99 protein-coding genes (1 of these 99 running past the window's edge) are annotated in these 115,343 nt (G+C 33.0%); 40 read left to right on the top strand and 59 right to left on the bottom strand.

Annotated features, from left to right (window positions below):
• From AC5ZCW_RS13390 to AC5ZCW_RS13315, 16 genes are all read right to left on the bottom strand, one after another.
• A protein-coding gene (locus AC5ZCW_RS13390; RefSeq protein WP_496120362.1) for an FAD-dependent oxidoreductase crosses the window boundary here: on the bottom strand, positions 1-1,124 show its 5' portion. It extends 16 nt beyond the left edge of the window; 1,124 of the gene's 1,140 nt are visible here — the first part of the coding sequence; it begins with the start codon at positions 1,122-1,124; the stop codon falls past the left edge of the window.
• Positions 1,125-1,182: 58 nt separating this feature from the next.
• Positions 1,183-1,773, bottom strand: a complete 591-nt coding sequence (locus AC5ZCW_RS13385; protein ID WP_496120361.1) for a TetR/AcrR family transcriptional regulator — start codon at positions 1,771-1,773, stop codon at positions 1,183-1,185.
• A 293-nt stretch (positions 1,774-2,066) separates the two neighbouring features.
• Entirely contained in the window at positions 2,067-2,951 is an 885-nt protein-coding gene (locus tag AC5ZCW_RS13380) for a L,D-transpeptidase (RefSeq protein ID WP_496120359.1), read from the bottom strand.
• 90 nt (positions 2,952-3,041) lie between these two features.
• Complete coding sequence (locus AC5ZCW_RS13375) at positions 3,042-3,614, bottom strand: hypothetical protein (RefSeq protein WP_496120358.1); 573 nt, start codon at positions 3,612-3,614, stop codon at positions 3,042-3,044.
• A 14-nt stretch (positions 3,615-3,628) separates the two neighbouring features.
• On the bottom strand, positions 3,629-4,213 hold the full coding sequence (locus AC5ZCW_RS13370; RefSeq protein ID WP_496120356.1) for an NUDIX domain-containing protein: 585 nt from the start codon (positions 4,211-4,213) through the stop codon (positions 3,629-3,631).
• A 55-nt stretch (positions 4,214-4,268) separates the two neighbouring features.
• Positions 4,269-5,540 carry an adenylosuccinate synthase gene (locus AC5ZCW_RS13365; protein WP_177210430.1) on the bottom strand — a complete coding sequence of 424 codons (1,272 nt, stop codon included), beginning with the start codon at positions 5,538-5,540 and terminating at the stop codon, positions 4,269-4,271.
• Positions 5,541-5,633: 93 nt separating this feature from the next.
• Positions 5,634-6,098 carry a Fur family transcriptional regulator gene (locus tag AC5ZCW_RS13360; RefSeq protein ID WP_250835238.1) on the bottom strand — a complete coding sequence of 155 codons (465 nt, stop codon included), beginning with the start codon at positions 6,096-6,098 and terminating at the stop codon, positions 5,634-5,636.
• 88 nt (positions 6,099-6,186) lie between these two features.
• On the bottom strand, positions 6,187-8,406 hold the full coding sequence (locus AC5ZCW_RS13355; protein ID WP_177210429.1) for a RelA/SpoT family protein: 2,220 nt from the start codon (positions 8,404-8,406) through the stop codon (positions 6,187-6,189).
• A gap of 174 nt (positions 8,407-8,580) precedes the next feature.
• Positions 8,581-9,369, bottom strand: coding sequence for a TrmH family RNA methyltransferase (locus AC5ZCW_RS13350; protein WP_496120354.1), 789 nt, complete (start codon positions 9,367-9,369; stop codon positions 8,581-8,583).
• A 276-nt stretch (positions 9,370-9,645) separates the two neighbouring features.
• Positions 9,646-10,731: a phosphoglyceromutase gene (locus tag AC5ZCW_RS13345; protein ID WP_496120352.1), complete on the bottom strand. Its 1,086-nt coding sequence runs from the start codon at positions 10,729-10,731 to the stop codon at positions 9,646-9,648.
• Between the two features lie 49 nt (positions 10,732-10,780).
• A complete protein-coding gene (locus AC5ZCW_RS13340; protein ID WP_496120350.1) occupies positions 10,781-11,926 on the bottom strand; it encodes a transglutaminase domain-containing protein in 1,146 nt (381 codons plus the stop codon).
• Between the two features lie 64 nt (positions 11,927-11,990).
• Complete coding sequence (locus AC5ZCW_RS13335; protein WP_496120348.1) at positions 11,991-13,322, bottom strand: DUF58 domain-containing protein; 1,332 nt, start codon at positions 13,320-13,322, stop codon at positions 11,991-11,993.
• A gap of 84 nt (positions 13,323-13,406) precedes the next feature.
• Positions 13,407-14,420 carry an AAA family ATPase gene (locus tag AC5ZCW_RS13330; RefSeq protein WP_177210425.1) on the bottom strand — a complete coding sequence of 338 codons (1,014 nt, stop codon included), beginning with the start codon at positions 14,418-14,420 and terminating at the stop codon, positions 13,407-13,409.
• Positions 14,421-14,643: 223 nt separating this feature from the next.
• Positions 14,644-15,846, bottom strand: a complete 1,203-nt coding sequence (locus AC5ZCW_RS13325; protein WP_496120346.1) for a DUF4350 family protein — start codon at positions 15,844-15,846, stop codon at positions 14,644-14,646.
• Positions 15,839-16,615 carry a DUF4129 domain-containing protein gene (locus AC5ZCW_RS13320; protein ID WP_496120344.1) on the bottom strand — a complete coding sequence of 259 codons (777 nt, stop codon included), beginning with the start codon at positions 16,613-16,615 and terminating at the stop codon, positions 15,839-15,841. Before AC5ZCW_RS13320 ends, AC5ZCW_RS13325 begins: the two co-directional genes overlap by 8 nt.
• Positions 16,616-16,624: 9 nt before the next feature.
• Positions 16,625-17,605: a stage II sporulation protein M gene (locus tag AC5ZCW_RS13315; RefSeq protein ID WP_281631782.1), complete on the bottom strand. Its 981-nt coding sequence runs from the start codon at positions 17,603-17,605 to the stop codon at positions 16,625-16,627.
• A gap of 20 nt (positions 17,606-17,625) precedes the next feature.
• Between AC5ZCW_RS13315 and AC5ZCW_RS13310 the strand changes: the two genes are divergently transcribed.
• From AC5ZCW_RS13310 to AC5ZCW_RS13285, 6 genes are all read left to right on the top strand, one after another.
• The gene (locus AC5ZCW_RS13310; protein WP_343542351.1) at positions 17,626-18,369 is read left to right on the top strand and encodes an RDD family protein; all 744 of its coding nucleotides are present in this window, start codon (positions 17,626-17,628) and stop codon (positions 18,367-18,369) included.
• 109 nt (positions 18,370-18,478) lie between these two features.
• Positions 18,479-19,330, top strand: a complete 852-nt coding sequence (locus tag AC5ZCW_RS13305; RefSeq protein ID WP_343542349.1) for a hypothetical protein — start codon at positions 18,479-18,481, stop codon at positions 19,328-19,330.
• A gap of 85 nt (positions 19,331-19,415) precedes the next feature.
• A complete protein-coding gene (locus AC5ZCW_RS13300) occupies positions 19,416-20,018 on the top strand; it encodes a trimeric intracellular cation channel family protein (RefSeq protein ID WP_281631785.1) in 603 nt (200 codons plus the stop codon).
• A 2-nt stretch (positions 20,019-20,020) separates the two neighbouring features.
• Positions 20,021-20,968 carry a GNAT family N-acetyltransferase gene (locus tag AC5ZCW_RS13295; RefSeq protein ID WP_496120340.1) on the top strand — a complete coding sequence of 316 codons (948 nt, stop codon included), beginning with the start codon at positions 20,021-20,023 and terminating at the stop codon, positions 20,966-20,968.
• Positions 20,965-22,077 carry a DegT/DnrJ/EryC1/StrS family aminotransferase gene (locus tag AC5ZCW_RS13290; protein WP_496120339.1) on the top strand — a complete coding sequence of 371 codons (1,113 nt, stop codon included), beginning with the start codon at positions 20,965-20,967 and terminating at the stop codon, positions 22,075-22,077. The genes AC5ZCW_RS13295 and AC5ZCW_RS13290 overlap by 4 nt, the downstream gene beginning before the upstream one ends.
• Positions 22,078-23,352, top strand: coding sequence for an O-antigen translocase (locus tag AC5ZCW_RS13285; RefSeq protein ID WP_496120337.1), 1,275 nt, complete (start codon positions 22,078-22,080; stop codon positions 23,350-23,352).
• Here the strand turns inward: AC5ZCW_RS13285 and AC5ZCW_RS13280 are convergent.
• Positions 23,349-24,485 carry a glycosyltransferase gene (locus AC5ZCW_RS13280; RefSeq protein ID WP_496120335.1) on the bottom strand — a complete coding sequence of 379 codons (1,137 nt, stop codon included), beginning with the start codon at positions 24,483-24,485 and terminating at the stop codon, positions 23,349-23,351. The two genes, AC5ZCW_RS13285 and AC5ZCW_RS13280, sit on opposite strands and share 4 nt — an antisense overlap.
• A 44-nt stretch (positions 24,486-24,529) precedes the next feature.
• Between AC5ZCW_RS13280 and AC5ZCW_RS13275 the strand changes: the two genes are divergently transcribed.
• Complete coding sequence (locus AC5ZCW_RS13275) at positions 24,530-25,612, top strand: glycosyltransferase (protein ID WP_496120333.1); 1,083 nt, start codon at positions 24,530-24,532, stop codon at positions 25,610-25,612.
• Entirely contained in the window at positions 25,612-26,019 is a 408-nt protein-coding gene (locus tag AC5ZCW_RS13270; protein WP_496120331.1) for a sugar 3,4-ketoisomerase, read from the top strand. The genes AC5ZCW_RS13275 and AC5ZCW_RS13270 overlap by 1 nt, the downstream gene beginning before the upstream one ends.
• Here AC5ZCW_RS13270 and AC5ZCW_RS13265 read toward each other — a convergent pair.
• Genes AC5ZCW_RS13265 through AC5ZCW_RS13255 form a run of 3 tightly spaced genes read right to left on the bottom strand, consistent with a single transcriptional unit; the run spans position 26,002 to position 28,493 of the window.
• Positions 26,002-26,928, bottom strand: coding sequence for a glycosyltransferase family 2 protein (locus tag AC5ZCW_RS13265; protein ID WP_496120329.1), 927 nt, complete (start codon positions 26,926-26,928; stop codon positions 26,002-26,004). The genes AC5ZCW_RS13270 and AC5ZCW_RS13265 overlap by 18 nt on opposite strands.
• The gene (locus AC5ZCW_RS13260; RefSeq protein WP_496120327.1) at positions 26,929-27,810 is read right to left on the bottom strand and encodes a glycosyltransferase family 2 protein; all 882 of its coding nucleotides are present in this window, start codon (positions 27,808-27,810) and stop codon (positions 26,929-26,931) included.
• A complete protein-coding gene (locus AC5ZCW_RS13255) occupies positions 27,810-28,493 on the bottom strand; it encodes a cell division ATP-binding protein FtsE (RefSeq protein ID WP_177212503.1) in 684 nt (227 codons plus the stop codon). The genes AC5ZCW_RS13260 and AC5ZCW_RS13255 overlap by 1 nt, the downstream gene beginning before the upstream one ends.
• Positions 28,494-28,801: 308 nt before the next feature.
• Here AC5ZCW_RS13255 and AC5ZCW_RS13250 point away from each other — a divergent pair, with 308 nt between their 5' ends.
• The 11 genes from AC5ZCW_RS13250 (at position 28,802) to AC5ZCW_RS13200 (ending at position 47,378) form a co-directional block, all read left to right on the top strand.
• Positions 28,802-31,816, top strand: a complete 3,015-nt coding sequence (locus AC5ZCW_RS13250; RefSeq protein ID WP_496120325.1) for a tetratricopeptide repeat protein — start codon at positions 28,802-28,804, stop codon at positions 31,814-31,816.
• Positions 31,817-31,906: 90 nt separating this feature from the next.
• Positions 31,907-32,770, top strand: coding sequence for a PhzF family phenazine biosynthesis protein (locus AC5ZCW_RS13245; RefSeq protein ID WP_496120323.1), 864 nt, complete (start codon positions 31,907-31,909; stop codon positions 32,768-32,770).
• Between the two features lie 141 nt (positions 32,771-32,911).
• Positions 32,912-34,663: a TonB-dependent receptor gene (locus tag AC5ZCW_RS13240; RefSeq protein ID WP_496120321.1), complete on the top strand. Its 1,752-nt coding sequence runs from the start codon at positions 32,912-32,914 to the stop codon at positions 34,661-34,663.
• Between the two features lie 132 nt (positions 34,664-34,795).
• Complete coding sequence (locus AC5ZCW_RS13235) at positions 34,796-35,326, top strand: GNAT family N-acetyltransferase (RefSeq protein WP_496120319.1); 531 nt, start codon at positions 34,796-34,798, stop codon at positions 35,324-35,326.
• Positions 35,327-35,391: 65 nt separating this feature from the next.
• Complete coding sequence (locus AC5ZCW_RS13230) at positions 35,392-35,841, top strand: hypothetical protein (protein WP_496120317.1); 450 nt, start codon at positions 35,392-35,394, stop codon at positions 35,839-35,841.
• Between the two features lie 652 nt (positions 35,842-36,493).
• Positions 36,494-38,167 carry an asparagine synthase B gene (gene asnB, locus AC5ZCW_RS13225; protein ID WP_177210404.1) on the top strand — a complete coding sequence of 558 codons (1,674 nt, stop codon included), beginning with the start codon at positions 36,494-36,496 and terminating at the stop codon, positions 38,165-38,167.
• Between the two features lie 310 nt (positions 38,168-38,477).
• A complete protein-coding gene (gene asnB, locus AC5ZCW_RS13220) occupies positions 38,478-40,091 on the top strand; it encodes an asparagine synthase B (RefSeq protein WP_496120315.1) in 1,614 nt (537 codons plus the stop codon).
• A gap of 378 nt (positions 40,092-40,469) precedes the next feature.
• On the top strand, positions 40,470-42,410 hold the full coding sequence (gene gyrB / locus AC5ZCW_RS13215; RefSeq protein ID WP_177210402.1) for a DNA topoisomerase (ATP-hydrolyzing) subunit B: 1,941 nt from the start codon (positions 40,470-40,472) through the stop codon (positions 42,408-42,410).
• 113 nt (positions 42,411-42,523) lie between these two features.
• Positions 42,524-43,459 (top strand): malate dehydrogenase, encoded by a 936-nt coding sequence (mdh, locus tag AC5ZCW_RS13210; protein WP_496120313.1) that lies wholly within the window; start codon positions 42,524-42,526, stop codon positions 43,457-43,459.
• A 226-nt stretch (positions 43,460-43,685) separates the two neighbouring features.
• Positions 43,686-46,676 carry a protein translocase subunit SecDF gene (secDF, locus tag AC5ZCW_RS13205; RefSeq protein WP_343542319.1) on the top strand — a complete coding sequence of 997 codons (2,991 nt, stop codon included), beginning with the start codon at positions 43,686-43,688 and terminating at the stop codon, positions 46,674-46,676.
• A gap of 87 nt (positions 46,677-46,763) precedes the next feature.
• Complete coding sequence (locus AC5ZCW_RS13200) at positions 46,764-47,378, top strand: acyloxyacyl hydrolase (RefSeq protein WP_496120311.1); 615 nt, start codon at positions 46,764-46,766, stop codon at positions 47,376-47,378.
• A gap of 57 nt (positions 47,379-47,435) precedes the next feature.
• Here AC5ZCW_RS13200 and lgt read toward each other — a convergent pair whose 3' ends face one another.
• The 5 genes from lgt to AC5ZCW_RS13175 form a co-directional block, all read right to left on the bottom strand.
• Positions 47,436-48,368: a prolipoprotein diacylglyceryl transferase gene (lgt, locus tag AC5ZCW_RS13195; RefSeq protein ID WP_496120309.1), complete on the bottom strand. Its 933-nt coding sequence runs from the start codon at positions 48,366-48,368 to the stop codon at positions 47,436-47,438.
• Between the two features lie 65 nt (positions 48,369-48,433).
• On the bottom strand, positions 48,434-48,682 hold the full coding sequence (gene yidD, locus AC5ZCW_RS13190) for a membrane protein insertion efficiency factor YidD (protein ID WP_008462282.1): 249 nt from the start codon (positions 48,680-48,682) through the stop codon (positions 48,434-48,436).
• A gap of 104 nt (positions 48,683-48,786) precedes the next feature.
• Positions 48,787-50,268, bottom strand: a complete 1,482-nt coding sequence (gene cysS / locus AC5ZCW_RS13185) for a cysteine--tRNA ligase (protein ID WP_496120307.1) — start codon at positions 50,266-50,268, stop codon at positions 48,787-48,789.
• A gap of 132 nt (positions 50,269-50,400) precedes the next feature.
• Complete coding sequence (folE, locus tag AC5ZCW_RS13180) at positions 50,401-51,072, bottom strand: GTP cyclohydrolase I FolE (RefSeq protein WP_177210396.1); 672 nt, start codon at positions 51,070-51,072, stop codon at positions 50,401-50,403.
• Positions 51,073-51,276: 204 nt separating this feature from the next.
• Positions 51,277-52,473, bottom strand: a complete 1,197-nt coding sequence (locus AC5ZCW_RS13175) for a pyridoxal phosphate-dependent aminotransferase (protein WP_496120305.1) — start codon at positions 52,471-52,473, stop codon at positions 51,277-51,279.
• 123 nt (positions 52,474-52,596) lie between these two features.
• On the opposite strand from AC5ZCW_RS13175, the gene AC5ZCW_RS13170 reads away from it, so the two are divergent.
• The 5 genes from AC5ZCW_RS13170 (at position 52,597) to AC5ZCW_RS13150 (ending at position 60,350) form a co-directional block, all read left to right on the top strand.
• Positions 52,597-53,922 carry a PDZ domain-containing protein gene (locus tag AC5ZCW_RS13170; protein WP_343542312.1) on the top strand — a complete coding sequence of 442 codons (1,326 nt, stop codon included), beginning with the start codon at positions 52,597-52,599 and terminating at the stop codon, positions 53,920-53,922.
• Positions 53,923-54,070: 148 nt separating this feature from the next.
• The gene (locus AC5ZCW_RS13165) at positions 54,071-56,704 is read left to right on the top strand and encodes a gliding motility-associated C-terminal domain-containing protein (protein WP_496120303.1); all 2,634 of its coding nucleotides are present in this window, start codon (positions 54,071-54,073) and stop codon (positions 56,702-56,704) included.
• A 31-nt stretch (positions 56,705-56,735) separates the two neighbouring features.
• Positions 56,736-57,662 carry a PorP/SprF family type IX secretion system membrane protein gene (locus AC5ZCW_RS13160; protein ID WP_343542309.1) on the top strand — a complete coding sequence of 309 codons (927 nt, stop codon included), beginning with the start codon at positions 56,736-56,738 and terminating at the stop codon, positions 57,660-57,662.
• 10 nt (positions 57,663-57,672) lie between these two features.
• The gene (locus tag AC5ZCW_RS13155; protein WP_496120301.1) at positions 57,673-59,802 is read left to right on the top strand and encodes an OmpA family protein; all 2,130 of its coding nucleotides are present in this window, start codon (positions 57,673-57,675) and stop codon (positions 59,800-59,802) included.
• Positions 59,803-59,867: 65 nt separating this feature from the next.
• On the top strand, positions 59,868-60,350 hold the full coding sequence (locus tag AC5ZCW_RS13150; protein WP_496120299.1) for a hypothetical protein: 483 nt from the start codon (positions 59,868-59,870) through the stop codon (positions 60,348-60,350).
• 145 nt (positions 60,351-60,495) lie between these two features.
• Here AC5ZCW_RS13150 and AC5ZCW_RS13145 read toward each other — a convergent pair whose 3' ends face one another.
• Positions 60,496-60,876 (bottom strand): DUF1573 domain-containing protein, encoded by a 381-nt coding sequence (locus tag AC5ZCW_RS13145; RefSeq protein ID WP_343542304.1) that lies wholly within the window; start codon positions 60,874-60,876, stop codon positions 60,496-60,498.
• A gap of 288 nt (positions 60,877-61,164) precedes the next feature.
• On the opposite strand from AC5ZCW_RS13145, the gene AC5ZCW_RS13140 reads away from it, so the two are divergent.
• Complete coding sequence (locus AC5ZCW_RS13140; RefSeq protein WP_496120297.1) at positions 61,165-63,798, top strand: valine--tRNA ligase; 2,634 nt, start codon at positions 61,165-61,167, stop codon at positions 63,796-63,798.
• A 308-nt stretch (positions 63,799-64,106) separates the two neighbouring features.
• Here the strand turns inward: AC5ZCW_RS13140 and AC5ZCW_RS13135 are convergent, their stop codons facing one another.
• The 3 genes from AC5ZCW_RS13135 to AC5ZCW_RS13125 form a co-directional block, all read right to left on the bottom strand.
• Positions 64,107-66,335: a TonB-dependent siderophore receptor gene (locus AC5ZCW_RS13135; protein ID WP_496120295.1), complete on the bottom strand. Its 2,229-nt coding sequence runs from the start codon at positions 66,333-66,335 to the stop codon at positions 64,107-64,109.
• A 233-nt stretch (positions 66,336-66,568) separates the two neighbouring features.
• A complete protein-coding gene (locus tag AC5ZCW_RS13130) occupies positions 66,569-67,294 on the bottom strand; it encodes a DUF4198 domain-containing protein (protein WP_343542299.1) in 726 nt (241 codons plus the stop codon).
• Positions 67,295-67,440: 146 nt separating this feature from the next.
• On the bottom strand, positions 67,441-69,759 hold the full coding sequence (locus AC5ZCW_RS13125; RefSeq protein ID WP_496120293.1) for a TonB-dependent siderophore receptor: 2,319 nt from the start codon (positions 69,757-69,759) through the stop codon (positions 67,441-67,443).
• A gap of 219 nt (positions 69,760-69,978) precedes the next feature.
• Between AC5ZCW_RS13125 and AC5ZCW_RS13120 the strand changes: the two genes are divergently transcribed.
• Positions 69,979-71,139 (top strand): MFS transporter, encoded by a 1,161-nt coding sequence (locus tag AC5ZCW_RS13120; protein WP_343542295.1) that lies wholly within the window; start codon positions 69,979-69,981, stop codon positions 71,137-71,139.
• A 49-nt stretch (positions 71,140-71,188) separates the two neighbouring features.
• On the opposite strand, the gene AC5ZCW_RS13115 is transcribed toward AC5ZCW_RS13120, so the two are convergent.
• The 3 genes from AC5ZCW_RS13115 to AC5ZCW_RS13105 form a co-directional block, all read right to left on the bottom strand.
• Positions 71,189-72,055, bottom strand: a complete 867-nt coding sequence (locus AC5ZCW_RS13115; protein WP_496120291.1) for a hypothetical protein — start codon at positions 72,053-72,055, stop codon at positions 71,189-71,191.
• A gap of 20 nt (positions 72,056-72,075) precedes the next feature.
• A complete protein-coding gene (locus tag AC5ZCW_RS13110) occupies positions 72,076-72,552 on the bottom strand; it encodes a DUF6265 family protein (protein WP_496120289.1) in 477 nt (158 codons plus the stop codon).
• Between the two features lie 387 nt (positions 72,553-72,939).
• On the bottom strand, positions 72,940-75,249 hold the full coding sequence (locus tag AC5ZCW_RS13105; protein ID WP_496120287.1) for a type IA DNA topoisomerase: 2,310 nt from the start codon (positions 75,247-75,249) through the stop codon (positions 72,940-72,942).
• A gap of 277 nt (positions 75,250-75,526) precedes the next feature.
• Between AC5ZCW_RS13105 and AC5ZCW_RS13100 the strand changes: the two genes are divergently transcribed.
• Entirely contained in the window at positions 75,527-77,155 is a 1,629-nt protein-coding gene (locus AC5ZCW_RS13100; protein WP_496120285.1) for a hypothetical protein, read from the top strand.
• A 98-nt stretch (positions 77,156-77,253) separates the two neighbouring features.
• Here AC5ZCW_RS13100 and AC5ZCW_RS13095 read toward each other — a convergent pair whose 3' ends face one another.
• Positions 77,254-77,667, bottom strand: coding sequence for a lysozyme inhibitor LprI family protein (locus AC5ZCW_RS13095; protein WP_496120284.1), 414 nt, complete (start codon positions 77,665-77,667; stop codon positions 77,254-77,256).
• 5 nt (positions 77,668-77,672) lie between these two features.
• Complete coding sequence (locus AC5ZCW_RS13090; RefSeq protein WP_496120283.1) at positions 77,673-78,098, bottom strand: copper resistance protein NlpE N-terminal domain-containing protein; 426 nt, start codon at positions 78,096-78,098, stop codon at positions 77,673-77,675.
• 421 nt (positions 78,099-78,519) lie between these two features.
• Between AC5ZCW_RS13090 and AC5ZCW_RS13085 the strand changes: the two genes are divergently transcribed.
• The 3 genes from AC5ZCW_RS13085 (at position 78,520) to AC5ZCW_RS13075 (ending at position 81,032) form a co-directional block, all read left to right on the top strand.
• Positions 78,520-78,891 carry a GreA/GreB family elongation factor gene (locus tag AC5ZCW_RS13085; RefSeq protein ID WP_496120281.1) on the top strand — a complete coding sequence of 124 codons (372 nt, stop codon included), beginning with the start codon at positions 78,520-78,522 and terminating at the stop codon, positions 78,889-78,891.
• Between the two features lie 180 nt (positions 78,892-79,071).
• Positions 79,072-79,863 (top strand): DUF5995 family protein, encoded by a 792-nt coding sequence (locus tag AC5ZCW_RS13080; RefSeq protein WP_496120280.1) that lies wholly within the window; start codon positions 79,072-79,074, stop codon positions 79,861-79,863.
• Positions 79,864-80,045: 182 nt separating this feature from the next.
• Positions 80,046-81,032 (top strand): hypothetical protein, encoded by a 987-nt coding sequence (locus AC5ZCW_RS13075; RefSeq protein WP_496120279.1) that lies wholly within the window; start codon positions 80,046-80,048, stop codon positions 81,030-81,032.
• Positions 81,033-81,124: 92 nt separating this feature from the next.
• On the opposite strand, the gene AC5ZCW_RS13070 is transcribed toward AC5ZCW_RS13075, so the two are convergent.
• The 6 genes from AC5ZCW_RS13070 to AC5ZCW_RS13045 all read right to left on the bottom strand — a co-directional run bounded on the left by AC5ZCW_RS13070 (position 81,125) and on the right by AC5ZCW_RS13045 (position 84,138).
• Positions 81,125-81,397 (bottom strand): hypothetical protein, encoded by a 273-nt coding sequence (locus AC5ZCW_RS13070; RefSeq protein WP_496120277.1) that lies wholly within the window; start codon positions 81,395-81,397, stop codon positions 81,125-81,127.
• 20 nt (positions 81,398-81,417) lie between these two features.
• Complete coding sequence (locus AC5ZCW_RS13065; RefSeq protein ID WP_281631829.1) at positions 81,418-81,657, bottom strand: hypothetical protein; 240 nt, start codon at positions 81,655-81,657, stop codon at positions 81,418-81,420.
• A 14-nt stretch (positions 81,658-81,671) separates the two neighbouring features.
• Positions 81,672-82,166: an SRPBCC family protein gene (locus AC5ZCW_RS13060; RefSeq protein ID WP_496120275.1), complete on the bottom strand. Its 495-nt coding sequence runs from the start codon at positions 82,164-82,166 to the stop codon at positions 81,672-81,674.
• A 34-nt stretch (positions 82,167-82,200) separates the two neighbouring features.
• The gene (locus AC5ZCW_RS13055; RefSeq protein ID WP_496120273.1) at positions 82,201-83,016 is read right to left on the bottom strand and encodes a DoxX family membrane protein; all 816 of its coding nucleotides are present in this window, start codon (positions 83,014-83,016) and stop codon (positions 82,201-82,203) included.
• Positions 83,017-83,334: 318 nt separating this feature from the next.
• The gene (locus AC5ZCW_RS13050) at positions 83,335-83,829 is read right to left on the bottom strand and encodes a hypothetical protein (protein WP_496120271.1); all 495 of its coding nucleotides are present in this window, start codon (positions 83,827-83,829) and stop codon (positions 83,335-83,337) included.
• A gap of 72 nt (positions 83,830-83,901) precedes the next feature.
• A complete protein-coding gene (locus tag AC5ZCW_RS13045) occupies positions 83,902-84,138 on the bottom strand; it encodes a helix-turn-helix domain-containing protein (RefSeq protein WP_111283324.1) in 237 nt (78 codons plus the stop codon).
• Positions 84,139-84,250: 112 nt separating this feature from the next.
• On the opposite strand from AC5ZCW_RS13045, the gene AC5ZCW_RS13040 reads away from it, so the two are divergent.
• Positions 84,251-84,568 (top strand): hypothetical protein, encoded by a 318-nt coding sequence (locus AC5ZCW_RS13040; protein ID WP_496120269.1) that lies wholly within the window; start codon positions 84,251-84,253, stop codon positions 84,566-84,568.
• A 79-nt stretch (positions 84,569-84,647) separates the two neighbouring features.
• Here AC5ZCW_RS13040 and AC5ZCW_RS13035 read toward each other — a convergent pair whose 3' ends face one another.
• The gene (locus AC5ZCW_RS13035) at positions 84,648-87,731 is read right to left on the bottom strand and encodes an SIR2 family protein (protein ID WP_496120267.1); all 3,084 of its coding nucleotides are present in this window, start codon (positions 87,729-87,731) and stop codon (positions 84,648-84,650) included.
• Positions 87,732-88,019: 288 nt separating this feature from the next.
• Between AC5ZCW_RS13035 and prfA the strand changes: the two genes are divergently transcribed.
• The gene (gene prfA, locus AC5ZCW_RS13030; protein ID WP_111365195.1) at positions 88,020-89,096 is read left to right on the top strand and encodes a peptide chain release factor 1; all 1,077 of its coding nucleotides are present in this window, start codon (positions 88,020-88,022) and stop codon (positions 89,094-89,096) included.
• Positions 89,097-89,479: 383 nt separating this feature from the next.
• Complete coding sequence (locus AC5ZCW_RS13025) at positions 89,480-90,811, top strand: DUF5723 family protein (RefSeq protein ID WP_496120265.1); 1,332 nt, start codon at positions 89,480-89,482, stop codon at positions 90,809-90,811.
• A gap of 318 nt (positions 90,812-91,129) precedes the next feature.
• On the opposite strand, the gene AC5ZCW_RS13020 is transcribed toward AC5ZCW_RS13025, so the two are convergent.
• From AC5ZCW_RS13020 to AC5ZCW_RS12970, 11 genes are all read right to left on the bottom strand, one after another.
• Complete coding sequence (locus AC5ZCW_RS13020; protein WP_496120264.1) at positions 91,130-91,507, bottom strand: hypothetical protein; 378 nt, start codon at positions 91,505-91,507, stop codon at positions 91,130-91,132.
• A gap of 27 nt (positions 91,508-91,534) precedes the next feature.
• Complete coding sequence (locus AC5ZCW_RS13015; RefSeq protein ID WP_281631846.1) at positions 91,535-91,894, bottom strand: hypothetical protein; 360 nt, start codon at positions 91,892-91,894, stop codon at positions 91,535-91,537.
• 47 nt (positions 91,895-91,941) lie between these two features.
• Positions 91,942-92,226, bottom strand: a complete 285-nt coding sequence (locus tag AC5ZCW_RS13010; protein WP_198856936.1) for a YtxH domain-containing protein — start codon at positions 92,224-92,226, stop codon at positions 91,942-91,944.
• A 58-nt stretch (positions 92,227-92,284) separates the two neighbouring features.
• Positions 92,285-92,437, bottom strand: coding sequence for a lmo0937 family membrane protein (locus AC5ZCW_RS13005; RefSeq protein WP_111365189.1), 153 nt, complete (start codon positions 92,435-92,437; stop codon positions 92,285-92,287).
• Positions 92,438-92,473: 36 nt separating this feature from the next.
• On the bottom strand, positions 92,474-93,121 hold the full coding sequence (locus AC5ZCW_RS13000) for a porin family protein (protein ID WP_496120261.1): 648 nt from the start codon (positions 93,119-93,121) through the stop codon (positions 92,474-92,476).
• A 36-nt stretch (positions 93,122-93,157) separates the two neighbouring features.
• On the bottom strand, positions 93,158-93,619 hold the full coding sequence (locus AC5ZCW_RS12995) for a DUF4142 domain-containing protein (protein WP_343542259.1): 462 nt from the start codon (positions 93,617-93,619) through the stop codon (positions 93,158-93,160).
• 242 nt (positions 93,620-93,861) lie between these two features.
• Positions 93,862-95,649 (bottom strand): CHASE3 domain-containing protein, encoded by a 1,788-nt coding sequence (locus AC5ZCW_RS12990; protein WP_281631850.1) that lies wholly within the window; start codon positions 95,647-95,649, stop codon positions 93,862-93,864.
• 13 nt (positions 95,650-95,662) lie between these two features.
• Positions 95,663-96,112, bottom strand: a complete 450-nt coding sequence (locus AC5ZCW_RS12985; protein WP_177210351.1) for a response regulator — start codon at positions 96,110-96,112, stop codon at positions 95,663-95,665.
• Positions 96,113-96,133: 21 nt separating this feature from the next.
• Complete coding sequence (locus AC5ZCW_RS12980; protein WP_177210350.1) at positions 96,134-96,685, bottom strand: helix-turn-helix domain-containing protein; 552 nt, start codon at positions 96,683-96,685, stop codon at positions 96,134-96,136.
• Positions 96,686-96,842: 157 nt separating this feature from the next.
• Complete coding sequence (locus AC5ZCW_RS12975) at positions 96,843-97,028, bottom strand: CsbD family protein (protein WP_095929846.1); 186 nt, start codon at positions 97,026-97,028, stop codon at positions 96,843-96,845.
• 133 nt (positions 97,029-97,161) lie between these two features.
• Positions 97,162-97,635 (bottom strand): Dps family protein, encoded by a 474-nt coding sequence (locus tag AC5ZCW_RS12970; RefSeq protein ID WP_177210349.1) that lies wholly within the window; start codon positions 97,633-97,635, stop codon positions 97,162-97,164.
• 309 nt (positions 97,636-97,944) lie between these two features.
• Between AC5ZCW_RS12970 and pyrF the strand changes: the two genes are divergently transcribed.
• The 3 genes from pyrF to AC5ZCW_RS12955 all read left to right on the top strand — a co-directional run bounded on the left by pyrF (position 97,945) and on the right by AC5ZCW_RS12955 (position 102,244).
• Positions 97,945-98,772 carry an orotidine-5'-phosphate decarboxylase gene (gene pyrF / locus AC5ZCW_RS12965; protein WP_496120256.1) on the top strand — a complete coding sequence of 276 codons (828 nt, stop codon included), beginning with the start codon at positions 97,945-97,947 and terminating at the stop codon, positions 98,770-98,772.
• Between the two features lie 250 nt (positions 98,773-99,022).
• The gene (locus AC5ZCW_RS12960; protein ID WP_496120254.1) at positions 99,023-99,823 is read left to right on the top strand and encodes an ABC transporter substrate-binding protein; all 801 of its coding nucleotides are present in this window, start codon (positions 99,023-99,025) and stop codon (positions 99,821-99,823) included.
• A 927-nt stretch (positions 99,824-100,750) separates the two neighbouring features.
• The gene (locus AC5ZCW_RS12955) at positions 100,751-102,244 is read left to right on the top strand and encodes a catalase (RefSeq protein WP_496120252.1); all 1,494 of its coding nucleotides are present in this window, start codon (positions 100,751-100,753) and stop codon (positions 102,242-102,244) included.
• 153 nt (positions 102,245-102,397) lie between these two features.
• On the opposite strand, the gene purU is transcribed toward AC5ZCW_RS12955, so the two are convergent.
• The 5 genes from purU to AC5ZCW_RS12930 form a co-directional block, all read right to left on the bottom strand.
• The gene (gene purU, locus AC5ZCW_RS12950; RefSeq protein WP_496120250.1) at positions 102,398-103,252 is read right to left on the bottom strand and encodes a formyltetrahydrofolate deformylase; all 855 of its coding nucleotides are present in this window, start codon (positions 103,250-103,252) and stop codon (positions 102,398-102,400) included.
• Between the two features lie 100 nt (positions 103,253-103,352).
• On the bottom strand, positions 103,353-104,072 hold the full coding sequence (locus AC5ZCW_RS12945; RefSeq protein ID WP_343542249.1) for a DUF4197 domain-containing protein: 720 nt from the start codon (positions 104,070-104,072) through the stop codon (positions 103,353-103,355).
• 159 nt (positions 104,073-104,231) lie between these two features.
• Positions 104,232-104,654: a cytochrome c oxidase assembly factor Coa1 family protein gene (locus AC5ZCW_RS12940; protein ID WP_343542247.1), complete on the bottom strand. Its 423-nt coding sequence runs from the start codon at positions 104,652-104,654 to the stop codon at positions 104,232-104,234.
• A 177-nt stretch (positions 104,655-104,831) separates the two neighbouring features.
• Positions 104,832-105,182, bottom strand: a complete 351-nt coding sequence (locus AC5ZCW_RS12935) for a hypothetical protein (RefSeq protein WP_343542246.1) — start codon at positions 105,180-105,182, stop codon at positions 104,832-104,834.
• 197 nt (positions 105,183-105,379) lie between these two features.
• Positions 105,380-106,954, bottom strand: a complete 1,575-nt coding sequence (locus AC5ZCW_RS12930; RefSeq protein ID WP_496120247.1) for a L,D-transpeptidase family protein — start codon at positions 106,952-106,954, stop codon at positions 105,380-105,382.
• 294 nt (positions 106,955-107,248) lie between these two features.
• Here AC5ZCW_RS12930 and AC5ZCW_RS12925 point away from each other — a divergent pair, with 294 nt between their 5' ends.
• Positions 107,249-110,689, top strand: a complete 3,441-nt coding sequence (locus AC5ZCW_RS12925) for a methylmalonyl-CoA mutase family protein (RefSeq protein WP_496120245.1) — start codon at positions 107,249-107,251, stop codon at positions 110,687-110,689.
• 586 nt (positions 110,690-111,275) lie between these two features.
• Here AC5ZCW_RS12925 and AC5ZCW_RS12920 read toward each other — a convergent pair.
• Complete coding sequence (locus AC5ZCW_RS12920) at positions 111,276-111,590, bottom strand: hypothetical protein (RefSeq protein WP_496120243.1); 315 nt, start codon at positions 111,588-111,590, stop codon at positions 111,276-111,278.
• 192 nt (positions 111,591-111,782) lie between these two features.
• Between AC5ZCW_RS12920 and AC5ZCW_RS12915 the strand changes: the two genes are divergently transcribed.
• The 3 genes from AC5ZCW_RS12915 to AC5ZCW_RS12905 all read left to right on the top strand — a co-directional run bounded on the left by AC5ZCW_RS12915 (position 111,783) and on the right by AC5ZCW_RS12905 (position 114,532).
• The gene (locus AC5ZCW_RS12915; protein WP_496120241.1) at positions 111,783-112,190 is read left to right on the top strand and encodes a helix-turn-helix domain-containing protein; all 408 of its coding nucleotides are present in this window, start codon (positions 111,783-111,785) and stop codon (positions 112,188-112,190) included.
• Between the two features lie 206 nt (positions 112,191-112,396).
• Positions 112,397-112,840 carry a hypothetical protein gene (locus AC5ZCW_RS12910; protein WP_496120239.1) on the top strand — a complete coding sequence of 148 codons (444 nt, stop codon included), beginning with the start codon at positions 112,397-112,399 and terminating at the stop codon, positions 112,838-112,840.
• A 117-nt stretch (positions 112,841-112,957) separates the two neighbouring features.
• The gene (locus tag AC5ZCW_RS12905; protein ID WP_496120237.1) at positions 112,958-114,532 is read left to right on the top strand and encodes a T9SS type A sorting domain-containing protein; all 1,575 of its coding nucleotides are present in this window, start codon (positions 112,958-112,960) and stop codon (positions 114,530-114,532) included.
• Positions 114,533-114,680: 148 nt separating this feature from the next.
• Here AC5ZCW_RS12905 and AC5ZCW_RS12900 read toward each other — a convergent pair whose 3' ends face one another.
• Positions 114,681-115,175: a GNAT family N-acetyltransferase gene (locus AC5ZCW_RS12900; RefSeq protein WP_343542239.1), complete on the bottom strand. Its 495-nt coding sequence runs from the start codon at positions 115,173-115,175 to the stop codon at positions 114,681-114,683.
• Positions 115,176-115,343 lie beyond the last annotated feature (168 nt).

Here is a 115,343-nt window from a genome sequence, read left to right as displayed (position 1 = left end):
AAAATATCTTCAGCAACAATATCAGAATGCAGTAAATCTTCCATTTTCTTTGTCATACGTTGTGCTTCTAGAGCGTAACCAAACATTTTTTTTTCGTAATCAGCAATTGCTTTGTCAATGGTTTCAAATTTTCCGTTGGTTAAATTCTCGGTTAAATGGAAAGCATCAAATAGTCCCATATTTACACCTTCACCTGCGAATGGAGGCATTAAGTGAGCTGCGTCGCCAACAAGCGTAATATTTGAATGTTCTTTCCAAGGTTCTTCTAAAGAAAATAATCTTAAAGGCAAACCAGAAAATTCAGTAGAAACAGCAAAGAATTTTTTATAATCGTCTCCCCAGTTCTCAAAAGTTTCGTTTAAAAAAGAAATTACAGATTGATCGTCTTCAAAATTTATTCCGTGGTTCGAAATCCAATCTTCATCTGCTTTAAAAGAAACGCCAAAGTGAACAGAACCATCCCGCATAGTATGTGTGTAGAACATTTTATGTTCGCCCATTGCCATAACATTTCCGTTTCCGTATTTCGGTTTAAATTCAGGATAATCTTGATCCGGATTTACAATTTCTCCCTGAATAATGTAAGTTCCAGAAAGCTGAGGCTCTTGATCGCTTACAAATTTTCTAGCGTTTGATCTTCCTCCGTTTGCTACAATAACAAAACCTGCAGTTGTTTTTGTACCGTTTTTGAACTCCAAAACATATTGGTTTTCATGTTTTTCGAGATTAATCAATTGACTATCCCAAACAACGGTATTTTCTTTAAGATTGTCCAGCATAATTTTTCTAAGATCATTACGGTCAATTTCTGGGCGTGAGAAAGCGTTGGTTTCGTTTGGCATTTCATCAGAAGTGATATTTCCATCTATGTCAGCCATTTTTTCTCCTGTTGGTCTGGCATATTTTTTAAATTCCTCCATCAAGCCCGCTTTCTGAATCGCGTATTGACCAGAATCAGAGTGAATATCTAGAGTTCCGCCCGATGTTCTGGCTTGTGCATTTGTGTCTCTTTCATAAACCGTAACATCAGCACCGTTTATTTGTAAAATTCTAGCTGTAGTCAGTCCAACTGGACCACCGCCAATAATGGCAATTTTTTTATTTTCTATAATTGAAGTTTTCATTTTTATTGAAATTTATATTGTATTGTAATTATAATTGAGTTTGGAATTTGAAGTAGAATCAAGGAGTTAGAGCTTTTAGGACTAAATTGAAAGCTTCATTTTTAATCTTATCATTAAGAACAAAAGATTTTCCAGACATTGATTTTCCGTCTCTATGAAACTCTAAAAGAGAATAAAGTGAACCGTAAGCAATGCTCCAAAATACTTCATAAGGAACAGAAATAAGCTCTTTTCTCTCAATGGCCAAAAGCATAAATTCAGTCATCATTTGCTTGTACTTTCCTGTTACTTCTTGTATGATTGCATCGCCGTGAGTAGAATGTCTTAAAAGTTCAAAACAGGTAGCTTGTTGGGCAAAATTTAGATTAAAATAAATACGGTTTTCCCATTGATTTCGTAATCCATCTCTAAAAGACATATTTGTAGAGAAGCCATCAAACATCTTTTCAAAGAAATTTTGACCGATTTCAATTCCAATTTTACGAATCAAATCTTCTTTGTCTGAATAATAGATATAAAGTGTCGCAACAGAAATGCCGCATTCTTTAGCAAGACGATTCATTCCGAAACCTTCTACGCCTTGCGTAACAATCATTTCTATTGCTTTTTGTTTTACAATTACTTCTTTATTGGTATCTCTAGTTCTCATGATTCTAATTGATTATGGTACAAAGATATGAAAAATAATAAATGAACGATCGCTTATTTATGTTTTTTTTGAGATGCTAAGATTCTAAGGTGCTGAGGTCCTGAGTTTTTTAGGTTCAAAGGAGCAAAGAGGTAAAGGTTCAAAGGGTTGAAAATATGAATTGCCTCCAGCTTTAGCTGGACGTTTATAATAATTGTATGAGCGGCTTTAGCCAAATTTTATGTTTAAACAAAAACAAAAAAAGCTGAAACGATATGCTATCATTTCAGCTGATTCTGTATTTAGAATATATTTTATAAAGTTTTTGTTGGTTCAGCTTCTCTTAGGTTTTGATTCTCTAAGATTTCTTTTAAATAAGGACTTACAGTAGTTTCGATATCGCCTTCAGAGATGTTTAAAGCTTCTGGATTTGATGTTAATTGCAACCATGGTTTTGGACCATCAAAATTATAACCTCCAAAAACTATAACTGGCGTACCTTTTACTTTTATGTTTTCTTTGTCTTTTAGAATCCATTCATCAGCAAATTTATAAAGGTATTTAGCGTCTTTTTCTAATAGTCGTAAGCAAGAATGTGATGCTGGATATCCTGGAAGCGCATATTCATGAAAGCCGACTCCTAATTTATTTTCGATATTAAAATTCCATTTTAAATCCCACTCGTCATTAAATGTACTTGTGGTTTGTTCTGCTTTCCAATTGGTGAAAAACAATCCAGTAGGAGTGGGGTCTTTTTTTCTGCCCATATTAGTTGGTCCTGTACGAACTAATTCGCCATTTTCATAAGCGGCAAAAGCTTGTGCTGGATATGAAAATAGGATAATTTTAGATACTTCTTCTAATGCTGAAACATGCAGTGGAAAGGGCAAGTAATAAACCAAATCACCACTAAAATCTGCTGGAATTACAACCGAATCCAGTTTTTTGAAATTGGCTTTATCAGTTCTATTCAATGCATAAACAATATCCATTTTAGAACTGTCGGCTTCGTTTAGTTTCAGCCAATCTTTGGTTTTCTCGATTTGATATGCAATCGTTTCAGGCTTTTTGTGTTCAATTACCTTTTTTTTCTCTTTTTTATTTTCAGTCAGTGTAATGGTATCGGTTTTTTTACAAGAACCTAATAAAACCAACATCAAGATCAGTATTATGTTTGCAGTGTAATATAACTTTTTCATAGGTCGAATTTTTATGAATATAAAGTTATAAATCTGATAGCTGAAAAGGGTTACATAATTTTTTGAATTGGTTTCGGGATTTACATTTTATCAAATAATACTCATTTGATGTAACTCATTCAAAATTATTTTAAAGAGTTCTAATATTTGATTTAGTTTCTGTAAATCTGCCGTTTTTCCGTCAAAATAAAAAGATAGTTCAAATTGATTTTCAGGGAGTTTTTGTTCCCAAATTCCTTTCTGATCAGAAATTTGAATATTTACGTCTTTGATGTCAAAAAAAAGAGAACGAATTACTGTGCTTCGTAATAAGGATTTAATTTTTAATTCATTATTACTTTTAATGATGAATGCTTTGTCAAAATCCTCAGATCCAATTTGAATATCTTGTGCTCCAAATAATTTTTCAATCTTACGAATAAGTCCTTCCTTATATATTTCAAATCTAAAATCATTATTTGAATTAATGGGAACAATAATTCTTGTCATTTCGGTACTGTATTTTCCAGACCAAAGCGTGTAATTATCAAATGTAATTTCCCAGTTTTTATATGTAATTACAACAGAATCTGACTGCCAAGAATAGCCTTCCTTAAAAATTCCGTTTGTTTTATCTGCAAATTCTTTCCAAATACTTATTTTGCTATCATTTTTTTGGTGCATATAAATTATTATAATTAAATCAACCCTTTTATTTTAGCATGCTGTAAAAGCATAATAGTTTTTGCATCAGTGATTTCTCCAGATTCAATCATGGCGTAAGCTTCATCAAAAGTATACTCCAGAACTTCTATGTTTTCCTGTTCAGCGTCAAGTCCGCCACCAGAACTTACTTTCATGTTTTCGTTATATTCTCCCACAAACAAATACAGAATCTCTGTTACAGATCCCGGAGACATATAGGTTTCGATTACTTTTTGAACTTTTGTTAAACGATATCCCGTCTCTTCTTCCGTTTCACGAATAATAGCTTGTTCGGCATTGTCTTTGTCTAAAAGTCCTGCACAAACCTCAATCATCATTCCGGTTTTATTTCCGTTAAGATAAGTCGGTAAACGAAATTGTCTTGTTAGTACAACTGTTTTTTTAGCGGTATTGTATAATAATATTCCAGCACCATTTCCGCGATCATAAACTTCGCGAATATGAGATTCTACTTTTTCGTTTTTTTTTTTGTAGTTAAAAGTAACTTTGTTCAATATATACCAATTATCTGATAATAATTTGGTGTCTGTTATTTCGATTTCTGGATTCTTTCTCATCTGAAAAATTATTTCATAAAAAAAAACGCCCTGATTATCAGAGCGTTTAAATGTATTATTTTGTTATTGTTTGTTTTCTATCTGGTCCAACCGATACAATTTTGATTGGTACTTCGATTTCTTTTTCAATAAACTCAATATATTCTTTTAGCTCAATCGGCAATTGATCGTAAGATGTTAATCCAGTTAAATCTTGTTTCCATCCTTTAAATTCTTTGTAAACCGGAGTAACGTTTTCTGGTTCAATGTTATAAGGGAAGTGAGAAATGTTTTGTCCTTTGTAGTTGTACTCTGTACAAACTTTTAAAGTTTCAAAACCAGAAAGAACGTCACCTTTCATCATCATTAACTGAGTAACTCCGTTAACTTGAACTGCATATTTTAAAGCAACAAGGTCTAACCATCCGCAACGTCTTTGTCTTCCTGTTACAGAACCAAATTCGTTACCAACTTTTGCCATTGTAGCGCCAACTTCGTCAAAAAGTTCTGTTGGGAAAGGTCCGCTACCTACACGTGTAACGTAAGCTTTGAAAATTCCGTACACTTCTTTGATTTTGTTAGGAGCAATTCCTAAACCAGTACAAGCTCCAGCAGCAGTAGTGTTTGATGAAGTTACGAAAGGATAAGTTCCGAAATCAACATCTAATAAAGATCCTTGAGCTCCTTCGCAAAGAATAGATTTTCCAGCTTTTTGAGCTTGGTGCATGTATTCTTCACTATCAATAAAATCTAATTTTTTAAGTTCTTCAATAGCTTCAAAGAATTCTTTTTCTAATTCAGCTAAATTGTATTGGATGTTCACATCGTAAAAAGCAATCATAGCTTCGTGTTTGTCAGCCAAAGCTCTGTAACGATCTTTGAAATCTTCTAATTCGATATCTCCAACACGTAAACCATTTCTACCTGTTTTATCCATATAAGTTGGTCCAATTCCTTTAAGAGTAGAACCAATTTTTGCTTTTCCTTTTGAAGCTTCAGAAGCTGCATCAAGCAAACGGTGAGTAGGTAAAATTAAATGTGCTTTTCTAGAAATGATTAATTTCTTTTTGATGTCAAGGTTGAATTTTTCTAACCCTTCAATTTCTTTTTGAAAAACTACAGGATCAATTACAACACCATTTCCGATGATGTTTACTGAGTTTTTATGAAAAATTCCAGAAGGAATTGTTCTAAGTACGTGTTTAATTCCGTCAAATTCTAATGTATGTCCTGCATTTGGTCCTCCTTGAAAACGTGCAATAATATCATAATTTGAGGTAAGTACGTCAACAATTTTTCCTTTACCTTCATCTCCCCATTGTAATCCTAGTAATAAATCTACGGTCATTCTGTTTTAATTTGCGTTGGGACAATCTAAGTCGTCCTACTGATTATGTAGTTAATTTTCTTTTTTAATTTTTTGAAAAAGTCTGTTTAAAGACTATGAATTTGAGCTTTGCTTTTTGTTTCCGTAGAAATAAAGCGAATGATTTGTGATTTCAATATCAAAAATTTCTTCGATAGTTTTTTTGATGGTTTGAATTCTTGGGTCACAAAATTCAATTACCTCACCAGAATCTGTCATAATGATGTGATCGTGCTGTTTATCAAAATATGATTTTTCGTAGTAAGCCTGATTTTGCCCAAATTGATGTTTTCTAACCAAAGCGCAGTCCAACAATAACTCAATCGTGTTGTATAAAGTAGCTCTACTTACACGATAGTTTTTGTTTTTCATTTTGATGTATAGATTTTCTATATCAAAATGCTCCTCGCTATCGTAAATTTCCTGAAGTATAGCATAACGCTCAGGAGTTTTGCGATGCCCTTTTTGTTCAAGATATAGTGTAAAAACATTTTTTACAATTTCTTGATTCTTAGTGTTGTCAGTTGAAATAAGTGTCATATCCGGCAAAGATAATTTTTTATTTTTAATGAATAAAAGTTTCGGGTTTAAAGTTTCGTTACAAAATTCTTATAGTTTCCCTAAAAAGTTAGGTTCTATACTCTCTAGTAACCTTATCGACCCCGTCAATTTTCTTGATAGCGCTAATCATTTTTTTCAAAATCGTATTGTTTTTAACAATTACGGCAACCTGTCCGTGGAAAATTCCAGCATCAGTACTTAACGAAATACTCTGAATATTTACACTCATATTGTTTGAAATTACTTTTGTCAATTGGTTGGTAAGTCCTAAAACGTCCATTCCTGTAATGTTGATAATGGCTTTGAATTCTTCTTGAGAAGAGTCAATCCATTTGGCGCTCATGATTCTGTAAGCATAATTAGACTGCATTCCAATTGCATTCGGACAATCTTTTTTATGCACTTTTATTCCTTCATTAATGGTGACAAAACCAAAAACATCATCACCTGGAATTGGGTTGCAGCATTGCGAAAGTTTATAGTCTAACTTGTCATGTTCGGTTCCAAAAACCAACATATCATAATTGCTGCTGATGACTGGTTTGTGAATGTCCTCGTCTGCAGTGTCTTTCGTTCGCTTAATTTTATTTTTAAAGAAATTGATAAACGAATTGCTTTTCTGCGCAGCATAATCTTTTAACTGCTGATTTTCAATCGCACCAATTCCAACTCTATAGAATAAATCTAAACTTGTTTTTAATTTGAAGAAATTAACCAACTCGTTTGTTACTTGTTCATTAAACGTAACTTTTAGGTGTTTTAATTTTCTAACAAGTAATTCTTTTCCTTCTTCTGCAATTTTTTTAGTGTTCTCGTTAAGAACGTTTTTAATTTTATTTTTAGCTCTTGAAGTCGTTACATATTCCAGCCAGTTTACAGTTGGTTTTTGGTTTGGAGAAGTAATTACTTCAACTTGATCACCACTTTTTAATTCGTAATTCAACGGGACTAGACGCCCGTTTACACGAGTTCCGCGTGTTTTAATTCCGATTTCAGAGTGAATGCTGAAAGCAAAATCAAGAGAAGTGGCGCCTTTTGGCAGCGATTTGATTTCTCCTTTTGGCGTAAAGACAAAGATTTCTTTAGAATACAAATTCATTTTAAAATCTTCAACAAAATCGACCGCATTGGTTTCTGGATTTTCTAAAGCTTCACGAAGAAGATTCAGCCAAGTATCCAGACCGCTTTCTTCTGTTGCGCCGTTTTTGTATTTATAGTGCGCTGCGTACCCTTTTTCGGCGATTTCGTCCATACGTTCGCTTCGAACTTGAACTTCGACCCAGCGTCCTTTTGGTCCCATTACGGTAATATGGAGCGCTTCATAACCAGTCGATTTTGGAGATGAAATCCAGTCACGCAAACGGCTCGGGCTTGGTCTATAATGATCTGTTACGATAGAATATATTTTCCAGGCAATAAATTTTTCTTCATGCGGGTCGGCTTTGTATACAATTCTAAGTGCGAACTTATCGTACACTTCATCGAAAGTTACGTTTTGAGCACGCATTTTTCGACGAATAGAATAAATCGATTTTGGGCGCCCTTTGATGATGTAATCTACACCTTCATTGTCTAAAGATTTTTTCAATACATCCGAAATATCTTTGATGTAAGCATCCTGCTCTTCCTTAGTTTCACGAATTTTACTTACGATATCGTCATAAACTGCAGGTTCAGTATATTTTAATCCTAAATCTTCTAATTTGGTTTTGATATTATACAATCCCAAACGGTGGGCAAGGGGAGCATAAATGTATAAAGTTTCAGATGCGATTTTGGTTTGTTTGTATTCCGCCATCGAATCCATTGTTTGCATATTGTGAAGACGATCGGCAAGCTTAATTAAAATCACACGAACATCATCATTCAGCGTCAGAATCATTTTTCTGAAATTCTCAGCCTGCATTGAGGCATTCAAATCTTTTTGGACTAAAGATATTTTCGTAAGTCCTTCAACAAGCTGTGCTACTTTTGGGTTAAACAAACGTTCAATATCTTCAACGGTCATTGGTGTATCTTCTACAACGTCATGAAGTAAGGCCGCGGCGATAGAAGTCGCACCCAGACCAATTTCTGAGGCAACAATTTTTGCAACTGCAATAGGATGAAAGATATAGGCTTCGCCCGATTTACGTCTCTGCTCTTTGTGAGCATCAACGGCAACATCAAAAGCTTTTCTAATTAATTTCTTGTCAGTAGGGCTTAAAGTTTGGTAACTTATTCGAAGTAATTCCTTGTATTCCTGCGCAATAGCTTTGTTTTCTTTTTCTATATCTATTTCTGTCATAACGGCATAGTTCAAGTACTAAAAATAAGAATTAGTTTGAACATACGCAAGGCCATATGATTGTAGATTTTAGAGTGTAGATTTTAGATTTTAGAAGGGAAAAAAATCCAATTTTTTAAAATACCAAATTCCAAAAAGGAGCAAAGCGACTTTTAGAAAATCAAAAATCAAAAATCAAAACCCTCTTTGTCTTTTTGCTTCAAAAATTAAAATAGCGGCAGCAACAGAAACGTTCATGCTGTCAATTTCTCCTTGCATTGGGATAATGATATTTTGAGTTGCTTCATCACGCCATTGCTGGGTTAAACCAGTTGCTTCTGTGCCTACGACTAAAGCGGTTGGAGTAGTAAAGTTTTGTGTATGATATGAAGTTGAATTTTGTAAAGTTGCGCTATAGAAATTGATTTTTTTCTCTTTTAAAAATGCAATAATTTCTTCAGATGTTCCAGTTGCGATTTGATTGGTGAAAAGGCATCCTACGCTAGAACGAACAATATTCGGATTGTATAAATCGCTTTTTGGATTGGCAATTAAAACTGCATCTAAATTGGCTGCATCGGCTGTACGTAAAACAGCACCGATATTACCTGGTTTTTCTAAAGATTCGACAACCAAAATTAATGGATTATCAGATAATTTTAAATCGGATAATTTTAATGATTTAGTTTTCGCTACAGCTAAAATTCCTTCTGTGGTATCTCGATAAGCAAGTTTTTGGTAAACTTCTTTATTGATTTCGATAATTTGAAACGGATTCTGAATCAGTTTGTTGATTTCTGATTCTGAAACTAATTCTGGTAAGAATAAAACCGTTTCGATTTCGTAGCCACCTTTTATGGCTAATGAAATTTCTCTTAAGCCTTCAATTAAAAATGTGCCGGTTTGTTTTCTGGCTTTGGATTTTTCCTGAAGTAAAACCAAAGATTTGATAAACGGATTTTGAATTGAAGTGATTTGTTTCATTTTTTTAAGCGACTAAGATTCTAAGGCGCTAAGGTACTGAGTTTTTTTCTTCCTGCAAGGTTTTTAAAACCTTGTAGGTATAGTAGTAAAGTTTCTTTTGCCACGAGTTTCACAAATTACACAAATTGCAATAATTTTTCGCCACAGATTAAAGAGATTCTCACAGATTAAATCATTTTTAATCCTTTAATCTGTGGCAAAATAAAAATTCGCAAAAATTAATATAATTGCTTCACCTGTTTACTATTGCTCGTGTTGTGGCAAGAATATTAATAACTATTTCTCGAAAATTTCTTTAATCTCAGTTTCTACTGGGTGATCGGTTTTGAAATCATATCCCATCAATTTTGCCAAAGTTTGAGCAAACTGTTTTTGATAAAGTTGAGAATTGGTTTTGATTTCGCCTTTTACTGCAATTTCTGGCCCCATTGTGGCGAACCAAATTTCTGAAGCGCCAGGAACATCAGAACCATGATCGGTCCATTGCGCTTTTACTTTGTCTCCGCGTCCGTGATCGACTGTTATGAAAAGAGTTGTTTTGTTTTTGTATTGTGGATCATTTTGAACAAAATTCCAGATTTCCTGAATCCATTTATCGACTTGGTTTGCTGCGTCCAAATACGAACGGTATTGCGCATGATGCGCCCATTCGTCGGTTTCGCCATAAGCGATATAGAGTACTTTTGGCTTTTTATTTTTTAATTCGTCCATTGCCTGATAATGCGTAAAAACATCTAGACATTCATCCATGTGAAATGGTTTGTAAGAGTTGTCACGCATCTCATTTAATAAGTGTTGCGCCGCTGTTGGCTTATTTCCGCCTACTTTATCAAATGCTGAAATTACAGGAAATCCGCTTCTTTCTTCGTTTAAGATTCTGTCAAAAGCATCCCAAGCGCCAAAAGCGGCAACTTTTTCTTTTAGTTTAGACTGCTTATTTAAAAATTCCAAAACATTTACATTCGGATTGGCTTTGTAACCGTTTGAATTGACTTTTAAATCAACATTTCCAGTCATGATCTCGCTATAGCCAGGATAGCTAAACCAATAAGGGTTAGCGACATCGACTTTGTTTCCTAAATCACGATTTCCATAAATCTGACCTTTAGTAGCAATTTCAGACCAGAAAAAAGGCATTAGTTTTTTACGCGCTTCTTTTATATCAGCATTAGCATATTTTTTATAAATGTAAGCGCTGTCTCCCTGATTAAATTTTTTATCATTGGCAATTGCAGGGTCTATTCCTTTAAAAACTTCTTGCCATCTAAAACCATCTGTCGTGATGATAATGATGTTTTCTGTTTTTTGGGCATTGCTTAGAAAGTTTATTAAAACAATCGGAATTAAAAATATTTTTTTCATTAGATTTTTATTTAATCACTTTACATTTAAAAACTTTTATAAAACTTTTCTATTTTGTTGGTTTCGCCCAAAACAAATTTGGATTATTTGTCTTATAATTTATAGTTTTTACATTTGTTTTAGTATTCGTAGACTCTGTTTTTTGTGGAGTTTGCTCGATTCCGTCTAATGGCAATAGTTCAACATATGCAATTTCTTTTCCATCTTTCACGGTTTCAGTGTCATATTCACTGTAAACAGGAGTTTTTAGTCGGTATAAATTTTTAGCCATATAAGTTTCCAGATAGTATTCTTTAGTCTGCGTGGCTTTGTTATTCCAATTTGCTTCAGGATTTAAAATTAATGTTTTGCCGTTAATCAATCTTTCTCTTACTTCTTGAATTCCAAGTAATTCTCCTTTTTCGTTCATAACATAAGCATCAAAAGTAGGGTCAATCCAAATCCATTTTTTAAATTCATTACTGTAGACCATATTAATTACGTGACAATCATCAAAATCAGTTTCTTTTGGCATACAGGTAATATATCTTGATTTTATCCCCATAGCTAAATAACATTCATTAAGAATTGTTGCCATCATTCTACAATTAAGACCACGATTTTCGGTTTTGCATATTTTTATTAAATCGATTGCATTTTTTAGAGCTGGATTATAGCTGTTTCCATCATGTCTAATTATTTTATGCACCCAATGAAGTAAATTAAGAATTTGAGAAGTTTCACTTCCAGTTCCAGCAATTGAATCCAATTTTAAATCTTTTCTGATTTTCATTAGATTTGGATTATCCGCGGGTTGATAACTAAATTCAGGAATAAATCTATTATCTGAATAATTATATTTAGCTGCTTTTTTTAGTATTTCTAAACGAGATGTAGTGGCTTTATATTTGATTTGTGTATAAGCTTTTACAGAATCATTAAGTAAAATCACAAAATCGAATTGAGTATTTTTTTTAATCTTTATTGAAATCGAATCTTTATCAGTAATAAAAGTGACTCTTTGTCCTAGGGATGATGTTTCGTATACATCTGGATTAAGTTCCGGAGAAATGTTCCAAGATTGTTTTTTGTAGGTTTTACCATCTCTAATGTCAAGTTTTTTTGATATTGCTTTTATTGTTGGAATATTTTTTTGACCTATAGCTAGTTGTGCAAAAAAAGCAAAAAATACAATAAGAGTGATTTTTGATTTCATTATTTTGATTTTTGATTGATAATAGTATTTTGATTGAGATAGAACAAATTTGGGAATGAATAAACTATAAAATGCCTCTAGATTTAATCTCCAGATATTTATTGATGGCATCTAAAGTCAAATTTTCGGGTTGTGTAAGAACTGAATGGATTCCGTATTTCTTTAATTCATTCACAATTAAACGTTTTTCGAACATGAATTTCTCAGCAATAACTTTGTCGTACACTTCCTGAATTGTTCCTGTCTTTTTATTGATGATTGAATTCAGTTCTGTGTTTTGAAAGAAAACAACAACCAATAAATGACTTTTGGCAATTCCTTTTAAATAAGGCAATTGACGATTTAAGCCATCCATTGTTTCAAAATTGGTGTACAGAATTATTAAACTTCTCTGATTGATATTTTTCTTAATATCAACATACAATCTGCTATAATCACTTTCGAAGAAATCGGTTTTTATGTTGTATAAAGTTTCAAGGATTTTCTGCATCTGTGAACCTCTTCTTTCAGCAAAAACTCTATTTTCTACTTTTTTAGAAAAAGAAAAAAGTCCCGCTTTATCCTGTTTTTTCAAAATCACATTAGATAAAACCAAAGAAGAATTAATGGCATAATCCAATAAACTTAATCCGTCAAAAGGCATTTGCATTACGCGTCCTTTATCGATTGCCATGTAAACCGATTGTGACTTTTCGTCTTGAAATTGATTAACCATCAAGGAATTTCTTTTGGCTGTAGCTTTCCAGTTTAAAGTCCTTAAATCGTCGCCTTGAACATATTCTTTGATCTGTTCAAACTCCATTGTATGACCAATACGGCGTATTTTTTTAATTCCGTATTGAAATAGATTATTCGAAAAAGCAATTAAATCGTATTTTCTTAGCTGAATATAAGATGGATATGTTGGAACCATTTGACCATTATCGAAAATAAATCTTCTGGAAATCAATCTTAATGGAGATGAAACATAAATATTCAAAGAGCCAAAATGGTATTCTCCACGTTCTGTTGGACGAAGATCATAACCAATTTCTTTTTGTGTTGCCGCTTTTATTGCTTTTACAATTTTAAAATCGCGAACCTGAAATTGAAACGGAATCTCATCAATAATTTTAGCCGAAACAGGAAAAGTATAATGGTTTTTTAAATTAATTCTTATCGGATTTAAATCTCCATTTGATAGTTTTTCGGGCGTAATTCTTTCAGCTTCAAGTCCTGTTCTTGCTAAATATAAAAGTAAAATATCAAGTCCCAAAAAAGTAATTAAACCTAGAACTAGTAGCCAAACTGCATGATACATAGTCGGAAAAATAAAAGCGCAGACAAACAATCCTATAATACCAATCAGTATATAGAAAAAGAAATTGTTCAGATATAGACTTTTTATGAATTTCATTTTTTTAGTTTTCGGTCTCAGTTTTCAGTCTCAATTTTCGGTCTCAGAATTACTATAAACTGAGACTGCGACTGAAAACTAAAACTATCTTGGTATTTCCACCGTTTCAATAATCTGTTTAATAATTTCAGAACTCGTAATCCCTTCCATTTCGCGTTCTGGTGCTACAATAACACGGTGCTGTAAAACAGGAATTGCGGCTTCTTTAATATCTTCTGGCGTAACAAAATCGCGTCCGCGGATTGCAGCAAAACCTTTTGAAGCATTTAAAATTGCGATTGAAGCACGAGGCGAAGCTCCTAAATATAAAAAGGCATTTTCACGTGTGTTTACCACAATTCTGGCAATGTATTCTAACAGATTTTGTTCAACTCTAATTTGTTTGACCAAACCTTGATATTCTTTGATTTCTTCAGCAGAAAGAATTGTTTTTATCGCATCCAATTTTCCGTGATCTTGCAACGTATGTTCTCTCTGAATGATTAAAATCTCTTCGTTTAATTTTGGATAATCAATAGTAATTTTAAAAAGAAAACGATCCAATTGCGCTTCTGGCAAACGATACGTTCCTTCCTGTTCAATTGGATTTTGAGTAGCAATAACCAAAAACGGTGCGTCTAACTGATAGGCAGAACCATCAATTGTAATTTGGCGCTCTTCCATAACTTCAAAAAGTGCAGCTTGCGTTTTTGCTGGCGCACGATTAATCTCATCGATTAAAATCAAATTAGAGAAAATAGGTCCTTTTTTGAATTCGAATTCTGAGCTTTTTAGGTTAAAAATAGAAGTTCCTAAGATATCAGATGGCATTAAATCGGGTGTAAACTGAATTCTGCTGAAACCGATATTTAAGGTTTTAGCCAATAATTTTGCTGTTATTGTTTTGGCAACTCCAGGAACACCTTCTAAAAGCACGTGGCCATTTGACAAAATCGCAACCAAAAGCTGATCAACCATTTTGTGCTGTCCTACAATTACTGTTTCAATCTCTTTTTTGATTGTATTTACGTGATCTAAAAGTGGTCCTAAATTAATTCTCGTTTCAAAATTCACATTTTCATTTGTGATTTCTCCTGATGTTGTATTGATATCGTCCATAATTTGGTATGTTTTTTATTTTTTGCCACAGATTAAAAGGATTAAAATGATTTCTTTGAAAAGTTAATCTGTGTTAATCTTCTTATCCCGATAGCTATCGGGAGTGGCATTTATTTTAGTTAATGTAAAATCTTTTCTATTGCTGTGTTTTTTTGCCACAGATTAGAAAGATTAAGAGGATTTTTTAATCTGTGCTAATCCTTTTAATCTGTGGCTAAATAAATTAATGTAAAATCTTTTCTATTGCTGTATTTATTCTAATCAAATCTTCTTCTAGACTTCCGTGATAACTATTTCTGTGATCGTTGATTAGCTGAATCACATCGCGTATATCTTTTTCGTCTTTTCCTGTTTTATAATGCAATTTGGTTATAAAATCGTCATCGAGTTTGGTGGTGTCAAGCAGATAATCGGTTCTAATTTTTTCTAAAAAGTAGATAATCTTTTTATCAATAATATTAGTATGATCTCCTTCTTGATAATATAAATTACCAATAGTTTTGGTAAAATCAACCGTTAAATTCTGCAATGGTTTTATGATAGGCACAATACGCTGTTTGCGTTTTGCATTAAAAATCATAAAAATAAGAATTCCGATTAAGCCTAAATACCAAGCCGATTTTAAAGCGGGCTGACTCCAAATATAACGCAACGGAGAACTTGAAATTCTTTTATCGTTAAATGTTTTATTGTACCAGAAAATATTTCCTTTCGGAATATATGAAAGTACATTTTCTGCATATTGATAATGATCTTTTTTTAGCAGATTATAATTGGTAAATGCCACTGGCTGCGTATGCAGATAGAGATAACCATTTTTATAAGGAACTTCTATAAAATTGACCTGTTTTTCTTTTTTACGATTGATTTGATATCCCAGAACTTTTGTATTTAAAGTATCTATTTTAGAAAAATAATCGCTTAATCCAGTATTTAAAGTATATTTTTTTGAGCTAACTTTTTTGTTTGCCATCCAAGTCGAAATACTGTCATTGGGCATAAAATCGGTTTTTAGCTCAATTTTTAAAGAATCAAGCAGCGTTTTCGGAAACACTTTCATGCTTAAAAATGCGTTATTTCCGTGCGAAACAAAATATAGAATTTCTTTCATCGAACCTTCGTCAATATTATCGGCTTCAGAAATATTCATGAAAGTACCTTTAATTCTATACGATTCTACGTTTTCTCTATCATCATATTGAGAATCGAAATATTCGTAAGGAGTCTGTGTTGAAATTCTTTCCACTTTTTGTTTAAAAAGACCTTCGACTTCTTGATCGAAAACGTATAATCCGAATGGGATTTTATCTTCAACAGAATAAGTTGGAGTCCAGTCAATAGGTTTTGGCTGTCCCTTGTCTACAAGTAATGTTACTCCGAAAATTAAAACCAGAATAGCAATGTATATTTTAACTTTATTATCCATTGCCAAAGGTTTTTAGTGCTTTTTTAAATCTGTTTTCAGTTTTTCTAAACGTTGCATCATCAATTTCAAATTCGCCGTACCAAATATAATTGTACAGATAAGAAAGATAGGTAAACTCTTCTTTATGAGCAGGGTTATAAAGTTCGTACAAATAATCGGAATTGGTTTTTTCGATATCCCATTCAATATAATGATGCTGTGCCATTACTTTTAAAAGCCATAAATAATAATAACGTACAGCGATTCTTTTTTCTCCAGCCTCGATGCTTTCTTTAATGAGTTTTTCAAAATCTAAAAGATGGATATTTTTCTCTGCATCAGAATAAAACAATGCTCTTTTATTGGCATTTTTCCCAAAAATCCATCTTCCTTCTTGCTTGGTTAAAGCTCTGACAATAAAATAAATTAGGACGATAACGACCAAAATGGCAATTATTCTAAATAGAATAGAAACAAAATTGAGAGACGTTTTTACACTACTGAAATTAAAGAAATTAAAAATTTGTCTGGCTAACCAATGTTTGAAATGATCCCACCAGCTTTTTTCGGGAGCTTTGTATTCGTAGACAAAATCTTTATCAGTATATTTTTTTTTGAAATCCTTTTCAAAATGTCTAATCTGTATATTGCTAGAATCTATCTTGATGTCTTTTTCGGTATATTTAATTCCGCTAATTTTTGGAGGATCTTGAGGTATGATAATAGTATCCTGGGCCTGAGAAATACTGCAGCAAAAAAGAAAAGATAAAATAAAAAATAATCTTGTCATTACTTGGTCTTAAAGTTTTTCGGCGGTTAAAGAGTGAACTTTTTTGTGTACAATAAAAGGGTATATCAAGTAATAGAACGAAATTATCGCAAGCGTCACTAAGATAATAAAACTGCTTAGCCAATTGGGCATATCGATAGAATATCGTGTAATAAAACCTTCTAAAAAACCAGCGCTTATGGTAAAAGGGAATGTGCTTAAGAATATTTTAAAGCTGTTTTTGAAACCAATTTTAAAAGAATTCATTCTCGAAAAAGTTTTTGGAAATAGGATAGAAGCGCCTAAAATAAATCCAGCAGTTGTTTCGATTACAATCGCGAAAATTTCCATAGAACCATGAATCCAGATTCCTCGCACACTTTTCCAAAAAACGCCCTGTTCGTAGAAAAAATATTGAAAAGAACCCAGCATAATGCAGTTTTGAAGGAAAACATTAAAAGTTCCGATTCCTGCAAAAATACCATAGAAATAACATCTGGCACCTACAAAAAGATTATTTACCGTAATACCAATAAAGCTTCCCCAATTACTTCCCGAACCATATACGGCCATCGGATTGCCTTTTTTGATGTTTTCTAAAGTCATATTTACGTATTCGTCGCCTAAAATAAGACGTACAAAATCACGGTCATAACGCGCAGAAAGAACTCCGATTGAAACCGTAACAAAAAATAAAACAAAGGCATAAACCAAATATCTTCTGTATTCGTAAACCAATAAAGGAACTTCGATTTTAAAGAAATCTATTAAGCGATTTTGGTCAGTACGTTTGGTTTTGTAAATCTTCTGATAAATCTGAGAGGCAAGATGATTGAGGTAGACAACCGTTTTACTTTTAGGGTAATACGTTTGAGCATACGACAAATCATTCATCATTTGAATGTACAAATTAGCTAATTCATCAGGATTTTTTTTAGCTTTACCAAAAATTGCCAGCTCAAACTCGAGCCATTTTTCTCTGTTTTGTTTTATAAAGGCGATTTCTCTCATTGCAGGCTAAAATATGAAATATGTCAGAATTATCTATTAATACGACACAAAATGTCAAAATAAATTTTATAGCGGCTTCGGTAGGCGAAAGGCTAGGAGCTTTTTTTATTGATTTGTTTATCATAATCTGTTATATAACAGCACTTTCTATTGTTCTTTTTGACTGGTTACAGTTAGATAGATTGATGGTTAATTTGGATGGATGGTCACGTGGCGCGATTTTTTTATTGCTCTATTCACCAGTTATAGTTTACTCTTTGGTTTTAGAAAGTGTTTTTGAAGGCCAGTCACTTGGCAAAAAAATAGTAAAAATTAAAGTCGTAAAAATTGATGGTTATCAGGCCAGTTTTGGAGATTATTTAATTCGCTGGTTTTTTAGAGTGATAGATTTTCTTACCTTTTTTGGACTTCCCGGACTTATCTCAGTTATTACAAGTCAGAAATCGCAAAGATTGGGCGATATGGCGGCGGGAACAGCTGTTATAACGTTGAAAAATAGAATTAATATCAGCCATACTATTTTAGAAGAAATCGGAGAAGCTTATGTTCCAACTTATCCTTTGGTAATTAAGCTTTCAGATAATGATATGCGTATTATAAAAGAAACTTTTCAAAAAGCAACCGCTAAAAACGATCACGAAATTATTTACAAACTCGTTGCTAAGATCGAAAGTGTCGCGGGGATTAAAAATCAATCAGGAAACAATAGCGATTTTATTAGGGTAATTTTAAAAGATTATAATTTTTACACACAAAACATGTGATTTTTTTTCTTTGAATAATTAATGATTTTTTCTGGTTTTTACTGATAATTGTTTAATATTTATTCGTAAATTTATATATGCATAATTAATTCATAAAATTTCCAATCCAATGAAAATTACAAAGCCATTTTTATTCTTATTAGTATTACTGTCTGCTTTTGTGAGTTTTGCTCAAAGCGGAAAAAAATTAGATAAAATTATAAAAAGAGATTATCAGATTATTGAATGTACCGTTTTAAAAATGTCTGATAAAACAGTAGAGTATTCGCTTCCTGGCGAGACGGTTCAAATCTCGTTAGATGTTTCCCAAATTGCCAAAATTGATTTTGCAAGCGGAAGGTCTCAAACCTTTGATGTTTCTGCAGATGCAAGCAGTGCTTCTCAGAGTTCGTCTCAAAGTATTGCGAGTGCAGATATGAAACACAATACAATTGCAGTATTGCCAGTTCCTTATGTAAATGCAGATAATCAGCAAGGTTCTGAGGATATGGCGAAATTTGCTCAAAACGATTTGTACAATAAATTGTTAGACAAATCTTCGAACATTTTTCCGTTAACAGTTCAGGATTTAAGAACAACAAATAGCTTATTGCACAAAGCAGGAATAGACCACACTAACATTGACGAAACGCCAATTGAGGATCTAGAAAAAATATTAGGAGTAGACAATATTGTTGCCGCAAAAGTTTCATACACAATTGGAACAGGTACTACAGCTACTACTTATAATAGCGGAAATGCAAAAGTGAGCAATAACAACAAAAAAGTAACTACAAACGACATTTCTACGACAACGGCAAACAATCAGACGTATTACTACTATACGGTTTATTTTGATATGTATAGAAATACTGATAAAATCTACTCGCAAACCCGCAAGCCTTTCTTGGCAGTAAAAGACGGTTGGATGGATTCGATTACGTATTTGCTAAAAAGAAGTCCGATTTACGTAAAAAAATAAGGAATGTTTTATGAGTGAGAGTTGTTAAGATTATTCGTTACAACTTTGTAACTTTGACCCTTTGCATCTTTGTAACTCAAAAAAAATGTTTCACTTACTTGATATTATTGGGACAATGGCATTTGCAATGTCAGGCGCCTTGACCGCAATGCACAAAAAACTCGATCCGTTTGGGGTTTTTATCATTGCATTTGTTACTGCCGTTGGAGGCGGAACACTTCGTGATGTCTTGATCGGAAGAACTCCTGTTGGCTGGATGCGCGACATGCAATATGTGTATGTGATCATTTTAGGTTTTTTTTTAGCAATTCTTTTTAGAAAAAGTTTCGATAAACTTCGAACCTCATTGTTTCTTTTTGATACAATTGGGCTCGGAGTTTTTACTTTGATAGGTCTTGAAAGAGGAATTGTAACAGGTCTTCATCCTGCAATTTGTATTGCATTGGGAACCATGACGGCTTGTTTTGGCGGTGTAATTCGAGATATTTTATGTAACGAAATTCCAAACGTTTTTAGAGAGGAAATTTACGCAACGATCTGTATTTTTGGAGGAATTGTATTTTTTGGACTGCGAAAACTAAACTTAAACGATGATATATTGTATTTGGTTACTTCGCTGGTTATCATTATCATCAGGTTGATGGCGGTTAAATACAAATGGCATTTAAAAGCATTTGATCATAAGTAAATATGAAATATACCATAAAGAAGTATTCTCAAGACGATTATTCAATTTGGAACGATTTTGTTGCCCAAGCTAAAAATGCTACATTTTTGTTTCATCGCGATTTTATGGAATATCACAAAGATCGTTTTGAAGATTTTTCTCTTTTAGTTTTCGAAGAAGAAAAATTGCGAGCTGTCTTACCAGCCAATAAAAAAGAAAATGCCGTTTATTCGCATCAAGGGCTTACTTATGGAGGTTTGGTTTATTTGCCAAAATTGAAAGCTGCAAAAGTTGAATTAATTTTAGATGAAATTTTACTTTTTCTAAAAGAGAACAAAATCGATACTTTTTATTATAAACCGATTCCAAATTTTTATTTTTCTGAAGGAAACGCAGCAATAGACTTTTTCCTAATGAAAAGAGGAGCGGTTTTAGAACGAAAAGAAATGAATCTGGCAGTTAATCTGACTGTTCCTCTAAAGATTTCTAAAAGCAAAATGAAGCACTTTAGAAGAATTGAAAATTTGGATTTAGATATTTTTGAAGAAGAAAATTTTGATCCTTTTTGGAAAAAAATTCTGAAACCAAGATTAGCAGAAAAATTTAATACAAAACCAGTGCATTCCAAAGAAGAAATAACACTTTTAAAATCTAAATTTCCCCAAAATATTAGACAATATTCTGCTTACAGAAATGATGAAATTATAGCGGGAATAACGATTTTTGAAACCAAAAATGTTGTAAAATCGCAATATGGCGCCACTTCAAAGATTGGAGAAGAATTTAGAGCATTAGACTTTTTATTCATTAATCTGATTCATAAATATAAACGAAAAGGGAAGCATTTCTTTGATATGGGAATTGTGGATGATGAAAATAAATTAGACTATAATTTAGGGCTTTTGAACCAAAAAGAAGAATTAGGCTGTACGGCCTATAATCAGGATTTTTATAAAATAGAAATAAAGTGATACCATTTTTAGACCTAAAAAAGATAAACGAACCGTATGAAACTGCATTTCAGGAAAAACTGAAACTGGTTTTAGAAAACGGTTGGTATGTTTTAGGAAAAGAAGTGGAAACATTTGAAAGAGCCTTTGCAGAATACTGCCGATCAAAATATTGCATCGGAGTAGGAAATGGTTTTGATGCTTTGGTTCTTATTTTTAAAGGTTATATCGAACTCGGAAAACTCAAAAAAGGCGATGAGGTTATCGTTCCTGCAAATACATATATTGCAAGTATTTTTGCTATTTTACAAGCCGATTTGATTCCGGTTTTGGTTGAGCCTAGATTAGAAACCTACAACATAAATCCAGATTTAATTCAGGAAAAAATCACACCAAAAACAAAAGCGATTTTAGCAGTTCATTTGTACGGGCAATTATCGGAAATGGACAAAATAAGTGAAATTGCGAATAATAACAATCTTTTAATAATTGAAGATGCTGCGCAATCTCATGGCATAGAAAAGAATCTAAAACCTAAAACCTACAATCTAAAATCGGCATCGGCGTACAGCTTTTACCCAGGAAAGAATTTGGGTTGTTTAGGCGACGGCGGAGCAGTTACAACAAATGACGAGCAATTGGCAAAAGTGCTTTTTTCGCTTCGTAATTACGGCTCAGAAAAAAAATATCATAACGAATATATTGGGGTAAATTCTAGACTTGACGAATTGCAAGCTGGATTTCTAAATCTTAAACTGCCAAATTTAGATTCTGATAATGAAAAGCGAAGAGTAGTTGCAAAACGTTATCTGTATGAAATTAAAAACAGTAAAATTGTATTGCCGTCTTGGGATTTTTCCAATAATCATGTTTTTCATTTGTTTGTTGTTCGAACAGAAAATAGAGAAAAGTTGCAAGAATATTTAGCTCAAAACAATATTCAAACCTTAATTCATTATCCAATTCCACCGCATCAGCAGAAAGCTTTTTCTTCCAAAAGCTCGGAATGGAATAATGTATCATTTCCGATTACGGAAAAGATTCATAAAGAAGTTTTAAGTCTGCCGATGAGTCCAGTTTTGACTGAATCTGAAGTGGATTATATTATTAAAACTTTAAACGAATACTAATTGAATTTCTATAGAAAAATAATTAAAACAAATTTGTTTAAGATTGCTTCTTTAAACAGTTTTAGTGTTGCTTTAAAAATCGGAATAGGTTTAATTACATCCAAAATTCTGGCAATTTTTGTGGGCCCAAGCGGAATGGCTCTTGTTGGAAATCTTCGTAACTTTTTAACTTCATTAGAAAATATTTCCACTTTGGGGTTTCAAAATGGAATTGTAAAATATACCGCTGAAAATGAAAAAAATAAAAGCGAAATTGCAAAAATAGTTTCTACGGTTTTTATATGTCTAGTTTTCTTAGCGTTTCTATTAAGTGGCATTTTATTTTTTACAGCTTCTTATTGGAACCGAGAAATCTTTGGAAATAAGTCTGAATATTTGATTGTTTTTAAAGTTTTAGCTTTGGTTTTACCGACTTACGGACTTTCAATTTTTCTAATTGCTGTAATTAATGGTTTGGGCAGATTTAGAAAAGTAATTTGGATTAATATCATTGGAAACATTATTGGTTTATTGACTTCTATTTTTCTGATTTTGCAGTTCAAAACGACGGGAGCTCTGCTGGCAATTATAATTGCGCCGGCTTTGCTATTTTTTATTACTTTTTATTTGGTTCAAAAAGAGATTCAGTTTCTGCAATTCATAAAATTAAAAGCATTCAATTTTAATGTATTAAAAAATCTTTTTTCTTATTCTCTAATGGTATTGGTTTCCTCTGTTTTAGGACCTTTTGTTTTTCTCGCAATACGAAATCATATTATTCATGATTTAGGAATCGAACAGGCGGGATATTGGGAAACTATGATGAGAATTTCGACTTATTATTTAATGTTTGCCAGTACGATTTTGAGTGTTTATTTTCTTCCAAAATTATCTAAAGCTCAAAATGATTTAGAAACCAAAAATATCTTTTTGCAGTATTATAAATTTATACTTCCAATTTTTGTTTTGGGCTTAACGTTGCTTTATTTTACTAGAATTTTTATAGTTCAATTGCTTTTTACTAAAGAATTTTTACCTGTATCCAATTTGTTTTTTTGGCAGCTTTTAGGAGATGTTTTCAAAGTTTGCGCTCTAATTTTGGGTTTTCAGTTTTTTGCTAAAAAAATGACTTCAGCCTTTATCATTGCCGAGTTATTTTCGTTTTCGGTTTTATATTTTGCCAGTTTGTATTTTATCAAAATTTTTCAAATCGAGGGTGTTGTAATCGCTTATGCTTTCGATAATTTGGTTTATCTCTTGGTTTTGACGTTTTATTTTAGAAAAATTCTATTCTAATTTTCATTCCACTTTAGAATATATTTTTCTGCAATTTTCTTATAGTGATGATACTCTTCTATAAAAGCTTTCGCACGTTTTCTTATGGCAGTGATTTCTTCTGGATTTTCAATTAAAAAAGACAACTCATTTACTAGATAATCTACATCTGGAATGGCGTTTATGCACACTTTTTCAGAAAGATTATATCGTGCGGTAAATTCTTTTTCGGCGCCTGTAAAAACTACTTTCCCTTTTGCCATTGCTTCAAGTGCATTATAGCCTTGATCGTACGCATAAATTTGATCCAATAAAATATGACAGCTGTTGTACAAATTAATATACTCGGCATAAGGAACGCTTCGTACCGTTATAATTTCGACTTTTGAAGTATATTTTTGCTCGATTATTTCTAGAGCTTTTTCAAAATAGTCATTCCCTTTTTTTAGATAATTTTCAGTATTGATTCCGTGAAAAATGACAATTTTATCAGTAATATTTAGTGGCTCAAAAAGAAGTTTATCAATATTAATTGGATTCGGAATCATTCCTAAATATTTCTCATTGCTTTGTAATGGAAGGTGATAATCTAAATCTGTAGCGATAATTCCACGAATGTTTTTATAGATAAACTGATGCAGTTTGAAAAAAGCTTTTTCTCGGAATTTTAAAACATTTCCAAAAGATTTTTTATCAATTTTATGATTAAGATATAACGGAATTACAGATTTAAAATCAGGATTTTCAAAACAATATTTCACATTCAAATAATCGTAACCTGTACTTAAAAGAAATAGTTCCTGGTTGTTTTTTAAGAGGTTTGAAATGATTTTTTTTTCAAAATAATAAGTGCAATAAAAGCTGTTTTCGTTAATCAGCTGTACAACATCAAAACCAGAGCATTGTTTTTCGAATTTTAAAAATTGCCTAAAAGTCAGATAAGAACTAATATCGAATCCAGAGATTTTATAAACCGCAATTTTTACTTTTTTCAGAAAGCCAGAATCCCATTTTTTTTGAATAGGAAAATCAACAGGAAAATTTTTAAAACCGTCATTGTGACCGATTATAAAAACTTCATGTCCTAAAGCCTGCAAACCATCTTTTAAAGAATTGTGCAAATGGCTGTATTCTCCTACCAGTAAAACTTTCATTTATATGTATATTTGACAAATATATTTACTTTTTCGGTTAAAACATGAATAAAAAGAAAGTTGCTATTGTTTCAATTTCCTTAGGAAAAGGAGGTGCAGAACGTTTTGCAGCTTTGCTTACTTTTATGTTAGAAAGTTCTGGTTTTCAGGTCCATTCGATAATTGTCAACGATGATGTCGATTATGAATATACGGGAACTTTATTCAATTTAGAAAAAGAAAGCGCTGGCTCGGTTTCTATTTTTAGAAAATTAAAAAAAGGGAAATTATTGAGAAACTATTTACTTCAAAATAGAATCGATATTGTTATAGACAGCCGGCCAAAAAACGTCTTATTACGCGAATTAATTACCAAATTCATTTGCCGAAATTCAACAGTTTATTACATCGTTCATAGCTTTAATTTTAAAGATTACTTTCCTTCTTCAAAATTCTGGTCGAGAATACTTTACAAAAACGTAAAAGATGTGATTTGCGTTTCAAAAGCGATTGAAGAAAAAGTAAAGGATTGGTATGGATTTGAAAATACCATTACCATTTACAATCCTTTTTTTATTGCTGAAGAAGAATTGAAAAAAGCAGTTTTAGAACCGCAAAAAATAATCTTATATTTTGGACGATTTGAAGAAAAAGTGAAAAATTTCACCTTGATGTTAGACGCTTTTTCGCAATCAAAAATATATGAGAAAGGATACCGTTTGCATTTAATGGGATCTGGAGATGATGTAAGTTTTATCCAACAGAAAATTAAAACTTTGAATTTAAATGATTACATAAAAATTCTTCCCTTTAAATCAAAACCTTTCGATGAGGTTCGTGAAGCAAAATTTACGATTTTGACGAGTAAATATGAAGGTTTTCCTTTATCAATAGTAGAATCTTTGGCATTAGGAACACCTGTTATTGCTGTTGATTGTAATTCTGGACCGCGAGAAATTATTCAGAATGCACTTAATGGTTTATTGGTCGAAAATCACAATTCTGAAGCTCTTGCTCAAGCAATGAATCGATTTGGAGATGACGATGAATTGTATCATTTTTGCAGACAAAATGCTACTGAAAGCGTAAAACATTTGTCTTTAAAACACATTTCTGATCAATGGAAAAACCTTCTAAACAATCAATAATGACGAATATTTCAGATGTTCAATTGATCGAAATTCCTAAAATTCAAGATCGAAGAGGAAATCTTTCGGTTGTTGAAGGCAATACGATTCCGTTTGTTTCCAAAAGAGTATATTATTTGTACGATGTGCCAAGCGGAAGCAAAAGAGGAGGGCATGCGCATATAGAACAACAAGAACTTTTAATCGCTTTAAGTGGCAGTTTTGACGTAGTTTTGAAAGACGGGAAAAGTATTAAAACAATTACGCTAAATAAGCCAAATATAGGTTTGCTTATTGTTTCTGGAATTTGGCGTGAACTCAAAAATTTCTCTTCAGGAAGTGTTTGTCTCGTTTTGTCTTCTGGCGAATTTAATGAAGAAGATTATATTCGAGAATACAAAAAGTTTCGATTATTTAAAGACAGATGAACCAATTCCAAAATTTGCTAAAAAGGTTTTAAAAGAAATTAAAAAACGTAAAGCAAATGCAGGTAAAAGCAACAAAGTTCTTTTCTTCCAACCAATTTTTTTAAAATCAATTGGATTGTAATAGTTGTAATAAAGAGCTTTTTCTCCAACCAATTTACTTTTAATGGCAAGTGAAAAACGGTTTAAGTCTAAAAAGTATTTTAAGTCTGAATTTGTTTTTTCGGCCTCTTCAAATTTTGAAAAATCCATTTTGCCTTTCATCTCACTTTTTTTAGAAAGACTATTTGCGTCGTAAACATAACGGGCTAAGATTTTCCATGAAAATACAACAGGATAAACAAGTCCGATTCGAATCCATAAATCGGTGTCTTCGCCACTTTTAATTTTGGTGTCAAAGTTTCCAATTTCTTGGAAAATAGATTTATGAAAAACGGAGCAGGAAGTACACAATACGGTTTCTTTTAAACTGGCTTTAAAATAATTTACAATTTCGAAATCATCATTTGTTTTAGAAATTGAATATTGTGCTGGAATTATTTTTTTTGAAGTTTCAAATTCTATCGCAGCAGAAAACACTTTTTGATCCGGAAGCTTTGAAATGTTAGTAAACATAGTTTCCAAAAATGTTGGATACCAATAATCATCTGCATCAAGAAAAGTAATGAAATCGGAATTTGCTTTTTCGATTCCGTAATTTCTTGTTGCAGAAACACCTTTATTTTTTTTACTGAAATACTGAATTCTAGAATCGTTAAACTGCAGTAATTTCTCTTCGCTTTTATCCGTTGATCCGTCATTTACAACAATAATTTCGAAGTTCTGAAAAGTTTGATTCAAAATACTTTGAATCGTATTTTGAATGAAGTTTTCTTTGTTGTAAAGCGGAATTATGATTGAAAAGAAAGCCATTTATTTTGTTTTAAGAAAACAGTAATAACCTAATTTGTAAATGTCAAACAGAAAAAGTGAAGGTTTGTTTGAAAGCAAATTTCGTTCAATTTGTTGTTTCGATTTTTTAAAAACAAAATTAAAAATAGAAATCAGTTTTATTTTTTTTAAGAAGTCAAAAGAACCAATTATTTTACTTTCGTTTTTCGATATTTTATTCAAATAATCTAAAAGAGCTAGATTTTCTAATGCAGTTTTTGTTTTGTTTAGAAATAAACAGGAAGATTCTAAATTTAAATGAAAAACAGGATTTTCAATATGTTTAATCTCAATTTGATTGGATTTTAAAACGGTAAAAAAAAGCAGATCTTCATAACCATATTTTGTTAGATTTTCATCAAAAGGAAAGCGATCAAGAATTTCTTTCTTTATCAATAAATTAGAAACCAATGCGGTATTTGATGAGTTTTTATTTCTTTCTGATAGACTTAGGGCTTCTCTTTTTTTGCCATAAATCCAGCGTAAAATTTGTTCTGGGAGTGGCTTTTTATTTTCATACAAAAGCCCACCAAAAACAATTTTGTTTTCTATTTCTGAAATATATTTCGAAATAAAATTATGGTGAACAGGAATAGTATCGGCATCCAGAAAAAGCAGATTTTCATAAACTGCTTTTTGAGCCAATAGATTTCGGATTGCGCTTCGTCCGATATTTTTTTCTAAAATAGAATAATAGGTATTTTCGAATTGATTAATTCTTTGGTTTTCTATAGTAAACTCTTGTGAAGCATCATCCAGACAAATAATTTCAAAAGGAATATGGCATTCTAAAGCTTGCTTATATAACATTTCTACAAGAGCAAAAACATCATAATTGTAAACCGGAATTAAAATAGAAAGCATTACACGCTTCTTTGCACCACTTCGAAGATTCTTTCATCTTCACATTTTAATGTTTTCGATGGGAATTTCATTAATAAAGCATAATCGTGAGTAGCCATAATAACAGTTTTACCTGCAGCGTTGATTGCTTTTAATACTTCTAATACTTCAGAACTTGTTTGAGGATCAAGATTTCCTGTTGGTTCGTCGGCTAAAATAAACTCTGGATCGTTAAGCAATGCTCTTGCAATCGCAACACGCTGCTGCTCTCCGCCAGAAAGCTGATGAGGCATTTTGTTCATGAAGTCTTTCATGCCTACTTTATCCAAAACTTCATCAATTTTATGTTGCATGGCTTCTTTTTCGACCCATCCTGTAGCTCTTAAAACAAAAAGCATATTGTCTTTAATTGAACGGTCTGGAAGTAGTTTAAAGTCTTGAAATACGATTCCGATTTTACGTCTTAAATATGGAATGTCGTTTTCTTTTAAAGTTGCCAAATCAAATTCAACAATATGTCCTTCACCTTCAATTAATGGTAAATCAGCATATAAAGTTTTTAGAAAACTACTTTTTCCAGAACCGGTTTTTCCGATAATGTAGATAAACTCACCATGGTTAACATCTAGGTTAATGTGAGATATAATTTTTCTTCCTTCTTGATATATAGTGACTTCTTTAAGAGATAGTACGGTTTGTGACATAATAAAATTGGTTTGAATGGTAAAAGTAATAAGATAACGGTTGTATTCAAAATAAATTTCAATCATTTCTTAAGAAAAGTTCTAGAAAAAGGACGAAAATTTAAATCATATAATTAGCCTTAGTTCATTTTAATTAATATGTCAAAAGCTCCTAACTTAGAATAACTTATATTGCCTTTAATGTTTCAGATTCGTTTTTTGTAGAGCTTCTAAATGCATATTATCGAATATTTGTTCATAATAAAACCTCAAAACGTTTCGTTATAAACCGTATAAAATGATACATTTGAATACTAAATATTATTACAATGCGTAAACTTTCCAGGTTCTTTTTATTCCAAATTATCCTTACCTCGACTATAGCTTCGGCACAAAAATCGGCTATTTATACTTATGAATTAAAGGATTTTGACAAAGCACTGGCTTTATATAATGACAAACAATATGCTTCGGCTCAATTGATTTTTGAAAAAGTAAAATACAATGCAGCAAACGAAGAGGTTCAATCTGATTGTGCTTTCTACATTGCCAATTGTGCTATAAGAACCAATAAAGCAAATGCTGATGCTTTGGTAGAGCAATTTGTAAATGATTATCCGACGAGCACTAAACAGAATCAGGCTTATATTGAGGCTGCACAATTTTTCTTCGAACAAGGAAATTACCCAAAAGCATTGCAATGGTTTGATAAAGTAGACGAAAGCTACATGAGTAAAACTGAATCGGATAAGTTTAACTTCATGAAGGGCTACAGCTATTTTAATGCTAAAAAGAAAAAAGAAGCCACCAATTATTTTAATAAAGTTGTCAATTCTAAAGAATATGGTTCTCAAGCCAAATATTACTTAGGATTTATGGCGTATGAAGGCGACGATTATAAAGAAGCAACAAAATATTTTGATGAGGTTTCGGGCGAAGAAAAATACAAAGAAAAACTGTCGTACTATCAAGCCGATATGAATTTCAAATTAGGGAATTTTCAAAAAGCGATTGATTTAGGATTGGTAGCCATGAACAAATCGAACGATATTGAAAAATCGGAACTGAATAAAATTATCGGAGAAAGTTATTTCAACTTAAAGCAATATGGAAAAGCAATTCCGTATTTAGAGCAATATGCAGGCAAAAAAGGGAAATGGAACAATACCGATTTCTATCAGTTAGGTTATGCATATTATGAGCAGAAAGAGTACGAAAAAGCAATTTCTCAGTTCAATAAAATTATTGAAGGAAAAGATTTCGTTGCTCAAAATGCTTACTACCATTTAGGATTAAGTTATTTAAATACAGGAAAAAAACAGGAAGCTTTAAATGCTTTTAAAAACGCTTCTGAAATGGATTTTAATGCACAGATTCAAGAAGACGCTGCTTTAAATTACGCTAAATTAAGTTATGATATCGGAAATGCGTATCAAGCTGTTCCAGGTATTTTATTGGATTTCCTTAAAAAATATCCAAATAATTCAAGCCGTGCAGAAGTAGAAAAACTTTTGGTAGATTCTTATATTTCTTCTAAAAACTATAAAGAGGCTTTAGTTTTATTAGAAAAAAATAGAACTGCTGAAAATAAAGCAGCATACCAGAAAGTTCTTTTTTATCGCGGATTAGAATTGTACAACGAAAATAACTACCAAGAAGCGGGTAAAATGTTCAAAAGCGCTATCAGCGAACAAAAAACGCCTGAGTTTACAGCACGTGCTACTTTCTGGAAAGCAGAAACAGAATATCTGAATGATGATATGCAAAACGCTCTGCTGACTTACAAGCAATTTGCTGGAATGGCTGCGGCAAAATCTACAGATGAATATAAAAACATCAATTATAATATTGGCTATACCTATTTTAAACTGAAAGATTACGATCAGGCAGCAAATTCTTTTCAAGCGCAGATCGATAATTCGCCTTCAGATAAAAACCGTTTGAACGATTCTTATTTACGTTTAGGTGACTGCCGTTTTGTGACTTCAAAATATAGCGCAGCAAACGAAGCATATTCTAAAGCAATTGCAGCAAAAGATGTAGATGCTGATTATGCACAGTTTCAAAAAGCACTTTCTTACGGGTTTATGTCGAAACACGATAAAAAAGTGGAGGAATTGAATAATTTCCTTCAGATGTACAAAAAATCATCTTATCGAGATGATGCTTTGTTTGAATTAGGAAACACTTATGTTACTGAAAAGAAAAACGATCAGGCAATTAAAACTTATGACCAATTGATTTCGGAGTTTAAAAACGGATCTTTTACTTCAAAAGCAATCTTAAAACAAGGTCTGATTTATTATAATTCGGATCGTGACGAACAGGCTTTAACAAAATTCAAAAAAGTTGCTGCTGAATTTCCAAAAACTCCAGAAGCTCTAGAAGCAGTTGCCACAGCAAGATTAATCTATGTAGATTCTGGAAAAGTAGACGAATATGCAACTTGGGTTCGTACATTAGATTTTGTTGCAGTTACAGATGCAGAATTGGATAATGATACTTATGATGCGGCTTTCAAACAATACAGCCAAAATAATTCGAAACAAGCAATTACTGGTTTCACGGGTTATGTGTCTAAATTCCCGAACGGAATGCACGCGCTGGAAGCTAATTTCTATTTGGCTCAGCTGACTTATGCAGAAGGTTCTGAAACAAAATCAATCGCTAATTACCAATTTGTAATTGATCAGCCAAGAAATGAATTTACAGAGCAGGCGTTAAACAGATTGGCTCAAATTTATTTGAAAGCTAAAGATTGTGCTAAAGCAATTCCAGTTTTAAAACGATTAGAAAACGAAGCAGATTATCCGCAGAATAAAACTTTCGCGCAAGCAAACTTGATGAAATGTTATTATGATCAAAAGGATTATGATAATTCTGTTATTGCTGCTGATAAAGTTTTGGAAAATGCAAAATCTGATGCAGGAGTAAAAGCCGATGCGCAAATTATTGTAGCAAGAGCAGCAATTCAAACCGGAAATGAAGATAAAGCGAAAACAGCTTACGCTAAATTACTGACCAATTCTAAAGGAGAATTAGCAGCTGAGGCGTTGTATTACGATGCCTACTTTAAAACGAAAGAAGGAAAATATGATGCTTCGAATACTGCAGTTCAGAAATTAGCAAAAAGCTACTCGGCTTACAAATATTATGGAGCAAAAGGCTTAGTATTAATGGCGAAAAACTTCTACGGATTAAAAGACAGTTACCAGGCGACTTATATTTTGGATAACGTAATCAACAACTTTACAGATTATCCAGATGTTGTTGAAGAAGCGAAAAAAGAATTAGCAGCAATTAAATCGGAAGAATCAAAAACAAATTCGTCGATTAATAGATAGAGAGAATAATAGAAGAAAGAGACAAGAAGCAAGATTTTTAGATAAAGTCTTTTCTCTTGCTTCTTGCTTCTAAAAGAAAAGAAGAAAAAAATGAGTTTACCTTTTTATATAGTTGATGTTTTTGCCGATAAAAAATATACTGGAAATCAGCTGGCGGTTTTTATGGATGCAGAAAATTTAAGTACAGCACAAATGCAGCAGATGGCTCGTGAAATTAATTTTGCAGAAAGCACATTTGTAACCAAACTGGATAAAGCCAATAATAAAGCAGAAATTAGAATTTTTACCCCAGCTCACGAAATGCAGTTTGCGGGACATCCAATAATTGGAACTTCTTGGGTTTTGATGAATAAGATTTTTGAAAATGCTTCTAATGAAATAAAATTAGAAGTGCCAATTGGTCCGATTTCAATCAATAAATCAGATGATTTAATTTGGTTGAAAGCGGCTCAGCCAAAGTTTTGGGATACTTTTTCTAAAATAGATTTTACTTTTTTCAGCAACTTGAAAGTAAGTGATTTCGAAAATCAGTTTCCAATTCAGGAAGTCACAACAGGAAGTGCTTTTGTAATGGTTGGATTAAGCAGCAAAAGAGCTTTAGAAAACTTGGTTTTGGATAAAGATAAAGCTGATGAGTGGATGAAACAGCACTGCAAAACTGATCATAGAGGTTTATACTTTTATTATTTGGAAGGAGAAAAATTGTTTAGCAGAATGTTGTGTATTGAGCATAATCAGTTGGTGGAAGATGCCGCAACAGGAAGTGCTAGTACCTGTTTGCAGGCCTTTTTATTAAAATATCATAAACCTGAATTTGAATTGACAAATCATCAAGGAGATTACATTGGCCGTCCATCTGAGATTTATTTTAATGGAAAGCTAAACGGAGAACAATTCGATATTAAAATAGGAGGAAAAGCTCAGTTTGTGGCTAAAGGAGAGTGGGAAGCTTAGAAATTAGATAATTGAGATAATTAGAAAATTAGATAATGTAAAAAGTGAAATGTGAAAAGAAAGATGTAAATGTGAAAAGAGAATATTGGTTGAAAACACATTTTACATTTTACAAACAACATTTTACACAATAATATAAATATGAAATTAAACTGCCGACATAAAATAATCATTTTGCTAGTGTTATTTGCTGCTCAGTTTTCGATTGCGCAAAAGAAAAATGAAACTATTGGAACCGAAACTGTAAATGTAGTAAAACCTTATTCGCCGACTATTTCAGATGCTTTTAAAGTGAAAGAAACACCTTCGCTTGACGATAGCGGAAATCAGCCAAAAGAAGTTATTAAGTACAGTATTTTGTCTGTTCCTGTGGCTTCGACTTTTACGCCTTCAAAAGGAAAAGCAGAAGGCGTTGAGAAAGCTAAAAGAGAAAAATTGTTTAATAATTATGCGACTTTAGGAGTTGGAAATTATGGTACTTTAAACGGCGAATTATTTGTAAATCAGGATTTAGGGAATAATGATTATGTGGCGGGAATGTTTCGTCATCACTCTTCTCAAGGTGGAATTAAAGATGTGGAATTGAATGATGAATTTTACGATACCGCAATTAATGTTGGTTACGGTCAAAATAACAGAGATAATAACTGGAATGTTGATTTAGGATACCAAAACCAGATTTATAATTGGTATGGACTTCCGTCAGATTTTGGCTCTACAATTCCAGATCAGCGTTATGATTTGGTAAACAGCATTAATCCTGATCATTCTTATAACACAATTTGGCTTGGTGGAAATGCTGAATTTACAGAAAGTATTTTTAGTAAAATTTCTGCGAAATTCACTCATTTTTCAGACAGTTATTCTTCTTCTGAAAACAGATTTTATGTAAAGCCGACTTTTACTGTTGATGTAATGGATCAGGCAATTAAAACCAATGTAATTGTAGATCACGTAAGCGGTTCTTTCAAAAACAATTATTTCCAAGATAATAAAGAAGCTTTAAAATACAGTTTTACCAATGTTGGAATTGAACCAAGTTTTGTGATTAATGAAAATGAGTGGACACTGGAATTAGGAGCTGGAATCTATTACAGTGCAGATTCTGAAAACAGCGGCAATAAATTCTATTTCTATCCAAAAGTAAATGCTTCTTATAAACTAGTTGGCGATCTAATGATTTTCTATACTGGAGTAAATGGAGGTTTAAATCAGAATTCGTATGCCGATTTTGTGACCGAAAATCCGTTTTTGTCTCCGACATTAAACATGCGTCCATCGAGCACACAATACAATGTTTTTGCTGGATTAAAAGGAAAATTGGCGAACAATGTCAATTATAACGTGACTGCTTCTTATTTAAATGAAAAAGACAAAGCGCTGTTTAAAGCAAATGATTATACAGAAGTAGTTACAAACGAAGATTACGCTTTTGGAAACTCGTTTGGAGTAGTTTATGAAGATATTAGAACGTTCCGTTTCTATGGAGAGTTAAAAGCCGATTTCTCTCAAAATGTAACTTTCGGGATCAATGGAACTTTTAATAGTTACAATACTGACAATGTCGTTGAAGCATGGAATTTGCCAACAATGAAATTAAGTTCGACTTTAGACGTTAATATTACAAAGCAATGGTACGCTGGATTGAATGTATTTTATGTTGGAGAAAGAAAAGATATGCAGACAAATACTTCTTTAGGAATCGATACTACACCAATTACTTTAAAAAGCTATTTTGATGCGAATGCGCATGTAGGTTATAAATTCAACGAAAGATTAACGTTTTTCTTGAAATTGAATAATATCGGAAATCAAGCTTACGAAAAATGGTTGAATTATCCTGTACAAGGATTCCAGGTTTTGGGAGGCGCAAATTATAAATTTGATTTTTAAGAGATCTTTGCCATAAAGATACTTAGGCACAAAAACATTTTAAATGAATGTGCCTTTTTTTTTCAGCCATGAGCTCATGAATTTTTTGGAGTAGATTCGTGAATTCGTGGCTGTTTTTTTTAATTTTATAAAATGGAAATTAAACTACGTCAAGAAAATAAAAACGATTTTGAAAGTGTTTTTCATTTGATTGAAAAAGCTTTCGAAAAGGAAGAATACAGCGATCATAAAGAACAATTTTTGGTAGAAAGATTAAGGAATTCTGAAGCTTTTATTCCAGAACTTTCTATTGTCGCCGAAATTGATAATAAAATTGTAGGTCATATTTTATTTACCAAACTGCCGATAAAAAATGAAACGCAAACCTTTACTTCACTAGCACTTGCTCCGGTTTCGGTTTTACCAGAATTTCAAGGAAAAGAAATTGGCTCAAAGTTGATTTTGCGTGGACATGAAATTGCAAAAAGTTTAGGTTACAAATCGGTCATTTTATTGGGACATCAATATTATTACCCAAGGTTTGGATATGAGCTTTGCGAAAAATACAATATCAAAATGCCATTTGATGTTCCCGCCGAAAACTGTATGGTTATCGCGTTAAAAGAAGACGGTTTAAAAGATGTAAGCGGAGAAGTAGTATACCCAAAAGCTTTTTTCGAATAAAAATTTAAATAAAGAAAAAACCTTAGCATCTTTGCATCTCAGAACCTAAGTAGCTTTAAAAAAAAATGACTTTCAAAGAAAAAATATATTCTCACTACACTCAAATGGTTCAAGATCGAATTGATGTTTTTAAAGACATGATTTCGGGTTTGACAGAAGATTCAAAAAATGATGCCAAAGGTTCTGCAGGCGATAAGCATGAAACGGCTTTGTCGATGATGCATATCGAGCAAGAAAAATTGACAAATAAATTAAAAGAAGCTTTAGAGCAAAAAGCAATTTTAGACAAGATAGATCCGCTAAAAACGACAGAAAATATTGTTTTGGGTAGTTTGGTAAAAGCAAACGGAATCTATTTATATGTAAGTGTTGCGCTTCCTAAAATAACAAGTGATGGAATTAACGTTATTGCACTTTCTCCACAATCTCCGTTGGGAAATCATTTAATGGGTAATAAAGCGGGATTTCAGTTTGAAATAAATAAGACACATTATACTATTGAAGAAATTAGCTAGCATATGAATTTTATGCACTTAATATGTAGTTTTTCATTCTTTGGAGCTTCTTATGCCTTTTATAAGATTCATAAATTATGGAAAAAAGATGTTACGGAAAATGATAAGCTTTATAAGTTTCAAATAAAAGGAGAAACCTTTGAGCATTGGTTGCTAATTGGAATGTTGGTAATTATAGGAATAGTTTATTTTTGTAAAGCAATGCCTTAACCACACAGTTTGTCATCCTGACGAAGGAAGGATCTCACTAGAAACTCGATAAAGATTGGTGAACTAGCATGCGGAATTACTTGTGTGATCTTTCCTTCGTCAAGATGACAAGTAAAACTCAAAATCTAGATAACGCTAGATAAACAATAATTCCAAAATAAATTTCTATCTCTTCTTTACGAATCTTCTATTTATAATAGAATAACTCAAAAATTAATTCAGAAAATTGGGTTAAACTTTCAATTTTAAAGCCTTTTTTAGTTCGAAATTAAAATTTTCAAGTTTAAAGCTTATTTTTACTTCTAAATTTTACATTTTATATGTAAAAATAAAATTATGGTTTTAAATTGTAATTGAAATAGATGTTTGTGTTTTTCAATTGTAACTAATATTACATCTTTGCCCTATCAAAATAAAATTTAAAGAATTAAAATATAAAATTATGTGTGGAATTGTATGTGCCTTTGATCTTAAACAAAAAGCCGAAGCGTTAAGACCTCAAGTATTAGAAATGTCAAAAATCATTCGTCACCGTGGACCAGACTGGAGCGGAATTTACAGCAATGATAAAGCAATTCTTTCTCACGAGCGTTTGGCAATTGTAGATCCAGCTTCAGGAAAACAGCCTTTATTTACAGAAGACAAAAAACTAGTTTTAGCTGCAAATGGTGAGATTTACAACCACAGAGATTTGCGTAAACAATTTGAAGGAAAATATAACTTTCAAACTGAAAGTGACTGTGAAGTTATTTTAGCACTTTACAGAGAAAAAGGAGTAAGCTTTGTTGATGAATTAAACGGAATCTTCGGTTTCGCAATTTATGATGTTGATAAAGACGAGTATTTCGTAGCTCGTGACCACATGGGAATTATTCCATTATATATTGGATGGGATCAGCACGGTACTTTCTACGTAGCTTCTGAGTTAAAAGCTTTAGAAGGATATTGTACAAAAATCGAATTATTCCCTCCGGGACATTATTTATCAAGCAAAGACGGTGAATTTGTACAATGGTACAAAAGAGATTGGACAGAATATGATGCAGTAAAAGACAATGAAACTAGCATTCCAGAAATCAGAAAAGCATTGGAAGCTGCAGTTCACAGACAATTAATGAGTGACGTTCCTTACGGAGTTTTACTTTCTGGAGGTTTAGATTCTTCTATTACTTCTGCTGTGGCCAAGAAATTTGCTCAAAAAAGAATTGAGTCAGATGATACTACAGATGCTTGGTATCCGCAATTGCACTCTTTCTCTGTTGGCTTGGAAGGTTCTCCAGATTTAGCAGCAGCGAGAAAGGTGGCAGATCATATCGGAACTATTCACCACGAAATTAAGTTTACAATCCAAGAAGGTTTAGATGCTGTTCGTGATGTAATTTACAACTTAGAAACGTATGATGTAACTACAGTTAGAGCTTCAACTCCAATGTGGTTAATGGCGAGAGTAATCAAATCTATGGGGATCAAAATGGTTCTTTCAGGAGAAGGAGCAGATGAGTTGTTTGGAGGATACTTATACTTCCACAAAGCACCAAACGCTAAAGAATTCCACGAAGAAAACGTTCGTAAATTAGGAAAACTTCATATGTACGATTGTTTACGTGCAAACAAAAGTTTGGCGGCTTGGGGAATCGAAGGACGTGTGCCATTCTTAGATAAAGAATTTATGGATGTTGCAATGCGCATCAACCCGCAAGATAAAATGATCAACAAAGAGCATCCGATGGAAAAATGGGTTGTTCGTAAAGCTTTTGAAGATATGCTTCCAGAAAGTGTTGCTTGGAGACAAAAAGAGCAATTTTCTGATGGAGTAGGATACAGCTGGATTGATACTTTGAAAGAAGTGGTAGCTAGAGAAGTTTCAGATGAACAATTGGCAAACGCTAGATTCAAATTCCCGTTACAAACTCCAACTTCAAAAGAAGAGTATTACTATCGTTCAATTTTTACAGAACATTTCCCAAGTGATGCCGCAGCATTATGTGTTCCTCAGGAAGCAAGTGTGGCTTGTAGTACAAAAATTGCTTTGGAGTGGGATGAAGCTTTCAAAAACTTAAACGATCCATCTGGAAGAGCAGTAGCAAATGTTCACGATGACGCTTATGTTAAATAATTAAGAGTTTAATTTTTAGAATTAGTATATATATTGCCGAAAGACGTTCTTTTATTAGAGCGTCTTTCTTGTCTAAAAAAGTTTCTGTTTTTCAATAGATTAAAATTAAAAGTTTTGGTAATCGATTAAAATTTATTTCCAATTTGACTTTCGTCGAAATAAAAGTTAAACACTGAAATTTTAGGATGTAAAATGTAGGAAAGCAGAAAATAATATTTAGTTTTGCTTTTAAGCGGAAATTTTAATGATTTTTTAATGTACAGCTTATTTGAGGCTGGTACATCAGAATAAAAATAAAAAATAAAATAGTATGTCTGGATTGTTAGCCGTTATTGGTAAAGGAAAAGACCCCAAGCTTGTAAAAGAACTTTCTGAGAGAATGTCACATCGCGGACCTGATGAGAGCGATATTCATATTATGGAAAATGGCAGTATACTTTGTCATGAAAGTCTGTCTATAATTGATCTTAATTCAGGAAAACAGCCTATTCAGGGAACGAACAAAGCATGGATGGTTCATGATGGAGAGATTTATAATTATCAAGAGCTTAAAAATACAGTTTTAAAGGACCATACGTTCAGAACTGAATCAGATTCAGAAGTTATTGTGCATCTGTATGAAGAATTCGGCTATGATTTCTGTAATAAATTGGATGGAGATTTTGCGTTTGTTGTAATTGATGGAGATAAATATATTGCAGGTCGTGACCCGATTGGAGTAAAACCTTTATATTATGGTTTAGATGAAAGAGGACGAATTTATTTTTCCTCAGAAATGAAATCTATTGCAGACCAGTGCAAATCTTTTTCTACTTTTCCCCCAGGACATTATTATACAGCAAAAACAGGCTTTGTAAAATACTATCGCCCAGAATACGAAGATCATAAAAACGCGACTCATGCACTAGATTTAGGGTTAATTCGTAAAAGTTTGATTCAAGCTACAAATAAGAGATTATTAGGCAACGTGCCTTTAGGAACTGTTTTGTCAGGAGGTTTAGACACTTCGTTGATTTCTTCTATTGCTTCTCGATTGCTGAAAGAAAAAGGACAAAAACTGCATTCGTTTTCTATCGGATTAGATGCTGAATCGCCAGATAATATCGCAGCAAGAAAAGCGGCAGAATTTTTAGGAACAGAGCATCACGAAATTCATTTTTCGGTTGAAGAAGGAGTTAAAGCATTGGAAAAAGTAATTTATCATTTGGAGACATATGATATTATTTCTGTAAGATCTGGTGTTCCAATGTATTTGCTTTCTAAAGCTATTGCAAATCAAGGAATAAAAGTGATCTTGTCTGGTGAAGGAGCCGATGAGGTTTTTGGAGGGCATTTGTATTTTAGAAATGCGCCATCGGAGGAAGAATTTCAAGATGAAACGATAGAAAGAGTGCAAAAGCTGTTTACAGCCGATTTACTTCGTGCTGATAAAACAACAATGGCAAATGGTTTAGAAATCCGCGTTCCGTTTTTGGATACCGAATTTTTAGATGTTGCGATTCGAATTAAAACAGAAGAAAAACAGCCAAAAACTTATGATGGTGTTGAGAAATATATTCTAAGAAAAGCGTTTGACACTGAAGATGCTTATTTACCGTCGGAAGTTTTATGGCGTCAGAAAGAGCAGTTTTCTGATGGAGTAGGATATAATTGGGTAGATGAGTTAATCGAATATTGTGCATCTCAGGTTACAGATGAGCAATTAGCTGGTGCAAGTGCAGAATTTCCGTATAATTCGCCAACGACGAAAGAAGCATACTTATATCGATCGATTTTCCATAAATACTATCCACAGGTCAGCGCGGCGCAAACCGTTCGTAAATGGATTCCAAAATGGCAAGAAAACCTTGATCCAAGCGGAAGAGCAAATGCAGCCCATTTGAATGGTAATTTTGAAACGGTGAAATCTGGAGTAGTCGTTTAAAAGTTAAATTCTAAAATAAAACAAATTCCAAAAATTGAAATTCTAAATCCCAATTTAGGAACCCAATATAAAAAAAGCCGAAATGCATCAAAAATGTAGTTTCGGCTTTTTGTATATATTGGAATTTCATTTTTGGAATTGGCAATTTCTATAATGAAATTTCCAGAATTAGATTTTTCAATTTTTGCATTATTTCCAGTTTTGGAATTTGGAATTTCAGAAAATTAGAATTTAAATTCATTTTTAAGTCTATTTTTAGGTTTTTCAGACAATTGTGTTGATAACTTAAGTGCTTTAAGTCGTATTTTACTGGGTATATAGCTCGCGTTTTTATATATTTGCGTGTTAGACAGTAAATACATTTTTAGAATAAATTATATGAGCGAAGAAATCAAGAAGAACAATTATTCAGCAGATAGTATTCAGGCATTAGAAGGAATGGAGCACGTAAGAATGCGTCCATCAATGTATATTGGAGATGTAGGGGTTCGAGGACTACACCATTTGGTTTACGAGGTTGTTGATAACTCTATTGATGAGGCCATGGGAGGGCATTGTGATACGATTAGTGTTGCAATAAACGAAGATGGTTCTGTTACAGTTGAAGATAACGGACGTGGTATTCCAGTTGATTTGCATAAAAAAGAGGGTGTTTCTGCACTTGAGGTTGTAATGACAAAGATTGGTGCCGGAGGTAAATTCGACAAAGATTCATATAAAGTTTCAGGAGGTTTGCACGGGGTTGGGGTTTCTGTAGTAAATGCCCTTTCTGTTCACATGAAATCTACTGTATTTAGAGAAGGTAAAATTTATGAGCAGGAATACGAAAGAGGTAAATCTTTATATCCAGTAAAACAAATTGGAGAGACTGATAAACGAGGAACTCGCCAGACTTTCTATCCAGATGATACGATCTTTACTCAGACTACTGAGTTTTCATATGATACACTTTCAGCGCGTATGCGTGAGCTTTCTTTCTTGAATAAAGGAATTACAATTACCTTTACAGATAAGAGGGAAGTGGATGAAAAAGGCGAATTCAGAAGTGAAGTATTTCATTCTGATGAAGGTCTTAAAGAATACATTCGTTACTTAGATGGTAACCGTGAGCCAATTGTTTCTCACGTTATCAGTATGGATAATGATAAAGGGGAAATTCCAGTTGAGGTTGCCTTGATTTACAATACAAGTTATACAGAGAACATTTTCTCTTACGTAAATAATATCAATACTCACGAAGGAGGAACGCACTTACAAGGTTTTAGAAGTGGTTTGACAAGAACGCTTAAAAAATATGCAGATGCTTCTGGTTTATTAGATAAGTTAAAATTCGAAATTTCTGGAGATGACTTCCGTGAAGGATTAACAGCTATTATTTCGGTAAAAGTATCTGAACCTCAATTTGAAGGTCAAACGAAAACTAAGCTTGGAAATAGAGAGGTTGTTTCTCCGGTTTCTCAAGCAGTTGGAGAAATGTTAGAGAATTATTTGGAAGAAAATCCAAATGATGCGAAATTAATTATCCAAAAAGTAATTCTGGCAGCTCAGGCTCGTCACGCAGCGAAAAAAGCGCGTGAAATGGTACAGCGTAAAACCGTTATGGGTGGTGGAGGGTTGCCGGGTAAATTATCTGATTGCTCTGAGCAAGATCCAGCTAGATGTGAGGTTTACCTTGTCGAGGGAGATTCGGCTGGTGGAACAGCAAAACAAGGACGTGATCGTAACTTTCAAGCAATTTTGCCATTACGTGGTAAAATCTTGAACGTTGAAAAAGCGATGCACCATAAAGTATTCGAAAACGAGGAGATTAGGAATATCTTTACTGCTTTAGGAGTAACAGTTGGAACTGCAGAAGATAGTAAAGCATTAAATCTAGAAAAACTAAGATATCATAAAGTAATCATCATGTGTGATGCCGATGTCGATGGTAGCCACATTTCTACCTTAATATTAACGTTCTTCTTCCGTTTCATGAAAGAACTTATCGAAGAAGGTCACGTATATATTGCAGCACCGCCTTTATACTTAGTTAAAAAAGGAAATAAGAAAGAATATGCTTGGAATGATGTTCAGCGCGATCAGGCCAACGAAAGAATGGGAGGAAGTGCCAATATTCAACGTTATAAAGGTCTTGGAGAGATGAACGCGGAGCAATTGTGGGAAACTACAATGGATCCAAATTTCAGAACTTTACGCCAAGTAAATATTGATAGTCTTGCCGAAGCAGATCAGGTTTTCTCTATGTTAATGGGGGATGAAGTGCCGCCTCGTAGAGAGTTTATCGAGAAAAATGCAGTTTATGCAAATATTGACGCATAAAATGAAAAATTAATAATTTCAATTCGTTTAATTGTTTAAATTTACTAGACAATTAAACGAATTGTCTTTTTAAGGAATAGACAAATAAATTAATAACCGATAAAGTAAAAAATATGAAAGTTACCATTGTAGGAGCAGGAAATGTTGGAGCTACATGTGCCGATGTTATTTCTTATAGAGGAATTGCAAGCGAAGTAGTATTGTTGGATATTAAAGAAGGTTTTGCCGAAGGTAAAGCATTGGATATTACACAATGTGCGACAAATACTGGTTTTAATACTAAAGTATCTGGCGTTACCAATGATTATTCTAAAACTGCTGGAAGTGATGTTGTTGTAATTACATCAGGAATTCCAAGAAAACCAGGAATGACAAGAGAAGAATTGATAGGTATAAATGCAGGCATTGTAAAAACGGTTGCCGAAAATGTACTGAAATATTCTCCAAATACTATAATTGTTGTAGTTTCCAATCCGATGGATACGATGACGTATTTAGCTTTAAAAGCTACAGGTCTTCCAAAAAATAGAATTATAGGTATGGGGGGAGCTTTAGATAGTTCTCGTTTTAGAACGTATCTTTCATTAGCTTTAGGTAAACCAGCAAATGATATTTCAGCAATGGTAATTGGAGGTCATGGAGATACTACTATGATTCCGTTAACGCGTTTAGCTTCTTATAACGGTATTCCGGTGTCGCAGTTTCTTTCGGAAGAAGTATTGCAGAAAGTTGCCGCAGATACAATGGTAGGAGGTGCAACTCTTACAGGTCTTCTAGGGACTTCTGCATGGTATGCGCCAGGAGCTTCTGTTGCATATTTAGTGGATAGTATTTTGAACGATCAGAAAAAAATGATTGCATGCTCTGTTTTGGTAGAAGGAGAATATGGGCAAAATGATATCTGTATAGGAGTGCCTTGTATAATTGGTAAAAACGGTGTAGAAGAAATTTTAGATATAAACTTAAACGATCAGGAAAAGGCTTTATTTGCGAAAAGTGCAGATGCAGTTCGTAGTATGAATGATGCCTTAAAAACGATTTTAGTATAATAAAAACGGCAAAAAAGAAAAGAAGCTGCACTTTTGCAGCTTTTTTTTTTGAGATTAATTAATAAATAAATTGGTTAATATTTTCGTTAATTATATATTTGCTCGGTTTAAAAAAAAATTGGTAATTCGTGATCTCGTTTTTTTGTTTTAAAAAATCATGTCAGGGCTTATTTTATGGGACTTTAAAACAAAAACAAAAATAAAACATAATTAATTTTTAGTAATAATGCAGAATAAAGGACTTATTAAATTTTTCGCAATTCTATTTGCATTGGTAAGTATTTACCAACTATCATTCACTTTTGTGGCAAATGGTGTCAAAAGTGAAGCTAAAGCTTTTGCAGGAGATAATCCTGATAAAGAGCTGAAATATTTAGATTCTATTGGTAAAGAAAAAGTATTAAACCTTGGTTTTACTGATTTCACTTATAACGAAGTGAAAAACAAACAGCTTAATAAAGGTCTTGACTTAGAAGGAGGAATCAACGTAATTCTTCAAATTTCTATTAAAGATGTATTAAAAGGTTTGGCTAATAATTCTAAAAATCCAGTTTTTAATAAATCATTAGCTGATGCATCTGCAAATTTAGAAGGAAACAAAACGTATTTAAATAAGTTTTTTGAAGCTTTTGAAGCAAATTCAAAAGGAACTGTAAAACTTGCATCTCCAGATATTTTTGCTAACAGAAGTCTTCAAGGAGAAGGTGGAGTTGACTTTCAAATGTCTGATGCACAAGTTCAAAAAGTTATCAAAAGAAAAGTTGATGAGTCTGTAGAAAGTGCTTTTAAAGTATTAAGAGAGCGTATCGACAAATTTGGTGTTACACAGCCAAACATCCAGAAATTAGGAGAAACAGGAAGAATCTTAGTAGAGCTTCCAGGTGCTAAGGATGTTGATAGAATTAAAAAATTATTAGGTGGAAAAGCTCAATTAGAGTTCTGGGAAACTTATAAAATTGAAGAAATTGGTAATTTCTTAGTTTCTGCTAACGAGGCTTTGAAGAAAACTGAAGTTAAGAAAACTGAAACTAAAACAGTTGCTAAAGATTCATTAAATGCATTATTAACTGATGCTAAAGATTCTTCAGAAGTTAAAAAAGGAAACAATCCTTTATTTGATAAAATAATTGGTAACGGTGGTGGACCAGTTTTAGGTTACTTTGCTCCTAAAGATACTGCAACTATCAATGATTATTTTAAAAGACCAGAAATTAGAGTTTTATTAGCAGCTGACCAACACTATGCAAAATTTGTATGGAGTAAGCCAACAACTATTAAAGATCCAAAAGCTAAAGATGCAAAAAGTGCAGCTGATATCGAAGTTGTAGAATTATACGCTTTAAAAGGAAACAGAGACAATACTCCAGCAATGAGCGGTGGTGTTGTAACTGATGCAAAAGATACTTTTGACCAAATGGGTAAACCTGCAGTTTCTATGCAGATGAACAGCCAAGGTGCTAAAGTTTGGGAAGAACTTACAGGAAGAGCATTTGCTCAAAAAAGCTACATTGCTATTGTATTAGATGATATCGTATATTCTGCTCCAGGTGTAACAAGCGGTCCTATTGCTGGAGGAAGATCTGAGATTACAGGTTCATTTGATGTAGCTGAAACTAAAGATTTAGCTAACGTATTAAATGCAGGTAAATTACCAGCTTCTGCAGATATTATCCAGTCAACTGTTGTAGGTCCATCTTTAGGACAAGCGGCTATTGATGCAGGTACAATTTCTTCTGTATTAGGTTTCTTATTAGTTTGCGTTTGGATGGTATTCTATTACGGTAAAGCTGGTTGGTATGCAAACCTTGCTTTATTATTAAACTTACTATTCTTATTCGGAATTATGGCAAGTTTTGGTTTTGTATTGACATTGCCAGGTATTGCAGGTATCGTATTAACATTAGGTACTGCGGTAGATGCGAACATTATTATCTATGAAAGAGCGAAAGAAGAATTACGTGAAGGAAAATCACTTTCTGAAGCAGTTCAAGCTTCTTACGGATGGCATGGTGCGATGCGTTCTATTATTGATGCTAACGTTACTCACGTTTTAACTGGAGCTATCTTATTCATTTTCGGAACAGGTCCTATTAAAGGTTTTGCTTTAACATTATTAATTGGTATCGTAACTTCATTGTTTACTTCTATCTTTATTGCTAGAATTTTCATTGACAGAAATATTGCTGGAAAAGGTGATTTAACTTTCTCTACAAACATTACTAAAAACTGGTTTACAAACTTCCACTTTGACTTTATCAAGATTAAAAAATTCACTTATATCTTCTCTTCAATTGTAGTTGTAGTAAGTTTAGTTTCTATCTTCTTCGTTAACGGATTAGATGAAGGTGTTGATTTTGTTGGAGGAAGAACTTTCCAAGTTAAATTCGAAAAACCAGTTGATGCTACTGCAGTTTCAGATGAATTATCTGCAGCTTTCGGTACGCCTGTTGAAGCTAAGATTTTAGGTGATGATGATCAATTGAAAATCACTACTAAATATAAAATTAAAGAAGACGGTGTAGCAATTGACGAAGAAGTAAACCAAAAATTATACGCTGCTTTACAGAAATATTTCCCAAATACAACATACGATAAATTTATCAACTCATTTGATGGTAAAAGAGTAGGTGTGTTGCAAGCTTCTAAAGTTGGAGCTTCTATCTCTGAGGATATTAAAACTAACTCTTACTGGGCAGTTCTTGGAGCAATGGCAGTTATTTTCTTATACTTAATGGTTTCTTTCCGTAAATGGCAATATTCATTAGGTGCGATTGCAGCTGTTGCACACGACGTAATCTTCGTATTAGGAGTTTACTCATTATGCTACAAATTCATGCCATTTCACATGGAAATGGATCAGCACTTTATCGCTGCGATCTTAACAGTAATTGGTTACTCTATGAACGATACTGTAATCGTATTTGACAGGGTTAGAGAGTTTATCATCGGAAACCGTAAAGGAAGTTTCGAAGATATAGTAAACGCTTCTATTAATACTACATTATCTAGAACATTGAATACTTCATTAATGATGATTATCGTATTATTAACGATGTTTATCTTCGGTGGAGAGTCTATCAGAGGATTTATCTTCGCAATGTTAATTGGTATTATCGTTGGTACTTACTCTTCATTATTTATCGCTACGCCAGTATTGGTTGACACGATTTCAAGTGATGAGAAACACACAATCGAAGACAAACACAATAAGGCATAATTAAAAACCTTATTCTAAATAAAAAAAAAGATCCAGTGAAAGCTGGATCTTTTTTTTATGTTTGTACCTGCCAACCAAAAACAAATTATGATTCTTAGACAAATATTCTTTGTGCTTTTTTTATTCGCGGTATTCCAGCTTAATGCGCAAGAGAAAAGTAGTAATTTCAGAATAGGTTTGAGTTATGGTTTTGGAAGTGAATTTAGTAACACGGATTATACTTTTGAAAATCATTTTTATAAAGCACAACTCTATTACAAAATAAAAGAGACTACGAATTTTGTTTATGAAGTTTTAATTCAACCCGAAATCAATTTTGGGAAGCACCAATTGCTGAATTATTATTTTGTAAAGCCAGAGACACCCAATTTCGAGCAGAAAAGAATAGAATATATGAGACTAAAAGAGGTGAGGGAATATGTTCTTAATGTTGGTTTTATGGTTAGAAAACCCATTGGTAAGATCTTTTCGGTTTATGCATTAGGAAGTGTTGGTCCACTTATTACAGATACAGAAACAGAAAGAATGTCTAAAGGTTTTGCTTTTGCCGATGTTTTTGCGCTTGGTTTTACTGTTGATTACAATAAATTCCGGTTTGATGTGCGTCCTAGTGTGAGGCATGTTTCGAATGCTGGTTTAGGAAGCAGTAATGCAGGTTATAACACCAAGAATATCGAATTAGGTATTTCGTACCAGTTATAAAAAGAAAAAGCCCAATATTTGAATATTGGGCTTTTTTATTGAATTGTAAATTGTTCTTTATGATTCTGCTAAAGGATTTCTCTGCGCTCTAATGATAAAGAAAAGCCCGATAATGATAAATGGTATACTTAACCATTGTCCTGTTGAAAATAAGCCTAATTCGCTCTCAAAACCGCCTTGGCTTTCTTTTACAAACTCTACGATGAAACGTACAACGAATAAAAGCACTAAAAACAATCCGAATAATAGACCAGATTTAAGTCTTGCATTTGTTTTCCAGTATAAAAAGTATAGAATAGCAAAAACAAAAACATAACCGATTGCTTCGTAAAGCTGAGTAGGATGTCTTGAAGGTACTTCGGCTAATAAATTAGCAAATCTTGGGTCTGAAACGATTGCATTATAAGCTTCTTTTGGATCTGCTATTCCTGTTTTTTGAACTGCTTCAGCCTTACTGAATTTATCATGAAGGAAACGGATTCCAAAAGCAGAGTCAGTTTCGTTTCCGATAATTTCTGAGTTAAAGAAATTCCCTAAACGAACAAAGATAGCACCGCTCGCAACTGGAATTACAACACGGTCTAAAATCCATAATAAAGGACGCTTTAATATTTTTTTACTGTAATAATACATGGCAACAATAATCGCAATTGCTGCTCCGTGACTTGCTAATCCTTGGAAACCGGTAAATTGAAATTCTGGTTCGAATCTAACTGGAAGGAAAATTTCTAGTAAATGATTTCTGAAATATTCCCAATCGTAAAATAAAACATGACCTAAACGAGCTCCAATTAAAGTGGCTAATACTGTCCAAACAAATAAAGAATCTAGTTTTTCTATTGATTCGTTTTCTCTTTCGAACATCTTTTTCATTAGGAACCATCCTAAACCAAAAGCAATTACAAACATTAAGCTGTAATAGCGAATCATAAAAAATCCTAAGTTGATTCCCTCAGAAGGATTCCAAACTAAATTTAAGGCGTGTGTCATGTATTGATTTTTTTTATATAGCTGTAAAAATAAATATTTAATGTAAAGTACCGCTTTCTAAAAAGTTAATGTTTGTGGTTGCATTTCTTTTCTGGTACAGGATCATATCCGCTTCTTCCCCAAGGGTGGCAGCTTAAGATGCGTTTAATACCTAAAAAACCACCATAGAACAAACCGTGAATTTGCAGTGCTTGAATCATATAAGTTGAACAAGTGGGTTCAAATCTGCAGGCGGCAGGTGTAAAAGGCGAAATCGCAGTCTGATAAAAACGGACTAACAATACAAACGGATATATTAGAATTTTTGAAAACATATTTTTTGTATCAGTTAGTTTAGTGGTCAGTGTTTAGTTTTTTAGTGTCAGTCAGTATAAAGTTTGAAACTGAATACTAAAAAACTGAACACTGATCACTTTTTTTATTGAATGCTAAACGTGGTTCCTTCTTTTCCGTCTTTAAGCTGAATTCCTAAAGCGATTAATTGATCACGAATCTGGTCAGAAAGCGCAAAGTTTTTGTCTGCTCTCGCCTGATTTCTCATTTCGATAAGCATGTTTACCACGCCATCTAGTTTGTCGCTATCGCCATCGGCAGCTTTGTCATCGCTAAGTCCTAAAACGTCATATACAAAAGCGTTTACCGCTGTTTTAAAATCAACTAAATCATTCGCAGAAATAGTTTCTTTGCCATCTTTTAATAGGTTGATGTAACGAACAGCTTCAAACAATTGCGCAATTAAAATTGGCGTATTGAAATCGTCGTTCATTGCATCATAGCAAAGCTGTTTCCATGCTGCAAAATCTATAGAGCTAGAAGCACTTGCATTGATATTTGGTAAAGCATCTAGTGCTTCCATTAATCTTTTGTATCCTTTCTCAGCTGCAACAATGGCATCATCAGAAAAGTCTAAAATGCTTCTATAATGTGCTTGAAGCATGAAAAAACGAGTCACAGAAGCAGAAAATGGTTTACTTAAGATGTTATTATCTCCGCTAAGAATCTCACCTGGAAGAATGTTATTTCCAGTCGATTTTGCCATTTTCTTTCCGTTTAAGGTAAGCATGTTAGCATGCATCCAGTAATTTACTGGAGCTTGGCCAGTGCAAGCTTCGTTTTGAGCAATTTCACATTCGTGGTGAGGGAATTTTAAATCCATTCCGCCTCCGTGAATGTCAAAATGATTGCCAAGATATTTGGTGCTCATTGCAGTACATTCTAAATGCCATCCTGGGAAACCATCGCTCCAAGGAGAAGGCCATCTCATAATATGTTCTGGCTCTGCTTTTTTCCACAACGCAAAATCCTGCGGATTTCTCTTGTCCGACTGTCCGTCAAGGTCACGTGTGTTTGCTAGCATATCATCGATATTTCTACCGCTTAAAATACCGTAATTATTAGTCTCGTTATATTTTACAACATCAAAATATACCGATCCATTAGCGACATAAGCGATGCCTTTATCGATAATTTTTTTAATAATTTCAATCTGTTCAATAATATGCCCAGTTGCTGTAGGCTCGATACTTGGCGGTAAAAAGTTGAATGCCTTTAGAATATTATGAAAATCAACAGTGTAACGCTGTACTACTTCCATTGGTTCCAATTGTTCTAAACGTGCTTTTTTAGCAATTTTATCTTCACCTTCATCGACGTCGTCTACGATATGCCCAACATCGGTGATATTTCGAACATAACGAACTTTATAATCCAAATGAAGAAAATATCTAAAAATTACATCAAAAGACATAAAAGTTCTCACGTTTCCTAAATGGACATTACTATATACGGTAGGTCCACAAACATACATTCCAACGTTTCCTTCATGGATTGGTTTGAAATCTTCTTTTTCACCCGAAAGTGAATTGTATATTTTTAGAGGTTGTGTTGTATATAATGGCATATTAAGTTTATTGATGTTTTATAGGAGCTAATCCTGCTATCAGCTATATCTTTTATGGTGAACCCCACCATAAAAGGATGCCGCTTCTATCAGGGCTAGATCATAAATATAATAGAAATAACCGTAAAAAAATTAAAACTGCGTTTCCAGTTTGATATAGTCAAGAAATTCTCTCTTCGTTTGAGGATCTTTGAATTTTCCGCCGAACTCAGAAGTTACTGTACTGCTTTCGATATCTTTAATTCCGCGAGAATTTACGCAAAGGTGTTTTGCGTCGATCACACAGGCAACATCTTCTGTTCCTAGAGCTTTTTGAAGTTCCTGAACAATCTGCATAGTTAGACGTTCCTGTACTTGAGGTCTTTTAGCATAATACTCAACAATACGGTTCATTTTTGATAAACCAATCACGCGTCCGCTTGAGATATAAGCAACGTGAGCACGCCCGATAATTGGCAGTAAGTGGTGTTCGCAAGTAGAATAAACTGTAATGTTTTTCTCTACAAGCATTTCGCCATATTTGTAATTATTGTCAAAAGTAGAAGCTTTTGGCTGTTTTGCAGGATTAAGACCTCCAAAAATTTCTTTTACAAACATTTTTGCAACTCGGTTTGGAGTTCCTTTAATGCTGTCATCTGTCAAATCCATTCCTAATGTTTGCAGAATGCTTTCGACATCTTTTTTAATTTTTTCTATTTTTTCTTCATCAGTGATGTCAAAAGCATCCTCTCTTAAAGGGTTTTTTGCATTACTGCTGAAGTGACTGTCACCTATTTCGTCTAAAAAATCTTCGTTATTTATCATTAAGAACTACTATTATAATGTGGTATATCTTTTTAAGGCGGTAAAGATAATTAATAAATAGGAAACCTATTCTATGGTTTTTAGGATTTAATTGCTGCTTTTTGGATATAATTTAAAATTTGAAGATAAATACTATTATTAAAAATAAAAAAGACAACAACGAAAAACGTTATTGTCTTTTTAAAGTGTATTATAATGAATTGATTATCTGTTATTGTAAACGAATAAAGCTTCCTTTAAAATGTTTACGGCTGTAATCAAATCTTTTTTGTTTAAAACATAGGCAATACGAACCTGATTTAGTCCCATTCCAGGTGTAGAATAAAAACCTTTAGCAGGGGCAATCATTACCGTTTCACCATTTAAATCATAACTTTCAAGAAGCCATTGTGCAAAATCATCTGAATCCTCTATCGGTAGTTCGGCAATACAATAAAAAGCACCTTTTGGTTTTGTAACCACAACGCCATCAATCTTGTTTAATTCAGCAATTAAAGTGTTTCGGCGCTCTTTGTATTCGCCAATTACCTCGTCAAAATAACTTTGTGGTGTGTCTATCGCAGCTTCGCAAGCAATCTGTTCAATAGTTGGTGGACTCAAACGTGCCTGGGCAAATTTCATTACAGTTGCTAAAACATCTTTGTTTTTTGTCACCAAACAGCCAATTCTTGCTCCGCACATACTGTAGCGTTTAGAAACAGAATCGACCATGATTACATTTTGCTGTACATCTTCTAAATTCATTACAGAAAAGTGCACATCATCGCCATCGTACAAAAATTCACGATAAACTTCATCAGCGATTAAGTATAGATCATGTTTTTTAATCAAATGAGCTAATTGTTTAATTTCGGCTTCAGAGTATAAATATCCAGTCGGATTTCCAGGGTTGCAAATCAGAATGGCTTTTGTTCGTGGTGTTATTAGTTTTTCAACTTCATCAATGCTCGGCAAAGCAAATCCAGTTTCTATAGTAGAAACAAGAGGTACTACAGTTGCACTTGTAGAAGAAGCAAACGCATGATAATTAGCATAAAAAGGTTCTGGGATAATAATTTCATCTCCAGGATCTGTAATTGTGGCCAGTGCAAAAAGTAAGGCTTCAGAACCACCAGTTGTAACAATGATGTCTTCTGTGTTAACGTTTACGTTTTGGCGCTGGTAAAATTGTGCTAATTTTTTTCTATAGCTTTCATATCCGGCAGACGGACTGTATTCTATAAGAGTCAAATCAATATTTTTTACCGCCTCGATGGCCACTTCCGGTGTCTTGATATCCGGTTGACCAATGTTTAAGTGATACACCTTGTGTCCTTTTTTCTTTGCTAAATCAGCAAAAGGAGCCAGCTTGCGTATCGGAGATTCGGGCATGTTTTTTCCCTTGAGTGAAATTGTCGGCATGAGTATAAATTATTGAAGTGCAAATTTGCATTTTTTTTTCCAATTTAACGTAAACAATACAAGGACTTGCGAAAATGTAACAATAATAAATATATTTACTAATTTTATAATAAAATATTGTCAATGAAAAAATATATAGTATTGTTTTTTGGGTTATTCTTACCTTTTTTGCTTTTCGGGCAAGGCGATTTTTTATTAGAAAACAATGCAACAAAGGCTACGATTCCTTTTAAACTGATTAATAATCTTGTTTTTATTCCTATAAAAGTAAACGGAGTTGAGCTAAATTTTCTTTTGGATTCAGGAGTTGAAGAAACAATTCTGTTTAGTATGGAAGAAAAGCAGGAAGTCAGTTTTAACAATGTGGAGAAAATAAAGCTACGTGGTTTAGGAAGCGAAGAAGAAATAGAAGGCCTAAAATCAACTAAAAATATTCTCGAAACGCATGGTCTAAAATCAAAAGACCATATGGTATTTATTATTTTAGATCAAAGCTTCAATTTATCTTCTCATATCGGAATTCCTGTTAACGGAATTATCGGTCATAAATTCTTTAGAAATAATTTTGTTGAAGTCAATTATCAAAAAAGAAAAATAATAGTGCATGCTAATAATGCTAAGTTTGAAGAAAAGCTAAACAGAAAGTTTAAAAAAGTTCCGATTACCATAGAAAAGTCAAAACCTTACATTATGACAACGGCTACTGTGAACAATCAAGAAATTCCAGCAAAACTTTTAATTGATATTGGAAACAGTGATGCTTTCTGGATTTTTGAAAATGATAAAATAAAACTCCCAAATAAAAATTTTCCTGATTTTCTTGGAAAAGGATTTAGTGGCGACATTGAGGGGCATAGAGCCAAAATTGATAAATTTTCGATTGACGAATTTGATTTTAAAAAACCAATTGTCTCTTTTCCTGATTCAGCTTCAATTCGAAACGTTAAGATGGTCCCAGGACGTATCGGGTCTGTAGGGGGCGAAGTCTTAAAACGATTTACTCTGGTTTTGGATTATAAAGGAAAAAAACTATACCTAAGAAAAAACAGCAAATATGCAGAGCCGTTTACCTATAATAAGAGCGGAATCACGATTCAGCACAATGGACTTCAATGGGTTCAGGAAACAGTACATTTAGAAACAGTTCAGGTGGCTTCTACAATTGATGAATTGCAAGACAAAGACAAAAACAACAATAATTTTAAATACAAATTTGCTCTTAAACCTGTTTACGAGATTGTTAATGTAAGGAAGAATTCTGCAGCCGAAAAATGCGGATTACGCAAAGGTGATGTTGTCGTCAGTATTAATAATGCTCAGCCCTATAAATATAGTCTTGAGCAGATCAATAACCTTTTGAAATCGGAAGATGATATTTGGATTAATATGGAAGTAGAACGAAATAGTGTTGTACTTAAATTTAGATTCAAATTAGAAGACGAACTGTAAAAACTATTGAATTGTAGTTTCTTTAATTATTGGGAAACCACGTTTTATGATGCTGTATTGCAGAAACATCTTTTTTTTGTGAAAATAAGTTTACTAAAAATTAGTTTTTTTGTTAAATATTTTCTTATGTTTAGCAAAAATTTAATCTATGGCAAAAAACTACATAAGCTATTTATATTTTGTATTGTTTTTTATTTTTTTTAATCCCTTTTTTTCAAAACTAGCAGCCCAATGTGCTGGCAATGATAACACAAACGAATTGATTTGTGATGTTACAAATCCTATTTATCAATCTGTAAATTTATTTTCTTTATTAGGTGGTTCTCCTATTCCTGGAGGAACTTGGACAGATAATAATAACCTAAGAGGGCTAAATACTTCTACTGGTGTTTTGAATGCTCAGCTTATTCGTGCAGGAGGAACTTACAAGTATACTTATACAGCTCCTGCAACTTCGGGATGTACAGATAATAAAGCTGTCATTACCATTACCATAGGAGCATACGTTGGGGTTGGATCGGAAGTGACAGTTTGTAATGAAGATGACTCTTTTAATCTTTTTACGGCTTTTGACAGTAAAGTGATGGGGCCACATACAAACGGTAGATTTACTTACATTACAGGAGAGCCTGCCGAAAATCCGATAAAGATTGGGGGTATAAAAACCAAAACTACGCTTCGTTTTGTCTATACCGTACCCGCTGTGCTTGCCTGTTCTCCAGACGAAAAATCGACTAATCTTGAAGTTACAGTTTTGATAGCTCCAAAAGAAGGAAAACCGGCAGATCTAATTTTATGTGGAACTACTGATTTGGATGCATACACTGATTTAAATTTAAATGATCAGCTTACTGATGAAGACCCCGGTGGTACGTGGACAGGAATAGGAATAACTTCTCCTACAGATCATAATATTAATCTACAAGAATTGTTTGATGCGAACGGGCCTGGAGAATATGCTTACATTTATAAAGTTTTAGCAATTCCTGACAATAATATATGTCCTGATAAAGAAGCTACAGTAAAAATAACTCTTGAAAAAAGACTTGATTTTACAGGGGCTAAAATCGTAGTTAAAGATATCTGCGAATCGGAAATTGCGACAGCAACTTACTCGGCAAAAATTACACAGGGACCAGATCCTATTCCGAATGGCGAATATAAAGTTTCTTATACCGTTGTTGGGCCAGGAATATCTGTTTCAAATGCAAAGACCGCAAATTTTGTAAATGGAGAACTTAATTTTCCAATAGAAACAGCTTATTTTAATCGGGTTGGTAAATACAATATTACGGTCACCAATATAGTATCAACATCAAGTAAAGGAAAATGCGTTAACATTTTTAGTCCATTTGCAACTATTTTAACGATTTATCCGTTACCGCGATTGACGAATGCTTCATTAACAGCACTCGCAGTTTGTCAAAATGATGATGCAGTAATTCAAGTTACTGCACCCAATTTACTAGATGGAAATTATCGCATTTCTTATAATGTGAATGGAGATAATCTTGCTCTTGGTGAAACGGCAGAAATGCTTGCCGCTGGTGGAAAAGCCTCTTTTGTAGTTCCAGGAAACCTGAGCACCAGAAGCGGATTATCAGTAATTACCATTTATAGTATTACCAATATCACAAATCCTGCACCTCAATGCAGTAATACAGCAAATGTGGCCGGAAATCTAAATATAAATCCATTGCCAAATGCAGTAACTGTGGTTGCAAAAGTTAATGATTATTGTTTGAATGCTCCAGTTTCTGTAGCAGTTTCGGGATTAGGAAGCTTAACCAACGCCAGTATTTCTTATACATTGTCTGAAAGCAATTTTTCATCTGTTCAAACTATTACTAAAGCTGTAACAAATGGTAAATTAGATTTTATAATTCCGGCTGAATTGCTTTTAAATACAGGCGTCACAAAAATTACATTATTGAATTTAACCAGTACGGTTACAAATTGTGATGTAGACTTAATCAATGTTACAGATGATTTCATAATAAATCCAATTCCACCAGCGCCAATTGTTCTAGATCAAAATTTTTGTAAGGTTGATGAAGCGGTAATTGCTAATTTAGAACCGAAAGGAACTCAATATAAATGGTATAATTCGGCAACAGCAACAACACCGCTTGCTTCTGATTATGTTTTAAAAACAGAAGATTACTTCGTTAGAGAAACTTCTACAGCAGGCTGTGTTTCAGAACCTGCCAAGGTTACGGTAATTATTTACGATACTCCTGCACCGGAAATGAATGAAACGGCAGATTTTTGTGGATTGGCAAACCCAAAAATAAGTGATTTGTCTAATAAAACAAATGTTCCAACAACAGTAGCTTGGTATGATGCTGTAGATGGAAATCTATTGCCTTCAACCACAATGTTAGTTCATAATGCAACTTATTATGGATACGATTTGAATGAAGTAACACGATGTTTGTCAGATAATTATAAAGAAGTAAAAGTTTCACTTCAGGACTGTGAGGTTGCTCAATACGATTTTTTTATCCCAGACGGATTTTCTCCAAACGGAGATGGGGTAAACGATTCGTTTGTGATAAAAGATATTGAATTTTTATATCCAAATTATACACTTGAAATTTATAACAGATACGGAAACGGAATGTATAAAGGAGATAATAGTAAACCTGCTTGGGATGGCAAAAATTACGAAAAGAGCGGTATCGCAGCTGGTATTGCGCCCAACGGAGTTTATTTTTATGTACTGCATTTCAATAAAGACAATAAACCGCCCAAACAAGGCCGTCTTTATTTAAATCGCTAAACCACTTTTTACATTTTAATATAATTTTCAAATGAAAAAAATAATACTCGTTATAAATTTCCTTTTCTGTTTATCCATTTCTGCCCAGCAAGATCCCGAATACACGCATTATATGTACAATATGAGTGTAGTTAATCCGGCTTATGCTACAGGTATTCCTGCCATGATGAATTTTGGAGGATTGTACAGAACACAGTGGGTAGGGGCAGTTGGAGCTCCAAAAACATTTACATTTTTCGGTCACACCGCCATTTCAGATAAAATAGAAGCTGGTATCTCATTTGTCTCAGATGATATTGGAGATGGAGCCAAAAAGGAAAATAATGTTTATGCTGATTTTGCATACGTTTTAAAATTGGGCGGACAAAATAAATTATCATTGGGTTTAAAAGCAGGTTTTTCATCCATGCAGACCAATTTTAATGGTTTTCAATTCACAGATCCTCAAACCGATCTAGCTTTTGCAGAAAATATAAATGCAACAAAACCAAACATTGGAGTAGGAGCCTACTATTTTATAGATAATTTATATGTTGGATTATCTGTGCCAAATCTGCTGAAATCCAAATACATTGAAGAAAAGTCAGGGATTAATGCTTTTGGTTCTGAAGAAATACATACTTTTTTAACCGCAGGTTATGTTTTTCAGCTGAATGATGCATTGAAATTGAAACCCGCATTTATGTCAAAATTTGTAAAAGGCGCGCCAATAACGTTAGATATTACAGCCAATGTTCTGTATAATGAAAAATTTGAATTTGGAGCCGCCTATAGAATCGATGATTCGGTAAGTGCATTATTTAATATTAATGTTACGCCGACCCTAAGAGTGGGTTATGCTTACGATTATACGCTCACAAACTTCGGACAGTTTAATTCTGGAACACACGAAATCATGCTGTTGTTCGATTTAGACTTGTTAGGAAAAGGATTTGATAAATCACCAAGATTCTTCTAAAATGAAAAATATGAAAAAACTACTCGTTATTGTATTCGTATTTTCAATACAGTTTATAAGTGCCCAAAGTCAGGAGTTAAGCAGAGCAAAACGATTTTTTGACAAAACGTATTACAGTGAAGCTATTGTTTTGTACCAAAAATTAGCAGACGAAAAACCTTCGCAAGAAGTCATTAAAAATCTGGCTGATTCTTATTTCTATACAAACGATTTGATAAAAGCACAGCGATATTATCGTCTTTTGGTTTCAAGTTATAGTAATAATTTGGATCGAGAATATTATTTTAGATATGCGCAAACTTTAAAAGCAACAAATAGAGACGATGACGCAAATGCCAATTTAAAAGAGTATTATGCTAAATCTGCCAATTCTGAGGATCTTGCCAATTTTGAAAAAGACCTTAAAACTTTAGAAAATGTTACCGCAATCGGTAAGCGTTTTGAAATTAAAAACCTTGCTATAAATACCCCAAATTCTGAATTTGGAGCGGTGAAATACAAAGAAAATCTAGTTTTTGCAGGTGTTAAATTGAAGCCTGGTCTATTCGATAAAAAATACAAATGGGATAACGAAACCTATTTGAATTTGGTTTCAGTTCCGCTTAAAAACATTAATTCGGCAGATTCTATTGTTCATTATTTTGCTAAAGAATTGAAAACCGGAATGCATGAATCGAATGCTATTTTTACAAAAGATGGCAAAACAATGTATTTTACTCGAAACAATTCAAAAAACGGAAAAAAGAAAAAAGACGATAAGAAAATTTCAAATCTTCAGATTTTTAAAGCAGAATTGGTTGATGGAAAATGGACAAAAATTACATCGCTTCCATTCAATAGCCCGAATTATTCTGTTGAGCATCCGGCCTTAAGTCCAGACGAAAAAGTGTTGTATTTTGCTTCAGATATGCCTGGATCTTTAGGATCTTTTGATATTTATTCGGTTAATATCAATAAAGGTGCATTTGATACTCCAAAGAATTTGGGTCCACAAATTAATACCAATAAAAGAGAGCAGTTTCCTTTTGCCTCGGCAGATAATAAATTATATTTTTCTTCAGACGGACATTTAGGCTACGGATCTTTGGATGTTTTTGTTTCTGAAATAAATGGAAACGAATATTCAAAAGCTGTAAATATTGGACTTCCTTTAAATTCTAATTTAGATGATTTTGCGTTTAATATCGATTCTAATACCAAAGAAGGATTTTTTGCATCAAATAGAGAAGGAGGAAAGGGAAGCGATGATATTTATCAATTTAAAGAAATAAAAGATTTAATTGTTGAAGATTGCAAACAGTTTATTGCTGGAACCATTACAGATATTGATACGAAATTGGCTTTAGAAAATGCAACGGTACTATTGCAGGATTCAGAAAATAAAACTTTAAATACTATTACAACTTCGGCTGACGGAAAATTTAGTTTTACTGTTGCTTGTGAGACTTCGTATAAAATTAGTGCTTTCAAAGAAAATTATACTAACGCATCAAAAGTACTGACATTAGACAAAACAAGAGATAAGGTTAACGATGGTTCTTTGGCATTAAAATCTTTAGAAGCAATCAAACAAGAAGAAAAACAAATTGCTGAAAACAAGAGAAAGCAAGAAATTTTTATTGAAGAAGAGAATAAGAAAAAAGAAGCTTTGGTTGCAATTGAATTAAAAGAAAAAGAAAAAAAGGCCAAAGAAGCTGCAATTGTTGCCGCTGAAATCAAAAAGAACGAAAAAGTAAAAGACATTTTAGCAAAAGAAAAAGATGTTGTAAAAGACAAAGACCGATTAATCATTAAAACAGATCCGATTTATTTCGATTATGATTTGTGGTACATCCGTAAAGAATCCAAAGTGATTTTAGGCAGAGTTGTAGAACTAATGAAAAAATATCCTGAAATGGTAATCGAAATTGGATCGCATACCGATTCAAGAGGAAACGAAAAATACAATGCCGATTTATCTCAGAAAAGAGCCAATTCAACAAGAGAGTTTATCATACAATCTGGTATAGATGCCAAAAGAGTTTCTGCAAAAGGTTATGGTGAATCAGTGCCAATTATAAAATGTAAAACAGATGAATCGTGCTCAGAAGAAGAACACGAATTGAATAGAAGATCTGAATTTGTAATCAAAAATTTATAAAATTATAGTAAGAAAAAAATCTTTTTTCTTTAATTTTATAGTAGTATCAATAAAATAGAAAAATTATGAGAAATCTAGCCTTATCTTGTTTGCTTTTATCCTTTGTAGGATTGCAAAGCTGTAAAAATGAAGAAAAACAAAAAGCCGCTGAAGCTGTAAAAGCAGAAGTTGAAACAGTAGTTAGCACTGCTTGCTACAAAGCAATTTATGAAAAGGATACAATAGATTTAAAATTGAATACTTTAAAGAGTGGAAAATTAACTGGAGATATGATTATGAGAGTTGCTCCTTCAACTGTTAGAACAGGAGAAGTTGCGGGTGAGTTTCATGGTGATACTTTATTTGTAGATTATACTTTTAAAGACAATGTGAATGGAGAAAAAACATTCAAAAACCCAATGGCTCTTTTAAAACGTAACAATCAGCTTATTTTAGGAAACGGAACCATGCAGACAACAATGGGAGTTACTTATCTAGTAAAAGATAAACCAATTGATTTTGAAAGCGTAAAATACAAGTTTGATTCTGTCGAGTGCGCTGCAAAGTAATAAAGAAGAAAGATTTGAGAAGCAAGATGTTGTTTCTCTATGTAGATAAAGAGAAAAGATTTTAGAAGGAAGATATTTCTCTGTAAAAGTAAAAAGCCGTTTCTAGATTTAGAAACGGCTTTTGTTATTTTAGGTTTTTTAATTCTTATTGAACTTCACCTTTAATTTTAAGGGCTACTCTTCCATCAGGATAGTTTACTGCATTTGTCTCAACAGTAATTGTTTTACGAATTGGCCCTGCAACCATATTATATTTTACATCGATTTTTCCTTTTTTGCCCGGCAAAATGGCTGCGGCAGGTTTAGTAACAACGATTGAACTTACTGTAGATTCTGCACCGGTAATTAATAAAGGAGCATCTCCGGTGTTTGTAAATTCAAAGGAACGAAGTCCATTGTCACCTTTAGAAATTTTTCCATAATCAATTGTATTGTCTGGGGCTGCAAATTCAATTTTTGGGCCGTTTTGTGCATAACTTACTGCGCTAAACAATAAGGCTGCAATAAAAGAGGCTGCATTTTTCATATGAAATCTTTTTTTTAATTGTAAGTAAATATACATTCTTTTAATTAACACACAAATTATTATTTCTCTTTTTATAGTCTACTTAATTATTTACTTTTGCTGTCAGTTATAAATACAAAAATTGAACCATTTTTTTGTTTAACTGTTTAATCGTTTATTTGCTTAATCGTTGAGATTGATTTATAAATGATTTTTATAAACAGAAAATAAGAAAACAAATCAATTTGAAATTCGATGATCAAAACCGATTAACGGTTAAACAAATTAACGATTAAACAACCCTAGTAAATGACAATTCCAGCACAATTTGACGCTAAGACGATTGAGAGTAAATGGTATGATTACTGGATGAAAAACAACTATTTTCATTCAGAACCAGATCATAGAACACCGTACACCATTGTAATTCCGCCGCCAAACGTCACTGGAGTCCTTCACATGGGACATATGTTGAATAATACGATTCAGGATGTTTTAATTCGTAGAGCACGTCTTAAAGGATTTAACGCTTGTTGGGTTCCTGGAACAGACCATGCTTCTATTGCTACTGAAGCAAAAGTGGTAGCAAAATTAAAAGCAGAAGGAATCAATAAAAACGATTTGACCCGCGAAGAATTCCTGAAACACGCTTGGGAATGGACAGATAAATATGGTGGAACAATCTTAGAACAGCTTAAGAAATTAGGTGCTTCTTGCGATTGGGAACGCACTAAATTTACGATGGACCCAGATATGTCTGCATCTGTAATTAAATCATTTGTAGATTTATACAACAAAGGATTAATTTACAGAGGATACCGTATGGTTAACTGGGATCCAGAAGCAAAAACTACGCTTTCTGACGAAGAGGTAATTTATGAAGAACAACAAGGAAAACTATTTTTCTTAAAATATAAAATCGAAGGTTCAGAAGATTTCTTAACGATTGCTACAACTCGTCCAGAAACTATTTTTGGAGATACTGCAATCTGTATCAATCCGAATGATGAGCGTTTTACACATTTAAAAGGTAAAAAAGCGATCGTTCCGATTTGCGGAAGAGTAATTCCAATTATTGAAGACGAATATGTTGATGTAGAATTTGGAACAGGATGTTTGAAAGTAACGCCTGCTCACGACATGAATGATAAAACGTTAGGAGAAAAACACAACCTAGAAATCGTTGATATTTTTAATGAAGACGCAACTTTAAATAGTTTCGGATTACATTATCAAGGAAAAGACCGTTTTGTAGTTCGTACAGAAATTGCAAAAGAACTAGAAGAAATTGGAGCTTTAGCAAAAACAGAAACACACTTAAATAAAGTGGGAACTTCTGAAAGAACAAAAGCGGTAATCGAACCAAGATTATCAGACCAATGGTTCTTGAAAATGGAAGAATTAGTAAAACCAGCAATTAAGTCAGTTTTAGAAACAGGAGAAATTAAATTACATCCAAAACGTTTCGAAAACACTTATGCACATTGGTTAAACAACATACGCGATTGGAATATTTCTCGTCAATTATGGTGGGGACAACAAATTCCAGCGTATTATTACGGAGATGGAAAAGAAGATTTTGTAGTTGCAGAAAACATCGAAGATGCGCTAGCATTAGCAAAAGAAAAAACATCTAACAGCTCACTTACAACATCTGACTTAAAACAAGATGTTGATGCATTAGATACTTGGTTTTCATCTTGGTTATGGCCAATGTCAGTTTTTGGCGGAATCATGGATCCAGAAAGTCCAGACTTTAAATATTACTATCCAACAAACGACTTGGTGACAGGTCCGGATATTTTATTTTTCTGGGTGGCGAGAATGATTATTGCAGGTTATGAATATGCAGGTGAAAAACCATTTACAAACGTATATTTGACTGGTTTAGTTCGTGATAAACAACGTCGTAAAATGTCTAAATCATTAGGGAATTCTCCTGATCCTTTAGACTTGATCGATGCTTTTGGAGCTGACGGTGTTCGTGTGGGATTGCTTTTAAGTGCTTCTGCAGGAAATGATATTATGTTTGATGAAGAATTATGCAGTCAAGGAAAAGCATTCTCAAATAAGATTTGGAATGCCTTCAAATTGATTAAAGGTTGGGAAGTTTCTGAAACGATCGCACAGCCAGAATCATCAAAAGTGGCAATCGAATGGTACGAAGCGAAATTACAGCAGACTTTGGTTGATATTGAAGATAATTTCGAGAAATACAGAATTTCAGATTCTCTTATGGCAATCTATAAATTGGTTTGGGATGATTTCTGTTCTTGGTTCTTAGAAATGATTAAACCTGCTTACCAACAGCCAATTGATAGCGTAACTTTCGCGAAAGCGATCGAAATGTTAGAAAACAACTTGAAGTTATTGCACCCATTTATGCCTTTCTTGACAGAGGAAATTTGGCAGTTAATTGCTGAAAGAACTCCAGAAGAAGCTTTAATTGTTTCGACTTGGCCAGAAGTAAAACCATTTGACGCTAAATTGATTGCTGATTTTGAAAACTCAATTGAAGTAATTTCGGGAATTAGAACAATCAGAAAAGATAAAAATATTCCGTTTAAAGATGCAATCGAATTAAAAGGAATCAACAGCGAGAATGTTTCTACTTATTTTGATTCAATTATAACAAAATTAGGAAACGTTTCTGCTTTCGAATATGTTTCTGAAAAAGTAGACGGCGCATTGTCTTTCCGTGTAAAATCAAATGAATATTTCATTCCGATTACAGGAAACATCGATATTGAAGCTGAAATTGCAAAACTGACAGAAGAATTAAATTATACAAAAGGATTCTTGAAATCTGTAGAAGCGAAACTTTCAAATGAGAAATTCGTAAACGGAGCTCCAGAGAAAGTCCTTAATTTAGAAAAACAAAAACAAGCTGACGCTCTAGCAAAAATTGCTACAATTGAGCAGAGTTTGGCTGGTTTGAAATAAGAATCAGATTTTTCTAATTTATAAAATTAAACCCGACAGGTTTCCAAAACCTGTCGGGTTTGTTGTTTTTTATAGCCAACTAATTCACGAATTTTATTTTGATAATCGTGGGATAAAACAATGATTTACTAAGTTATTTTGCCTGTTTGCTTTCGTTTGGGGCGTGACTATTTTTTTTTCAAAACTTCAGGTATTTAAATGGTGCTAATTGAATTATAATTGAACTTTAAACAAAAATCCCAAGATTTTTCTATTTCCAGAGAAACATAAAATCTTGGGATAAATAAAAAAACATCTAATTCAATATTTTAGAACTTGTAACGCAGACTTGTCATAACCTGACGAGGAGCGATTGGGTTAACACTATAATTTTCGTGAACAGTATAGTTTAATTCGTTTGTAATGTTTGATAGTTTGCAAAGAATAGAGAATTTTCTCCATGTATATCCAGCTGAAACATCAATAGTTGTATAGCCATCGATTGGAATTTCTCTATGGTAGATTCCATCAGGATATTTAACAAGATCTGTACTGTATTGATCGTTCCATCCGCCTAAACGATCACCGATGTAATTTCCTATTGCCCCTAAAGATACTCCTTTAAAGAAACCGTCTTGTACAGTATAAAAGAAGCTTAAGTTTGCAGTGTTTGCTGGAGTTCTAACTAAACGATCACCTTCTATAAAACTTCCGTTTAAACCAGATGTTTTAGTATAACGCATATCGTTATAGCTGTAACCAGCGATAATGTTTAAGCCTTCAATTGGTCTTGCAGTAACATCAATTTCGATACCTTTACTTTTAGTTTCACCACTTAAAACTTTAATGTTTGTATCTGAGTTTAAACTTCCGTCAGCTTTAAATTCAGCTGTTTGAGCTAGATTGCTGTTTACGATTTGATAAACAGTAACATTTGTGCTTAATAATCCTTGTAAGAAGTCGGTTTTAATACCAGCTTCATATTGATCGATAATAGATGGCTCAATTGGTTTTAAATCCGCTGTAGTTCCCGTGTTTGGAGTAAATGAAGTAGAGTAGCTACCAAATATAGAAACATCTTTTCTCGGTTGGTATATTAACCCAAATTTTGGAGAAAATGCATTGTCTAATTTTTTAGCACCAACTGTTGGAACAGCATTTTCGGGGCTTACTGTTTGTACTTTATTAGCATAAGTTTCTTTGTAAGTTGTAACCTGAGCTTCCTGCCATGACCAACGTACACCTGCCAATACTTTGAATTTTTCAGTAATTGAAATCAAATCTTGGAAATAAACACCAAAACGATTCGTTTCTGTTTTTGCAATTTGAGTTGCTCTTGCGTTTGGAATATCATTTCTTTGTGTTGACGGATCAAAATTGAAAAGATTGATAGTGTCATAATTTGCTGGATCAAATGCAAAAGTATAAGCTGTTGCAAATGAGTTTTCCCAGTCTGCACCAGTAAAAATTTGATGTCTTACAGATCCTGTATTAAAGTTTCCTTGAAGGCTTAACTGGTCTCCTAAGATTTGTTCTGAGTTGTCATTTTGAACCAATGGTCTTGTCCAGTCTCCATTATCTTTTACAGATGATAATTGTGCTGTAGATTTTGAAGCTCTATCATAATTTTGGAAAGAAGAATTAAAGTTTAATTTCCAGTTTTTGTTAAAATCGTGATTTAATAATACAGAAGCACTAGAAGATTTAGTTGTACCATTAGACCAAAGCGCTCCGTAGAATGTCTGACGAGGTAAATCAAGAATTTGTGTTCCAATAATTCCTGTTCCAAAGTCAGGAGTCCAATCTGCAGACAAATAATCTCCTTGTACTGTAATTTGTGTTTTAGGGCTAATTACAAAAAGCAACGATGGATTAATGTATAAACGCTCGTTTTTTACAACATCTCTAAAGCTTTCTGAATTCTCGTAAGAACCATTAAGTCTAAATGCGATTGATTTAGTCAAACCTCCATAAAAATCAAAAGCAGGTTTGTAATAAGAAAAGCTTCCTATTTGCATTGATACCTCGCCACCACTTTTAAATTGAGGAGTTTTGGTTACTAAGTTTACAATTCCTCCTGGAGCCACATTTCCAAATAATAGGGCAGAACCCCCTTTTAGAAACTCTACTTTATCTAAACCAGAAACATCAGGAATTGATCCTGCATTGTATCGGAATCCATTTTTGAACATATTATTAGCAGATAAATCGTAACCTCTAGAAAAGAATGATTCCTGAGCGCCACCGCGAGAAGAACCAACATAAACACCGTTGGCATTTTTAAGAACTTCACTTAATCTGATGGCTTGCTGTTGTTCGATTACTTCAGAACCGATAACTTGTATCGTTTGAGGATTGTCCATTGGTTTTAATCCAGAACGAACTGCTGTTACAGGTTTTGGTTCTTTTGTTTTGGTAACCACAACCTCGTTAAGAATTTCTCCTTTTTTATTTTTTACAGTATCATTAACTGAAGAAGTAGTCTCATTGCTTGAGTAATCTTGGCCGTAAGAGACAAAACTTAATAATCCTAATGCAAATAGTAAATTATATTTCATGGTGTTTATTTAGATTCAATAAAAATTATCGAGTGCAAATATAAATAGACAAAGTCTTTAACAGGAAATTATGAAGCGATTTTCTTTATTAAAACTTACTTATTCTTTTCTTAAGATTTGCTTAAGTATTTTCTAATGTTATTTTAATTTAGTATAAATAGTAACAAAAAATCCTTGCTAAGGAGCAAGGATTTTAAATTGAAATTAAAATCTAAGAATGAGATTGACTGAAATTATTTTACAGCAATTTGATACGTTGCCATTTTCCAGATTTCATCGTATTTTTTTCCATTATGTTCGCCAGACGATTTATCTGTATGCGCATATTCTACCATATAATTTCCAGACCAGATTGGTGTAAAAGAGAATTCTCCTTTATCGTTTGTCCATAATTCTTTTTCCCATCCGTTTGGAGCAATTACTTTGATTTTTGTTTGTTTAGCAATAGCTCCTTCGTAAGAAGCAACTCCAGTGATTTTACTGTCTTTTTTTGCGACATCTGCATTTTCTGAGAAAACAGCAATCTTGTTTGTGTTAGAAGCAATATTGTTTCCTGTAGCTTTGTTTCCAACAACAACAGTTGCACTAGAATTGTAATCTAGTTTCATCGTGCCATAAACATCTTTTACAGTATGATGCATAACAATTGTATAAACTCCGTCTTCATCTGGTGTAAAGAAAGCCTGGTATTTATTGTCTAAAGCTTTAGAAGTTAATTTAACCTCTTTTTTGGATGGAGAAATTACAACTAAAGAAAAATCCTTTAAATCAGAAAACCATTTATCTGCTTTTGTAATATCGTTATCAGAGAATTCTCCAAAATAAACGGAAATTTCTTGAGCTTTTCCTTTTGTTCCTGTTGCCTTAGTTTCTATCCAAAGGGCGTGAGCAAAAAGCTGAGGTGCAGCAAAAAGCATTAAAAATAAAAAGCTTAGTGTTTTTAAAGTATTTGATTTCATAAGATCAAGTTTAAAGTATAGAATTATATTTTCCACAAACATAAGTCTTATTTAGAATAAATAAAAATAAAACATAAAAAAAAACCTCGAAATACATTTTAAATTGTATAGATTTCGAGGTTTTAGAAAATATTTGAATAGGAAAACTAAAGTCTTACTGTTAGGTTTACTAAGAAGTTTGCAGGAGCTTGAGCCATTCCATAAGAATCCCAATACTTTGTGTTTGTCAGGTTGTTGAATTTAACGCCAAGTCTCCATACTGGTCTGTCGTAAAATACAGTTGCACTGTAAATTGAATAAGAAGGAGCATAAAAACTTTCATCTTCAAATTTATACTGTTTGTCTACATAATTTCCTCCCAAACCAAATCCTAAATTTTTTAGTGTGTTTTGAAATTTATACGAAACCCAGAAATTGACAACATTTTCTGGTGCACCGCTAGCCTTGTTGCCTTCAATTGAGGCATCAGACGATTTGACGATGCGGTTGTCATTATAAGCATAACCAGCTGTCAAGTTTAAGCCGTTTATCGGATTGGCAATAAATTCAAAATCAATTCCTTTACTTACTTGTTTTCCGTCCTGAATATTATATCCATCAGGATTTGTTCTTGTAGCATTATCAATTGTAATGTTGTAGTAGCTAATTGTTGTGCTTAATTTTTTATTAAATCCTTCTACTTTTACACCACCTTCATATTGATTGGCATAAATTGGCTTTAAGATTAATATAGATCCGTCTGGCTGATTTACAGGTCCAGCATTTTGAAAACCATTCATATAATTTCCAAATAAAGAAACCTGTTCTTTAACCAGTTCATAAACCAAACCTAATTTTGGAGACAAAGCAGTTTGGTTGTATCCATCAGTATCTTCCAATTTTTTCTGAACAAAGTTGTCTAGACGAAGACTTAACATTGCCGATAAGCGATCTGTAAAACTAATTACATCTGAAGCATAAACACTAAAAGTCTGCTCATTTGGAACACCAAATTGCATTTCCTTCAATTTCGGATCTACATCGCTTTTTCGAATTGGTTCGAAAGCTGTCGTTACGTCAATTTCATCTAAAACTTGTGTTGTGGCATATTTAAAAGTGCCTTTTGTAAATCTGTAATTAACGCCCGCTAAAAGTTTATGTTTGATGCTTCCCGTAGAAAACTCGCCATTAATATTTTCTTGAAAATTGGTGAAGTTATTATGAATTGCGCCAAAACGCGATACCATTCTTTGAACTTCTGTTGGCGATTTCCATGCAGTGTAGTATTGATAACTATGATCTACACGTTCGTCTACCAATGAGAATAGTGTTGTAGATTTCCAGTTGTCAGAAATTTTATATTCTGCTTGAGCAAATATTTTAGGAGAAGTTGTTTTAGCATCAAGATCATCTGCAAATAAACTCGTTCTGTAATCTACTTTTAGATCTGTTGGGTTGGTAAGCCCTTCCGCATAAGAGCGTCCGTAAGTAGGGCGTGTGTTATTGGTGTTGAAAATCTCTGTGTCCAAACTCAACGTTAATCTATCGGTTGCTTTATAAATAATGCTTGGTGCAAATAAGACAGTTTTATTAAAACCATAATTTAAGAAGCTGTTTTCTGTATTGGCCGAAGCGTTCATTCTAAACAAAACTTTTTTATTCTGAGTCAAAGGCATATTAAAATCTACCGCAACGCGCTGCAGCCCAAAGCTTCCTCCAGTATAAGATATCTCTGTTTTGCTAGTTTCAAAAGGCTTTTTGGTAACCAGGTTTACAACTCCTCCAAATGAAGAAACAGAAGAACCAAACAAAGTTCCAGAAGGACCTTTTAGCACTTCAATTCGCTCGGCATTATCAATTGAGATTGAGCTTCGTCCAGAAAGAGTTTCCATTCCGTTTCGTGCGTTTACACCTGTACTGAATCCTCTAAAACTAATTTCAAGTCCACCAGACGGATATATTTTTGATATCGCACCAGTAGCATTTTGCACTGCGCTTCTTATGTCTACCGCAATTTGCTCTTGTAATAGTTCTTTGTGAATAACATTGTAAACCTGTGGATTTTCAAGATTCTTTAACGGCATTCTAGCAACATAATCGGTCTTTTTTGATAAATTGCTTTTCTTGCCATTTACGACCACTTCATTCAATTCTTTATTAGAAACCTTTAATTGTAAATTAGTGGTAATGGTTTCATATTCAGTGACAATTATTTCTCTTTCAAGCGTTTCATAGCCCGATAGAGATACTTGTATAATGTAAGTGCTGGGTTTTACTCTGTTAAATTCAAAACCGCCGCCGTCATTAGAAACGGTGCCGTATTTCGTATTTTTAAGAATAATATTGACACCGGCAGCGGCATCGCCATCAGATGTTGTGATTGTTCCTTTTATTTTTCCGTGGTTTTGTGCAAAGGCAGATAAAAACGAAAATAGTAAACTGACTGAAAATAGAAAACGCGTAGTTTTCAAATGGAGGTAATTCATTATTATTTTAAATTGGTTTATAATTATTAATTTTATTTAGAATAAATAAAAACAATGCAAATGTAAAAATTAAAATAGTTTTAACAATTTTATTTTTTTCTCATTTAGTGTCGAAATTGTTAAATGTTGATTTTATAGAGATTAATCAAAATTCTTATTAGAACTTGTAGTGGGATAAACTTTAAAAAGGCTTAATTTTGCAGTCTGAAAAACGATTTCATGATTTTACCATTCTTTAAAAAGATTCAAAATACGCCTCGAGGATATCGTATTGCCAATACAGTTTTTTTCTTTCTTTCTGGTTTTGGCTATTCTTCTTGGGTTTCGAGAATCCCACATATACAAGCCCAATTGAAATTATCTGAAGCCGAATTTGGAGCCGTTTTATTTGCTTTTCCAATCGGTTTAATGTTGACAATGCCCTTTACGGGAAAACTGTTAAACAAATACAGTAGTCGATATATTATGCTGCTTGGTGCGGTAATGTTCAATGTGGCTTTGTCTTTGCCAGGTTTGGCGGCATTTGTCTGGCAATTAGTCATTATACTTTTGTTCTTTGGAGCCTCTCGTAATATTTTCAATTTATCTATAAATGCACAATCTCTTGAAGTGCAGAAATTATATCCAAAATCGATTATTACGCGTTTTCATGCAGTTTGGAGTATTGCCGTTTTTTCGGGAGCGGGATTAGGCTATGTAATGGTAACACAGAAAATTGCGCCATCACATCATTTATTGGGAGTGAGTATTTTTATGCTGGCGCTGACAGCTTGTTTCTATCCGATGAGTATTCACAACGAACCTGTTCCAGTTAAAAAGAAGTTTTTCTCAATGCCAGAAAAAAATCTGGTAAAATTTTCCCTGATCTGTTTCGTTTCTATGGCTTGCGAAAATACGATGTACGACTGGAGCGGAATTTATTTCGAAAATATCTTAAAAGCTTCTCCAAAATTAACCAGCGCTGCGTTTGTGTTTTTTGCTTCGGCAGTAACTTTAGGGCGTATTTTTGGGGATTATGGCGTAATGAAATTTGGAACTAAAAAAATCCTGCTTTATAGCGGAATCTTAATAACGGCTGGTTTTGGTCTTTGTTTTGTCTTGCCGTATGCGTATCCAACAATTTTCGGTTATGTTTTAATCGGATTTGGGGTTTCTTGCGTGGTTCCGTTAGTATTTAGCATTGCCGGAAGATCTTCAAACTTAAGCAGCGGTTCGGCCTTAACTTCTATATCAACAATTGGTTACCTCGGATTTTTATTAGTTCCGCCAATGGTTGGTTTTATTTCTGAATATCTAAGCATGAAATGGGCGTTTCTTATTATGGCACTTCTAGGTATTCTGATGATTTTTATGGTGAACAAGATCGGGGAGAATGAGTAGTTTTTAAAGTACTAAGTAAGTTCTAGAGTTTAGCAAACCGTTTTATTTATTATTTTGCATTAAACAAGCTTTCAATTTGGATTCTTTCAGCAAAAGTTTCAAGATTTAAGTCTGAAGATATATTATTAAAGAGTATCTTAACTTTTTGCGCATTTTCTGGGTGAATGATTTTACAATTTATAAAATCATGATCATTTAGATATTCTCCAAAAGTTGATAATAATTTTTCTCTGGAAATTAAAGTATTTTCTTTCTTTGTTTTAAACCATTTTTTTTGAACTTTAGTCAATAAAAAATAATCTGCATTAGGAATTACATTTGGAATATGTTCAGTCCAGCTTGAAACGGTGATAACATCATTGTTTTCTTTTGTTTTGAAAAAAAACATTTTAGGAACAAAATAAGCGTTCCCTAACTTTTGTTGAATTAAATTTCGGTTAGCATTATAATTCCAAATTTGATTTGATTTTTCAATGTCTAAATAACTGTTTTGTTCTGAAAAATGGCTTGAACTTGCATGTAAATTTGTGTTATTCCAATTGTTAAACAATTCTTTTTGATTCGGCTTGTATGGTTTGTCATTTTCAGATTGCGGATTGAAAACATATAAGTCTAAATCATTTACTAGTTTATCTATAAATTCGAATGCTTCGATTCCGAAGAAACTTGGTCGAAGAAAATTTAGATTGAAGGAAATATTTACATCTTTGAAATCTTCAAAATTTTCAAAATTTTCAGAATCGTTATTATTTTCTTTTTCTGTTTTTTCGAAAGTAAAATATACTTCTGTATCAGAATTATGAAAAAACCATTGATTATTTTCTTTTGGAACTAATTCTGAGGATAAAAAATTCTCAATTTCATTATCAGTTATAGGACTTCCTTTAGTTTTGAAAAAATATAAATCGTAGCTCATCTTTAAATTAATAATATTTATTATTTCTTCGCCATCACAAACTTCTCAGAACTCGGTTTTCCGTTAAGATTTCCAGAAATCTCTGCTGTCAAAGTATTGTTTGCACTTTTTGTATAAGTGATTTTTTGAGGATAATCGTGTTTCGGATTTTCGAAAACCAATTGTTTATCTGATTCAGAAGTAGAAGGGAAGAAAACCGGTTTGTCGTCGTTTTGCCCCTTTACAGTTGCTTTGTAAGTTAGCGTTTCGCCTAACTGAGCCAAAACAATAGTTTCAAAATGCAAAGTGTCTTTTCCTTTAATAAAATAAGAAGAAGCGCTAAAAGTACTGTCGTTTAGTTTTTGCCAATTTTCAGACAAAACACCTTCAGGAGATTTATTTTCCCAGTTCCCGATTAACCAGTCGGCTTTTTTGATTTTATCTTTTTCAACCGTTTCTTTTTTCTGGCAGGAAACTGCGGCTAATACAAGAGCTAAAAGAGTAATTTTCTGAAACATATTTATGAGATTTTGGGTTTGGTAATATGCTACTAAAGTATGAATTTTTTTTTAGCCACGAATTCACGAATTTTTTTCTGAAAAACCGTATTGTTAGTTTGCCACAAATTACACGAATTTTCGCGAATTTCTTTTTTTTATATCTGCCACAGATTAAAAAGGATTAAAATGATTCTTTACTCAGTGTATTTCTCCAATAATTGCACAAATTTTTTCTCGCAGATTTAGCAGATTTGACAGATTTTTAGAATGCAGAGTATAAAATAAATCTGCTGAATCTGCTAAATCTGCGTGAGACAAAATCATTTTAATCCTTTTAATCTGTGGCAAATAATATAGACACAGTAATTTTCAAAAAATAATTCGTGGAAATTCGTGGCAGAAAAATCAAATGCTAGCGCTCAAAATAGAATAAACCAATTCCTTAGTCGGTTTTTGGTCTTGCAGTTTTGCTCGAACTTCATCAAAAGTCACTTTAAAATCACAGCCCGATTTGTATTCAGCACAGCCATAAGCCGTTTTGCCTTTTAGAATAGTTCCTTTTTTACATTTCGGACAAGTCAAAGCATCTGAACTTTCTTTTGTTTCGGCTTTTTTATCTATTTTCTTTGGCTCTAATTTCAGTTTGTAATTTTCTTCAAAACGAATTAAACCCTCAACCGTTCCAGAATCGGTTTTAAAGCCTTTTATATTTACTGTAGAACCTTTCTGAACCAATCTTAAATACTGACTTTCCGTAATTTTTTTATCGTGAAAAACAAAAGGCAACACAAAATCACAGCCCGATTTGTATTCGCTGCAACCAAAAGCCGATTTTCCTTTCAGTATATTTCCTTTTTGACATTTCGGACATGTTTCTGCCGAAATTCCAGCCGCTTTCTTTTTCTCTTTTTCTGCTTTTACAACAGGTTTCTGAATCGTTGCAGCATGTGAAATATTGGCATGTTTGGTTTCGCTTCGAACTTCATAAACCAAAGCTTCCACCATATGCTTCATGTTTCGGATAAACGCAGCAGCAGTAAAAGTACCTTTTTCAATATCTTTCAGTTGTTTTTCCCAAGTTCCAGTAAGTTCTGCCGATTTCACCAATTCGTTCTGAATCGTATCAATCAATTGAATTCCTGTTAAAGTGGGCAAAACCTGTTTTTTATTTCGAACAATATACTGGCGTTTGAAAAGTGTTTCAATAATATTCGCACGAGTTGACGGACGACCGATTCCGTTTTCTTTCATCAATTCACGTAAATCTTCATCATCAACCTGTTTTCCTGCGGTTTCCATGGCACGCAGTAAAGTAGCTTCGGTAAACTGATTGGGCGGTTTGGTTTCTTTTTGAAGGAAAGAAGGTTCATGCGGGCCTTTTTCGCCCACAGTAAAACTCGGCAATAAATCGGGTTCTTTTTCTTTCGCATTCGGATCTTCAAAAACAACGCGAAAACCTTTCTTCAAGATTTCTTTTCCAGTTGCTTTAAAAGTCACATCAGCAGCTTTTCCGATTACGGTCGTGTTGGCAACCAAACAATCATCATAAAAAACGGCAATAAAACGTCTGGTAATAATATCATAAACCTGCTGTTGATTGAACGGCAGATTATTTTGAACTCCCGTTGGAATAATCGCATGGTGATCGGTTACTTTTTTATCATTAAAAACTTTTGGCGATTTCTTGATTTTTTTCTCCAAAACAGGCTGAGTCAATTCAGCATAATTGGTTAATTTCTGCAAAATACTCTGTACTTTCGGATAAATATCATTGGGTAAAAAAGTGGTATCTACTCTGGGATAAGTGATTACTTTCTGCTCGTACAAAGTCTGTGCGATTTTTAGTGTTTCTTCAGCCGAAAATCCGAATTTTTGGTTGCAATATACCTGTAAACCTGTTAAGTCGAAAAGCTTTGGAGCATATTCGTTTCCGTTCTTTTTATCTACAGAAACAATTTCGAAATCACTTTCTTTAACTTTCGCTGCTATAATTTGTCCATCTTCTTGGTTTAGAAAGCGGCCTTCTTCATAACTAAAAAGTGTTTCTCTATATAAAGTCTGCAATTCCCAATAAGGTTGAGGTTTAAAGTTTTCGATTTCTCTAAAACGATCCACAACCATTGCCAGCGTTGGAGTCTGCACGCGTCCAATAGATAAAACCTGTTTGTAGCCACCATGTTTTACGGTATACAAACGTGTGGCATTCATTCCTAATAACCAGTCGCCAATAGCTCTAGAAAACCCGGCGTAGTATAAATTATCGTAATTGGCTGATGGCTTTAAGTTTTCAAAGCCTTCTTTGATTGCTTCCGTTGTAAGTGACGAAATCCATAAACGCTGAATCTCGCCTTTATAATGCGCCTCGTTCATTACCCAGCGCTGAATCAATTCTCCTTCTTGTCCAGCATCCCCGCAGTTGATAACCACTTCGGCTTTCTCAAAAAGGCTTTTAATGATTTTAAACTGTTTCTGAATTCCCGAATTCTGAACGACTTTGGTTTCAAATTTCTCAGGAAGCATGGGCAGATTGTTCAAATCCCAGCTTTTCCAGTGCGGTTTATAATCATTGGGTTCTTTTAAGGTGCATAAATGCCCAAAAGTGTAAGTCACGGCATAACCATTGCCTTCGTAATAACCATCGTGCTTGGTATTGGCACCTAAAACAGATGCAATTTCACGCGCTACACTTGGTTTCTCGGCAATACAGACCTTCATTTTTTCCTTTCTTGATTAATAGGCGAAAGTAGGGAATTTTGAAGAAAGGGGCAAAGGTTGTTAGTAACAAAGAGACAAAGACATTTTAGCATCCTCTTTTATTTATAAGAATTGACGTTGATCTAATGCATTCTTTTTTGCTTCAATTGGGCAAGAGAGCAAGGATATTTTTTTGAATGAAAATATTTAATAATAAGAAAAGAAGTAAGAGGATAAATTTTATAACTTCGGCGCTTAATTCGATCCTACTATACTAATACCACAACCAATAAGAAATATGAATATCAATCAGTTTAAAAAGCACTTTTATTGTTTTTTTATTTTATTACTATTTATTAATTGCTCCAATGATGAAGATCCAATTCCTGAAAATGCAGTATTCGAGCCACAAACCGAATTAATAAGTTTAGAAGGAAATCAAAACCAGTTAGAGGTACATTGGAAACCTGTTTTCATAGAAAAATTTAAGAGTTATAAAGTCTATCGATTTGATACTTATAATAATGAATCTTTTAGACCAGAAGGAGTTGTAGGTTTGGGAGAGCTTGTATTTGAAGCTACAAATAATAGGACTACAAGTTTTATCGACACAAAAGTGCCCTATAATTCTTTTGTAATGTATGCTGTTGTTACAGAATACTTGAATGAAGAAAAGAATGTTATAGCTGTAGTAAGTAAAAACCATTTATCTTTCGAAAATAAGGATTTATCATTTGCAATTACATCTGTAGAAAAGTCAGCAGATGGGAGTTTGAAAGTAACCTGGGATAGAGATTCTAATGCTGGTTTTGAAAGTTATACAGTTTATGCCTTGAGTAGTCCGTTTTTATCTCATGAAGATGTTATGAATAATAAAAATAAACTTAAGAGTATTACTATTCAAAACGAAAATAGTATTTCTGATACTGTTCAATATACAGATCAAATAGTATATTATGCCGTGTCTAAAGTTATAAATGGAAAAACAATTTGGAGCAAAAATTTAGGAATGATAGATAATCCTAGAAGTTTGAAATTTAGACCTGGGCAAACATTTAAAAATCCATACGTTGAAAATGAGGTGATCATTATTAATAAGGAAGGAGAAATTGTGTTTTACGATATAAATTCCCTCACCAGTACTAAGATTTCAACAAATGGCTACATATTCTTTTGCTCTATTGGTGAGTATAATGGAGTGAAAGACTTATATGTTCCAAGTATAAATGGAAATGTCTTTTTAGTAGATTTAAAAACACATCAGATTAAGAAAACTATAAATCTTAAGACAGATTACGATATCTTAACTGCAATTCCAATAAATGAACACATCTTATTTATAGAGAAACACCCTTATGCAGAAATTGGTGGCCTTTTTGTTTATAATGTTAAAAATGATAAGGTTTTAAATAGAAATGGTTCTTTTGGCGCTGCTTCAAATGCAAAATTATTTTATGGAAAAGATAATTACTTTTTCATTTTAGATGGTGATGGACGTGAATATGGAAGTTCTTCGGCAATTAGAAGACTGGATATAAACGGAGATCAAATCACTACAGATTTACTTTGGAATGAGTCTGTTGCCGACAGTAGATTATTTGCTTTATCAGAAGATAAAAGTTTCTTTGTAAGCACCAATTTTGGTTTTCAATCAGATGTTAATTATGAAAATTTTACAGAGGTTACAACCAAAAGTTACTCGTCGACTCTTAATTTGGCAGATGCTAAAATTACTTCAGACAATCGTATTTATTTTGCAGTTCCAGGTGATGGACGTATCAGTGTTTTTGAAAAAAATAATTTTAGTGCGCCAGTAAAAGAATACAAAACCAAAGGAGGACCTTTGTTTCTTGAGGTTTTTGATAAACAAATAATTTCCTTAAATCAATGTCCTAATACTTGCATTTTAGAAACTACTGCAAAATAGAATAAGTAGATAAAAGTAAAACGTCTCCGAATAGGAGACGTTTTAGTATTGAAGTTTAGCTTATATTTCTAAAGTACAATTTCTATTAAATTCAGTTTTTAATATTCAAACATTTTAAAATATTCTTCCAGCTCCCGCGCTCTTGTTTTTACAATTTCTTTCTTTTTATTTTCGGCAACAGCATACCACATGGTTCCTTGCTTTACTTCATAAAAGTATTTCGAAATAAAGCTATATTCTTTGTCGCGATAAACAAGCCATTGCTTTTGAGATTCCTTCAAAGTTTCAAAGGCTTCTTTTGGGAGTTTCGTTTTCAATAAATTGTAATATTTGTTCAATTCTTTATCCCAAGATTCACGGGCTTGTATGGTGCAATTGCACATGTCGGCATTAGAAATGTTGTCTTTATTAAGACATTTTGATTCTAAAACATCAATTGGATTCTCTTTTTTTGTTTGTGAAAACGCCACAATAGATAGAAGAAGAAAAATAAAAACAAATATTTTTTTCATTTCATTTATACTTTAAAAATATCAATTCTTCTCATCCAGAAGATTTCCGATTCTAAAAATTGAAGTTTTGTCTTCACTACTTTATCACTTTTGTCCCTTGCATTTTTAGTGACAAATCTTGCTGTAGAATGGCTAAAATCTAAAGTATATTTTTCGTCTAAGTCTGTTTTTTTATCAGACGAAAAAGTAATTAGATTGTCTTTTGCACTCCATTTTCCTTTTCCATATTTATTGCTTTCTTGCGGAGTTCCTCCTTGTATGTTAGAATACGAATGAAACTCAAATGTTCCATCTTGATTTAAAGTAAGTTTATATTCAATTTTATGTTTTTCTGTAGAAAGAGAACGAGTGTAATCGCCTGCAAACTGATTAGACTGTGCAAATAAGTTTAATTTTATAATTAAAAGTAATGCCGTAAGTATTAGTTTCATTGGTTTTGTTTTTCGGATAGTTTTAAGAGTTTTTCAAAAATAAATGGTTTAGAATCAAAATCCTTACGTAAAACCGTATTGATAAGTTTATAATTTTTTTATTGTCAGAAAATAAGCTTATCTTGCTAACAGATTACAATTAACATCATAATGATCACTGCAAATTTTTATTTAATAAACAGCTGTTTAATGTGCTTAATGTGCACGTTGCTGTATTTGCATGACGATACTTTCTTGAAAAGCTCAAAAGAGTTTATTTCTTTTGCCCTGTCACAACTCTAGGCAGGGGATATTTTACCATTTCAATTTTATTATTTAATCTCATTTATTCAGGATATGATATCGTTGGATAGTCGCTTTGCGTGCTGTTTACTGTAGAGTTGTGTCATATCTTAGAAATAATGGAGCAAACAAGAAAGTCATGTCGCAACATATTATTTTAACAACAGGAACCTACGATTTAATTAAAGATCACGTAAGAAGAAAAAAAGTAACCGCTCAAGAAGAAGAGCTTTTATTAGGCCAGTTAAAACACGCCACACAAGTATTGCGAAAAAATCTGCCAGAAGATGTGGTTTCAATAGATCGAAAAATTACTTATAAAGACCATATCAATAACCAAGAAAAAACAATTCTTCTTGTTGGGCCAGAAAAAGCGAAAGTAAGCAAAAACAAAATTTCGGTTCTTTCAGATGAAGGAATCGCCATGGTGGGTTACAAAGAAGGCGATATTATTGAATGGCCTGCTAAAAAAGGAAATCTTAAATTAGAAATTTTGAAAGTAGAAGAGTAATCTAAAATATTGTCCGTTTTCGTTTTAAAGTCAGTAAAAATCCCAAGAGAGTTTTCTTTTGGGATTTTTTTTGAAATAATAAGAGTGCGAAATAAGAGGAGAATTACCTCTAAGCGACGTTCATTGAAAGCTTAAAATAATTAAATTCGTTCATCCCAATTTAGTTATAACCAATTCTGAATGAGTATGAAACAAGCTGAAACTATAGACGAAGTAATTCTGTTATTGGATCAAATAATAGAAAAGTCAAAAATAGACCAAAGCAATTTAGGTCTATTTGCCATTCTGTATCGCGAAGTGACGGTAAGAGTAAAAGAAGGTATTCTGGCGGGTTCTTTTCAGAATGGTGAACGAATGGAAAAGCTAGATGTTATTTTTGCCAATCGGTATTTGAAAGCGTATTATCAATACCAAGCCAAAGAAAAACCGTCTGAGTGCTGGGCATTTGCTTTTGAACAAGCCGAAAAGTTCTGGCCGATAGTTTTACAGCATTTACTGCTTGGAATCAACGCTCATATCAACCTCGATTTAGGAATTGCCTCGGCAGAAGTCAGTACAGTCGAAGATATCGAAGATCTAAAAGCCGATTTTGATAAGATAAACTTCATTTTGAGCAATCTCGTTGGTGGTGTCGAAAAATGCTTAATCAAAATTTGGCCTACACTTACTTGGATATTGAAATTTACAGGTAAAGTAGACAATTTCTTTATCGATTTCAGCATGGAAACCGCAAGAAATGGCGCATGGAAATTTGCCAACGAATTTGTTGCAGTTCCAGAAAACGAAAGAGAAGCCTGCACACAATTACGAGACCAGAGAATAACAGAAATCGCTAGATTGGTTTCAAATCCTGGATATTTTGTCAGCGCTGTTTTTAAATTCATTCGCTTATTTGAAAGAGGAACTGTTGCTCAAAAAATAATCGATATGCAGATCATGGAAGAAAAAAACATGGAATGTATCGTGGCGTGATTTGGATTCGTGAAAATTGGTTTTTCTACTTCGAAAATATAAAAAGCTACATCATTTTGTAGCTTTTGTTTTTTATCATAAACAAATTCAAATTCCTGAAATGTTAAAGTGATTTTGTACTTATATTTTTATATTTTTGACTGCATAACCACCCAATCAACCATTAACAAACTAACCATTCTATGAACAACATTACCTCAAAGGCAAGATTGCCTAAAATTTATAATACCGCTGCAATAGTAGCATTTGTATATGCTGGTTTAATGCTTATTTTTTCAGTTTACAAAGATTTCATTTATGTCGACCAAACTTGGCTTCATGGTCTTACAGCTAACGGATTTTCTGTTTTTAGTAATCTAATCTGGATCGGACTTTTGCTAGCACTTAAAGTTCTTTTGAATAAAACATTGCAATACAATAAAGCAAATTCATTAATAAATGCCTCTTTCATTTTTTTAGGAATAGGAGTTTATTCTGTTGGTGTAATTTTTTTTAAGTCTCTAAAAGTTTATTTTTCTTCAAACGATGTTAATGCGCTGCTCTCCTTTAGTACAAGTTCTATTTCGAGTGCCATTCTTTTGCTTTTATCCAGTGTGGTATTGATTGTACTTGATGTTATTTTAGGAAACCGTCTTAGAAAAATTGATATTGTTCTGAAAGATTACTTTAAAATCTTAGGTTTTTCGTTTATAGTGTACGCAATCGTTTCGGCGCTTCAAATGGTAAAAGTCATTAATAGCGATATCGTTGTGTTTTTGCCAAAAATAGTTTTGATAGTAGTCTTAGGAAATATTTTTAAAGAAGTTTCTAAAATGAATCCTGCCGATTTACCCTCTGAACCAGAGCCTAAAGTTGCGGTTAATTATGCTCCAGCTAAAATCTTCTCTGAAAATAAAGCTGAAAAAGTAGAGAAAATAAACGTTTCAGATAGAAAGAAAGAAATTGCAGAGCAGGAAATAATTCCAGTTTTTGATATTAACGAACTGGAAAATAGAGAAACCATACTTTCTTATTTTGAAAACCTGTCAAACGATGAAAAAAACAGATTGGGAGTTGTAGTGGCAAAAAAATACAATCAGGATTTGACAGCAGAACAGACAAAGAATCTTATTTTGCATTATATCACAGAGAAAAAACTATACGATCATAATCGATTTGCGCCACAGTAAAAAGCCGTTTTCTCGTATTTTCATTTATAAAAAATATCCCAAAAAGAACCTTCTTTTTGGGATGTTTTTTGCAGATACTATTATAAGAAAAACTATTTCATTCCAGTTTCGAGATAATCTTCAAAACCGCCGTAGTATATTTTTTCGACCCATTTTTTAAAATCTGCTGTGTTTTCAATGATATACGTTTTTGCATATTCTTTATCAATATCTTTTATAATTTTGATGGTTTCTCCTTTTTTAATCCTTTCGTTTATTCTGTAAAGATTATTTGCGCAGAATTTGAAAAATGACAAAGTATCATATTCTCCAGAATTATTGAGATATAAAATCTCTTCTTTTGTGTTGTAAAAATTATATCCCATTTTAATTGAATGCTTTTGAATTAAGTATTAAAAATAATCATAAGCATTACAAAACCTCCCAAGCAAAGAACCCCAATCATATGATTGCGATTGCTATTATCATCTTTTTTCTGATTGCTTCCGCTTGGTGACCAGAAACTTGAAAATGTTCTGAAATCATTATCGTTTGAAAGAGTCCATAAATTGTAACCAAGAAATCTTGCTGAAGCTCCTAAAAACTCCAGAATAATTCGCCCTAATACTATTTGCTCAAGATCCATTTTAAAAGATCTAGTTAATTGTTAATCATAGGATTCAAATTCTCATCTTTATTACGCAAATCCAAACCGCCTTCGTAAACCGATTTTAGATTGGTCAAATAAAAATGCCAGCCGTTGGAACAACCTAGTCTGATGAATTTTTTCGAATTATCGTCTGTCGGAATGTTATGATGACGTAGTTCTACAATCGTGTATCCATTTTCTTCACTCAATTTTATATCTACGAGACACGTTCCTTCAAACGTAAACTGCAATTGGTCTTTTCCGTTGGCCGAAGTGATTTTTCCTTTCATGGCGTCATCATACAAATACCAAAGCCATTCATAAGCATTGCCTCCTAAAACATTTTGGTTTTTGCTGATTGGTTCCAGATTCGCATCAAAAAAAGATACTTTTTCTAGAAACCATTTTTCCAGTTCGTTCGCGGTGGTCCAAGCATTGTAAATGTTGCTGAGCGGAGCTTTAACGGCTATTTTTTTGGTGAAAGAAGTCCAGTCGAAGTTTTCCATGATTTGATTTTTTTTCTAATTTTTTTAAATTATCTCAGCTCGCTAAAACCTGTTTTTTAGAATCGTTTGTTAATGCAATTACCAATGCAATTCCGCAGAAAAGTAAAGCAATAATAGCGCGTACAATTTCATTTCCACCACCTACAGTTGGGTTTGCAACAGCATCTTGAATGTGGAAGAAAAGTACAAAAAGTAAAAGCATTAAAGCCAAAAGAAGCGAAATAGGTTTAATCCAAAGCTTAAAAATAATCGAAATGCCCGAACAAATAAGCGCAACGCCTACAAAATAAGTCCAAAACATAGTTCCTGGCAACCATTTCGGAACCATTGTTGACACGAACTCAGCAAAAAGAAAATGGCTTAAACCAAACAAAAGCATTAAAAGCGAATAGAAAATTCGCCCAACTGGAATAAGTTTTTCTAGAAATTTGTCGAATTTGCTTTCGCTTTTATTCGCACTATAAGAACCCGCCAATACAAACGCTCCGCCGCTATACGTTAGTTCTTCAATAGCATTGATCCAGATTTGTGTGGCGTTGGTTTTATCGGTATTAAAAATGAAAATAAACGGAATATGTGAAACAATAAAAGCGGCAAGAAAAGCTAAACCTAAATAAAGACAGACTTTTCTGGTGTCAATAAATGTAATGGTAACGATTCCCGAAATAATAATTCCTGCCAATATTAAAATAATTCCTGTAAGGATAGAAAACGCAGGGTATTGATGCGCCCAAGCGGGAAAAGGTGATAAAATTTCAGATCGAAAATCTTTAATAATAAGCTGATGTACTCCCAAAGCAATAATGCCAATACCGTAAAATAAACGGCCGAGTTTAATAAGTCCTTTCATTAATAATGGTTTTAGATAGTAAATTTGTTTTTGGTATAACCAAATATATAAATTTATTGCTAAAATACTGATTTAATGAGAGTTGGTTTTTTGCAGTTTGCTTCTCGCCAGTTTCTCTGCACAATATTGTCATTTCGACGTAAGGAGAAATCTTCGCAAGTAGCTCTACAAAGATTAGCGATTTTGATTGCGGAGCTACTCGCGAAGATTTCTCGTTCCTCGAAATGACAAAACTAGAAGGAAACAGAATGATTGTGTGCACGAGCGGGACGCTCGCGTTAGCGGAGGATATTATTAGCTTAGTTGTTTGCCATCGGGTTATAATAATCGATATCTGCGTATCTTTATATATCTTAAAATGAAATAAAATATAAAACTTATTATAAGATAAAAAGATGCTTTAAAATAAATTCCTAAATAAAAAGAAATAAATTTATCACGATAATATTCTGAAGGAGCATCTCTCAAGAAAAAGTCATTGGTTAAACTACTTTTGTAAAGTGGTTGTTTATTTAAATTTAAATCAAGATACTCTTCTTTGTCTGCTATTAGTCTTATTTTAGAATTATTACTCAATAATCTTCCTTCGACAACAAAATGTCCTATTCCGTTATCTGCTCCTGTATCTTGAGTGCCACTTTCTATAAATAAAAAATCATCAGTCATGTATAATTTTTTATTCTTAAAGCTTTTTATGTTTTCATATTCTGCAAAATATCTATCAGAATAAATGTCTACGACTGTTAGAATTAAAGAGGCCATTACATTAAAAATAACAGCGATAACAATAATCATTTGTAAGATGCTTTTCATTTTTTGTTAATGGTTAAGTATTCTTTCTACTAGAATATTTGATTAAGTTTTAATCTGTAATATTGGAGCAGTCTACAAATCCTTAATCAATTCACTTGGATGAATTTTTAAAGCTTGTGCAATTTTAAACAAAGTGCTTACTTTCATTTCTTGCGAGCCTTTAATGTATTTTCTTAGACTTTCAACATCCATTTCTGCATCATGAGCAACCTCTCGTCGCTTGAATTTCTTTTCTTCAATTATATCTTTAATCTTGATTCCTAGGTCTTTTACAACTTCTGGAATTTCACTTTTTCTTTCTCTTTTCATAGAAATGAAATTACAAGTAATCGATTGTTTTTAAGTGAATGTAAAAAAGGGGTTGTATGTTACTGATTTTTTGTATATTTGTTTAAAATTGTAAATTAAATCTTATATATAAATGGAAGCGCAAAATAGAGAAAGAGCCGAAGAATTGTTAGAATTAATAAATAAAGGAAGATATTTCACCAAACTAAAACCAGTGCCAAAAGAAACCAACTCGTTTACCATACTGCTAAAAGTATCTTCTTATAACGAAGTAAATCTAATGGTTTCAGATTTGCTAAAAGCAAGTATTATTTTGCTTAATCCTGATGCAAACGGTTTGTCGAGTTTTACAAAAGACAATAATGTCAATGTAATGACTTTGCTTGAAATTGCCTTGCAGTTATTACCAGAAGATGAAATGGAGTTGTTGGATGATTTGTGTAGGTTTTAATTTTATTGAGTATCAAAAAAACGCAAAAGTCAGGAAAGACACTTTGCGTTTTTCTAGAATGCTTTGTTGAGTATATATTTTAAATTATTTTTAAATCAAAAGCTATTGGTCCTTTATAATTAAAACCAATATAAAAGGATACTCTTGTACCTCGTTTTAAATTTCCTAATTTATAATTTTGTTGAAATTTGTAAAAATAAATTGTATCTGAAATTAAATCTCTTTTTATATATCCATAACTGAGCTCCTCGGAATTTATTGCTCCAAAGAATTTTTCCTTTTGTCCATTTTTATATATTACACCTGATATATAGTTTTTGATCTCAGGAGAAACATTAGCTTTTGCTAGACTTAAAAAGCAATCTTTATAGTCCATATTATTTAAAAGAAATAATGAGCGTGCATAATATAATTGTGCTTGAAATCTGCTATCGCCTTTAGTGAAAGATCTTTTTAAATAATAACTGATATCAGAATAAGAGGGGTTGTCACTTTTGTCGAGAAGCATTGCATAACGAAAATTTAAATCTTTTTCGCTTGGATTTAATTCAAGAGCCTGCTTTACAACTTCAACAGCCTGACTATTTTCACCTTCTTTATCATAAAAATTAGATAGTCTTAAAGCAATATAAGGGCTTGATTTATTTGCATTAAAAGCTTTTTCTAATAATTGTTTAGCAGCTGTATTTTTTTCGAGAATTTCATTGAAAGAGGATTCGATCTCTAAAATAAAAGGATCATTGGATAAAAATTGCTTTGCAATTGAAAATGCTTTTTCTGTATCTTTTAAAGCCCTTTCTATTGCAGGAACATCATTAATATCAAGTATCTTTTTTAGTTTTAAAATATTTGCCTTAAGTATAGTATGGTAGGGATGTGAATTAGTAGGTTTTGCTTTAATTATTCGATTACAGATGTCGATGACTTTTCCAATATGTGAAAAAAATTCAGGAGCAAGAGCAGTATTTTCTGCTTTTCTTAAAAGAAGCTCGGCATAAGTGTGCAAAATTAGTGGATCATCCTCTGATAAATCATTAGCTTCTTTTAGGTGTTTTTCAGCACTTATCATACTTCCTCCCGAACTAACCATTTCAAAAATAGCTTGTTGTTGAAATAATTTAGGATCATCTTTACTAACTGTTTCCGCTAAGACATAAAGTCTTCTGATCATTTGAGGATCTGGAAATATTTCAATTAACTTTCGAGCATTAACAACTTCTAAGAATGCTTTTCTATCACTTTGATAATCGATATTTAGATTATTTATAATACGTACATATTCATCAAATCTATCTTGTGGACTTAAAAGTACTTTTTCAAAGATAATTTCTGCAATCATTCTATTTCTAGTAAGATATACATAATCGTTTATTGTGTAGTCTCTTTTGTCGAACACTATATGTTCTAGTGGTTTAAATAGTTCATTTTTGAATTCTTCAAAAGGGATGTTATGAACACGAGATATAAATCCTGCACGTGCATAAGTTCCAATTTTGTGAAATATTGAAATTGTTAAATAGAGTGACTGTGCTTTAATGTTGTTAATTGAGTTATACTCATCAAATATTATTTCTTCAAATGGTTTTCCATTTGTAGCTTCATATAATGCAACTAATAGTTCTCTTCCTGCCTTTTTTGAAAATGCTTGAATTCTTTCCTCATGACTACTATTTTTTAAATTGTAAAGCGCTTGATGTCTGTCAAGTAAATTTACTAAGTCATTGATTTCTTTATCTGATAAATATTGTATTTGATATGATTGTGACAGGTAAGTTGAAAGATCATTGCATTCAGTATTCCAAACATTCAATCTTTCAGATCCAATAATAGTAAGTTTAATTTTTTCTTTTTTTGCTTTCTTTAAAATGTAAATAACATCATCTTCCAGAGCAGCAATATTGTCAATGAACAAGTATATTCTTTCATTTACATATTTATTTAATTCATATATGTCTTGGAAACTTAAAGTGTCACTCTTTAAAAATATACAAAATTTTTCAAGTATTGTTGCACCATCATATGCTAGCCTTTTAAGTAAAACACTTTTACCACTTCCTGCATTTCCTTTAATTAAATATAAATACTGGTCTTCATCATCAACGTCATTTTTTGAGAAAATTTCAAATAAAAGGCCATCTTTAATATCTCTTTGAATATCAAGATTTTTTAAAATTGGATCCCAATTTGTGAAATTTCCTTTATAAAATTCTTTTGGATCCATATTAGGAGCACTTATTGACAGATGGACATAATCAATTTTATGTTCGATAAATTCTAAAAAATGCTCAGTTGGAGATAAATCTTGTATAGAAGAAACAAATTTATCATAAATAGGTAAGTCATTTGCAACTCTAATTTCTGATAATATCCTTGTTTTTATGTCAATAGCATTATTTATTTTTTCGATAAACTCTGCAAAAGTCATTTTTAGACAAGATATTTTTTTTCCTTCCCAAAATCTTTCTTCAGGTTCGTTAACATTTGGTCTGACAATATAGGATCGAACTCGACTTGAATGGTTTTCGTCAAGTTTATTCAGAATTGACCGAATGTCTGAATCTTGCATTGCAAAGCCAACAAATATGAAAGTGTAATTAATCATTAATTCTTGTAATTCCCGAAAAAGATTCTCACGTTTGCTTTCGTAATTAGCAAATTGATCTAGTGTCAAAATTAACGGAGCTTGATTATCTGCTATATCATTAATGCATCCATGTAGTTTATAGTAAGGTAGGATATCATCAGAAGTGAAAACTTGTGTTCTCGGTGTATTTTTTGAAATTGGTTTGAGAACTTGTAAGGGTTTCTTGCATTGTTGATATGAAGATTCAATAATAGAATCGTAATTTGTTGTAAAAATAGCTTTCCATTTAAATTCTGGAATTTTTAAATGATGAGGTAACGGTTTAAATTCTGAAATTACTTGTGCAACATATAATTGTACATCATATAAAGAACTTTCAGAAATGCTTAGCATTGAGGTATATGCTAAATCACCTGTAATGTCTCCTAAAAATTTTTTAGACAATAATACTGATAACTCTGAAGCCAAAGGCATAGTATCGTTTTTTTGATTTTTTGTTCCAAAACTGGCACCTGCACCTAAAAAAAGTACAGTATTTCCAAGTTTTATTTGTTCAATTAAATGATGAGGAATATCCATATTACAATTTTTAATGTTTCAAACATAATTACTTGTGACTTAATTTCTTTACGGAAAACCATAAATGAAAAAGCTAAATTTATGATTATTGCTTCTCATGCAAGTATCTTGTAAAGTAAATTGATAAAAACAAACATCGTATAAAATTTAAATCCTTAACTGCGTAAAAACCCCTGTTTTTCAAAAACAAAAAAGCATCAAATTCCTACTCAAATTCCCCAAAAAATGAACACTAGAATTTTCGATAAAAATTTTGTAATTTTGCCGTCCAATAAAAGGAATTAGAAAATGTTAGATAGACTTCAATATGTAAAGCAGCGTTTCGATGAGATTTCGGATTTGATTATTCAGCCGGATGTTATTTCTGATCAAAAACGTTATAAGCAGCTTAACCAAGAATATAAAGGTATTAAAGCGCTTGTTGAAAAGAGAGAAGAGTACATCATAATTTTGGCAAACATCGACGAAGCAAACGAAATTATTGCTGACGGAAGTGATGCTGAAATGGTGGAAATGGCCAAAATGCAATTGGATGAAGCAAAAGAACGTCTGCCAGAATTGGAGGAGGAAATCAAATTTATGCTTATTCCAAAAGATCCTGAAGACGCGAAAAACGTAATGGTGGAGATCCGCGCTGGAACGGGTGGGGACGAAGCGAGTATTTTTGCAGGAGACTTGTTTAGAATGTACACAAAATATTGCGAATCTATGGGATGGAGATCATCTGTTGTAGATATGAATGAGGGTACTTCTGGAGGTTTCAAAGAGGTTATTTTTGAGGTTACCGGAGAAGATGTATACGGAACTTTGAAGTTTGAAGCGGGTGTTCACCGTGTACAGCGTGTTCCGCAGACAGAAACTCAAGGACGTGTGCATACATCGGCTGCAACGGTTATGGTTTTGCCAGAAGCTGAGGAGTTTGATGTTCAGGTAGATATGAACGATGTTCGTGTAGATTTCTTCTGTTCGTCTGGACCTGGAGGACAATCGGTAAATACAACAAAATCGGCTGTACGTTTAACGCACATTCCAACAGGATTGGTGGCGCAATGTCAGGATGAGAAATCGCAGCACAAGAATAAAGATAAAGCTTTGATGGTATTACGTTCTCGTTTGTACGAAATGGAATTGGCCAAAAAGCAGGAAGAAGATGCTAAAAAACGTAGTTCTCAGGTTAGTTCTGGAGACCGTTCGGCAAAAATCCGTACGTATAACTATGCGCAAGGTCGTGTAACCGATCACCGTATTGGTTTAACGCTTTACGATTTAGGAAATATCATGAATGGTGATATTCAGAAAATCGTTTCTGAGCTTCAGTTAGTTAATAATATGGAGAAATTGAAGGAAGCTTCAGAAGTTTACTAACGTAAACTTTTTAGGTGCTGAGATTCTAAGATGCTAAGGTTCTAAGGTTTTCTCTTTGAACATAGTTTTTTGAGTTGCTAAGCTACTGAGATAGTAAGGTTCTAAGTTTTCTTCTTTGAACATAAAATATATTTAAGCCGAACTTTGTTCGGCTTTTTTTGTGGAAAAAAGCTTAGAACCTTAGTATCTCAGCAACTTAGCACCTAAGAAAAAATAAAGACCAATACTACAACAATAATCGTACGAAGTAAGATTAATAATACCGATTCTAAAACTTAGAACCTTAGCATCTTAGTAGCTTAGCACCTTAGAAAAAAATCTATTTTTTTTAATTTTTTTCCCTCATATTTGCTGTGCTAAAAACAACCAACTAACATTAATTTATGAAGAAAACTTTACTCTTATTTTGCTTCTTTGGAAGCTTTTTTTATGCGCGGTCGCAATCGTATTTCGGATTCAGGGATGATAATTATGCTGGAATTCAGAGTGCTATATTTAATCCGTCTAATATTGTCGAATCGAAGTATCGCGCCGATGTGACGCTTTTCTCGGCAAGCGGAACGGGACAAAATGATTTGTACGGAATTAATATAATGGATGCACTAGACGGTGATTATGATTTGGCAACCGATGCGAGTAAAAATTTCAAATCGAACAACAGAGGAAATTTTAATGTCGATATTCTTGGACCTTCTTTTATGATGAATATCACGCCTTTGCATAGCGTGGCGCTTTTTACGCGTGTGCGAAGCGTTTCGAATCTCGTTGGCATAAACGGACAGCTTATTGATGAGGTGAACAAAGATATGGATGCTTCAAATAGTTTTTTAATCACAGGTGGGAATCCGAATAGTGTTACCAATTCTTGGGCGGAGATAGGAGCGAGTTATGCAACAGTTCTGTTAGATCAAGATGATCATTTTGTAAAAGGCGGAATTACTTTAAAATACTTAATGGCTGGAGTAAACGGCTATATTAACGGAAGTGATTTGAGTGTAGCGTTCAATAAAAACAATGCAAATCCTGCTGCGAGCGAATATCTTTCGACAGGAACGATTAGAACTGCCGCAAGTTACGATTATGCAAACGGTGATGATCCGAAGTTTGATGCCGCTTCGGCTGGAGTAGGTGTCGATTTAGGTTTTACATACGAATACCGCACCAACTGCCATACGTGCGAAGGAAACCGTTATAAGTTTAAAGCAGCGGCTTCTGTAACCGATATTGGAAAAGTGAATTATAAAAACATAATCGAAAATACTTATAATATTACGGGAAAAGTGACGCAACAAGATATTGACGATGCAGATGATATTTTTGATTTTTTCGACTCGAATTATACTAAAATTTCATCTAAGAAAGGAGTTAAAGCAAATCTTCCAACGGCTTTGCACACCAATTTTGACTGGAACATCGATCAGCGTTTTTATTTGAATCTAAGTGGTGATTTCAGTCTTGTAGATGCCAAAAAAATAAACGGAACTGCAATTGCCAATTCGGTTACTTTTACGCCTAGATACGAAACGAGACAATTCAGTTTCTACGTTCCTGTAACGTACATGCAATACAGTGGAACAACAATCGGAGCAGGTTTTAGAGCGGGCCCAATTTTTATTGGCTCAGGAACTCTTTTCTCTAGTCTCTTCTCGAACAATACAAAAGGCTGTAATATTTATGCCGGTCTCAAAATACCGATTTATCAAGATTATAGATAAAGGTTCTGAGGTTCTGAGATACTAAGGTTCTAAGGTTTTGTGTCTTTTAGTTTAGTATAACAAAAAACAGCATCACAAAGTGATGCTGTTTTTTCTTTTTTTCTTTAATACCAAGTCAAGGTAAAAAGATTCGCAGAATCTTAAAAAAAACTTAGAACCTTAGTATCTCAGAACCTTAGCAACTTCAAAAAAAAGCTATATCCCTAAAAATACTCTCGTATATTCAAAACATTTATATAGATTCGAGTAAACGTATACACCATTTTTTATTACTATTTCGCTAAACTTTTCCATAATAATTAAATTAAGTTAGACAAATTACTCTCTAGACGGTTCGTATTGTGATGATTCTTCTGCATCTTCAGAAGATTCATTATGAGGTTTCGAAACCAGATTGGTTACAATAAGCTGAACGACAGAACCCAGGATTCCTTTGAACATCGAATCGCCTTTTCCGACAATAAATCTTTTTGCCAGATAACCAATTCCGATACTAATTGCCGACTGAGCGATATGACTTTTAAAACCAACAGTTTCGTTAATTTCCTCCACTGTATTTCTAATTAGATTAATAGGTTTTAAATTGTTTTTAATCTCTTCGATTTCGTCTTTTATGTCGCACCATTCTTTATCTTGGCGAACTTCTAATTCCTCAATTCTTTGATTTAACTGATCAATATTGTAAATGGCTTCCATAGTCTTTTATGTTTATTAATAATTAAATCAGTTTTTTGTTTCTTTTAGAATACTGGAGATAATCGTATTTCCAATTGGTGTTTTTATCAATTTATGATGTGATTTTACCACAATAATTACGACGATTAAATAGAATAGCGCCATGATAAAAAAGCCATAATAATACTCTCCGAGTTCTTTACCAATCCATAAACTAATTCCGATATTTAGGAACAAGGTAAAAAATGCAACAACAATACCAATCGCTATCTTAGATGCCAACGATGATACACCATCGGCAACAGAACACACTGTTTTTAGTTTAAGTAATTCTAAACTTGTTTTAGCATAGTTCTCTGCTTTCTCATAAAGATTTAAATTCTCGTTTGTTGTTGCATTTGGTTCCATGATATAAGGTTTTATGGTTTGAAAATTTCACTAATTAATACTTGCGATTAATAGTTTGATTTTACTGTTTTAACATCGTCTTTTAGCGTGTTGTAATCTTCTTTAACTTGGTTAAGTTTAGATTTTCCTTCTTCGATGATTTCTTTACCGTTTGAAGTAATTGTGTTTACAATGCCATCAAATTTTGTTTTTAGATTATCACCATAATCTTTTGATTTATCTTTGATTTTTTTTCTTGTGTTCGATCCTTTGTCTGGTGCAAATAAAACACCTATGAATGCTCCCGCCGCTGCGGCTCCTAAAATTCCTAAAATTGTGCTACTAGTTTTCATAATAATTAATTTAATGGATTAATATTTAATAATTTGTTGATTTAATAAATTGTGATTTTTAAACTTCTCGACCTTTAATAAGTCGAAGCAATACGGCAATAATGGCAATTACCAACAGAATATGGATAATACTTCCGAAACTGTAAACAAAGAACCCTAAGGCCCAAAGTATCACCAGAATCACTGCGATTGTATATAATAAATTTGACATGGTTTTTTATTTTAGCGGTTAATAATCAATTCTCGTTTAGTTTAACTTATAAGAAAGGTATAATGTAAGGTTGCTGTTTTTTGCGTCAGGAAATGTGTATGTAGTTCCTGCAACCGTTCTTTCTTTACCCACAGTCGTTAAACCATAATTGTAACGCAGTCCGATGCTAATTGGGTTAAAATCAACTCCAACACCTGCAGAAAGACCAGCGTCAAATTTGTTTAGATCATCTGTGTCAATATCTTGGTCAAAATCAACAGTACCGTTTCCGCTTACTTTAGAACTTACTAGATAAGAAGCATAACCACCGGCGTGAATGTTAAAGTTTTTTGTAACATTAACTCGCACTAAAAGTGGAAGCTCGATATAATTAAGTCTAAATTTTGCATCCCCATTTGCAAAAGCGTTGTTGTATTCTAATTTTGCCCCTTTTGTGGTAAACAAAAGCTCTGGCTGAATGGCTACAAAATCTGAAATAGGAAGTGTAGCATAAACCCCAGCGTTGAAACCGTATAAGACATTGTTGTCATCTACATTGTCTCCGCTACCGTAAAGGTTAGACATATTGAATCCTCCTTTTACACCGTATTCGGTATTTACATTATTGTCCTGAGCGTGCAGCATTCCAAATGAAGCTGATAAAAAAAGTGTTAAGGCGCATAAAAAATTGGCTTGTAATTTCATAGTAAAAAATTTAGTTAATAGATAGATAATAGGCGTTTATACATTTTGTCTTTTTATTCGTTCAGTCTCTCGTAAGAGTCTGTATTGTTGTGGCAAAAAGCGAAGAACCAGTTCGAGAATTTCTTTGTCGTTTGTTTCTCTAGAAATTGCTTCGAGTAACTCAATTTGGTTGCAGATCGCATCTGTCATGCCATTTAAATAAATGCTGTTAAAATCATAGCCGTTGGCATCAATGAGGTTGTACAGGTCTCGTTTGTGCGTGGCATTTATTTCAGTAATGACAATGAGCTTCGATGTGGCCATTTTGGTTATCGCTTCCAGTAATTGACTCTCTTGAACTTCTATTCTTTTGCTTAATTCCTGAACAATTACATCTGAACTTTTTTGTTGTGCAATTTGACTTTTTGAAATAATAGACTTACTCACATTCGCCGTAGATATAAAAAAGAAAACCTCTGTTTCTTCTCTGTCATTTTTTGCAAAAGCTTGGTTCTTCAAAGTATTTTCGATCGGATTAATTTTTCTGCAAGAGGTGATGCATAGAATTAAAAGGAATGAAAAAAGAACTCTAAAAATTGAAGCTTTTAAGAGGGGAATTGCTTTCATTATTACTTCCTAAAGTATTACATTACAAAGATGCTAACGAATGAAAGATTTTACTTTACAGCATAAAAAAGAAACGTTATATAATTCCCATAATGGATTTATATAACGCTTTTTATGTGTTTTTTTAATGAAGTTTAATCGGGCAGAAACACCGTAAATACTGAACCTTTTCCTAAAGTGCTATCGGCAATTATGTGGCCTTTGTGGTTTTCTACAATCTTCTTGCAGATCGCTAATCCGATTCCGGTTCCAGGATAATCTGTTTTAGAATGAAGACGCTGAAAGAGAATAAAAATGGTTTCTTTAAACTGAGGATCAAATCCCATTCCGTTATCTGTAAAAGTGATTTTATGAAACTTCTTTATAGACTGTTCTAGTATTTCTGGATATTCTGAAGAACTTACTTTTTCGCTTGAAATAGAAATCTGAGGTTCAGTATCGGGCTGGCTGTATTTTAATGAATTTCCAATTAAATTGATAAACAGCTGTTCGATCTGATACGGAATCACAGAAAGCTTCGGAAGTTTTCCAATTCGCTGAATAACGGCTTTCTTTTCTTCGATAATTTCTGCCAATTCAGATTCAGCATTGTCTAGAAGTTCATTAAGATTCATTTTAATGAATTCCTTTTTGGTAGTATTGGTTCTAGAAAACAAAAGAAGGTCGTCTATTAAAACACGCATTCTTTTTGCCGAACTTTCTATTTTGGTGATGTAATTTTTTCCGCTTTCAGACATGACTTCTTTATCGGCGCTGGAAACTCTCGAAATAAAAGTCTGTATTTTTCTAAGCGGTTCTTGCAAATCGTGACTTGCCACGTGGTTGAAAGAAGCGAGTTCTTTATTGCTTTTCTCCAGTTCTTTATTTCGTTCCTGAAGTTCGATATTCAAAAGATGCTCGTCTGTAATGTCAAAATTAATTCCAAGCAAGATTTTACTTCCCTGCTGATCCGTAACCAATTTTCCTGTTGTTTTAAAATAACGGACTTCAAAATCTGGACGTACAATTTTATAATACACAAACGGAAGATGTTTTTTTTCTATAATTCCGTCAATTGCTTTTGCAACAGATTCTTTATCGTCTGGGTGAACATATTTTATAAGTGTAGCTTTGTTTGGCGCAAAAGATCTCGGTTCGAGACCTAATAATCGGAATTGGTTGTCTGAAAAATCAATTTTATCAGAATCTAAATCCCATTGCCAAGTGCTGAATTTACCAATATTTTCAGATTCAGAAATTAAACCTGTCGAAATTAAAAGTTTTTTATTGAATACTTTCAAGCGTTCAAAATCACGGCTAATTTGACGATATGCCAATAAAATAAAACTCAAAGCCACAAGAAATAAAGAAATAGAAAAAAGTGGACTCAAAGAAATTTCCGAATCGTAAATTTTTAGCCTTTTCTTTAGAAAGTCTTTTTCAATGTCATTCATTTCATCCACCTTAAAACGGATATTTTCCATTAAAATACGGCCGCCAAACATATGATTGTCCAGCTTTCTTTTGTCGTATGTTTTAGGGTCACTGTATTTTAGACAGTTTTCAAAAGAAACAAAACGCTGGGTAATGAGTTTGAAAAGTTTCTGGAGATTATCCTGCTGTTTCGGATTATCGGCTGTGAGCTTTTTTAAAGTGATAAACGAAGTATTTACCTTGTCTCGGGAATAAATATACGGAGTTAAAAAACGGGCATTGCGCGTAATGATATACCCGCGCTGGCCCGTTTCTGCATCTTTTATAGCCGACATTAAGCGTTCGAGCTGAATGTTGATTTCGTAAGTATGCATAACCAGTTTACTCGATTCATTCAAGTCTTGGTTATGTTTGTAAGCAATTGAAGAAAGGAATAACAGAATGAAAACTGCGATTACAAAAATAACTCTCAAAGAGTTTGAAGAATTAAAATTTGGTATCCACTTCATTATTGGAATGCTTTTATTTTAGTCGAAGCAAGAAATTATCACGGTTTAAGCCAGAAGTATGATAATGCCAGTTTACAGTCACGACTTCATTAATTATTTTTTTTAACGTATTGAAATCGCTTGGTTTTTTGATGTAAATATTGGCGCCTTGAATAAAGGTGTCTTCGATATCCTCTTCTGAAGAAGAAGTAGAATAGATCGCAATGATTATATCTTTTAAATGATCCGTTTTTTTGATTTCAATCAAACATTCTTTACCTGTTTTCTTAGGCATGTTTAAATCTAGAAACAAAATATCTGGAAGTTTATTGTTTGTGTCCATTAAATGATCCATAAGCTGCATCCCGTCATGAACAAAATTTACATTCGTTTGTATCTTTATTTCTTCAAAAGCATCTTTAAAGAAAAGACGGTCATCTTCATCGTCATCGGCCAATAAAATGTGTAATGCGTTTTTTTGCATTTTAATGTGGTATTTGGGTTTTTATTTTAAATTTTCTCTTCGTTTCTTAATAATTCTCTGAAAAGCAGATGGAGTAATGCCAGTTGTGTTTTTAAACTGCGTACTCAAATGCGCAACACTCGAATAATTAAGTAAAAAAGCAATTTCAGTCAAACTCATTTCGTTAATGATAATAAGCTGTTTTGCTCTTTCGATTTTCTGTAAAATAATAAAGTTTTCTATAGAAGAATAAGTTACTTCAGAGAAAACATTAGATAAATATCCGTAACTGTGGTTTAGCTTTTCAGCCAAAAATACAGAACTTTTATAATTATTGCTATCATCCATAAAAACAAGTTCGATAATTGCATCTTTGATTTTTTGGACTAATACACTTTTTTGATTCTCAACTACTTCAAAACCACACGGAGCCAATTTAGTTTTTAAATTGTCTAGCGCTTCGGCATCAAGATTGTCTTCAATCTCAATTTCGCCAAATCCCAGAGTTGTAAAATTTACATTGTTTTGTTCCAGATTTTGTTTCAAATAAAGAGAGCAAATAGTATTAATGTCGAACTTTATAAATAGTTTCATTTTATAGAAATTTGGTTAAAGATACTTAATTTATTTGGTGTTTTTGCTTTTAATTAGCACAGAATTATGTCAAAATACGATTTTAAAATAAAATTTTCAAAAAAATACCGTCTAATATTTTTACTAGACGGTATTTCCCTGATTGAGTTGTAAGGATTTACAATTCTGACAGGATTTGATGAAATTCCTCTTTTGTTTTTCCCAATTTCTGCTGAAGTCTTCCGTACATTTCGTCTTCTTTTCCTTCAGCAAACATCAAATCATCATCTGTTAGTGTTGCAAACTTTTGTTTCAGTTTACCTTTCAGCTCATTCCAGTTTCCTTTTATTTCGGTAGTATTCATGATATCTCTTTTTTTGTATTTTATTGTATTGTAAAATTGCAAATTTTAAATCAGGTTTATGTTACATTTATTTTCCCGACTGTTGCATAATTTTCATTTTGATAGAGAATGACAATCAATTCATAACTCAAGATTACGCCTGATATCTTCTTAATATCCAAGCCATTTTTTCATGTTCTTGCAGTAATCCTGTCACAAAATCGGCTGAGCCTGCATCGTTGGTTTCGTTTTCAAAAACCGGAATATAATCTCTAAATTCTGTTACCAGCTGTTCGTGATTTTCTAGAAGCTCAGATAGCATATCTTTTTGTGAAGCGTATTCTTTTGGAGATTCTTTTAAAGTCGAGTTGTCAATAAACTCCTTCATTGTTCCAATTGTTTTTTCTCCCAGCTGATTAATGCGTTCTGCAACTTCATCAATTTGGGCTTCAAGAATGCGGTATTGCTCTTCAAACAATTTGTGCAGTTCCATAAAGCTGTTTCCAGAAATGTTCCAGTGAAATTTTCTTGTTTTTACATACAAAGTCATTTCATTTGATAAAATCGTGGCCAGTATAGAAGCGCTCTTTTTTAAGTTTTTTGGTGTAATTCCGATATTTGGGCTCATAATTGTCTTTTTAATGGTTTATTTCAAAGTTACTTTTGATTCTAATTTTTTTCTTACACAATTTTTGATAGATGTTATAGGAATTCAATGTTAGTGAGATAATTTAGAATAAAGTATGATTAATGTCATTCTGAGCGATCCCGAGGCTTCGGAAGAAGGTGCAAAGGGCGTCGACTCCGCTCAGCCTGACAACAGCAACCACAAACCATCAACCACAAACCATCAACCATCAACTATTAACAATAAACCATCAACCACTAACTCATAAAAATTATTATTTGTAATTTTGCCGCACAAGCAAAAAAGAATATGACAACACAACAACTACACGAACAAATTCTTCAAAAAAAATCATTTTTATGCGTTGGATTAGATCCAGATCTAACTAAAATGCCAGCACATTTATTAGAAACAGAAGATCCTATTTTCGAATTTAATAAAGCAATTATTGATGCCACACACGATCTGACTGTTGGCTACAAACCCAATACGGCATTTTTTGAAGCTTACGGAATAAAAGGATGGATGTCTTTGCAAAAAACAATCAATTATATCAACGAAAATTATCCTGATATTTTTACGATTGCCGATGCAAAACGCGGTGATATTGGGAATACTTCGAGCATGTATGCAAAAGCTTTTTTTGAAGACTTGAATTTTGATAGTGTAACCGTTGCTCCTTATATGGGAAAAGATTCTGTTGAACCTTTCTTAGCTTTTGAAAACAAGCATACTATCATGTTGGCTTTAACTTCAAATGAAGGAGCTTTCGATTTTCAGACTTTAAATACAAACGGAAAGGAATTATACAAGCAAGTTCTAGAAACTTCTAAAACTTGGAAAAACAGCGAAAACTTAATGTACGTTGTTGGCGCAACTAAAGCAGAATATTTTACTGAAATTAGAAAAATTGTTCCAGACAGTTTCTTATTGGTGCCTGGAATTGGCGCTCAAGGCGGAAGTCTGTCTGAAGTTTGCAAATATGGAATGAATGATAAAGTTGGTCTTTTGGTAAATTCTGCAAGAGCGATTATCTATGCGTCAAAAGGAACCGATTTCGCTGAAAAGGCTAGAGAAGAGGCTTTGAAAGTACAGCAGGAAATGGAAGAGATTATTAGTTTAAAGTTTCAGGTTTAAAGTTTCAGGTTGCTTTACTTTGAGCATAATTTTTTAACACAAAGTGCGCTAAGTTTTTTCGCAAAGTACACAAAGAAGTTATTCGCAATCTTGTAAAAGTTTTTTAAGTTCTCAAAGAAGAATGTAAGTTTTACTTTATCTAAGCTTTGAGAACTTTAAAAAAATATTTAAAAATTATAAGCCTTCGCGAACTCTGCGAAAAAACTTAGCGCACTTTGCGTTAAATTTCACATTCCAATAAACCAGAAACATGAAACAAATAAAAGACCAGCTTGGTACTATTCATTCTTTTGAAACAGCTCCAAAACGTATTATTTCGCTTGTTCCTTCACAAACTGAATTATTGTATGATTTAGGTTTAGAAGAAAAAATTATCGGAATTACGAAGTTTTGCGTTCATCCGTTTCATTTTAAATCTACCAAAAAGACTGTTGGCGGAACGAAGAAAATTCACTTCGAAAAAATAAAGCTTTTAGAGCCAGATATTATTATCTGCAATAAAGAAGAAAACACGCCTGAAATTGTAGAACAGTTGAGTGCAATTTGTCCAGTTTGGGTTACAAATATTGTTTCTATTGAAGATAATTTTCAGATGATTTCAGATTTCGGACAATTATTCAATTGCAGAACTGAAGCGCAGAAATGGAACGATAAATTGGCTTTTGCATTAAGCGATTTCAAAAATTATGTACAAGATATAAAAGAAAAGAAAGCTGCCTATTTTATATGGAAAAATCCATATATGGTTGCAGGAAATGATACGTATATAAATGAGTTGCTGAAACTCAATCATTTTAAAAATATCTACGAAGACAAAGGCCGTTATCCTGAAATCGAATTAAAGAAAATGCGTTTAGAAGGAGATCCAGATATTGTATTTCTTTCATCAGAACCTTATCCTTTTAAAGAAGAAGATGCTTTTGAAATTGGAAGATTTACACATCATGCCAAAACCATTTTCGTTGATGGCGAAATGTTCTCTTGGCACGGAAGCAGATTGCTAAAAGCGTTTTCGTATTTCAAATTACTGCATGAAAGATTGAAGAATTAGTTTTGTTTTAGGTTTCAGGTTTCAGGTTTCCAAGTTTCAAGTTTCAAGTTTCAAGTTTCAAGTTTCAAGTTTAACCGCAAAGAGCGCAATCCCAATCGCTATTGGGAAGGCAAAGTTCGCAAAGTTTTTTAGACAAAGCTTTGCGAACTTTGCGCTTTATACAAAGCTTAATAAATGAAAAAACTTTGCGCTCTTTGCGGTAAAATTATGTCCAAAGTAAAGCAACTTGAAACCTGAAGCCTAAAACAAATAAAACTTTTAGCCCAAAAAAAATGCCGACATCTCGAAGACGTCGGCATCATTTAACTAACCAAAACCAAAATAATAAATAACCAGTTTATTACATTACAAATGTCCGACATATATCAAACTTATGCTGTTAAGGTCTTGTTATTACTTTGTTGGATATAAGTTAATGTTCACAAGATTGTAGTTTTTAACCGCAAAGAGCTCAATCCCGATAGCTATCGGGAACGCAAGGTTCGCAAAGTTTTTTTACACAAAACTTTGCGGACTTTACGCTTTCTATAGGACTTAATATATTAAAAAAACTTTGCGCTCTTTGCGGTAAAATTATGTTCAAAGTAAAGCAACTTGAAACCAAGAAAAACCTGAAACCTGAAACTAAACTTTTATAAAAAAAGAATGCCGGCATCTCGAAGATGTCGGCATCATTTAACTAACCAAAACCAAAATAATAAATAACCAGTTTATTACATTACAAATGTCCGATATATATCAATCTTATGCTGTTAAGGTTTTGTTATTACTTTGTTGACCATACGTTAAGATTTGTCAAATCGCTGTTTTGAGTATTCAGTATCATAAAATAATCTTTAGTTATTAAAATATAATAACAATCAATTTTACTTATGAATATGCTAAAGATAAGTTTGTATATTTGATAAAACGTTAAAAATCAGCAAAATGGAATCAAACAAAAAATTAACAACTGCAACCGGAACTCCCGTTCCAGACAATCAAAACATTCAAACAGCTGGCCCTCGTGGACCTGTTTTATTACAAGATTTTTGGTTCTTAGAAAAGATGGCACATTTTGACCGAGAGGTGATTCCGGAAAGAAGAATGCATGCCAAAGGATCTGGGGCCTACGGAACTTTTACTGTTACACATGATATTACCAAATATTCAAAAGCAGACTTGTTTTCTGAAATTGGAAAAAAGACAGAAATGTTTGTGCGTTTTTCAACTGTTGCAGGAGAAAGAGGCGCTGCTGACGCCGAAAGAGACATACGCGGTTTCGCGATGAAATTTTATACAAATGAAGGAAATTGGGACTTGGTTGGAAATAATACACCGGTTTTCTTTTTCCGTGATCCGATGAAATTTCCTGATTTGAACCATGCTGTAAAACGCGATCCAAAAACCAATTTAAGAAGTGCTGATAATAATTGGGATTTTTGGACTTTATTGCCAGAAGCTCTTCATCAAGTTACAATTGTAATGAGCGACAGAGGAATTCCGAGATCGTATAGAGAAATGCACGGTTTCGGAAGTCATACTTTTAGTTTTATAAATGCGCAAAACGAAAGACATTGGGTAAAATTTCATTTAGTTTCGCAACAAGGAATCGAAAATTTATCTGATGAAGAAGCTGCTAAGTTAGTGGGAGGAGACCGAGAAAGCCATCAAAGAGATTTGTTTAATGCAATCGAAGAGGGTAATTTTCCGAAATGGAAAATGTTTGTTCAGATTATGTCAGAGGAGCAGGCGAGAACCTATCGTTTTCATCCATTTGATTTAACGAAAGTTTGGTTAAAAGGAGATTTTCCGCTAATTCCAGTTGGAGAATTTGAATTGAATAAAAACCCAGAAAATTATTTTGCCGAAGTAGAACAGGCGGCATTTAATCCAGCTCACGTAGTTCCAGGAATTGGTTTTTCTCCAGATAAAATGCTTCAAGGACGTTTGTTTTCTTACGGAGATGCTCACCGTTATCGTTTAGGAGTAAACAATTACCAGATTCCAGTAAACGCTTCTAGATGTCCGTATAACAGTTTCCACAGAGACGGAGCAATGCGTGTTGATGGAAATTATGGCGGAAGAAAACACTACGAACCAAACAGCTTTGGCGAATGGCAGGAACAGCCAGAAGTAAAAGAACCGCCTTTGGCAATTTACGGCGATGCTTATGCACACAATTTTAGAGAAGATGATAATGATTACTTCACTCAGCCTGGACTTTTGTTCCGTTTATTGACCGATGAGAAAAAACAGCTTTTGTTTAAAAATACAGCGGGTCAAGTAGGAGGAGCACAGAAGTTTATTCAAGTCCGTCATATTAGAAACTGCTATCAAGCCGATCCAGCATACGGAGAAGGCGTAGCAAATGCTCTTGGAATGACAATGGCAGAAGTAAATGCTTTTGATGATCCTAGATTGGCTATTAAAGCTAGGTGAGGTTCTAAGTTTCTGAGATGCTAAGATTCTAAGCTGCCAACTTTTGAGCTTATGATCGATAAATAAGAAACCCGACAGATTTTTAAAATCTGTCGGGTTTGCTATATAAAAAACTTAGTATCTTAGAAACTCAGAACCTTAGCATCTTAAAAATTAAGAAAAAACCACCGTCTTATTGCTATAAACCATCGTTTTTCTTTCAGCGTGCAGTTTAATTGCTCTTGCTAAAACGATGCGTTCCAAATCACGTCCTTTCATGATAAAATCTTCTACAGAGTGAATATGAGAAACTCTTGCGATATCTTGTTCAATAATTGGACCTTCGTCTAATTCTTCTGTTACGTAATGGCTTGTGGCACCAATAATTTTCACACCGCGTTTAAAAGCCGAATGATACGGTTTTGCACCTGGAAAAGCTGGTAAAAACGAATGGTGAATATTGATGATTTTATTTTCGTATAACGAAATCAATTTTGGAGTTACAATTTGCATGTAACGTGCTAAAACGATAAAATTGACCTGATATCTTTTCAAAAGCTCAATTTGTCTTGCTTCGCCTTCTTCTTTGTTGTCTTTTGTAAAAGGAACATAGTGAAACGGAATATCAAAACGTTCTGCAATCGAACGCAAATCATTATGATTACTGATAATCATCGGAATTTCAACACCCAATTCATCAGCACTGTAACGTCCTAAAATGTCAAATAAGCAGTGATCGTATTTAGAAACAAACAAAGCCATTTTAGGTTTTTGCTCCTGATTGTACAAATCCCAAGACATATTAAAGTCCGCTGCAATTGTTTTGCTGAACTCTTCTTGTATCTTTTCAATGTTACTGCCTTGATTGGTAAATTCACATTCTAAACGCATAAAAAACACATTCTGTTCTACATCAACATGCTGGTCGATGTAGGTAATGTTTCCTTCTACCTTGGCAATAAAAGTAGTCACTGCGGCGATAATTCCTTTTTGATCTTTACAGTGAATGAGTATCGTAATTTTTTGCATTTCAGTTTATTTTTGGTTAGTTGCAAAGATGCTAAGACACTAAGGCATTTAGTTTTTTAGCTTAGACACTTAGCGTCTTAGAAGCTTAGCAACTTTAGAATTATTTTCCATCCTGCATTGCAAAAACCTTCTGTAATAAAGGTGTTGTTCTTGCAGAAATATCGTTTCTGATTACTTTTTCTTCAACAGCAATCATTTTAAAAACACCAGACAAAGCTTGATTGGTTGTATAATCAGTTAAATCTGGATTTACTTTTTTCACTAGCGGAATAGTATTGTATTTGTTTATAATTTTTGTCCAGACAGCATCGGCACCTACTTTTTCGAAAGAGCTTTTGATAACCGGATTAAATTTGGCGTATAATGCAGTTGTCGTACTTCCTTGTAAATAATTGGTTGCGGCATTATCACTTCCTAAAAGAATGTTTTTAGCATCTGTAAATGTCATGTTTTTTACTGCTGTCACAAAAATCGGAGTTGCTTCTTTTACTGCGTCTTCTGCAGCACGATTCAACATTTTGATTCCTTCATCTGCAAGAGAGCTTAAACCTACTTTACGCAATGTTGCATCTACTTTTTGTAATTCTTCGGGCATTAAAATTTTTACAGCTTCGTTTTTGTAAAATCCGTCTACAGCAGTTAGTTTACTTACTTGTTGCGTGATTCCTTTATTTAAAGCTTCTTTTAATCCAGAAGCAATGTCAACAGTTCCCGAATTTGGAATCTGAGATGCGATTTGAGGCAATTGATTTAAAGTCTGTTGTACCTGTGCGCAAGAAGTAAGCGAAAATGTAACGGCTAATAGTAAAATCTTTTTCATTTGGGGGTTTTATTTAAGTTTCAAAAATACTACTTATTCAAAAATAACGCCACAATTTTATTAAGGGTGAAGAAAGATTTTGTTTGATAATTAACAACAGATTACTATTTGTGTATTTGGGACTTTTTATGATTATAATAATAAAAGAAAGAGAATTATTTACTTTTTCAGAAGATCTATTTTCTCATCTGTTTTTTCAATATAAACAGACATTTCACTGTATTTCCATTTTCCTCTTTTTTCTCCTACAACAAACAAAGTTGCTTTGCCTTTTGGACCTTTCAATGGTACCTGTACATCACAAGCTCGTACATCGTTGTGCGAAGTAACAACTCCAGAAACAATTCCGTCAGTTTCGATTGGAGACCCGAGTTTTTCAACCACTAATTTATTGTTTTGTACTGCTGTCATAGATTCTTTATAAGCATCAGAATCTTTTAGGACGGACGTAACTTCATAGAAAATTCCGCCAATAAATAAACCAACTAATAGTAAAAGAGTTAAACATCCACTAGGAATAAGCCATTTCCAGTTTCGGTTTAGCCAGCTTTGTTTTTGTACTAACTCATTAGAATCTTCCATAAAATCAATTTTTAGATGAATGACAAAGCTAAAATAAGCATAAAAATCTTATTTATAATGTAATTTTTTTTTATTGATAGATATTGATCCTCAAATTCTTAAAGTAATTTATAGTGGAAGAAAAAAAAATCATCTTATAGAATTATAAGATGATTTTTGGGTAAAGTTTTTCAGACTTTATTTATATAGTAATTTAGATTGAGGCTTGTATGTAGACTTATTAGAATTTAAGTCATTTAATATAGTTTCAGTATAATCTTTTCCACCCTTTATTAAATAAAAGAACGATTTTACTACATAAATTGGAGCATACGGAAAATTTCGGCAGCTTAAAGAAAGATTTAGATAAAAGTGTCTTAAAGCATATTTCAACGTACCTTCGTTTGGGCGTATAAAATAGATATTTGGTTCCTTGATTTTTTTTACCATTTCAGCAATAATAAAAGGAAACATGATAAATTTTCCTCCTTGCTGAATCAAAACATTTATTTCAAACAAAGTAAGACCTTCTGTATTATTTGTTTTCATAATAGTTTATTTTTTTACATTTTACAAAAATGGCACTGAATTATAATTGCAAAAAAATAAATATTCTAGTCGTTTTATTGCCTTTAAAAGATTTAAGAATGATATTTTAAGGTATATTTTAAATATAGTAATGAAATAAAAATAGAGAATTTATCAAAAACAGCTTTGATAAATTCTCCATGGATTATTGGTGCAAATTATTGCATTACAGTTGTTGTGTCGGGAAGCGTTTCACGATTTAAATTGGCGTCTTTTTCATAAACATCTTGAAAGAAGCCAATTTCTCCATTTTCATTTACCAATGAAGTAAAATAAGTGATAAAAATTGGTACTTTTTTAGACAGTTTAAAACTGTTTTCTGTTTTACCCGCCATTGCTTTGTCAATTTTTGCCTGATTCCATTCTGGATAATCTGTCAGCATGGCAACAGCAAGTTCTTTAGCCATTTTAACATTAATACATCCGTGGCTGAAAGTTCTTTTTTCAAAATCGAATAAAGTTTTAGAAGGCGTATCGTGCATGTAAATATCATCAGAATTTGGGAACATAAATTTTACCAATCCTAAAGAATTATCTGGTCCTGGTTTTTGTCTTACTTGTCCGTTTACCATTTCCATGTTTTTCGCTACTAGATAATTAGGATCTTCAGCCATTTTAGATTTCAACTCATTTTGCACAATACTTTGAGGTACTGTCCAATATGGGCTAAAAACAATACGATCGATTTCTCCATTAAAAATGGTTGTTTTGGTTAAAGGTGCTCCAACAAATACGGGTGAAGTCAAAACTACTTTTCCGTTCTTAACATAAAACAATTCATAAGAAGGAACATTTACCAAAACATATTCATCACTGGCAGCAATTTTGGCCGAAATCTCACGGCATCTTTCCATGTTAAGTTTTAAAGTCGCCACTTTATCTTCAAGCGGAATATTCATTTCGTTAATGTGTTCTTCTGCCAAAATATAATTAGGTTTAAATCCGTTACGGACTTTATATTTCATTACGGCGTCCATCAATTCACGATCGTAAATATCGCTTTTAGAATCTGTTTTTAAATCGCCTAACAAATACAGACGAGTTCTAACTTGCGAAATAGTGCTAGAAACCGCATCTGGACGCAACTCTTTATAAGGTGATTCTGCTGGAACAATAGGTTTGTATTTGCTAGATTTTTCTAATCTTTTGTATTTTTTTAGAGCATCTTGCAATTTGTAATACTGGTCAAATTCTACTTTTTCATTTGTTGTCACTGCTGCTGTTTCTGCTTCTTCTAATGTGCTGTAGTTTAAGAAATCTTTCAGCATGCTATCATAAGCTAATTTTTTCTTGTCTGCATTACTTTTTTTAGTGTACACTATATATAATGAACTCAAAAGCATATCTGCATCAGTTTTAGAAAGAGTGCTTTTATCTGATGAAGCATCAAATAATTGGTCTATTTCTTTTTGATAAGGAATAATTAAATCATTTGTTTTTTTTGCTTTTTCGTACAAAACAGAACCAAATTCGTTGATTTCGTTTTCATCAAACCAGATAGATCCAAGAGTTCTGTTTTTATACAAAGACATGACATCTGATTTATATTTTTTTAAATCCGAATATCTTTTAAAGAAGTCGTTCGAGATTTCGTCTACATCATTTTGATTGTGGTAAACGGTTAAATGATTTGAAGCTTTTTTATAGGTAAGATTGTTTTTTTCAATACTGTTAAAAGAAAATACAAAAAAACTCAAACTTAAAATGACGGTGAATGAATATAATGTTTTCATTTTTTTAATTTTTACGTTATTACTTTTCTACGTAAGTTTTAGGTAAAAATTTGGGGCTTTTCTACACTGCTAAATTACTATTAGAGAGCTCGAAACATGTTTCCTGATTTTATTTAAATGTTGCGAAATTGCCATGTCTTTAAGCTTTCTTTAACTTATATCAATTAGTAGCAAGAATTGTTACCTTTATATTGAAGAAAAAATATTTTCTTTTTTATTAACATAATGTTATTTGACTGATCAAATATTAAAATAATTTGTACATTGGTCGCTTAAAATTATCATATTCATAAAATGGAACAACAAATACCATATATTCCTAAAAATAAAGTAAGAATTGTCACTGCTGCTTCACTTTTTGATGGTCATGATGCTGCCATCAATATTATGCGTCGTATTATTCAGTCAACAGGGGTTGAAGTAATTCATCTTGGTCATGACAGAAGCGTTGAAGAAGTGGTAAATACCGCTATTCAGGAAGACGCCAATGCTATTGCAATGACTTCATACCAAGGTGGTCACAACGAATACTTTAAATATATGTATGATTTGCTTCGCGAAAAAGGAGCAGGACACATTAAAATCTTCGGAGGTGGAGGTGGTGTAATTCTTCCTAGCGAAATTTCAGAGTTGCATGAATATGGTATTACCAGAATTTATTCTCCAGACGACGGACGTTCTTTAGGACTTCAAGGAATGATTAATGATTTGGTACAACGTGCTGATTTTCCTATTGGAGATAAACTAAACGGAGAAATCGATCATATCGAAAATAAAGTGCCAACGGCAATTGCACGTTTAATTTCTGCGGCTGAAAACTTCCCAGAAATTGCAAAACCGGTTTTCGATAAAATTCACGAAAGCAATGCCACTTCTAAAATTCCAGTTTTAGGAATTACAGGAACGGGCGGTGCAGGAAAATCTTCTTTGGTAGACGAATTGGTTCGCCGTTTCTTAATTGATTTCCCAGAAAAAACAATCGGATTAATTTCTGTCGATCCTTCGAAAAGAAAAACCGGAGGAGCACTTTTAGGAGACAGAATCCGTATGAATGCGATTAATAATCCTCGTGTATATATGCGTTCGCTGGCGACACGTCAGTCGAATTTGGCTTTGTCTAAATATGTAGCCGAAGCGATTCAGGTTTTAAAAGCTGCAAAATACGACTTGATTATTCTAGAAACTTCAGGAATTGGTCAGTCTGATACCGAAATTATGGATCATTCAGACGTTTCTTTATATGTGATGACACCAGAGTTTGGAGCGGCAACACAATTGGAAAAAATCGACATGCTTGATTTTGCCGATTTAGTAGCGTTGAATAAATTTGATAAACGTGGGGCTTTAGATGCTTTACGCGATGTAAAAAAGCAATATCAAAGAAACCATAATCTTTGGGATAAAAACCCAGACGAAATGCCGGTTTTCGGAACAATTGCTTCTCAATTTAACGATCCAGGAATGAACACGCTTTACAAAGCGATTATGGATAAAGTGGTTGAAAAAACGGCTTCAGATTTGAAATCGACTTTTGAAATCACTAAAGAAATGAGCGAGAAAATCTTCGTAATTCCGCCACACAGAACGCGTTATTTATCTGAAATTGCAGAGAATAACAGATCTTATGATGAAATCGCGCTTTCGCAGCAAAAAGTAGCACAGAAATTATACGGAATTTTCAAAACCATAGAATCGGTTTCTGGAAAAGTGCCTCAAATAAATAAAGCTGGAATTGATGATGCTACAGTTTTGCCAAGCGGAATTGCTGAACACGACGAAAACAGAATCTTTTTAAATCTTTTACTGAATCAATTCGATAAAGTAAAAATGGACTTAGATCCGTACAATTGGGAAATTATCCTGAATTGGGATGAAAAAGTAGCCAAATACAAAAATCCAGTTTACTCGTTTAAAGTTCGTGATAAAGAAATCAAGATTGCAACACATTCTGAAAGTTTATCGCATTTACAGATTCCGAAAATTGCTTTGCCTAAATATGAAGGTTGGGGCGATATTTTGCGTTGGAATTTACAGGAAAATGTTCCTGGAGAATTTCCTTTTGCTTCGGGATTGTATCCGTTTAAACGTGAGGGCGAAGATCCGTCGAGAATGTTTGCGGGCGAGGGCGGACCAGAAAGAACCAACAAGCGTTTCCACTACGTAAGTGCGGGAATGCCTGCAAAACGTCTTTCGACAGCTTTTGACAGTGTTACTTTATACGGAAACGATCCAGATTTGCGTCCAGATATTTACGGAAAAATTGGAAATGCTGGAGTTTCAATCTGCTGTCTGGACGATGCTAAAAAACTTTATTCAGGTTTCGATTTGGTTCATGCTTTAACTTCGGTAAGTATGACGATTAATGGGCCTGCGCCAATGTTGTTAGGTTTCTTTATGAATGCCGCAATCGATCAGCAATGTGAGATTTACATCAAAGCAAATGATTTAGAAAAAGAGGTTGAAGCAAAAATCAACAAATTATATAAAGACAAAGGAATCGAAAGACCAAAATACCAAGGCGAACTTCCTGCCGGAAACAACGGTTTGGGATTAATGCTTTTGGGTGTTACGGGAGATCAGGTTTTACCTTTGGAAGTTTATAACGAAATAAAAGTAAAAACGTTAGCTCAAGTTCGTGGAACGGTTCAGGCTGATATTTTAAAAGAAGATCAGGCGCAAAATACTTGTATTTTCTCAACCGAATTTGCTTTACGATTAATGGGCGACGTTCAGGAATATTTTATTACTAAAAACGTTCGTAATTTCTATTCGGTTTCGATTTCTGGATATCATATTGCCGAGGCAGGAGCAAACCCAATTACGCAATTGGCGTTTACGCTTTCAAATGGTTTCACTTACGTGGAATATTATTTGAGCCGTGGAATGAACATCAACGATTTTGGACCAAACTTATCGTTCTTCTTCTCTAACGGAGTAGATCCAGAATATTCAGTTATTGGACGTGTGGCGCGTAAAATTTGGGCAAAAGCCATGAAAAACAAATACGGAGCCAACGAAAGAGCACAAATGCTGAAATATCATATTCAGACATCTGGACGTTCGTTACACGCACAGGAAATTGATTTCAATGATATCAGAACGACTTTACAAGCTTTATACGCGATTTATGACAACTGTAATTCATTGCATACCAACGCTTACGACGAAGCGATTACAACGCCAACAGAAGAATCTGTACGTCGTGCAATGGCGATTCAGTTGATTATTAATAAAGAATTAGGTTTAGCGAAAAACGAAAACCCAATTCAAGGTTCGTTCATCATCGAAGAATTGACTGATTTAGTGGAAGCTGCAGTTCTTCAAGAATTTGATAGAATTACAGAACGTGGCGGAGTTCTTGGCGCAATGGAAACGATGTACCAGCGTTCTAAAATTCAGGAAGAAAGTTTGTATTACGAAACCTTAAAACACAATGGCGATTTCCCAATTGTGGGTGTAAATACGTTCTTGAGTTCAAAAGGTTCGCCAACGGTAATTCCGGCAGAAGTTATTCGCGCAACCGAAGAAGAAAAACAATATCAAATTACGATGCTGGATAACTTGCACAATTTCCACGAAGCAAAAGTAAACGAGCATTTAAATACATTACAGCAAGCCGCTATTAAAAACGAAAACTTATTCGATCATTTAATGGAAGCTACAAAGGTTTGTTCTTTGGGACAGATTACTTCGGCGTTGTTTGAAGTGGGTGGGCAGTATAGAAGGAATATGTAATTTTTTTATTTTTTAATGATATGGAAAAACCTCTCAAGATTTTTGGGAGGTTTTTTTTATTGGAAATTTTCCAATAAGGCCAAAGGCCTAAAAGCATTTTAGCATTGGGCAAACGCCCAATGTCTGTAATTAGGATTGAATAAGAAAGCCCTGAAAGGGCGTAAGCAATTAGATGACAAGAATGTCTATTGCCCTTTCAGGGCTTCGAGTTGCATTGAGTTTTAGCTAATAGGGCGTTGCCCTATTTTGGAGCTGTTAGCCTTTCAGGCTTTTTTATGCAGACTTTTAAGAATCTAAATCTCTCAATAAATTATATTAAAAAAGTAGTTCACTAGTGCCCCGATAGCGCGAGCGTCTCGCTCGTGAACGCAAAGTAATGCACGAGCGAGACGCTCACGCCAATAAAACAACAAAATTCCATAAAGTTTGTCATTTCGACGAAGGAGAAATCTCCACAAGTAGCTCCATATAGAATGTCGCCAATCTTTGTCGAGTTTCTCGTGGAGATTTGCTTCGCCTGTTCGCTATCGCTCGAGTCTCCTTCGTCGAAATGACAAGATTGTATGCTAATTGGGTTGAAATATAACTATTCAACAACTTCCCCAATAAACCCCAAAAACTCCATTTCATCCATAGGAAACAAATGCAGAATTGTTTCCAAAATCAGACTCACATTAATAGTTGCACTTTTATCTTTTTTAGAAAAATTATGCATGTCATTATCAAGCGCTAGAATGCATAATTTTAGTAAATCGGTAATGAGGCAGCCGAGTTCTAAATAATTGACGACTTTAAATTGTGCGGTATAAGAATTGGCTTCGTTGGTTGGTTGTAGCGTTGTAAAATACTGAGCGGTTAATTTTTGCAGTTTTTGTAGCTTTTCTGTTTCGTTCGTTTCCATAAGGCGTATATTTTAAATGATTTGCAATTTGACTTTTATAAATTTTGTATAAGAAAAATTGTACTTTTGTTTGGTTTAGCGAAGGAAGAAATAGATTTTGCTGTACGAAATCATTTTTTACTGTATCGCACGGCAAAAAAATCTGTTTTTTACATTTTATCTATTTTGAGACTTTATTATTATCTTTGAATTATGAGCACACTAACAAAAACAAATCATATAGGGCGAAAAATAAGCCGTATTCGTGAACTTCGTGATATGAAGCAGGAAGCTTTGGCGCAAGCTTTAGGAACAAATCAACAAGCGATTTCGGCTATGGAAAACAGCGAAACCATTGATGACGAAAAACTTGTTGAGGTTGCAAAAGCACTTGGTGTAACGGTTGAAGCGATTAAGAATTTTTCAGACGAAGCGGCGATTAATTATTTCAATACTTTTAATGAAAGTCCTAATAATTATTTCGGACTTAATAATTGTACTTTCAATCCATTAGATAAATTAATGGAAACGGTAGAAGAAAATAAAAAGCTTTACGAGCGTCTGCTTCAATCAGAAAAAGATAAAATTGAGTATTTAGAAAAATTGCTAAAAGATAAATAATAAGCTTTTTAAGAATATAGAAACCTCTCAGAAATGGGAGGTTTTTTATTTTACAAAAAAATATCGTTTTACGGCTTTCCTCAATTTAGAAGAAATTTGTTTGTATATATTAGCAATCAGAAAAAAAGAGATGAAAAGCTTTCTCGAAAAGGCAAATTAATTATAAAAACCAAAAACTATATATAACCTCAAAAATTAATTTTTAAATGAAAAAAAGCATTTTTATTTTAGGATTGCTATTTATTACAAGCTTGAGTTTTTGCCAGACCAAGGTTAAGCAAGACATAAAAGCAACTAATAAAACAGAAAACAAAACATACGATTCAAAACTTTTTGGATGCTGGAAAGGCTCAGAAACAGGACAGCAGCAAGATGGTGTAAGTAAATATTGGGTTTCATGCCGTTTTGAAAACGGAACTAGTACTTTATTATTTGTTGTAATTTATCCAAGCGGTAAAGTCGATCAAACAACTGAAAATGGCAAATGGTGGGTTGAAAACGGAAAGTATTATGAATTACATAGCTACGATGGCGTAATTGATGTTTACGATTATCAGGTTACAGAAGAAGGAGTTAATTTTCAATCGGTTGAATTAATGGGAAAAATGGACAATACTTATAAGTTTACCGATTATAAAATTGCTGATTAAGTGAAATTGAAAGATTATAATTTAATAGAAAAATCTCTCAGAAATGAGAGGTTTTTTTGTTCATCTATTTTATACTTATATATTTACTTTTAATAAAAAACTTGCTAAACAAACTAAATGAAAACAAAACTACTTTTATTTTTTATACTTTGTATTTTTATCAAAACCAGTGCTCAACAGAAAATCTATGATTTAACTAGTAATCCAAACAGTTTTTTAAAATTTAATGGCAATTTATTTTTTGAAGCTAGTGCTGAAAATACAGGTTTTGAAATATGGAAAAGTGATGGAACTCCTGAGAACACAGCTATTCTTCACGCTATGAATGTAAGTGAAGGTTTTAATCCAAAAAGAATATTAAATACAGGTTCAGCTATATTAAATGGTAAGTTGTTTTTTATTGCAAGAGACAATCTTTCAAATGGAGAAATTTGGCGAACAGATGGAATAAATGAAACTGTAAAAATTACAGATTTTCTTAAAGGTAGAGTTGAGAAACTTACAACCGTAGGAAATTCAATTTTCTTTTTAATGAAAACCAGCGATTATGTATTGCAGATCTGGAAAACGGATGGTACAAAAGACGGAACAGTATTGATAAAAAATAATTTGCCTATTTGGAATAAACCAACTTTTGAAGGTGAATTGAATAATACATTTATTTTTACTTTTCAGGTAGTTAATTCGAATGATTCTAGAGTGTGGAGAAGCGATGGAACTTCAGAAGGGACATATCCTATATCAGATCAAATGGATGGCAATGGTTCAGGATTAGGAGGTACTGCAGCATTTAGTCCATATATTAAAAGCGCTAATAAATTGTATTTTGTTAGCAGAAATTATTTATTTGAGACGGATGGAACTCCTGAAAATACAATAAATAGAGGAAATGTATGGAATGGAAGTTTTAAAATAGCAAATTTTAGTGATGTCATTGAAGTTAATGGAAATCTGTATCTTATGTTTTTTTCTGCGGATTATTTTAATGTAGAAATTTGGAAATTTAATTTAGCGAGTAAAAATCTTTCTATGATATATTCGGCTCAAAAGTCACAATATTTTTATCCTTCTAGTTTTGTATATAAAAACGATTCTTTAATTTTTTGTGGACCAAATAACGCTAATGGTACTTCATTGTTGTCTATGAAGCTTAGTAATAACGAGATATCTGAAATAAAAGAAATGCCATCAAGATCAAAGCCTTTTGTCTTTTTTGCTTATGAGTCTGCTGCTTTAATTTATAATATTAATAACAATGAATATTTTATCACATCACCTGAAAATGAAAAGCAAGAAAGAAGTGGTTATACTTTCAATTATAATTTGCAAAAAGTTGAAAATATTACTGCATTAGACAATGTTTCAGAGGCGATTAGTTATAATGATTATTTATATTATTCAAAAGATAACAAATTGTGGAAATATGCAAGTAATCTGAATGTAATATCAATAGATAAACAACCATCATTAACTTTATATCCAAATCCTTCAACTGATTTTGTTCAAATTAACCTTCCTAATAGTGAAAGCATCCAAACGATTAATATTTTTGATATAAATGGAAGATTGGTAACTGATTTATCGACTTTTCATGATAATAGAATTGATGTATCGAGATTGGCTAAGGGAATTTATAATGTTCAGATTAAGTACGGCAATTCTCTTATAAATAAGAAAATTGTAAAGATATAAATTGAAGATTTGTAAAGTATCCTACAACAAAATTTCATGAAATTTGTTATTTTGATCGAATGGAGAAATCACACTAGAAGCTCGTAGCCAATCTTTGCGGAATTACGTGTGTGATTTCTCCCTTCGGTCGAAATGACAAATATTGTGTTTAAATAGTATCATCCATTTGGCTTATATCGCAACGCATGGTTGTGAGTATTGGTTCAAATCCTGCCTTTTTATAAGCGTTGACAGCGGCTTTATTATCATGATATACCTCTAATCTAACTTCGGTTATTCCTTGAGATGATACCCATTTTTTAAGACGGTCAATTAATAGATTATTAAGACCTTTTCCTCTAAATTCTGGATCTACAAACATAAAACCAAGATACCCGAAAAATTCATGTTTTTGATAGGGTTTAGCTTGTCGAATTTGAGCATATCCACAACCAATAATTTGATTGTTAAAGTCTATAACCAAAAGTTCTGATTTGGGGTCAGAAATAAATTCCTCTATGCTATAATAAAAAATCTCTCCTTCTTTTAATGTTACATCGAAAGGCCTTTCTGCATGCACTAAATGTTGCAGAAATTCGGCAAGTTTCGGTAAATCTGAATTGACAGCTTGCCTTATTGATATATCTTTTGTGTTTTCATTCATATCTCAAATATATTTAAAATAAATTTTCCTTGCTCTGGGTCCCTCCCTTCGGTCGAAATTGTAAAGGTTAGATATTTCGGTAACAAAATTTAAATTTAATAAATTTTGTTACGATGAGAAATAATAGTCAAGATTGTACATTAGAGAGGAACTATTTAGAGAAGTATC

This window comes from Flavobacterium sp. PLA-DH12 (genome assembly GCF_059511845.1).
Note: the sequence above shows the minus strand (reverse complement) of the source record. Positions and strands in the feature narration are given on the sequence as shown.

What these genes read in the sequence shown, in the direction of transcription:
- AC5ZCW_RS13385 (WP_496120361.1), bottom strand. Translation starts at nt 1,773, where the DNA reads ATGAGAACTAGAGATACCAATAAAGAAGTAATTGTAAAACAAAAAGCA.
- AC5ZCW_RS13380 (WP_496120359.1), bottom strand. Translation starts at nt 2,951, where the DNA reads ATGAAAAAGTTATATTACACTGCAAACATAATACTGATCTTGATGTTG.
- AC5ZCW_RS13375 (WP_496120358.1), bottom strand. Translation starts at nt 3,614, where the DNA reads ATGCACCAAAAAAATGATAGCAAAATAAGTATTTGGAAAGAATTTGCA.
- AC5ZCW_RS13370 (WP_496120356.1), bottom strand. Translation starts at nt 4,213, where the DNA reads ATGAGAAAGAATCCAGAAATCGAAATAACAGACACCAAATTATTATCA.
- AC5ZCW_RS13365 (WP_177210430.1), bottom strand. Translation starts at nt 5,540, where the DNA reads ATGACCGTAGATTTATTACTAGGATTACAATGGGGAGATGAAGGTAAA.
- AC5ZCW_RS13360 (WP_250835238.1), bottom strand. Translation starts at nt 6,098, where the DNA reads ATGACACTTATTTCAACTGACAACACTAAGAATCAAGAAATTGTAAAA.
- AC5ZCW_RS13355 (WP_177210429.1), bottom strand. Translation starts at nt 8,406, where the DNA reads ATGACAGAAATAGATATAGAAAAAGAAAACAAAGCTATTGCGCAGGAA.
- AC5ZCW_RS13350 (WP_496120354.1), bottom strand. Translation starts at nt 9,369, where the DNA reads ATGAAACAAATCACTTCAATTCAAAATCCGTTTATCAAATCTTTGGTT.
- AC5ZCW_RS13345 (WP_496120352.1), bottom strand. Translation starts at nt 10,731, where the DNA reads ATGAAAAAAATATTTTTAATTCCGATTGTTTTAATAAACTTTCTAAGC.
- AC5ZCW_RS13340 (WP_496120350.1), bottom strand. Translation starts at nt 11,926, where the DNA reads ATGAAATCAAAAATCACTCTTATTGTATTTTTTGCTTTTTTTGCACAA.
- AC5ZCW_RS13335 (WP_496120348.1), bottom strand. Translation starts at nt 13,322, where the DNA reads ATGAAATTCATAAAAAGTCTATATCTGAACAATTTCTTTTTCTATATA.
- AC5ZCW_RS13330 (WP_177210425.1), bottom strand. Translation starts at nt 14,420, where the DNA reads ATGGACGATATCAATACAACATCAGGAGAAATCACAAATGAAAATGTG.
- AC5ZCW_RS13325 (WP_496120346.1), bottom strand. Translation starts at nt 15,846, where the DNA reads ATGGATAATAAAGTTAAAATATACATTGCTATTCTGGTTTTAATTTTC.
- AC5ZCW_RS13320 (WP_496120344.1), bottom strand. Translation starts at nt 16,615, where the DNA reads ATGACAAGATTATTTTTTATTTTATCTTTTCTTTTTTGCTGCAGTATT.
- AC5ZCW_RS13315 (WP_281631782.1), bottom strand. Translation starts at nt 17,605, where the DNA reads ATGAGAGAAATCGCCTTTATAAAACAAAACAGAGAAAAATGGCTCGAG.
- AC5ZCW_RS13310 (WP_343542351.1), top strand. Translation starts at nt 17,626, where the DNA reads ATGTCAGAATTATCTATTAATACGACACAAAATGTCAAAATAAATTTT.
- AC5ZCW_RS13305 (WP_343542349.1), top strand. Translation starts at nt 18,479, where the DNA reads ATGAAAATTACAAAGCCATTTTTATTCTTATTAGTATTACTGTCTGCT.
- AC5ZCW_RS13300 (WP_281631785.1), top strand. Translation starts at nt 19,416, where the DNA reads ATGTTTCACTTACTTGATATTATTGGGACAATGGCATTTGCAATGTCA.
- AC5ZCW_RS13295 (WP_496120340.1), top strand. Translation starts at nt 20,021, where the DNA reads ATGAAATATACCATAAAGAAGTATTCTCAAGACGATTATTCAATTTGG.
- AC5ZCW_RS13280 (WP_496120335.1), bottom strand. Translation starts at nt 24,485, where the DNA reads ATGAAAGTTTTACTGGTAGGAGAATACAGCCATTTGCACAATTCTTTA.
- AC5ZCW_RS13275 (WP_496120333.1), top strand. Translation starts at nt 24,530, where the DNA reads ATGAATAAAAAGAAAGTTGCTATTGTTTCAATTTCCTTAGGAAAAGGA.
- AC5ZCW_RS13270 (WP_496120331.1), top strand. Translation starts at nt 25,612, where the DNA reads ATGACGAATATTTCAGATGTTCAATTGATCGAAATTCCTAAAATTCAA.
- AC5ZCW_RS13265 (WP_496120329.1), bottom strand. Translation starts at nt 26,928, where the DNA reads ATGGCTTTCTTTTCAATCATAATTCCGCTTTACAACAAAGAAAACTTC.
- AC5ZCW_RS13260 (WP_496120327.1), bottom strand. Translation starts at nt 27,810, where the DNA reads ATGCTTTCTATTTTAATTCCGGTTTACAATTATGATGTTTTTGCTCTT.
- AC5ZCW_RS13255 (WP_177212503.1), bottom strand. Translation starts at nt 28,493, where the DNA reads ATGTCACAAACCGTACTATCTCTTAAAGAAGTCACTATATATCAAGAA.
- AC5ZCW_RS13250 (WP_496120325.1), top strand. Translation starts at nt 28,802, where the DNA reads ATGCGTAAACTTTCCAGGTTCTTTTTATTCCAAATTATCCTTACCTCG.
- AC5ZCW_RS13245 (WP_496120323.1), top strand. Translation starts at nt 31,907, where the DNA reads ATGAGTTTACCTTTTTATATAGTTGATGTTTTTGCCGATAAAAAATAT.
- AC5ZCW_RS13240 (WP_496120321.1), top strand. Translation starts at nt 32,912, where the DNA reads ATGAAATTAAACTGCCGACATAAAATAATCATTTTGCTAGTGTTATTT.
- AC5ZCW_RS13235 (WP_496120319.1), top strand. Translation starts at nt 34,796, where the DNA reads ATGGAAATTAAACTACGTCAAGAAAATAAAAACGATTTTGAAAGTGTT.
- AC5ZCW_RS13230 (WP_496120317.1), top strand. Translation starts at nt 35,392, where the DNA reads ATGACTTTCAAAGAAAAAATATATTCTCACTACACTCAAATGGTTCAA.
- asnB (WP_177210404.1), top strand. Translation starts at nt 36,494, where the DNA reads ATGTGTGGAATTGTATGTGCCTTTGATCTTAAACAAAAAGCCGAAGCG.
- asnB (WP_496120315.1), top strand. Translation starts at nt 38,478, where the DNA reads ATGTCTGGATTGTTAGCCGTTATTGGTAAAGGAAAAGACCCCAAGCTT.
- gyrB (WP_177210402.1), top strand. Translation starts at nt 40,470, where the DNA reads ATGAGCGAAGAAATCAAGAAGAACAATTATTCAGCAGATAGTATTCAG.
- mdh (WP_496120313.1), top strand. Translation starts at nt 42,524, where the DNA reads ATGAAAGTTACCATTGTAGGAGCAGGAAATGTTGGAGCTACATGTGCC.
- secDF (WP_343542319.1), top strand. Translation starts at nt 43,686, where the DNA reads ATGCAGAATAAAGGACTTATTAAATTTTTCGCAATTCTATTTGCATTG.
- AC5ZCW_RS13200 (WP_496120311.1), top strand. Translation starts at nt 46,764, where the DNA reads ATGATTCTTAGACAAATATTCTTTGTGCTTTTTTTATTCGCGGTATTC.
- lgt (WP_496120309.1), bottom strand. Translation starts at nt 48,368, where the DNA reads ATGACACACGCCTTAAATTTAGTTTGGAATCCTTCTGAGGGAATCAAC.
- yidD (WP_008462282.1), bottom strand. Translation starts at nt 48,682, where the DNA reads ATGTTTTCAAAAATTCTAATATATCCGTTTGTATTGTTAGTCCGTTTT.
- cysS (WP_496120307.1), bottom strand. Translation starts at nt 50,268, where the DNA reads ATGCCATTATATACAACACAACCTCTAAAAATATACAATTCACTTTCG.
- folE (WP_177210396.1), bottom strand. Translation starts at nt 51,072, where the DNA reads ATGATAAATAACGAAGATTTTTTAGACGAAATAGGTGACAGTCACTTC.
- AC5ZCW_RS13175 (WP_496120305.1), bottom strand. Translation starts at nt 52,473, where the DNA reads ATGCCGACAATTTCACTCAAGGGAAAAAACATGCCCGAATCTCCGATA.
- AC5ZCW_RS13170 (WP_343542312.1), top strand. Translation starts at nt 52,597, where the DNA reads ATGAAAAAATATATAGTATTGTTTTTTGGGTTATTCTTACCTTTTTTG.
- AC5ZCW_RS13165 (WP_496120303.1), top strand. Translation starts at nt 54,071, where the DNA reads ATGGCAAAAAACTACATAAGCTATTTATATTTTGTATTGTTTTTTATT.
- AC5ZCW_RS13160 (WP_343542309.1), top strand. Translation starts at nt 56,736, where the DNA reads ATGAAAAAAATAATACTCGTTATAAATTTCCTTTTCTGTTTATCCATT.
- AC5ZCW_RS13155 (WP_496120301.1), top strand. Translation starts at nt 57,673, where the DNA reads ATGAAAAAACTACTCGTTATTGTATTCGTATTTTCAATACAGTTTATA.
- AC5ZCW_RS13150 (WP_496120299.1), top strand. Translation starts at nt 59,868, where the DNA reads ATGAGAAATCTAGCCTTATCTTGTTTGCTTTTATCCTTTGTAGGATTG.
- AC5ZCW_RS13145 (WP_343542304.1), bottom strand. Translation starts at nt 60,876, where the DNA reads ATGAAAAATGCAGCCTCTTTTATTGCAGCCTTATTGTTTAGCGCAGTA.
- AC5ZCW_RS13140 (WP_496120297.1), top strand. Translation starts at nt 61,165, where the DNA reads ATGACAATTCCAGCACAATTTGACGCTAAGACGATTGAGAGTAAATGG.
- AC5ZCW_RS13135 (WP_496120295.1), bottom strand. Translation starts at nt 66,335, where the DNA reads ATGAAATATAATTTACTATTTGCATTAGGATTATTAAGTTTTGTCTCT.
- AC5ZCW_RS13130 (WP_343542299.1), bottom strand. Translation starts at nt 67,294, where the DNA reads ATGAAATCAAATACTTTAAAAACACTAAGCTTTTTATTTTTAATGCTT.
- AC5ZCW_RS13125 (WP_496120293.1), bottom strand. Translation starts at nt 69,759, where the DNA reads ATGAATTACCTCCATTTGAAAACTACGCGTTTTCTATTTTCAGTCAGT.
- AC5ZCW_RS13120 (WP_343542295.1), top strand. Translation starts at nt 69,979, where the DNA reads ATGATTTTACCATTCTTTAAAAAGATTCAAAATACGCCTCGAGGATAT.
- AC5ZCW_RS13115 (WP_496120291.1), bottom strand. Translation starts at nt 72,055, where the DNA reads ATGAGCTACGATTTATATTTTTTCAAAACTAAAGGAAGTCCTATAACT.
- AC5ZCW_RS13110 (WP_496120289.1), bottom strand. Translation starts at nt 72,552, where the DNA reads ATGTTTCAGAAAATTACTCTTTTAGCTCTTGTATTAGCCGCAGTTTCC.
- AC5ZCW_RS13105 (WP_496120287.1), bottom strand. Translation starts at nt 75,249, where the DNA reads ATGAAGGTCTGTATTGCCGAGAAACCAAGTGTAGCGCGTGAAATTGCA.
- AC5ZCW_RS13100 (WP_496120285.1), top strand. Translation starts at nt 75,527, where the DNA reads ATGAATATCAATCAGTTTAAAAAGCACTTTTATTGTTTTTTTATTTTA.
- AC5ZCW_RS13095 (WP_496120284.1), bottom strand. Translation starts at nt 77,667, where the DNA reads ATGAAAAAAATATTTGTTTTTATTTTTCTTCTTCTATCTATTGTGGCG.
- AC5ZCW_RS13090 (WP_496120283.1), bottom strand. Translation starts at nt 78,098, where the DNA reads ATGAAACTAATACTTACGGCATTACTTTTAATTATAAAATTAAACTTA.
- AC5ZCW_RS13085 (WP_496120281.1), top strand. Translation starts at nt 78,520, where the DNA reads ATGTCGCAACATATTATTTTAACAACAGGAACCTACGATTTAATTAAA.
- AC5ZCW_RS13080 (WP_496120280.1), top strand. Translation starts at nt 79,072, where the DNA reads ATGAGTATGAAACAAGCTGAAACTATAGACGAAGTAATTCTGTTATTG.
- AC5ZCW_RS13075 (WP_496120279.1), top strand. Translation starts at nt 80,046, where the DNA reads ATGAACAACATTACCTCAAAGGCAAGATTGCCTAAAATTTATAATACC.
- AC5ZCW_RS13070 (WP_496120277.1), bottom strand. Translation starts at nt 81,397, where the DNA reads ATGGGATATAATTTTTACAACACAAAAGAAGAGATTTTATATCTCAAT.
- AC5ZCW_RS13065 (WP_281631829.1), bottom strand. Translation starts at nt 81,657, where the DNA reads ATGGATCTTGAGCAAATAGTATTAGGGCGAATTATTCTGGAGTTTTTA.
- AC5ZCW_RS13060 (WP_496120275.1), bottom strand. Translation starts at nt 82,166, where the DNA reads ATGGAAAACTTCGACTGGACTTCTTTCACCAAAAAAATAGCCGTTAAA.
- AC5ZCW_RS13055 (WP_496120273.1), bottom strand. Translation starts at nt 83,016, where the DNA reads ATGAAAGGACTTATTAAACTCGGCCGTTTATTTTACGGTATTGGCATT.
- AC5ZCW_RS13050 (WP_496120271.1), bottom strand. Translation starts at nt 83,829, where the DNA reads ATGAAAAGCATCTTACAAATGATTATTGTTATCGCTGTTATTTTTAAT.
- AC5ZCW_RS13045 (WP_111283324.1), bottom strand. Translation starts at nt 84,138, where the DNA reads ATGAAAAGAGAAAGAAAAAGTGAAATTCCAGAAGTTGTAAAAGACCTA.
- AC5ZCW_RS13040 (WP_496120269.1), top strand. Translation starts at nt 84,251, where the DNA reads ATGGAAGCGCAAAATAGAGAAAGAGCCGAAGAATTGTTAGAATTAATA.
- AC5ZCW_RS13035 (WP_496120267.1), bottom strand. Translation starts at nt 87,731, where the DNA reads ATGGATATTCCTCATCATTTAATTGAACAAATAAAACTTGGAAATACT.
- prfA (WP_111365195.1), top strand. Translation starts at nt 88,020, where the DNA reads ATGTTAGATAGACTTCAATATGTAAAGCAGCGTTTCGATGAGATTTCG.
- AC5ZCW_RS13025 (WP_496120265.1), top strand. Translation starts at nt 89,480, where the DNA reads ATGAAGAAAACTTTACTCTTATTTTGCTTCTTTGGAAGCTTTTTTTAT.
- AC5ZCW_RS13020 (WP_496120264.1), bottom strand. Translation starts at nt 91,507, where the DNA reads ATGGAAGCCATTTACAATATTGATCAGTTAAATCAAAGAATTGAGGAA.
- AC5ZCW_RS13015 (WP_281631846.1), bottom strand. Translation starts at nt 91,894, where the DNA reads ATGGAACCAAATGCAACAACAAACGAGAATTTAAATCTTTATGAGAAA.
- AC5ZCW_RS13010 (WP_198856936.1), bottom strand. Translation starts at nt 92,226, where the DNA reads ATGAAAACTAGTAGCACAATTTTAGGAATTTTAGGAGCCGCAGCGGCG.
- AC5ZCW_RS13005 (WP_111365189.1), bottom strand. Translation starts at nt 92,437, where the DNA reads ATGTCAAATTTATTATATACAATCGCAGTGATTCTGGTGATACTTTGG.
- AC5ZCW_RS13000 (WP_496120261.1), bottom strand. Translation starts at nt 93,121, where the DNA reads ATGAAATTACAAGCCAATTTTTTATGCGCCTTAACACTTTTTTTATCA.
- AC5ZCW_RS12990 (WP_281631850.1), bottom strand. Translation starts at nt 95,649, where the DNA reads ATGAAGTGGATACCAAATTTTAATTCTTCAAACTCTTTGAGAGTTATT.
- AC5ZCW_RS12985 (WP_177210351.1), bottom strand. Translation starts at nt 96,112, where the DNA reads ATGCAAAAAAACGCATTACACATTTTATTGGCCGATGACGATGAAGAT.
- AC5ZCW_RS12980 (WP_177210350.1), bottom strand. Translation starts at nt 96,685, where the DNA reads ATGAAACTATTTATAAAGTTCGACATTAATACTATTTGCTCTCTTTAT.
- AC5ZCW_RS12975 (WP_095929846.1), bottom strand. Translation starts at nt 97,028, where the DNA reads ATGAATACTACCGAAATAAAAGGAAACTGGAATGAGCTGAAAGGTAAA.
- AC5ZCW_RS12970 (WP_177210349.1), bottom strand. Translation starts at nt 97,635, where the DNA reads ATGAGCCCAAATATCGGAATTACACCAAAAAACTTAAAAAAGAGCGCT.
- pyrF (WP_496120256.1), top strand. Translation starts at nt 97,945, where the DNA reads ATGACAACACAACAACTACACGAACAAATTCTTCAAAAAAAATCATTT.
- AC5ZCW_RS12960 (WP_496120254.1), top strand. Translation starts at nt 99,023, where the DNA reads ATGAAACAAATAAAAGACCAGCTTGGTACTATTCATTCTTTTGAAACA.
- AC5ZCW_RS12955 (WP_496120252.1), top strand. Translation starts at nt 100,751, where the DNA reads ATGGAATCAAACAAAAAATTAACAACTGCAACCGGAACTCCCGTTCCA.
- purU (WP_496120250.1), bottom strand. Translation starts at nt 103,252, where the DNA reads ATGCAAAAAATTACGATACTCATTCACTGTAAAGATCAAAAAGGAATT.
- AC5ZCW_RS12945 (WP_343542249.1), bottom strand. Translation starts at nt 104,072, where the DNA reads ATGAAAAAGATTTTACTATTAGCCGTTACATTTTCGCTTACTTCTTGC.
- AC5ZCW_RS12940 (WP_343542247.1), bottom strand. Translation starts at nt 104,654, where the DNA reads ATGGAAGATTCTAATGAGTTAGTACAAAAACAAAGCTGGCTAAACCGA.
- AC5ZCW_RS12935 (WP_343542246.1), bottom strand. Translation starts at nt 105,182, where the DNA reads ATGAAAACAAATAATACAGAAGGTCTTACTTTGTTTGAAATAAATGTT.
- AC5ZCW_RS12930 (WP_496120247.1), bottom strand. Translation starts at nt 106,954, where the DNA reads ATGAAAACATTATATTCATTCACCGTCATTTTAAGTTTGAGTTTTTTT.
- AC5ZCW_RS12925 (WP_496120245.1), top strand. Translation starts at nt 107,249, where the DNA reads ATGGAACAACAAATACCATATATTCCTAAAAATAAAGTAAGAATTGTC.
- AC5ZCW_RS12920 (WP_496120243.1), bottom strand. Translation starts at nt 111,590, where the DNA reads ATGGAAACGAACGAAACAGAAAAGCTACAAAAACTGCAAAAATTAACC.
- AC5ZCW_RS12915 (WP_496120241.1), top strand. Translation starts at nt 111,783, where the DNA reads ATGAGCACACTAACAAAAACAAATCATATAGGGCGAAAAATAAGCCGT.
- AC5ZCW_RS12910 (WP_496120239.1), top strand. Translation starts at nt 112,397, where the DNA reads ATGAAAAAAAGCATTTTTATTTTAGGATTGCTATTTATTACAAGCTTG.
- AC5ZCW_RS12905 (WP_496120237.1), top strand. Translation starts at nt 112,958, where the DNA reads ATGAAAACAAAACTACTTTTATTTTTTATACTTTGTATTTTTATCAAA.
- AC5ZCW_RS12900 (WP_343542239.1), bottom strand. Translation starts at nt 115,175, where the DNA reads ATGAATGAAAACACAAAAGATATATCAATAAGGCAAGCTGTCAATTCA.